The following is an 88333-nucleotide window of genomic DNA, read 5'->3' as shown; positions in this document are numbered from 1 at the left end:
CGCACGGGTAGAGCCGGTCTTTGCATGGATAAAGTCTGTGACCGGTTTTAGACGGTTCCGCCTCAGGGGGAGAAAAGGCGCTTTAAAGGAATTTCTCTTAATCCCCCTTTTCCAAAGGGGGGAACTTCGAGAGCGGCAGAATGCAGTCCGTACAAAAAGCAGCCGGGCTCGTCTTGAATGAATGGCTTTGGTCCGGAGGGATAAAGGCAGCAAACATGTTGAATGGTTTGATTCGCTCTCTCCGCAAACAAACCTGAACTTCTATCTCACGCCAGTCGTCGATGGCGTTTGTGTTGATTGTTCTTGCTGTAGTCTGTCTTGCTGTGGACTGTGGACTGTCGAGTGGTCTGTCTTGCTGTGGACTGTAAGCTAGTCTTATTCGTTGCGCCGGCGGTCGGCCACGGCATTTGACACGGTGCGCGCGCGTTACTATAATTGAAAAAATTGTTTGATACTGGGCAGCGGGAAAGGAACAATTCATGATTCGCAAGCTGATCATAATCGCTATCCTGGCCGCGGTGGCCTACGGCGCATACCGGCTGATGGACGAGTCGGACTTCTTCGGCACCAAGAAACAGAAGCGCCAGACGTTTGAGGATTTCGAGCAGAAGGCGCTCAAATGATCTCCTTTCCGATTCAGGGCTCACCTGGATATCACGCCTGACGAAGGGACGCCTTTTCTCGGCGCGGAATTCGCCGGAGCCTCATCCCGGTCAGGCAACACTGTAATGCAATCAAGCGGCCTCGGAAGAGGCGTGGACCGGATCAGAACATGGCATTATTGCTGGTGAAGCAGAAGGGGCACGAGACGAAGAGTTTTCCGATTACCGGCGGCACAATCACCATCGGGCGCGCGGGCGCCAATCATATCGTTCTCGCGAACAAGTACGCATCGGGCCGTCATTGCGAGATCAGGTGCGAGGACGGGCGCTGCACCGTGCACGATCTGAACAGCACGAACGGCGTTTTCGCGAACGGAACAAAGGTGAGCATGAAAGTGCTCGATGACGGCGACCGCATTCTTGCGGGCGCGGCGATGCTGGTGTTTGTGGCGGACGAGGAATCGATCTCGATCGAATCGCTCATCTCGCAACTCGGCCATGCCGATGCGAGCCGGCGCGAGCTTGCGGCGAACCTGCTCGGGCAGTTGGGAGCCGCGGCGGCGGGCGATGCATTGATGAAGCTGTTGCGCAAGGAGACCGATGTAAAGGTGCAGAGCGCGGCGGTGGAGGCGATCGGGTTTTTGGGCGAAACGAAGGCGGCCAAGGCGCTGCTGGCGCTTTTCGACACGAAGGATGTAGTCTTGCGCAGCGCTGTGGTGAAGGCGATAATAAGAATTGCAGACGAAAAGACCGTCACCGAACTCGCCCATAGTCTGAAACATGCTGAGAAGAGAGTGCGGGTGCTGGCGGCATACGTGCTCGGCCAGATTCGCGGAGCCCACGCATCGAAACAGTTGCGGCGCGCGCTTGATGACGAATCATTCGAGGTTCGCGAGGCCGTTGTAAAGGCTTTGGGCGATTCGGGAGACCTGCAATCGGTCGACGCGCTGATCGAGAGCGCGAAAGATACACAGCGGTACCCGCTCGTCTGGGTGCTCGATTCGCTGGGCAAGATCGAGAGTCCGAAGGCTTTTCCCATTCTGAGCGGCGCGCTCGCGGAGCGCAACGTCGAGGTGCGGATGGCCGCGATCGACGGGATCGGGCGTCTGCGATTGAAAGAGGGAGTGCCCGCTCTCATTCCATTGCTGGACGATTCCGACGCGAGAATCCGCAGGTGCGCGGCCGGTTCGCTCGAGAAACTGAAAGCCGCGATTGAGAGGGAGCGCAAACTGGCGTCGCGCTCGGGCGAGGTCCGCAAGACGATAGAGATATCAGCCATCGGCGAAGATGAGAGCGGATCGGCGAAAAGCGCTTTCAGGGAAGACAAGGCGGCATGGGAACAATGGTGGGCGAAGCAGGCTGCTGAATAGGAAAGTTGGGCGCTGATGAGGCAGTTATATGTGCCATCGAAAATGGCGTATGTGAAGGGGAAGCGGCCGGAGGTCGATTGCATTCTGTGTGCGGTCTCCGCAAGGGATCGGCGCGTCTCGAAGCTGGAGATTTATCGGGGGAAACACTGGATCGTATCGGCCAACCTTCACCCGTACAATGCCGGGCATCTGCTGCTGTTTCCGCTGAGGCACGTGATCGACGTGCGCGCGCTCAAGAAGGCGGAGGCGGCTGAGATGATCTCGCTGCAGAACCTGTGTCTGGACGTGCTCGATGCGGCGTACAGTCCCGCCGGCTATAACATCGGCTTCAACATTCGGCGGCCGGCCGGCGCGAGCATCGAGCATCTGCACTTGCACATTGTGCCGCGCTATCCGAATGAGGCCGGCTTCATGGATATCCTCTCCGACACCCGCACGATTGTCGAAAGCCCGCAAAAGACGGTCAGCTCCCTGACCGCCCAATTCAAAAAATCCGCTCGGAAGAAGAAGTAGGGGAAAATAGTCTACAGTCTACAGTCTACAGGGAGCAGAACCGGGGAAACAGTCCACAGTCCACAGTCTACGTCCACAGGGAGCGGGTGCGAAGGAAAATTTCATCATGCGAGACCATAAGAAACTGCGGGTGCCTGTCTTGCTGTGGACTGGCTGCGGGAGAAGCGGCGACTCATCGAGTCGCCCCTACAAAGGTGAATTAAGGTTGCCCTGAAAGAGAAGAGGTGGCCAATCGGACTGTCTTGCTGTGGACTGTGGACTGTGGACTGGCTGCGCCGCTCCTATGAATCAGTGAATGGCGGGACCGTTATCTCGTGATGGTACACCTTCATGTGGATGGGGTCCGATATCGAGACGCCGTATTTGCCGGGCATGTTGCGGTCGTCGACCACTTCCGGTACCTCCGCCATATCCGTCTGTTCGATGATCATCTCGACCAGGAGCGAGCCGCCCGGACGTATCTCGGCCGGGAACATTCCGAGCGATCGCTGGGAGAACAGCCTTTCGGCCGGATACGCGACCCACTGTTTTTGAGTTCCGTCATATTGCTGGCTCGCCAGAATGAGTGAATTTTCCTCCGGGCTGACGACGGCGTCGAGCCGCAGTCTCAGCGGTCCCTTGCCCGTGTTCTGTATATTGAAATGGACGAGATAAACCTCTCGGCCCGATATCTCTGCAGGGCGTACCTCATGCCACATGTGGGGCTGGCCGGTGAGATATCCGAACCAGCCACTCACGTTTCCGATCAGGAAGGCTCCGGACGAAACCGCAATGAGGATAATGAGGGCAAAGCTGGCCTTGGTCCTCAGCATGTGCGAAAGGCCCGACAGCATCATCGCCGGGAACAGGAATGGGATGGCGAGGAAGAGGGGCCAAGATACGGTTGACGCCCCTGCGGATCGGGCGAAAATGAATACGGCGACTGCGGCAGCGCCGAAAATTATAGTGGTCGGAATTATTTTGTGGTTCATGGAATCCTTTACCCGTTTGTTTAGCGCATTTTATATTTGAGTAATTATATCTAACCTCTACTTAAGTTTAACACCCGGAATGGGGCATGGACTAGGGACAGGGTTAAAATACAGCAATGGGCGAGGGGCGGAGATCTGGGGTTTTGCGCGTTGACACGCTGCGGCGGGTTCTGTTAGAATACAGCGCGTTTGGCCTGTTGATTTTCACCCCAAACCCGCACGAGCGGCGTCGAATCTTGAATTTTGGATCGCGCGGAACCAGCCAACAATCAGCAAGCGCTGCCGGCCGCTCCTTTCGGCCGCGATTTAAAGTTGAAGAATCAACCCGTCTCGAATACCGTATGAGGAGGACATTGTTCAGGCAACAAACTTCAGAGCGTACTTTCCGTTAATCAGGAGAATTGGAAATGAGAGAAGTCGTTATTGTTGGAGCCGCAAGGACGCCCGTCGGCAGCTTTCAGGGAGTGCTGTCCGATGTTCCGGCCACTCAATTGGGTAGCATTGCTATAAAGGAAGCAATCGCGCGCGCAGGCATTTCACCGCAGGAAGTGAATGAATGCATCATGGGATGCGTTCTTCCCGCCGGTCTGGGGCAGGCGCCCGCGCGGCAGGCCGCTATCGGAGCGGGTCTTCCGCGGGAGGTGGGCTGCATGACGATCAACAAAGTCTGCGGCTCCGGCCTGAAGTCGGTGATGCTTGCGTTTGACGCCATTCGTGTGGGCGAGGCCGAGGTTATTGTTGCGGGCGGCATGGAGAACATGACGCGCGCACCGTATGCGCTTGATCGTGCTCGCGGCGGCTACCGCATGGGCGACGGCAAGATTTACGATCTCATGATCAAGGATGGCCTGTGGGACGTGTACAACGATTTCCATATGGGCAATGCGGCTGAGCTGTGCGCCGAGAAATTCGGCATCACGCGGCAGATGCAGGATGCGTTTGCCATCGAGAGCTTTACGCGCGCTCAGAAGGCGCAGAAAGAAGGCCTTTTCAAAGAGGAGATAGTGCCGGTAACGATCCCTCAGAAAAAGGGAGACCCGGTCGTGGTGAGCGAGGATGAGGGGCCGGGCCGCGCGAAGATGGATAAGATCCCGAAACTTTCGGGCGCGTTCAAGAAGGATGGCACGGTCACCGCGGCGAATGCGTCCTCGATCAATGACGGCGCGGCGGCGGTCGTTGTCACATCGGCCGACTATGCAAAGAAGAACGGCCTCACGCCGCTTGCCCGGATTGTGGCTCACAGCACGGCGAGCCGCGAGCCGGAATGGTTTACGATTGCGCCGGTCGACGCGCTGAAGAAACTGTTTGCGAAAACGAAAATGACTCCGGCCGACGTCGACCTGTTCGAGATCAATGAAGCGTTCGCGGTTGTCACCATCGCGGCGAATACGGAATTCAAGCTCGATACCTCGAAAGTGAACGTGAAGGGCGGGGCGGTCGCGCTCGGGCATCCGATCGGCGCCAGCGGGGCGAGAATCTTCGTGACGTTGCTGTATGCGATGAAACAGCGCAATGCGAAGCGCGGGCTTGCGACCCTTTGCATTGGCGGCGGCGAAGCGGTCGCCCTGATGGTGGAAAGATAATTAATTTTGGATGCTTCGACAAGCTCAGCAGAAGTTTTAGATTTTGGATTTGAAGATGAGGAGGCGTTGGCATAAGAACATATTGCCCGATTGATTGCAAGTCTTCCTTTCACTTTGAGGGGCTTGATGCTAAAATCCCCCTTAGTCCCCCTTAGGAAAGGGGGAGATCAGGAATCATCTTTTGTGTGGTTGTTGACGGCGTGCATAGGCTTGGGAGGAAGACTACATGAAATTCAAAATTACAAAAGATAAAATTGCAACGATCTTTTTCATAGCAATTATCGTCGGGTTCGCAACAGCCAATGCTCGGTTGGGCATAAAAGAAGAGAATACTATTGCGGAAAGAATGAGCGGGCAGATTTTTCTCAATAGCTTGGCAATTTTAGCGGGTTCTTTATTGATATCAGTCCTCAATCTTCGGGTGATGGACTCGATACACGAGATACTCGAAAAACTCCGGCGACTTGAGACGCTTGCTGAAAAGGGAACTAACCACAGTTCCAAGGATTCGCCTTGACATAAGTAACAAGATTTAAGACGTGACTGGTTCGAATGAATTCAAACGAAATCCGGAGGCGTGAGATATGAATTTGGAACTCACCGATGAACAACGAATGATCCAGGACATGGCGCGCAATTTCGCGGAGAAGGAAGTCGCCCCGCTTGCCGCCGAACTCGATGAGACGCACCGTTTCCCGGTCGAGCTCGCGCAGAAGATGGGCGAACTCGGGCTGATGGGCGTGGCGATTCCCGAGGAATACGGCGGCGCCGGCATGGACTACGTATGTTACTCGATCGCGATGGAAGAGGTCTCGGTTGCATGCGCGAATACCGCCGTCATCATGTCGGTCAATAATTCGCTCGTGTGCGATCCGCTGGTGAAGAACTGCAACGAGGAACAGAAGCAGAAATTTCTCACGCCACTCGCGTCGGGGAAAAAGATCGGCTGCTTCGGGCTGACCGAGCCGAGCGCCGGCTCGGATGCCGCGAACCAGAAGACGACCGCCGTTCTCGATGGCGACCATTGGGTGATCAACGGGAGCAAGATCTTCATCACGAACGGCAGTCATGCCGATACGGCCATCGTGTTTGCGGTCACCGACAAGAGCAAAGGCGCCAAGGGAATCAGCACGTTCGTGGTCGAGAATGGCACGCCGGGCTATCGCGTCGGCAAAATCGAGAAGAAGCTGGGCCTCAACGCTTCCGGAACGGCCGAACTCATTTTCGAAGATTGTCGGGTGCCCAAGATCAACCAGTTCGGCGAGCTCGGCGCAGGATTCAAGATAGCCATGCAGACGCTCGATGCCGGCCGCATCGGGATTGCGGCGCAGGCCGTCGGGATCGCGCGCGCGGCGATGGAGCAATCGGTCAAGTACTCGCTCGAACGCGTTCAGTTCAATCAGCCGATCGCGAAGTTCCAGGCGATTCAATGGATGCTGGCGGATATGGCGACCGAGATCGACGCAGCGCGCATGCTGCTTTACCGTGCGGCGTGGTTAAAGGATACCGGCAAGCGCCACAGCGCCGAATCGGCGATGGCGAAACTGTTCGCGTCGGAGACGGCGATGAAGACGGCGACGAAAGCGGTGCAGATTCACGGCGGCTACGGCTACTCGAAGGAGTATCCGGTCGAGCGCAATTTCCGCGACGCCAAGATCACGGAGATTTATGAAGGCACGTCGGAGATTCAGCGGCTGGTGATAGCGGCGAATCTGTTGCGGTAGGCGGCAAGAAAAAATATAAGAAGTAATAGAGGGGCGGCCCGGTGGGGCCGCCCCTCAGGTTTTTGGGGCAAAAATGAGGAATAAAACCAACCACAAAGGCACAAAGACACCAAGAGGAAAGGCAGTCCCTGGTTCGCAGTTTGCTGTCTACAGCCGGGGGGAGAAAGACAGGTAACAGTCCACAGCCTCCCCCGCGGGCTTGGGAGGAAAACAAGAATTACAGCCGGGACGCCTGTGCCACCGGGTTGTGAGGATGAGTTAAGGGCAATCACACGGAGTCGCACCGCAAGGGCTGCGTTTATTGGATGTAGCCGAGGGCTCGGAGGCGTCCCCTCAGCTCTTCGTCAAGTTCGGGAGTGGTGAGAGAAGTCATTCGGTTTGACTCGTATATCAGCGGGTCAAGCTTTGCCTGAAGACGCTTTTCGAGGTCGGGCATCCGGCCGTAAAGATTGACGACTTCCAGCGGATCGTTTGAGATATTGTACAGTTCGTGTTTGCCGTCGGAACTCCAGATGAACTTGAAGGTGCCGTCGTAGACGGCTTTCTGGTTTCTCGAATACCTTTCCCCGTATTTCTGGACGAAGTTCAGGTCTTCGAATATCTCCGCGGCGAGTTCATGGCCGCCGGTGTCGAAGCTTGCGAATTTGACGCCGGGGGGAGCCGGCAAGTTGAGGTAGTCTAAAATAGTGGACATGACTCCTGCGGTGGACACTCTTTCCTTGACGACGCCGGATCTCCGGTGTTTCGCCGGATATTTTATGATCAGCGGAACACGGAGCAATTCTTCATTGAGCGAGTGGCCGTGTTCGAGGTGATCATGCTCACCGAAGCATTCTCCGTGATCCGAGGTTATCACGATAAAGGCGTCATCATAGAGATCGCAATCTTTCAAATAAGAGAAGAGCCTGCCGATCTGGTGATCCATGAACCTGATCTCGTTGACGTACTCTTTCAGGAGGAGCTCGCGCTCCTCCGCGGTCAGCACACGATTTCCTTTGTAAACGTCGTCGTAATGGCCGCTGGCGATGTTCACGAGGTCGGGATTCAAATCCGGCGTGCCCCAGGGCGCGGGTGCGGAAAAGGGGTTATGCGGGTCGAAATAATTAAGGAAGAGAAAGAAGGGTTGTTGCTGTAATCCTCTGACATAGGCGGTGAGGTATCCGATGGCGAGGTCGGTTGTATCATCGCCGACGCGATGTTCCATGCCCGCCGGGAAATCATCGTCATAATGGTCGAATCCCTGCCCGAATCCGAATTTCTCCTGAAGCACCGGTCCGGAGACGATCGCTTTGGTCAGATAGCCGGCTTCCTTGAGGCATTCGGTCAGCGTCGGGAAGGCCGGATGCAGGGTATAGAAGCTCGGCCCGCCCAAAACTCCCTTTTCGGCATTTTCGCCTTTTCCGTAATGCGCGCTATGGTAGGAAGGAAGCATGCCGGTGAAAATGGAGGCGTGAGCGGGAAGCGTCCACGAGCTTGGGCTAATCGCGAACTCGTATTTGAGGCCTTCCTCGGCGAGCTTGTCGATTACAGGCGTGATCCTGGCCGGATACCCGTAGCAGGAGAGGTAATCCATTCGAGTGGTATCGAGCGTCATGAGGATTGTATTAGGGCGGTAAGGCTTTTTTTTCGCCGAGAGCGTCCGCCATCCGCCAAAGCCGATTCCGACAAGGAGTGCAACAACTGCGATGAATATAAGGAGCCTTCTTCTAAACATCAACTACTCCGGGAATATTCCACCTCGTCCGGCAAGCACGCTGTTGCAGGAAAGCAGCTTAAAAAAAATCATCCAGAGCCGCCGCCGTTCGAGGACGGCCCACGAATTGCCGGACTAATATTGCATCGATTATACTATACAAATCGATTGCAGGTAAAGGATTCCCGCCGTGCACTCGAGTAGTGAAGTGAGTGCGGCTGGGCACATCAGCGTTCGAAGTTACGATAATTATCGGAACGAATCAACAGCGGGGGGAATATGTTCTGTTCGGACTCTCCAGATAAAAAGAAAGCATGCCGACAGGCGTATATAGCGGGGTGCGACACGCTTGTTGCGCTGGCTTCGGCAACGGCTGACGGCTCGGTGGTTTTCGGGAAAAACAGTGATCGGCCCGCCGATGAGAGCCAGCCGCTTTGCCAGGAGTTCGGCAAGAAGCACGAGCGGGGCTCGACGGTCAAATGCCAGTATCTCGAAATCCCGCAGGTGGAGGAGACGTATTCGGTGATCGGATCGCGCCCGCACTGGCTGTGGGGATTCGAGCACGGCGTAAACGAGTATGGCGTAGCCATTGGCAACGAGGCCGTCTTCACCAAGGAAGAACCTTCCGAAACAGGTCTGCTTGGAATGGATCTGGTGCGGCTCGGGCTCGAGCGCGGGCGAACGGCTCGGGCGGCTCTTGAGGTGATAACGCGGCTCATCGAAGAATACGGGCAGGGAGGGGCGGCTTACGAACATTTGAACTGGGGCTACAGCAACTCGTTTCTGATCGCGGACCAGGCCGAGGCGTATATCCTCGAGACCGCCGGCCGCGAGTACGCGCGGAAAGAAATCGATGCGGTCGGAAGTATCTCGAATCACATCGCCATTGGATCAGATTACGACAGGGTTTCCAAAAGCGCAATGCAGCGGGCGGCAGAGAAAGGCTGGTGGGACCAGAGCAGGCAGTTCGATTTTTCCGCCGTTTACCGCAGCACCGAGATGGTGCCCCCGCATATTTCCGAGGAACGCCTGCGCCAGTCGACGAATCTGCTGCAGGAATTCCGCGGGAAAATATCGCCGGACATCATGATGCGATTTCTGCGGGACCATTACGAGAGCAGGACGACTTTTACGCCCGGTCTCGATCCGTCGGAAGGAAGATGTTATTCGATCTGCATGCATGCCGATCCGGTGGGCACGACGGCGGCGAGCGTGGTGGCTCACATTCGGAGGAAGTATCCTTTTGTTACGTATTGGGCTTCATTCGGCAATCCGTGCTGCGGCGTCTTTCTGCCGCTCTATCTGCAGGGGCGCGTGCCAAGCGTACTGTTAAAGGCGGGTGGAGCATCCTCGAACGATTCCGTCTGGTGGCTCTTCAAGCGTCTGGATGAGGCGGTGGCGGCTGATTATGCGTCGAACACATTCGTTGTGCAGTCGGCATGGGCGGAACTGGAGTCGGAATTCGTGAAACAAGCCGCTGAGATGGAAGGCGCCGCCACGTTATTGGAGGGCCGCGGGAAACGGGATCAGGCGAAGCATCTCCTTGAAGGCTTCATGCACGACAACGTGAATCGTGTCGCCTGTTGCGCCGAGCGCCTGACGGCAGAACTGGGATGATGCGTGCTACCACAACCTGAGCGGAGCGTCATACAGGTTGCGGAGCCGCAGGTTGTGATCTTTTGAGCCGTCGAGATTTGCGCTCTTGAAAATGGGCGGCTGAATGCCATTCTCGCTCAACCATTGGGCGGCGCTGATCATGATTTCATTCATGATGAAGGCGCCGGTGATTGTCGAGGTGGGCCCCATCGGGACATCAATCTGCGGAAGAGCGACTGCTGCATCGCCGGGATCGCCGAGATTATCAAGAACGATGTCGGCGATCTCGAAAAGTCTTTTGCCGCTCGAGTGGCGGGAGGAGACGGATTTCGAGTGTGCGAGCGAGGTGATAACGATAAGGGGCAGCCCGTGTTCCTTAGCCACCATCGCCACCTCGATCGGGAGCGCGTTGCGGCCGGAGTTGGAGATGATGATCATCGAGTCGGTTGGGCGAAGCCGCACCGGCGTCAGCAATGCGCGTCCGTATCCTTCCACCTTCTCGGCCAGCCCGCGCAGGGGATCGATGATGGCGCTGACGGCGGCCAGCCCGCCGGCACGCCCATGCGCCTCGTATGCAATGGCTGCGGAATGCCCGCTTCCGAACGTATGCACCAATCCGCCGTCCTTGATTGTTTTCCCGACTGTGGCTCCGGCGCGTGTGATCTCGCCCGCCTGCGTGTCGCTTATCTTCTTCAGCAATTCGAGGATTTTGTCGTAGTACAAGCTCATGTATCGCTCCGCATTTTTCCTGAGGCCAATCTGCTGTTTCTCAAATTATCAATCATGCTTCGGTCAATCTTGATCCCTTGCGCATCCAATCCGACGATCACCGCTCCGGCGACAGGTTCGAGCGGCGACAGGATTATTCGGGCGCGCGGTCGAACGGTTCCAATGACTTCGCGCGCGGCGGATGCAACGAGCCGGTTGCGCCGGAGAACTCCTCCTGAGAGGACAAGGGGAAAACGCTCGTCTTCTCTAAACAGAGAGAGCGCCACCGGGATGGCGAGCGCAGCGAGTCGCTGACCGGCCGCCGTCAGAATGACGGCTGCGGTTTCGTCTCCTTTTGCCGCCACGACCGAAACCAGCCTCGCGATGGCCGCGATCTGGTGTCGCTTCAAGGGCGGCCGGTAGAGAACGCGCCTCAGTTCTGAAATCCGCTCGATGGAGAAGTGCGTGAGCAAAACGCCGGTCAGCAAGGTTTCCTGGCGCCGAGCGTCAGCGGCCTGAGCCACCGCCCGAAGCGCTTCGAGCCCGATTTCATATGCGCTTCCCTCATCTCCGATCAAAGGCCCCCATCCTCCTGAATATGCTTCAGCACCCGCTTTATTGCGGCCCTTGCAGAAGGAGCCGGTCCCCGACATCGCCACAATCCCCCAGCCGTTTGCTTTCCCGAGGCCGGCGGCGAGGGCCGCGGAGAATTCATCGATTATAAGCACCTTTTCGGCTCCAGTCCGATCAGAGACAGCGGCCGGCATTCCCTTTGGCAGGTGCGGACCGGCAATGACGGCCGTCGAGATCCGTCCGTGGAAAGAATGGAGCGCGGTCATCAGGGCGTGCTCAAACGCCTGGCGGACGGAGCGGGCAGAAACGAAGTTAATATTTCCGGGACCGCCAGATCCGGAGGCAACGATCTTTGCCGTTGAATCCGTAATGATACAGCGGGTGGATGTTCCTCCCGTGTCGATGGCGGCGATGAGGCCGCTGTTCAACTGCTTAGGTTTTTTCAAGTGGTTCATTGACAAGGGTTTAAGCCATAATTGCCTGGACGAACATTGACAAATTTGGAAGCCGATGATATAATTTTTGAAGCGGTTACCACATGTTTTTTCTGTAGTTTTCTTCCAAAAAAGCGTTGGGCAGATCGAGAGAAAGCCTATGGGCGTTCGGCTGAATGCTGTTGAAAGTTCCGCCGCTCGAATGGGGCCCGGCGTTGCCGCAACAACTTCTTCAAATCCCCTTCCTTCGAGTGCCCAGACATTACCAAAGGCAACCGATGCACCGGATATTTCATCTACGGGTTTGCCTGCCGAATATCCTGCACAAACATCTCGCATTGAAAATACCGAGATAGCAGGGGATCGCGATTCGAAGCTCTCCGCGAGCACCTCGTTTTCAGCGGATCGACCATCTTCTGAAACGACTGAAAATCAAGCGGCTCCGCAACCGCGGGTGAGAGATTTCCGCTTTCTGATGGTCGCCGATACCGTTCGCGGGCGCGAACTTGAGGCATTTCAGAAGCAGCTCGAGCGGAAGCTTGAGACCCTGAACAAGCGTCTGGAACTTGCCGATTCATTGCTGTCCCAAATAGATGTTCGACTCGACCGTGCCCGTTTGGAGCAGGAGATTGAATCGGTGGCCGGTCAAATCCACCGGCTGCGGCTGCAAAACATGTTTGAATCACGCGTGGCTGCTCCCGAGATGGAGGCCGTTGCCGACAAGGACACTCAGGAAACATCCGGTTTTCAGAAGACCTCTGCTCAAGCTGCTGGTGATGAAATTATTAACCTGCTCGCTTGATGTGGAACGGTTGGTATCCAGCGAACAGTCTATCCTATCGGTTAAGGGTTGTCAACCGAATCGATAATCACTCAGGATAGCAAAGGCGGAATTTCGCAGTTCTGGTTGTTGTGAAGAAATGGTGGGAAGCTCAAAAGGGAACCTGCCCCGTTAAAGTTCTTTGTTCGGTGCAACTTATATATATTGCCTATGACCGCATATTCAGGTGCTAAAGGAGTAACGGGGCAGATTCACCTTTTGTCCTAGGAGGGGATTAGGACAATTAGTGCTGGCAGGTGGTATCCCTTGTCCCATTATGTATTGCCCTCTCAAAACGCTTGTCTCCCAGCAAGTGTTTTAAAAAGGGATACCTCCTGCCTTCGAGCAAACTGCTTCTTTCTCCTCAAATGAGCCATTATGGGATGGTTCACTTGAAGGTAATGAGGAGCAAAACTAGTGCCAATCTTGTAATCCTGCCTTTTTCTCACCCCTAAGTATATGCGCATGAATCGTTTGTAAGTTTTGATCTCGCGGAACAAGTCTCTCGTCAGGCCGAATGATTCATTACATTGGCCCGGGAAGTGGAATGTTATGTTACAGTTCAGTTATTGGGGTGATCGTATAAGCTTTTTATTGAGAACAAGTTACAGGAGGGGCTGCAACTATAACGTTTTGATACGGATGAACTGGAAATGCAGCGTGGATCGAGGAAAAGCTTAGTCGTGGGAGGCGGTGTGCTGGGGTTGAATGGTGTCAGGGATGTCATACCGCAGCATCTTTCGGTATAACTTGGGTCTGCTGATGCCCAGGATTTTAGCCGCGCGTGTTTTATTTCCATTCTGTGCCTGGAGCACCAGTTTGATATGGCGTTTTTCCACCTCATTAAGAGAAAGGGAGCAAGTCGAGTTCGAGTCGGAGCTCGAGCTCGCACTTAGCTGCGGGATTTCGCGCAGAGTAATGAGGTTGTTGTTGGAGAGGATGATGGCGCGTTCGATGACGTTTGAGAGTTCGCGGACGTTTCCGGGCCAATCGTAATTGAGGAACGCTTCGATGACCTCGTCTGCGACTCGGATCTTTTCCGATTGCGGATGTCGCGATGACCGGATGAAATGTCTGACAAGGAGCGGGATATCTTCGAGGCGTTCGCGCAGGGGTGACAGCGCCACGCTCATGACGTTGATTCTATAGAAGAGGTCTTCCCGGAATCTGCCTTCGGCTGCTTCCTGGAGCAAAGTTTTATTGGTAGCGCATAGAACACGCACGTCGACTTCGATCTCCTTGGTATCGCCGACCCTTCTGAAGCGGCCGGTTTCGAGGACGCGCAGCAGTTTGACCTGCATGCCGGGGCTCATTTCACTGACTTCGTCGATGAAGAGAGTTCCGGAGTCGGCGATTTCAAAGAGGCCGCTTTTTCGGCGGATGGCGCCGGTAAAGGCTCCTTTTTCATGGCCGAAGAGTTCACTTTCGAGCAAGGTTTCCGGGACAGCGCCGCAATTGATGATGACAAACGGGTTTTTGCTGCGGAGGCTGTTCTGATGGATGGAATTGGCGACGATTTCTTTTCCCGTTCCGCTTTCGCCCTCGATGAGAACGGTTGATTCGGTGGGCGCGACGCGGGTGATGAGCGCTTTTACGTTCTTCATGGCGGGGGTTTCGCCGACAAGGTTGACGAGTCCGGCTCGCATCTGCAATTCGGTGTGGTGGTGCACTTTTTCGGCGAGCTGCTTTTTTTCATACGCCTTGTGGACGACCGCCTGCAGTTCGGAGAGTTGGCAGGGCTTGGTCAGAAAATCGTAGGCGCCCAACTTCATGGCCTCGATTGCGACGTCCACGGTGGCCTGCCCGGTAAGGAAGATGATTTCCGAGATCGGCTGTAACTCTTTCAGTTTTTTAAACAAGTCGATGCCGTCCATGCCGGGCATACGAAGGTCGAGGATTCCCACGTCAAACGGTTCGCGCCTGATTTTCTCGATGGCCTCTTCGCCGGTCGCGGCAAGTGCGACTGAATCGCCTATCATGGTGAACCGCTCGCTGAGCAGGTTCCGATAGGCCTCTTCGTCGTCAACAATCAGGAGTTTGATCGGCCTTTTCTTCATTTCGGATCGTTTCTTCCCATGGGCAGCGTGATGGTAAAGGTTGTTCCGGCCCCGGGTTTACTTTTCACGCTGATTGTTCCGTTCATACTCTGGATGATGCCAAAACAGATAGACAAGCCGAGGCCGGTGCCTTTGCCGGGCGGCTTCGTGGTGAAAAAGGGGTCGAAAATTTTTTTGATATTCTGCTCGGATATCCCGATGCCGTCGTCGATTACTTTGACAACGACGGCGTCCTTTTTTCTGCGCGCTTCGAGCGTGATCGTGCCGTTTTCCGCAACGGCGTCGACGGCGTTATTGACCATGTTGAGAAAGACCTGCTCGAGCTGGTATGGATCCGCCTCGATGGTGGAGACGTCATGGTCGAGGCGCATCTGAATGGCTTTCCCTTCTGCAAGCGCACGATTATCGACAAGCGCCACCGTTTCTTCGAGCAGCTTCGGCAAGTTCACAATGGTTGTGTGAGTTTCTGTCTTGCGGGCGAAATTCAGCAGTCCCTGCGTGATTTTTTTGCAGCGGGCCGCCTGTTCGTGAATGGTCTCGACGTGTTTTGCCAGTCGTTCGGTCATGTCCTGCGGTCGCTCGCGATAGTAGTTCATGAGAAAGAGCAATTGTTCGGCGGTACCGCTGATAATCGCGACAGGATTATTGATTTCATGTGCGACGCCGGCCGCCAACTCGCCGATGGCGGCCATTTTACCCGCCTGAAGCAATTGCGCCTCCATCTGTTTGCGCTCGGTGATATCTCTGGCGATCCCGAGAACGCCGACGACCTTTTCATCTTTTCGGACGGTGGAAATGTTGGTAAGCACATTCACTATTTTGCCGTCGGAACCGATGATGGTGGATTCATATCGCTGTGGTCGTCCCGCGAGCGCTTCCTGGAAATGCCGGTCGTTTTTTTGCAGGGTATTCTCGGGGACATAGGCGGAATAATGCGCTCTTTCTTTCGGATCAAATTGATAGCCGGTAACCTGTTGTCCCATCTTGTTCAGAAAGGTGATATATCCATCCAGATCGAGGGTGTAGATGATGTCATTTGCGTTGTCGATGAGATTGTGCAGGTATTCTTCGGTCTCGGCTACCTGAGATTCCAGCGCGCGTTTCTCGGTAATGTCGCTCATCACAGCCAGGATGCCGACGATGTCGTCGTCCTCGATGATCGGGATTCCCTTGATATTGAACACGATGTTGCGGCCGAAGCGGTCGCGCCGCTGAACGTTGGTGAGTTCCAAACTTTTGCGCTCGCCGATGATCTGGCGAAACCGTTTTTCGACTCCGAGATCCGCCAAATCGGGCATCAATTCGAAAATATTGCGCCCCAAAAGCTCTTCCGTGTTCAGGCGGTACTGATCCAGGAGGGATTTATTGACTCTATTGATCACGCCGTTGCAATCCAGCACGAAGATACCGATATCGATCGAATCGATGAACGACTCGAACATGCACTTGATCCATTTGGGTGATGGAATGGAGAGAATATCCGGCGCGGGGGAATACGCGCCCCCTCCTTTGGGCTCATTCATTTTTTTCTCCGGCCCCGTTGTTGAGTCGTTTTGGGGGCGCGTGATCAGCTTCTCGTTTCTATTCGGTCGCACGGAAGGGTGAAGAAGAATCTGGTTCCCTTCCCCTTGTTGCTTTCCGCCCAAATGTCGCCGTTCTGCAGGAGGACGAGCTTTTTGGCGATGGCTAATCCCAGCCCGCTGCCTCCGGCGGCGGCGGAGTCGGGTGTCTTATAAAATTCCTGGAACACCTTTAAACATTCTTCCGGGGAAAGCCCGATTCCCGTATCTTCAACGCAGATAAGGGCGGTTGGACCGTCCCGGCGGGCGGTGATCGCGACGCGTCCTCCCGGGGGAGTGACTTTCAGGGCGTTCGAGAGGAGATTATGCAAAATAGTCAAGAGTTTTTGCGGGTCAGCATAGATGCGGGCCACGGAGGGCGCCACTTCGACAGAAACCCTGACGTTTTTCTCGCGGACGGCTTGTTCAAATTGTTTGACGGCCGATTGGATGAGGTCGTCAAGCGAGAATTCGGTCATTTCGAGCGGCACTTTTCCGGTATCGATCTTGAAGACATCCACGATATTGGTGATCAATTTTTGGAGCTCGCGGCCGCTCTCGAGCACATTATTGACGTACTTGCTCTGTCGTTCGTTCAGCGCTCCGACCAGTTCGTCCTGCATCATTTCCGAGAAGCCGATGATGACGTTCAGAGGAGTTCTGAGGGCGTGGCTCATATTGACGATGAACTCGTACTTGAGGTGGCTGGCCTGCATGAGCTGAGTGGACATGGACTTCATGACGCGCTGCTGGAGTTGGAGTTGTTCGCTTGCCATATGCGCGTGCTCGGATTCCCTCAGCAGCTCATCGTGAAGCCTTTTAATGCGCAGCATCGATTTGACGCGTGAGACGAGTTCGGATTTGTCAACGGGCCGGGTAAGGAAATCGTCCGCACCGACAGTGATGCCTTTGATGCGGCTCTCCATATCTTTGAGGGCGGTCACCATGATAACCGGAATGGAGCGGGTATCGGCTCCTGTCTTAATGACCTTGCAGACCTCGAATCCGCTTTTTTTCGGAAGCATGATGTCGAGCAGGATCAAGTCGGGCTTTTTGAGAGTGACGCGCTGCAAAGCGTCCTCCCCGTCAACGGCCGCTTCAATGAGGTAGCCCTGTTCTGAGAGCTGCGCCTTGAGGAGGTCGATGTTTCGCGGGTCGTCCTCGACGATGAGAATACGAGCGGCAGTTGCTGAATTCGTCTGCGCCATGGAGAGCATTACCCTTTCTTCGGTTTCCTGATGAAGCGTTCGACGGCTTTAGGGAATTCGCGGGTATCGATGGGTTTGGAGATATAGCCTGTGCATCCCTGTTGCAGGATTCGTTCTTCATCGCCCTTCATGGCGTGTGCGGTAAGCGCCACGATCGGTATATTCCGTGTCTTAGGGTTTTCTCTGATTTTTTTGGTAAGGGTAAGTCCGTCCATGCCGGGCAACTGAACATCCATGAGGATGAGGTCCAGCTCTTCTTTGCCGGTGATTTCGAGGGCTTCCAGTCCGGTGTGTGCCTCCAGGACCTCGTACCCCTGAAGCGTGAGCAGGTCGACTGCCAGTTCCATGTTCATCAGGTTATCTTCGACGACGAGAATGCGTGCAGGCTGCATAGAATTTACCCGATTTCCTTTCTGGATCGGATGAGGCTTTCCACTTTGTCAACTTCACTGAAGAATCCGCACCTGGTACCCTGCTCCTTTTTTGCTATTGCCTCCACCTTTCCGCTGAGGAGATTTTTTTCCTCATTAGAGAGATCCTGGTCGCTCAGGACTATGATGGGGATATCCTTCGTCTTTTCATCCATTTTCAGAAATTCGATCAATTCCATTCCGCTGATGTCGGACAGTTTGATGTCGAGGAAAATGAGGTCGGGTGTATTCTTCATGATCAATTCGATTCCCTCGACGCCGGAATGCGCTCGGGAAACGGTGAAGGCGCGATCTTCCAAGACGGACCCGAGGGATTCGCAGAATTGTTCGTCGGTATCAACGACGAGGACATTGGACACATGCTCGTGTTCTTTTCCGTTGCGGACGGCGTCGATGCGGGCAATCAATTGAGCGCGCGAAATCGGTTTCACGACATATCCCGAAGCGCCAAGGTCAGCGCCGGCCTTCTCGTCCTGAAGCACGGAAGCGATGATGACGGGGATATCAGCCGTCTCTTTGAGAGTTTTCAACTCTCGCAATATATGCCAGCCGTCGCTGTCGGGGAGAATGAGGTCGAGCGTGATTACGGAAGGATGCGTTGACCGGGCGATCTCAATTCCCTCTTTGCCGCTGGCGCTGATCAGGACGCGATAGCCGGCTTCTTCGAGGTAGGTTCGCAACAATTCCGCCGAGATCGGGTCGTCATCGATTACCAGCGCCGCTTTTTGCTCAGTTGACGCCGGCTTGAGCAGATTTCCGTTGGTGCGGGAGGAGCTTTTTCCCGTGGTCTCCTTTACGGGTTCAACGATATCGACATCGGTGACGGGAAGAGTCCAGTAAAAGGCGCTTCCTTTGCCTTTTTCGCTTTCGACCCAGATCGATCCTCCATGCAGCTCGACCAGTTTTTTTGTGAGGGCGAGCCCAAGGCCGGTGCCCTCGTATTGGCGCGAATACGATCCGTCGACTTGTTGGAATTCGCCGAAAATGCGTTCTTGGTCGGCCGTATCGATTCCGATTCCGTTATCCTTCACACAGAACTCGGCGTAGCGTCTTCGCACGAATCCTTCTTCGCCGGAGGCTTCGAAGTCTCCGACCAAATCACTGGTAACCTCGACCGTCCCGCCTTCCGGCGTGAACTTGATGGCATTGCTCAGCAGGTTATAGAAAATCTGCTTGAACTTTTTGAGATCGGCTGTGATGGTGACCAGTTTCGGCGAAAACCGCCTGCGGATCGTGATATCTTTTCTCGAAGCGAGCCCGCGGGCGAAATTTATTATCTCCGTCATTGCGGTTTCCACCGAGAAACTCTCCGGGTGGAGATCCATTTTGCCGGATTCGACTTTGGCGAGATCGAGGATTTCATTTATGAGGATCAGAAGGTGTTTTCCGCTGACGACGACGTTATGCGCGTATTTCATTTGTTTGTCATTCAAGACACCGAAAGCCTGGTCGCACAGGATTTCGGAAAACCCGATGATAGCGTTCAACGGAGTCCGGAGCTCGTGGCTCATGTTCGCGAGGAATTCCGATTTCAGTTTGCTTACGGCTTCGAGTTGCCTGTTTGTGCGGTGAAGCTCCTCGTTTATGAGGCGGAGTTCCTTGGTTCTTACCTCGACTTTTTGTTCGAGGGTGCGGCTGTACTCTCTCAATTCGTTCCGATATCGTTTCAGGTCTTCGGTCATTTTATTGAAGGAGGCTCCGAGTTCGCCGATCTCGTCGTTTGTATTGATGACAACGGGCTTGTCAAGGTCTCCGCTAGCCACTCGCTGGGTAGCGGCGGCGAGTTGGCGGACGGGGTTGACGATCAGTCGAACGAGGAAGACGGTAACGGCGATCGCAAAAATAACGACGGTGAGCGTAACCTCTGCGATGGTGCGGCGCGCCATCCTGATTTCCTTGTTCATTTCTTCGAGGGAAATGCCGATGCGGGCGACGCCGATTTTTTCCTGGATCGCTTCCACGTCATCTTCGCCCAATCCCAGGAGCACTTCTTCCCCCGAAAGTGAGGGTGATTTTTCGGTGAAGATAGGAGCGGCAATATCGTATACCGGCGTTTGACGTTCGTCTTCGGTGAATGACTGGATGAGGAGCCTGTCGGTCTTCAGGGCGCGTTCGGTCACTTCAAAAGCGGCGGCGGGGGAGATGCCGTCGATATCTCTGGGAAGGCTGGTGGTGGAGGAGAGCGGTTTGCCATTGACGTCGTAGATGATGCAATAGACGACGTCTTTTTCGTTGGCGAGGCCGTCAATAATGTTTTCGATGATGGTGTTATTATTAGTTAATACACCATATTCGCTGGCGGAAGCGACGTTCCGCCCGAGGACGGCTCCTTTCTCCTTCAAATGTCCTGCTATTTCATTGACCTGCCGGCGAACCAGAAACCAGCCCAGAATGGCGGCAGTTAAGATAACGACCAGAGAAATATATGCAGTGATCTTGAAGCGGAGCCCGAACCGGAAAATGTGCCGGCGCATCGCGATCAATTCCCCCTTTTTGCCGCTGGTGAATACCAATTTATTATATCATGAAAACATTAATCGATACAAAAGCGGAAGCAGGCTTCAACCGTTCTTTTTTTGGGTGGTTTGGAAGCATTTCAGGCTCCAACCTGCAGTCGCTCCGCCAGAAACTGCGGCAACCCGCTCTTCAGGACTGCGCGCATTGCGGAATCGATGTCGTATTTGATGCGAATGATCTCAAAGGAGAACTCCTCGAGATCCAGAATGGCAAAAGACGCCCTCGGGTCGCCGTCGCGGGGCTGGCCGACGGAGCCCGGATTCATAAAGTGTCTGTTGCGCGGATTCAGGATGTGTTTGCCCTCGTATCCCAAGTCGTGAGACGGGCCTCGATCGCTGAAGATAGCGGGGATATGGGTGTGACCGTACAAGCAGATGTTGATGTTTTTATTCGGCAGATGCTGGAAATTGTTCAGTGCGTCCATCAAGTCCATGAGATAGTCGTCTCGGGACACCGGGCTGCCGTGAACGGCAAAGATATTTTCGTGAACCGTCCGCTCGTTCGGCATCTGGCGCAAGAACCGCTTTTCTTCTTCGGAGAGGCGCTTACGGGTCCATAGAGAGGCTTCGCGGGCGGCCGAGTTGAACCAGATCGGATTTTCGAGGCCGCAGCAGACGATATCATGGTTTCCCATGATCGAGGGGATGTTGTTCCGGATGACAAGCTCGATAACTTCCGAGGGAAATGCGTTGTATCCCACTATGTCACCGAGCAAAAAGACGCCTTCGACCTTCCGCTGTGCTATCTCCTCCAGGACCGCCGTGAACGCATGCAAGTTGGAATGTATATCGGAAATTATCGCAAATCTCATCTACTCCTCTTTCGGTGTAACAAGCAGTTCGATCAGTTTTTGATGCAATTCATCAGCTTCTTTCATCGAATCGGGCAAATTCGCGGGCGTGGCTCTCTCGATCGGTTCGCTATGACAACTGACACAGAATCCTGTGCGATAGATTTTTCTCAATTCTTCTCCCGAGAAGGGCCGCACTCCTTCGTGAGGTGAATCCTGGATTCTTGTCCCATCTTCATTGCCCATCTTATCGGGGGGGAAGGTGACGGGGAGCCCGAATCTCTTCAAATCCAGCAAGCCTTCTGTTCCGAGTCCGAGCGCTTTTTGGCTGGAATGGCAGGAATAGCATGGTCTTGCCTTAGAGCTTGTTGTATGTGGCTGCACCGGATTCATTGAGAAGCCGTAAAGGCCGGCTGCGGTCGAGAAGGTTTTTTTCAGGGTTTTGAGTGAGCCGTCGGGGCCGAGGTGGGAGACAGTTGACTGGCCTCCGGGAATAAATGGAGACACGCGGCCGCGGGAATTGACTCCGAGCGCCGGGTCGAACCATTCCTGCAGCAGTTTTCTTCCGCTCCATGCTCCCGGCAGTTGCTCAGCCGCCTGCTTTTCACCGATGCCTTGTGCCCAGTCAACGGGGCTCGTCCTGGAGTCATCACGGATGAGATGGCAGGTATAGCATTGGGGCGCCGCGGTGCTGTGGCAAGCGTAGCATTCCAGTCGCTGATGTCCTTTATGCCATATATCGGGAAGCCACGAGAATTCCGACGTTGAGCTCACTACAGGAATTGAAAGTCTCTCCATGTGAATCTTGGTGAGCATATACGGTTTTCCGTTTTCGATATCGACGTTTTTGAGGAGGTCTCCGCGCTCGGTCCTAAAACCTGGCGGTTTCTCAGCGGTCCCGTGGCATGTCTCGCAGCGGATCCCGACCTGGAACTCCTGGCGGGAATAGAGGTTGCCGTCTCCGTGCATATCAATCGTGTCATGGCAGTCTATGCAGTCCATGCCGCGGCTGAAATGCACGTCCGGCGGAACGTGCACGAGATAAGCGCCATAGGAGGTTTCCTCAGTCGGCCCGGGAGGTTTTCGCTCGAGGGCGGAATCGGTGACGGACAAGCCGGTATAACTAAGGCCGATCCGCGAGCCGCCGTCATTGTGACACATAAGGCACTGAGCTGTCGGGATAGCCGTTGTAATCTGGTGCCGGATCGGGTGTCCGGGTTCATCTTTTGGGATGGTGGGATCGCCGGTTTGGCTCAATCCACTCTTATCGTAGAGGACATGACACGCTGCGCATCCCGCGGAACGAAAAATATCGGGGTTCTGTTTATCTTCTGTCCAGAGATGACACCGCAGGCACGAACTTCTCAGGAGATGATCAGCGTCGGAATGAGAGGCCGGGGGTAATTCGCGGAGGCGTTGAACGGCGCCGGGAGGCTGAGCTTGGTCGAGATCGGAGACATCGCGAACCGCATAGACGGCGTCCCTCGTATTCTGCTCATTCCAAAGATAACGGGTGCCCGCAATTTCGCCTGCGGCGGTTGCCATAACGGAACAAAGCACCCGCCCAACGTGATTATCGACCCCGTTGAGCGTCACTTGCACGATTTCTCCATAATCACTGTGGCATTTTCCGCAGGTTCGCTCGATGACTCTGAAATCTGCGGGGTTAGCGATTAAATCTGCATGTGCCTCCAGCTTTGTGGCTCCCGCCGGATTCCCATAGTGGCAGACCTCGCACCTTCGATCAGCGCCCCATTCGGAGGCCATCCTGCTATTGATTGACTCGATGCCTTCGTGACAGCCGAGACAGCCCCGTCCTCTGAGTTGCGCCTCTTTCTGTTCTGCGCCTGCCACAGATGAAAAAAGAAAAAATACAGCAAAGAGCAGGGGAAATTGAACCACCCGAAAAGCCTTCTCCCTTAATGCCATGGAAATTGCCCGTACGAGTGCCGGTATTCGCTCCTGTATGCGAACGGAAGCGGAGGCGAACTCATGAATTCCGGGCCGAACTGGAAACATGCATCCGGCCCTTCTCCTGTTGATAGTTCATCCACTCGAGGAAGCGGACTTTTATTGCCTCGTACTCGCGCTCCTTGTCGACATCTAACGCGCTGCCCCCAAAAGACGTAACGGCATAGCCGACGCGCGTTTTCAGCAGGTCTGAAACACATCTGAGCACCGCATCGGTCCGCGTCGCGTGGCGGATAAGATTGCAGAAAACGCTCAAGCGGAGACGGGCGAACAGGAGCGATAGCTGGAGCAGCAGATAATATCCCAACGACCGCAGACTTCCTTCTTCCCTTTTTATTATTTCCCATGAGAAGCGGATAATATTCCCGAATTCCTTCTGGTAACGAAGATCGTACATGGTTTGGACAAGATGGCGGTTGTTAATCTTGAAGGGACGCACCATATGCATGTTGTTTTGCCGGAAGTTGCCCTCGCGAAAGTGCATGTATGCGAGCCGAATTCCCTTTTTGCCGTCACCTGGGTAGTAAAATTTAAGATTCTCTTCACTGGTGAGTCCGACAACATAATCATACTTTTCCATATCACACTTTGAGACGAATTCATCCACTTCGGCAGAAGTGAGAAGCGGCATATCGGCGGCAATCACGAGGGCGACCGTATCCGCCTCGCTGCTTTGCATTATTTCTTCAACCGGCTTCCCCTGTTGGTAGGAAGGGATGGTCTGCAAGAAGGTTTTCCAGATATTCTCGTAGAGTGTCGCTCCTTGTTCATAGACATGAAGGGGTTTTTTCAGGTTCGCCTGCAAATCGATAGACGAAAAATTTTCTTCCAGACGCTCTTTAGGCCCAACCACGTAAATATCGGAAACGGAATCCGCCAGGTTAAGCGCCAGTATCACGCGCGCCACAACGGGCAAACCAGCAACCTCGAGAAATGCCTTATTTTTTCCGAAAACCGGATGGCTCTTTCCTTTATCTCCGGCAACCACCACCGCTTTTACTTTCCTGGTCGTGTTCATGGCGTCATTGTAATAAAATGTATCGCCTGCTTGTCCGGATTGAGCTAAGTGTCAGATTATTATACCTTTCCTTCAGTCGGGGTGCAACTTAAGGGCATGAACAATGTTCTTGAAGGATACAAATTCGCCTGTTAATATTAGAATGTTCGATATACCGAGGAATGCATGAAGATATTTGCGGTTGGCCATTCTACATTTAAGCTTGAGCTTAACGGGCAGGTGATATTCACCGATCCCTGGTTTGGGACGTCGGGATTTGTCAATCGGCTGTTTGCCCGACGCATTTTTCCGGTCGGTGTGAGGGCGAAATCGATTGAACGGTGCGACCTGATGCTGGTCTCTCACGGGCACATCGATCATGTGTGTCAAGAAGCTTTTGCGGTTGCTCGCCGGCTGAATTCTCTTGTCATCGGGCCGCCCGGAATAATCCTGCGGGCCCGGAGGGCGCGCGTTCCCCATGTTCATGATCTGAGTCCGGGAGGTGTCATAAAGAGAGGGGATATTACAATAACGGGAGTTCCGGCCGTTCATCCATTGTCAAGGAATGCACTGGGCTACCTTCTTGAGGGGGAGAGGAGCATTTACTTCAGTGGTGACACCCGTTTTGACTGGGGAATCGTTGAATTTCTGAAGGATCGAGCGATCGACGTCGCGATCCTTCAGGTTTCCTGCGCATTCTATCCATGGTTGAATGGAGCCGACGGCATGGACGTCAATTATGCAGAAGAACTGGCTAAGGCTATTCGTCCGAAATACGTGATTCCCATGCATTTTGATTGTGCCGGCAAATATGTGGATCTTATTGCCGGGAAGAGGGTGACGGAATATGACCTTGAGCTTGAGAATTCTTTGGAGCGCTTTCGGCGGCGCCTGTTAAGCCATGGCATAGGATGTGGTATTCTATATTCGGGACAAACGGTTAATCTTTAGGAAGATAGGATGAAGAAAGCAAGAGGCGGAATCGAGGCTTTGGGAGCGGATGTTCTTCTCACGGCCGAAGAGGTGAAGCTGGAGAAGGTAGAAAAGGCGGTTTGCGTTGTGGTCGACGTTCTGCGGGCGACAACTACGATTGTTACCGCACTTGCCAACCAATGCGCGGGAATATTGCCTGTGGAGACGCCGGAGGAGGCGCGGCGGGTTGCGGCGGAAAAACAATATCTTCTTGGCGGCGAGCGCAATGGATTGAAAATAGAGGGGTTTCATTTCGGTAATTCGCCGCTCGAGTACAGTCGCGAAAATATTTTTGGGCGCTTTATCATTTTCACGACGACCAACGGCACGCGCGCCATCCGATCCTGCGCCGGAGCCGATACGGTATTAATGGCTGCATTTGTGAACGGAAAAGCTGTTGCGGATTTTTTGAAAACGGTGGAAAAACCGATTCTTATGGTATGTGCCGGTACCCGCGGTGAACCTTCCATCGAGGATACCGCATGTGCGGGAATGCTGCTTGAGGATCTGCAGCGCAAGCTTTCAGAGCGGGCCGAGGAAGCCGTGGCGCTTTGGAGGGCGCACCAGCATGATGTTGCGGGCATGATGAAAAGGGAGAGCGCCCACGGAAGGGGTCTGGTCGAATTGGGATTTGAGAAGGATATAGAATTCGCCGCCGAGGCCAATAAGTTCTCTGTTATTCCGGTCTTGCACGGCGGCCTGATAGTGAGGAAGTCGTAATGAGCGAGAAGATAGAATTTCGGAAAAAGCGCCGGATTGCGCCTCATCGAGCCATAAGCGGCATTGCTTTGGCGTTCTTGATGTTGGCGGTGGCTGGTCTCTTTATCCTTCAGGCGCCGCGCAACTCGCATTCGCTTGAACCGCCACAACCGTCCGGTCAGAGCCGGCCGCCCACGCAGGAGGAAGTGAGGACGGTGATTGTGGATGCTGCCGGTAAAGCGAGTCCGGCCGTAGTCAGCATCGGTGTGGTTACCACTCAGGTTGTGCGGGGGCACTTCCCGGAGTACGACGAATTTTTCCACTTCTTTTTTGGCGATATCATGCCGCCCAGCCGGCTGTACAGATATCGGCAGGCGATTCCGAATATCGGCTCCGGCGTGATCGTGTCGCCGGACGGATATGTTGTCACGAATGAGCATGTGGTCCACGGCGCGGAGGAGATAACCGTTGTGACTCCCGATGGGTTGACGCTGACGGGGGAACTGGCGGGCGTGCATGAGCCCTCGGATATTGCCATTATCAAAGTGGATGCGGAGAATCTGCCGTACGTCGCGATGGGCGACTCGGATGATCTGATGGTGGGTGAATGGGCTATCGCCATCGGAAATCCTTTCGGTAATCTTCTTGAGGACGCCCACCCGTCGGTGACGCTTGGGGTGGTAAGCGCCAAGATGCGATCGTTCAAGCCGGATCCCAGCGGGCGAGTCTATGTTGATATGATCCAGACGGACGCGGCCATCAATCCGGGCAACAGCGGCGGTCCACTGGTGAATTACAAAGGTGAGGCGATCGGCATCAACACGTTCATATTCACCCGAAGCGGCGGCTCACTCGGCATTGGATTTGCAATCCCGATCAACCGTGTGAAGAAGATACTGGATGAAGTGGAGCGGTACGGCAGAGTGCGTGATGTGTGGCTCGGTTTCACGGTTGCAACGGTGGATGAAGAAACTGCCCGCGCTCTCGGATTGCCTGCCGGCGGGGCGCTCGTGCGATCGGTGGAAATGAGGAGTCCCGCGGATCAAGCCGGATTGCGGGCGGGCGACATTATTACGCACGTGAATGCGAGGGCCATTCGTAATGCCGATGATGTAATTACCGCATTCGGGAGCGCGCTGGTGGGCGAAAGCTTCTCGATTACGGTGTTGCAAAAAAACCAGGAACTGGCTCTGACTCTGAACGCCCAAGAAGCCAAACGGTAGAAAGAAGCGGGCGTCAACTGTCGCGGGAAAGTTCATGCTAAACCCGTGAGGGGTGCGCAGCGAAAGGCTGGAGGCGGACCCTGGGCTCGTTCTCCGGCCGAGCCACTGTCGGATTTTTTTACAGACTGAAGGATTGCCTTTCAGTTTCCAACCCGATTTCGGCGAAAATCACCGGATTCCTCCACAAGATGCCTGTTTTTGTGTCAAAATTAAGTGGAAAAAGAGCGAAATCAGTTCGGCACGGCTATTGCACTTTGAAGGAACAATTGGGGGGTGCAAAACCATCCGGGCCGCAACGTGTATGGTACAGTGGATGTTTTTTCATAATGCAAGGGGATCAGTAACCGATGAGCAATGATCTGGAACAGATATTGAATCCGAAATCCATTGCGGTGGTTGGAGCAACGAACCGGGCGGGGAGCGTGGGTCTCGCCATATTCAGCAACTTGCTCGCGGGTTATCAGGGCGTTCTTTATCCGGTAAATCCCAAGGCTAAGGCAGTACACGGAGTGAGAGCATATCCGCGCCTGCTGGATACTCCCGACGAAGTCGACGTTGCGATTATCATTGTTCCTGCCGAATCTGTGCTTCCGGTAGTTGAGGAGGCCATCGAGAAAAGGGTAAAAGGGGTGGTGGTCATCAGCTCCGGCTTTAAGGAGGTCCTTGGTCGTGGGGCGGAGCTTGAGGTGCGGCTGAAGGAAGTGGTCCGGAAACGCGGGCTGCGCCTGATCGGCCCCAATTGTCTCGGGATCATAAATACAAACCCGAGCGTCTGTATGAACGCCAGTTTTGCGCGCAAGATGCCCCGGCCGGGCAACATTGCTTTTATCTCTCAATCGGGCGCGCTGGGGACCGCTGTCCTCGATTTTGCCGAGGGCGAAGGGATCGGATTCTCCAAGTTTGTCAGCTTCGGCAATAAGGCCGATGTGAATGAATTGGACCTGCTCAGGTATCTCAAGGACGACCCGGAAACGGATGTGATCCTCATGTACCTCGAGGACATCAGCGACGGCCGGCGGTTCATTGAGATCGCCAGTGAGATAACCTGGGACTCTCACAAACCGATCCTGGCGATGAAATCGGGTCGTTCTCCCGAGGGTGCGCGCGCGGCTGCTTCGCACACGGGTTCACTTGCCGGCTCGGATCTGGCGTACGACGCCCTCTTTCTGCAGAGCGGGATTCAGCGCGTCGAGAGCACGAGCGAATTGTTTAATACCGCGGCTGCATTCGCAAATCAGCCGATGCCGAAGGGCAACAGGATAGCGGTGATCACGAATGCAGGCGGGCCGGGCATTATCGCCACCGACGCTGCTATTCGGCACGGATTAAAGCTTGCGTCCCTGTCGCCCGAGACCTGCGAAAAATTGAGGCAGCATCTGCCGGTGACAGCGTGTATCAACAACCCGGTCGATATCATCGGAGATGCGACCCACGAGCGGTACGAGCTTGCAATCCGCGACATCCTGATGGACGAGGCCGTCGACGGCGGGATCATCATTCTGACTCCGCAGGCGATGACGGACATAATGGCCACGGCTGAAATTGTGCCGCGCGTGACGAAGGGAATCAACAAACCGGTGCTTTGCTCTTTTATGGGTGTGGTCGACGTATCCGAGGGAGTGAGGTATCTGGAGCAGCATGGGATTCCGAATTATGCGTTCCCCGAGGAAGCCGTCAGGGCGATGGCGTCAATGGAGCGGTTTGGCAATCGCCTGACACTCGGCAAGCGTGAGATCAGGCGCGTCGCCGCCGACTCCGAGACGGCGGCGCAGATTATCGCGGGGAAACTCCGCAACAAAGAGAGGGCGTTTCTTCCGGAAAAGGAAGCGAATGAGATACTCCAGTGCTACGGCTTTCCGGTGCTGAAGAGCGTGCTTATTAAAGACGAATCGGAGATCGAGGCGGCGGTCGATCAGGTGGGTTTGCCGGTCGCAGTGAAAATTTGTTCGCCCGATATCGTGCACAAATTTGAGGCGGGCGGCGTGCAATTAAAGATCAATTCGGTCCGTCAGGCTCAAAAGGCATACACTGAGATTCTCGCTAATGTAAGAAAGGTGAATCCGGCAGCCGAGATCAAGGGGATTCTCATCGAGCGCATGGCGCGCGGCGGAGTCGAGGTGATCCTGGGCGCTGCGAGGGACGAAAAATTCGGTCCCATCTGCATGTTTGGTCTGGGCGGCACGTTTGTCGAGGCGCTGAAGGACGTCACGTTTCGCCTGGCGCCCATGTGGGAGATCAGCGCAGAGTTGATGATTCGCTCGATCAAATCCTATCGGATATTGACCGGCATCCGCGGGATACCGGCATCCGACATTGACGCGATCAAGGACTGCATTTTGCGGCTTTCTCAGATGGTGACCGATCATCCCGAGATCGCCGAACTCGATATCAACCCGCTCATCGTGTATCCTGCGGGCAAGGGATGCGTCGTTGCGGACAGCCGAATTCTGCTGAAGCGGGTTGCCGCGACAGAAAACACAGATAAGGAAATTCCGACCGGAGAGCTTCAAAAGGTGAAGGTTTCCTAAGAAATTCCCCTTATCCGTTCACGCTCTCAGTATTATTACCTCCTGCTCTTGCCATTTCACGGCGATCTGCTGAGCCATTTCCCGCAAGACAGAAATCTATCTGGATGACAATGATGTAGACCTTCAATTTGCACCAAGGCAACAGGCGGCTTTCCTTTGCTACAAGGCAATGATCTCGGAGAGCCGATCGAAGCGACCGCCGGGCCCGACGCCGGGCCGCCGGTCGATGTTTTCGAGGCGTCGCCGCAAGCTCAGGTCATGCGAGTCGTGGATGGCTTGTCTGTCGGGATATATCTGATAATTGTTTCTGAACCGCTGTGGAGTGAGGTCGGGCATAAGCACGTTGGCGCCCCTCATGAGGCCGGCCTCGATTCCTGACTGCGGATTAAGAGTCGCGAGGGCAGTGGTTGCGGGGATGTTCGCTTCGGGACAGGCGATACGGGAGAGCGCGAACATTTTGAGCGTCGTTTCTTCATCATTTGGCGCCTGTTCAGCTTCGGAAATATTTCGTTTCCATTCTCCGCGCCCGAGCGGCGTTTGCGGATGCGGCAGATAGGGGCCGATCCCGATCATGTCGAGGTCGAGTTCGCGGAAGATCTCGATGTCGCGCGCCAGACTTTCATATGTCTGGCCTGGAATGCCAACCATGACTCCGCCGCCGATTTCATAGCCAAGCGATTTGAGCACGCGCAGTGTCACGATCCTGTCGGACTTTCTTCCTTTGTACGCGGGATGAATCAACTCGTACAGGTGGCGGTCGGAAGTCTCGAAGCGGAGCAGATACCGGTCGGCGCCCGCATTGCGCCATTCGGAGAGGTCTGCAAGCGGGCGCTCGCCCATGCTCAATGTGACCGCAAGCGGGGTCTCCGCTTTTATCCTTTGAATAAGGTTCGAAAGGGCTGGAGTTTTAATTCCGTAATCTTCGCCGGCCTGCAAGACAATCGTGCCGTATTCGCGCCGGACGCATTCGCCGGCGCACTCCATGATTTCGGTCTTGTTCATCCGGTAGCGCTCGATGTAGGAGTTGCCGGCACGCAGCCCGCAATAGCCGCACTGGCGGACGCAGTGGTTTGATATTTCGGTCAGCCCGCGCAGGTGCACCTCGTCGCCAACGTGCAGGCGCCTGCTTGCGTCAGCCTGCCGCCATAGTTCCCGGAGATTTCGCCGGTCTTTCTCCTTCAACCATTCGAGTATTTCCTGGTGGTTCATGAGGGCATTCCTTGTGTTCATTCAACAGGTCAAGCGCGGAAGGGAAAGGCTCGAGGGCGCGCTCGAGGATGCCGAGCGAGTAAGCGATGACGAGCCCGTAATTTGTAAGCGGCACGCCTGCCCGTCGCGCCTTGATGTGGCGACTGAGCATCTCGCGGCGGTTCAACATGCAGGCGCCGCAATGAACGATCAACTTGTAGATCGACAAGTTCTCGGGAAAGTCGTGTCCTTGGACCGTATCGAACTCAAGCTTTCCGCCGACAAACTGGGTAAGCCAGCGCGGGATTTTGACGCGGCCGATATCCTCCGCGATCGGGTGATGTGAGCAGGCTTCGGCAATGAGAATTCGGTCGCCGCGTTTGAGCCTTTTGATAGCCAGCGCTCCCAGAACCTGCTCGAGCAGATTTCCTTTGTAGCGCGCGAACAGGATTGAAAACGAAGTTAATTTGATGGAGCGCGGGGTGTCGGCGGCTACTTTCAGAAAAACTTGCGAGTCGGTCACTACCAGCCTTGGCGGTCGTTTCAGGCTTTCGAGCGCATCGCGAAGCTCGCGCTCCTTCACGATCACGCAGCACGAGTCGTTATCGAGCAGATCGCGGATGGCCTGCACCTGCGGCAGAATCAAGCGTCCCTTCGGCGCCTCTTTATCGATTGGGATCACCAGCACCGCCATCTCACCCGGCCCGATGAGATCGGCAAGGATAGCGGGGTTATTGATGAATTCAGGCGGGGCGGCATCGAGCAGGGCCTGCCGAAAATCCAGGATTCCGACGTTTTGAGAGGCCGCCGTTTTGACTACGGGGATTTTGGAGGAAATGAGGTGCTCCAAAATCGCAGGATTGGGCTGGTCGAGGTCGATCTTGTTGAAGACGACAAGGACCGGGATATGCAGCGACCGGAGTTGCTCGAGGAGTTGTTCTTCGAAGGCGCCCCATGTGTTGGGCTCGGTGATCAGGACACCGAGGTCCGTTCGCTCGAACACCTGGCGCGTTCTCTTGACGCGCAATTCCCCGAGGGCGCCCACGTCGTCGATGCCGGCTGTATCGATAAACAGGACGGGGCCGAGCGGCAGGAGTTCCATCGGTTTTTCGACGGGGTCGGTGGTTGTGCCGGCCTGTTCGGAGACTATAGAGACCTGTTGACGGGTGATGGCGTTCAGCAGGCTGGATTTACCCACATTGCGCCGCCCGAAAAGACCGATGTGAAGCCTAATACCCTTCGGTGCGCGTTGACCCATGGTTTTCCTTTTCAGCTCATGCTGTTCTCGAGCCGGCTCATCCCCCGCGCGCGGTATTGGGGGGGATGCGCGCGGGGGATGGCCCTGTGACCCGCCTAAGAGGAAGGCGTAGGCGTTATCGAATCAGAAATAGATATCTCGTTCACCCCGTTCGATTCTCAGGAGCCTTTTGCGGGCTTCGGCATATCGTTGCTTGGACGGGATATCCTCGAGGTGTTTCTCTATGGCTGAGAGGCCGGCTGCCCGTGTTGTCTCACTCGCATAATCTTCAAGGTATTCCTTGAATGTCAGAATGGCGTTCGGCAGGCAATACAGCTTGATGAGGCCGGGCTTGGCCAGGTCCATGAAGTCCTGCCCGGTCCGTCCGAGCCTGTAGCAGGCGGTGCAGAAGGAAGGGATGTATCCCATCTGCACCAGGTCATGGATAACCTCATCGACGCTGCGGTGATCACCCAATTGGAACTGCGCGGTCACCCGATCGCCTTCCGAATAGCCGCCGGGATCGGTGCGGCTGGCGGCGCTGATTTGGGAAATGCCCAACCCGAAGGTTATCGCTCGCATCTCGGGCGTCTCGCGGGTGCTCATGATCATTCCGGTGTAGGGAACCGCAAGGCGAAGTATCGCCACGATTTTTTTGAAGGCTTCGTCGGAAACCGGATACGGCGGATTGGACGCCACGGTGGAGCCTTCGGCCGGCTCGATGCGGGGAACGCTGATGGTATGCGGCCCGACTCCATAGACGAGTTCGAGGTGTCGAATGTGCTGGAGCAGCGCGAGCACCTCAAAGCGGTAATCATAGAGTCCGAAAAGGACGCCGACTCCGACGTCATTAATGCCCGCCTCAAACGCGCGGCCGACCGCATTGAGCCGCCAGTGGTAGTCCGTCTTCGAGCCGGAGACGTGCATTTTCCGATAGGCGCCGATGTGGTAGGTTTCCTGGAACAGTTGGTACGTTCCTATTTTGCTAGCGTGCAACCTCCGGAATTCCTCGACGCTCAGGGGTGCGATGTTTACGTTCACTCGCCGGATCTCGCCGCGATCGCACCGGGTTTCGTATATGGTCTGGATCGACTCGCAGATATAGTCCAGGTTGTTGCGGGAAGGCGCATCCCCGGAGACGAGCAGGATCCGTTTATGTCCCATCTTCTCGAGGGTGCGAATTTCGGCGGCAATCTCCTGCTGTGTCAGCGCCCTGCGTCTCACGTTCAGATTCGTTGAGCGAAACGCGCAGTAGAGGCAATTGTTCTGGCAGAAATTCGAGATATAGAGCGGCGCGAACAGGACGAGACGCTTGCCGTATATTGACTCCTTGGCTTTGCGGGCGGCGCCGAACATCTCTTCGCACAGTTCCGGCTCTTCGCATTGAAGCAGGGTTGCGACTTCTTCGAGGTTCAGCCCATGCAAATCAAGCGCCTTATCGATGGCGTCTCGAACGCGGCCGGCGTCTGAGCGCTCGCCGGCTTCGAGGCCTTCCAGTATTGCGACCTCGTCTATGAAAGACTCATTTGTGGTTTTAGTGCTGGTGATCATTGTTTTTCCTCCTTGCGAGCAACAGGAAGATGCACTACAAAGATAGTGCCAAATCCTTCTTCACTCTCCACAAGGATTCGTCCTTCATGTTGTTCCACGATCTCCTTGACAATCGCGAGTCCGAGACCGGTGCCGTGTTCTTCAATGGAGCGCGCGTTTTCGGCGCGAAAGAATTCGGAGAACAGGCGCGGCATATCGGCTTTGGGAATTCCGATTCCATTGTCGCTGACTTCGATCCTGACCGTGTCGTTATTCGTGAGCGAGAAGACGACGTTGACATTTCCTCCGGCCGGCGAGTACTTGATCGCGTTGGAGATGAGATTTTCGAGCATCTGCTCGATCATTTCGAAGTCGCCGCGGATAGCCGGCGCCTGATCGGGGACCGTAACGGCAAATGAGAGGCCTTTTTGCGCGGCCTCATCCTGAAACGTGCGCCGGATTCTCCGGGCGAGCTCAATCACGTCGATTGAAGCGAACGCCAACGCTCGCTCCTGTCTGGAGCTGGTGGCAAGGATCATAAGTTCTTCGATTATCTGGAGCATTGTGCGGGCCCTGCGGTCCACGCGCCGCAGATATTCATTTTGATCGGGGTTCAATTCGCCTAGGTAGCCGCTCCTGACGACGTCGAGGATGCTGGCGATGGCCGACACGGGCGCGCGCAGATTGTGGGCGACCCTCATCATGAACCAGGAGCGATCCCGCAGAAGCTTTTCCACAGCTTCGTAGGCGCGGGCGTTCTCGAGAGCGACGGCCACCAGTCCGGCCGACTGCCGGAAAAATTCCACGTCTTCCTCATGAAAGCGATCATGGAGCCTGCAGTATGCTCCGAGAATTCCGGTGACGCGTTTTTCGACCATGAGCGGCACGAAAAGGACGGATTGCAACTGCGCGGCGACGAGGTCTTCGCCGAACTGAAACATCTCGCGCTGGGTTGCATGTCCGGTAACGAACGGTTCTCCCTCAATGATGCGCCGGTTCAAAGGGCTTTTGTCGACTTCCACCACTTTGTTGTTGGTCCATTCGACGGGCAGTCCGTGGACGGCCGCGTATCGAAGCTGTTTTCCGTCCTCGCTGAGCAATTTCACCGAACTGCCCTGCACGTTCATGACCTGCGCCAATTCCGTAACGACCTTGCCGAGCACCTGATCGAGGCGAGGAGTTGAGAGGATGGTCTGGGTCATCATGTACAGGCTGTTGAGCTTCTTGTTGAGGTCGGTCAACCTTTCGGAAAGTTCGGCCAGGCTCACGATGCGCTTGCGCAGCATGATCATAATGGCGGTGGTCAGGAAAGCGGTGATAAAGACGGACATGCTGAAAAAGCCGAGGGTAACCAGCAGGTGGAACGGCGAATCGATCAGATTGATAAAGTTTTCGCGGTATATCACCGGATACTGCCGCAGCCAGCCCTGGTATTCGGCCGCGGATATTATCGTCATACCGACGGCGGCAAGCGAGGCGAAGCCGTAAGCGGTCAGCGGGCGCAGCAGGATAGAAGCGAATATGATGTGGAAAATAAAGAAGAAGATGAGAGGGCTCGAAGCGCCGCCCGTGAAGTGGATGAGCAGAAACATGGCGGTGTAATCGAGTGCAACCTGACAATGAGTAAAGCGCTGCACGAGCTCCGGCTGCCATTCCAGTTGTTGTTGCATCAATTTGCTGTGGGCATAGAAGAGGCCGTTATAGGCGAGAATGAATAAGGCCACAGCCAGAACGGGCAGAGCGGCAAATTGCACCTTCGCGAGCGAGCCTGCGGCGCAGGCCGCCGCTATGCTGGGAGGCACCCACCATCTCAGAGAGATGAACCACAATGTTCGTTCTCTCAGCTCACCGAGGATGATCCGCTTGCGCTTGTTGAGTTCTTCGGGGATGGGCAAGGTGGTCGTCTCGATCCGATGATGAAATCTCTCCAGTTCTCGCACCCCTTGGGTGAACGTTCGAAAGGAAAGGACGCTGATTGCTCTCAGCAGCATCGTATAGAGCACACGAACCACCTTGCCCACTGGGGGACTCAGGGTATTTTCAGCCCTGCAAGCTTGACCGCGCCTCGATGATATCCATGCGGAAAGAGCTTCTCGAGCTGTTCCAGTTCAAGACGGTTAGCTTCACAGACTTCATATACCGTCGGCACCACTCCATTTTTGCGGAAGCTGTCGCGAATGAAGTAGATGATTTCCCAATGCCGCTCTGTCAGTCCACGCACATAGCCCATTTCAAGAGATTTGATGAAGGCATATCGTTCGTCCCATTGATCGGGGTCGACGAGGAAGCCGTGTACGTCCACTTCATACGTTTTGGTGGATGGTATCTCTGAAACAGGCGCTTGGGAGGACCCCCCCCGCAGGGATAAGCACGTATTCCGGATAGGCATCCCTGTAGGTGATGCCCGCCAATTTGCAGGCTCCTCTTTGATAGCCGGTTGGGAAAAGTCTTTGGAGGTCCTTGAGGCGCAGGTCGTTGGCCCTGCAGGTTTCATAGACCAGCGGGCACCTGCCTTCCTGTCTGCACGTTTTTCGGATGAAGTGAATCACCTGCCAATGCTCCTTTGTGAGGAGCGGGATCTTGAGGTCAGGCGCGAGGCCTTCGGAAAAGAATTCGTCCCACCCGTCGCGGTTCAGGAGGAAGCCGCCTTCATCCACCTGATATTTTCTCTTGCCGTACGTCACGGTTTTCATAGGTTTCGCCTCCTCTACAGGAGGCTGTCCTCGAGAAGCGAAAGAGTTCGTGCCAAGCGTTCGCGGTCGGAAACGGTTTTTAGATCCGCCCACGGACTCTGAGCGCAGTCGTTCTCAGGAAGCCTCGGCCAAAATCGCCTGTATCTTGTCCAGAAGCTTTTTTGTATCGACGGGCTTCTCGAACAGCCACTTCGCCGGCCACTCCTCACCGAGGATGTGCTGGAACTTGTCGGGGCCCTCGCCCCTGACCTTTTCGAGGAAACTGGTCAGCATTATGATCGGCAGATTTTCGTATTCGGGTTTTCCCCTCAATTCGAATGCCAGGTCGAATCCCTCGGTGTCGGTGCTCATCATGATGTCCAGGATCATGAGATCGGGGAGCTTGGCTTTCAGAGCCGCGAGCGCTTCGCGTCCGTTTGCAGCGGTCTGAACCTTGTAGCCGTGCTTCTCCAGGATGATCTGGATAGCGTCCCGGATATCCCGGTCGTCGTCGACCAGGAGAATGTTGCCATTGGTAGCCATGCGTACCCTCCTTTGTGAAGCTTAAAAGTCGCGCTCGACGTAGTGTGTGTGGAGCAGTTTGTGAGACATTGCACCGAGCGGTTCTTTCAGAAATTTCTCATACAGCTCTTTAACGGCCGGATTCTCGTGCGATTGCCGGAGTTGCTGGACTTCGGCGTCGTCGACGTACAGCGCCTGCGCTCGCAGGCTGCGCTTTTCATTGCTCACGGGAAGCGGCTGTCCGCCGCCGCCGACGCACCCGCCGGGACAGGCCATGATCTCTATGAAATGATAATTTGCGGAGCCGTCCATCACCTTATCCAGCAATTTGCGCGCATTGCCGAGGCCGTGAGCGACAGCGACGCGGACCTCGCCGAGAGGGCCGACCTGCATGGCGGCTTCTTTCACGCCCTCAAGGCCACGGACCGGCATGATGTCGAGGCTCGGCATGTTGTGGCCGCAGACGACGGCGTAGACGGTTCGCAGCGCGGCCTCCATGACGCCGCCGGTGGCGCCGAAAATGGTGCCGGCGCCGGTGTATTGCCCCATGGGAGGATCGTACGGCTCGTCCGGCAGATTCACGAAATCGATTCCGGCCTGCCGGATCATGCGGCCGAGTTCGCGCGTGGTAAGGACGGCATCGACGTCGCGATATCCCGACGAGCACATTTCCGGCCGCGAAGCCTCATATTTCTTTGCGGTGCAGGGCATGATAGAGACGACAAAGATGTCCTTCGGGTCGATGCCGGTGAGTTTTGGGTAATACGTTTTGGCCAACGCTCCGAACATTTGCTGGGGCGACTTGCAGGTGCTGAGATGCGGAAGGAGCGATGGATAGAAATGCTCGATGAACTTGATCCAGCCGGGGCTGCACGACGTTATCATCGGGAGTTTTCCGCCGGTCTTGACCCGCTTGAGCAACTCGTTGCCCTCCTCGATAATAGTCAGATCGGCGGTGAAGTTGGTATCGAAGATTCTGTCGAAGCCGAGCCTTCGGAGAGCGGCTATCATTTTGCCGGTGACGAGCGTTCCCGGCGGCATTCCGAATTCCTCGCCGAGCGCGGCTCGTATCGCCGGCGCCTCCTGCACGATCACATGCTTTGACGGGTCTTCGAGCGCGGCGAACACTTTATCAGTATCATCGTGTTCGATGATGGCGCCGGTCGGGCACACGACCGAGCATTGCCCGCAGTAGGTGCACGCTGAATCCGCAAGGTTAGCGTTCATTGCGGGCACGACCTTCGATTCAAATCCGCGTCCCTCGGGAGTCAGCAGGCTGACTCCCTGCACTTCCGCGCAGACGGCGACGCACCTGACACAGTTGACGCATTTGGAGGAATCACGAACGAGCGAAGGAGAGGAGTCGTCGACTTGGCGCGAATTGAATATGGTACGGGGGACGCGTATGGTTCGCACGCCGACGAGCTCGGCCACCGCCTGCAGCTCACAGTGTTCGTGTTTCTGGCAGATGTTGCAATCGGCGGGATGGTCGGACAGGAGGAATTCGACCACGCTCCGGCGCGCCCGGCGCACGCGCTCCGAGTTAGTTTTCACCTTCATGCCCTCGGCCACCGGATAGACGCAGGAGGCGACGAGGGTTCGGCTTCGATCGACTTCGACCACGCACACGCGACATGCGCCGGGCGTATGATTAATCTCGGGGAGCGCGCACAGGGTGGGTATGCGAATACCGATCGAGCGCGCCGCCTCGAGGATGGGGGTCCCTTCGGGAACCTTCACCTCACGATTATCTATTGTCAGCGTAACCATTCCTGATCTCCTTTATCGATATCGCCATTCAATCGATTTTGGCGTCACACCGCATGCAGCGGCGCGCCTCTTCGACAGCGAGCCTCGAGGTGTAGCCGAGTTCGACTTCGCGGAAATCTCTCTTCCGCTCGATAGCCGGTTCCCCGGGCATTGCCGCCTGCGGCTTCTCGACAACTTCCTCATCGATCTGGAGCGGGATGTCGATGGCTCCATCGGACGGCGCGACCCACGGTCTTTGTCCGTTTGCCGTCCGGAGGGCGGTGTCGATGCGGATGGCCGCATCGCGCCCTGCCCGGATTGCGTCGATCACCATGGCGGGTCCGGTGACTGCGTCTCCGCCCGCCCATACCTTTGGGTTGCCGGTCTGCAGATTCGAATTTATTTTGATTGCTCCTCGCTCGATTTGAATTGCGCTGTCCCCATTAACGAAATCGAGGTCGACGGATTGACTGATTGCGGCGATGACGGTGTCGACTTCGGCGGTAAACTCGGAGCCTTTAATCGGCTCGGGACGTTTGCGCCCGGAGCGATCAAAGAGGCCCAGCTTCATGCGCGCAAGCTCGAGGCCGGACACTCTGCCGTTCTTGGACTTAACGGCCACGGGAGCCGCCAGATACTCGAGGTGGACGCCCTCTTCCTCGGCGGCTCTTATTTCGGCCTCCTGAGCGGGCATGTCTTTTCGCTCACGGCGATAGTAAATGGTTACGTTTTCGGCTCCCAGCCGGATCGCGGTTCGGGCGGAGTCGATGGCCGAGTTGCCGCCGCCGATGACCGCCGCGCGTTTACCGATCTTGACCGGTCGATCCAGGTTGTGAATTCTCAGCAGTTCGACCGCCCCGAATACGCCCTCGGTATCCTCTCCGGGAATATTGAGCGAGAGGCTCTTGTGGGCCCCGATCGCGAGGTAGATCATGTCATACTCGCGCTCCAGTTCCTCGAAGCTGATTTCGCGTCCGATTCGCGTGTTCAGCCGCAACTGGACGCCGGTGTCAATAATATCCTTGATTTCCCTGTCAAGAACTTCGCGGGGGAGGCGATACGCCGGGATGCCCCAGCGGAGCATTCCGCCCGCGTACGGGAGTTCTTCAAAGACGGTGACGGCATATCCTCGTTTCTTCAGTTCGAGCGCGGCCGTAAGGCCGGACGGTCCCGCCCCTACGATTGCGACGCGCTCCTTTTGGGTTACGGGAATCGGTTCGACGGCCGGCCTCCTGGCATTATCGGCTACGTAACGCTTGAGGAACTTGATTGCGACAGGTTCGTCGAGCTGACCGCGCCTGCATTTCGACTGGCACGGATGCCCGCAAACGCGGCCGCAGACGCTGGGGAACGGGTTGGTTCGCTTGAGGACCGTATAGGCGTCGTCGATCCGTTCGGCGCGGACGAGAGCGACGTACTCGGGGATGTCCATCTCGATGGGGCACGTATGCTGGCACGGGCTCTTGAACAAGGCGGAGCAGACGGCGGCGGCGCAGTGTTTGTCGCGGATATGAGCCTCATATTCATGGCGGAAATACCTGATCGTGCTCAGAACGGGATTGGGAGCCGTTTGTCCGAGGCCGCAAAGGGCGGTGTCCTTGATGGCGCCTGCGAGTTCCTCGAGCAGTTCGATGTCGCCCTGCCGGCCTTCTCCCTTGCAGATGCGCTGGAGGATTTCGAGCATCCGCTTGGTGCCTATCCTGCATGGGGTGCACTTGCCGCAGGATTCGTCCTGACAGAAATCCATGAAATAGCGGGCCATGTCCACCATGCAGTTGTCCTCGTCCATGACGATCAATCCGCCCGATCCCATGATAGCGCCGGCCCGGGTGATGGCCTCATAATCCGTCGGCAGGTTCAGATGCTCGGCGGGGATGCATCCTCCGGAGGGTCCACCGAGCTGGGCGGCTTTGAAGTTTTTGCCGCCGGGGATGCCTCCGCCGATGTCGAAGATGATTTGTCCGATGGAGGTGCCCATAGGCACCTCGACTAATCCGATATTGTTGACTTTGCCGGTCAACGCGAATATCTTCGTGCCCTTCGAGGATTCGGTTCCGATTTTCGCGTATTTGTCGCCGCCCTCGAGGATGATCTGCGGGATATTGGCAAAGGTTTCAACGTTATTCAGGATGGTCGGTTTTTTCCACAGTCCGGAAATGGCCGGGAAGGGGGGGCGCGGGCGCGGCATGCCGCGGCGTCCCTCGATGGAAGTCATGAGGGCGGTTTCTTCGCCGCACACAAATGCGCCGGCTCCCTGGTAGATCTCGACGTCGAAATCGAAAGCCGATCCGAGAATGTTTTTGCCCAACAGGCCGAGTTCGCGCGCCTGATCGATTGCGATAGTGAGCCGTCGCACCGCAAGCGGATATTCGGCGCGGCAATAGATATAGCCCTGGTGCGAGCCGATCGCTTTTGCGGCGATGATCATTCCTTCCAGAATGGAATGGGGATCGGCCTCCATTACGCTACGGTCCATGAAGGCGCCGGGATCGCCCTCGTCCGCATTGCAGAGCACGTACTTTATGTCTCCCTTGGAATTAGCGCAAAATTCCCATTTAACGCCTGTGGGGAATCCGGCTCCTCCCCGCCCGCGGATGGCCGAGAGTTTCACTTCGTTGATTATCTCGCGGGGACCCATTTCGAGCAGGGCTTTGGCGGCGGCAATGTAGCCGTCGCGCCAGATGTAATCCTCAATCTTTTCGGGGTCGATCATGCCCTTGTTGTGGAGCACCCGCAATTGCTGATTGGCAAAGAAAGGAATGTCGTCGAGCCGCGGGATGATGGCTCCGGTTACCGGGTCAACGTACATGAGGCGCTTGACGGGGCGCCCTTTCAGGAAATGTTGTTCGACCACTTCCGCCATGTCTTCGGGGGCAAGCTTCTGATAAAAAATTGATTCCGGAAGGACGGTCATGACCGGCCCCATGGCGCAGAAGCCGTTGCACCCGGTCTGTACCACCATCACTTCTTGAGCGAGTCCCTTTTTCCGGACTTCTTCCTGGAGGGCGCTGATGACTGCTTTGCTCCCGCCGGCGTGGCATCCGGTGCCTCCGCACACCATGGCGCTGAGGCGATATTTTTTTCTTTCTTTCGCGACCTCGTCTTTTATGCGTATCAGATCGGTAGTGGTGATGTTCTTCTTTGTCATGGTTTCTGCTCCTCGGCGGGCCGGCGGTACTTATCCAGAATCTGATCGAGCCTGGCCACCTTTACCTGTTTATGCGTGTCATCGTCAACAACCATGACGGGCGCCAAGCCGCACGCGCCCACGCAGCGGACTATATCGAGGCTGAATTCCCTGTCGTCGGTGCATTCGCCTGGCTCGATTCCCAGTTTTTGCTCCATATCGCGGAGCACCCTGTGGGATCCCCTGACATGGCAGGCGGTTCCCAGGCACACGCGCACCTGGTGTCTGCCGCGGGGCTTCATGGTGAAGAACGAGTAGAATGTGACGACGCCATATACTTGTGAGAGCGGGATGTTCAGGCCTCTTGCCACGCGCCGCTGCACGGACTCCGGGAGGTAACCCGTGATTCCCTGCACCGTTTCGAGCACAGGAATCAGGGCGCCGGGTTTGTTGCGGTAACGTGCGATAACCTCATCGACACGTTTCCATTGCTCCTCGGTAAATTCATCGGGTATCATTTCGCAAGCACATTCGCACTTCATGGTTTATCTCCTTAGAGGTCAGCAGAAGCAACATACCCTCTTTTGGGACAACCGGAAAGGGTTGTTTCGACAATCCCGTTATGACACAATGCGTTAAACAATCTAGGAGCAACAACTATGCCGAATCAAATCACGGGCGGCAGTGGTCGGAAGCGGCGGCGCCGCGTGCGGTGAAACGATAAGCAAACTCAGACAAGTGCGCGATTATCGATGTCGCCAGATCGGGAAAGCAGAGATTGCATCACCGTCGCCGCGGGGCGGCGCGAAATCGTCGGTTTTCTTTACAAATGTAAAGATTCCCGTCAACCGGGAGCGCGGGAGTTCTTCGATCCGCCGGGATTGAGGTGCGAAAAGAAAGGGGTTTTTCTTTTCGCAAAACTCGGCACAGAAATTGCCGTCAAAACGGGCATGGGTTGACGGTCTTCATATGCGCCGCTGGAGGCCGGAAAGGAGCATCATCATGCAGAAGACACAGGAGACCCACGAAATACATGTCCTGCTGGTGGACGATGAGGAGAACTTTCGAGCCAACGCAAAGTCTCTCTTCAGGAAGCGCGGGTTCAATATTCAGACGGCCGCATCCGGCTCAGAGGCCATTGCAGCGGTGAAGAAAGAGAGCTTCGACGTCATTCTTCTCGATCTGAAAATGCCGGGGATGGATGGGAATGAGGTGCTTTATTCGCTGAAGAAGATACGGCCCGATATCCAGGTGATCATTCTCACGGGATACGGTTCGTCGGAATCGGTTACCTTCGGCCTCCGCCATGGGGCGTTTGCCTACCTGGTGAAGCCCTGCGACATCGACTTGATCGCGGTGAAGATCAGAGAAGCCTACCACAAGAAGAAGGGAACGTATGAGAAGGAGCGCCGCGTGAGAGACATCATGGTTTCTCTCAGTTCCTTTGGGTCTGTGCGGGACGACTGGACGATTGCCGAGGCTATTGCAATACTGCTCGGACAGAAAACCATTGTCACCGATTCGGTCGAGGAAGAGCCGATTGAAGTGGTGATCGGCAGCAAGACAGTGATTACGACCACCGTAGATGAAGGTGTTCACCGGTGCGTGCTGGTCCGCGATCGGGCGGACAAGATCATTGGGATAATCAGCTTTACCGATTTTCTGCAGGGGCTCGAGTCGACCTATCTGCGCCTGCTGTCGGAGCGGCCTTCGCTGATTGTTTCGGAATCGGGTCGGACTCACGGGCAGATATTTTCGAACATGGTGCATGAGCTCGGCAAAAAGAAAGTCCGCGAGTTGATGCTGGATAAACCGCCCTCGATCGATGCGGACGCGGATCTGCTGGAGGCGACAAACCGGCTCCTTTCCCTGAACGTCAGGAGGCTGCTCGTGATGGACGAGGATAAGGTAATCGGGGTGATCCGCGAAAAGGACCTGATGTTTGAGATGGCCAATATCATCGGCTGAAACGGGGCTGCTATTGAACCTTGTGAGGCGGTTCTTTTGTGGTTATGATATTGTATGTAGTGTGGCAGCGGTTTCTTTGAAGGAAAGACATACACAAGGAGCCTGGATATGCATACAAAAGCTGGAAAAGGCATCACCTCGATGATGGACGAGCAGCGGAAATTCCCGCCGCCAAAGGAATTCCAGGAGAAGGCGCGGATCAAATCGCAGGAGGAATATGAGCGGCTGTACCGGGAATCGCTGGAAAATCCGGACCAGTTCTGGGGCCGCCTGGCCGAGAGTCTGGATTGGTACAGGAAATGGGACCGCGTCCACTATTGGAATGCAGAGACGACGGAATGCAGGTGGTTTGAGGGCGGAAAACTGAATGTCTCCTACAACTGTCTGGATCGACATCTGAAGACAAAGCGAAGGAACAAGATCGCTCTTCAATGGGAAGGCGAGCCGCTGGGCGAGGACAAGTCGTACACCTACGAGCAACTGTATCGGGAGGTGTGCAGGTTTGCGAACGTGCTGAAGAAGAAGGGGATAAAGAAGGGCGATCGCGTCTGCATCTATTTGCCGATGATTCCGGAACTCCCGATAGCGATGCTTGCGTGCACGCGGATTGGAGCGATTCACAGCGTGGTATTCGGCGGGTTCAGCGCCGACGCGTTGCGCGATCGCATCCAGGACAGCGGCGCCAGGATGCTTATCACCGTCGACGCCAGCTTCCGGAACGGCAAGATCATCGAACTGAAAAAGGCGGCAGATGAGGCGCTGACGAAATGCCCGTCGGTTGAAAAGGTGATCGTGGTGAATCGGACCTTCAAACAGGTATCGATGAAGCCGGGAATGGAAAGCTGGTGGCACGAGGAGATGAACGCGCCCGATATCAAAGACGAATGCGAGCCGGAGATAATGGACGCGGAGGACCCGCTCTTCATTCTCTATACCAGCGGCAGCACAGGAAAACCGAAGGGAGTGCTTCATACCACCGCCGGCTATTTGCTGTATGCGGCCCAGACGTTTCGGTACATCTTCGACTATCGCGACGAAGATGTTTTCTGGTGCACGGCCGACATCGGCTGGGTGACCGGTCACAGCTACATCGTGTACGGGCCTCTCTGCGAGGGCGTGACGTCGGTGATGTACGAAGGAGTGCCGTTCTATCCCGAGAGAGACAGGTTCTGGCAGATCATAGACAAGTACAAGGTCAACATCTTCTATACGGCCCCCACGGCGATTCGCTCGATCATGAGGGAGGGCGACGAGTGGCCGAAGCGAAACAACCTGTCCAGCTTGCGGCTGCTGGGAACCGTCGGCGAACCGATCAATCCGGAAGCCTGGATGTGGTATTACAACCTGATCGGCAAGGGGAAATGTCCGATCGTGGATACCTGGTGGCAAACCGAGACCGGCGGCATTTTGATTACGCCGCTGCCCGGCGCCTTCACGCTGAAACCGGCCTCCGCAAACAAGCCGTTTTTCGGAGTCGAAGCCGAGGTGATACGAGAGGATGGCTCGCCGGCGAAGCCGAATGAGGGCGGCTATCTCATAATCAAGCGGCCGTGGCCCGGGATGATGCGTGGCGTCTATGGCGATCCGAAGCGGTTCAAGGAAACCTATTTCACGTTGTATCCCGGTTTGTATTTTACGGGTGACGGCGCGAGAAAGGATGAAGACGGCGACTTCTGGCTGATGGGCCGGATCGACGACGTCATCAACGTGTCGGGACATCGACTGGGCACCGCTGAGATTGAAAGCGCGCTGGTCTCGCACCCCAACGTCTCGGAGGCCGCCGTTGTCCCGATGCCGCATGAGATCAAGGGGCAGGGTATTTACGCTTTTGTGACGTTGAAGGCGGGAGTGGAAGCTTCGGAATCAATGAGGAAGCAGCTCATCGCGCACGTCAGGAAGGAGATCGGTCCGATTGCGACGCCCGACGAACTGCAGTTCGCGGAGGGTCTGCCGAAGACGCGAAGCGGCAAGATCATGAGGCGAATCCTTCGCAAGATCGCCGAAGGCAGTGAGCAGATCGGTGATACCACGACCCTGGCCGACACCTCGGTTGTGGAGAACTTGCTGAAGGGAAAAAAAGGCGGCGAGGCAGCCGCGCAAAAAAAATAGCCGGAGCGGCTTTTTCCTGTCGTGGCGGACCGGCGCAATCAGCGGTTGCCGTTGCGAAAGCGGATTCGACCAATTGCCGCCAGTCCGGCCGACGACGGGCCGGTCTTGAGGTGATGGCATGAATCAGAACGTCAGGAATTATGGATGGACCGTCGCTCTCTCCGGGACAGGCATCAACCTTGCTCTCGGGGTTCTTTATACGTGGAGTGTCATCTCGAAAGCGATTCCGCAGGAATGGGGGTGGAACGAGGCTCAGCGAGCGCTCCCTTATTCGATTGCATGCATCGTTTTCGCTCTTGTCATGGTGGTTGCCGGGCGGATGCAGGATAAGATCGGCCCGCGCAAGGTGGCGACCATGGGCGGTGTTTTGACCGGATTGGGCTTTTTGCTCGCGAGCGCGAGCACTTCGCTCACGGTATTTGTGCTGGGGTTTGGTTTGTTGGCAGGAGCAGGGATCGGGTTCGGGTATGCCTCGGCGACACCACCCGCCGTCAAGTGGTTTCCGCGCGAGCGGACGGGCCTGATAGCGGGGATTGTGGTGGCGGGATTCGGTCTGGCGTCAGTGTATGCGGCGCCTCTCGCCAGGTATCTGATCGCGGCATTCGGCGTCCAGGTCGCCATGAGGATTTTCGGCATCGCTTTTCTTCTGGTCGTGGTGGTTCTCGCGCAGTTCTTGCGCAATCCGCCCAAGGAATACGTTCCGGCTTCGTCGGCTTCGATGGTGCATAGGGGAATACCCGCGGCTCCCGTCCACGAATACGATTGGCTGTCAATGATGCGGACTCCGCAGTTCTACTTGCTTTGGTTCATGTTCGCATGCGGGGCGGGCGCAGGTCTGATGATCATCGGGAAGCTGGCGAAGATCGTGGAGCTGCAGAGCGGTTCCACGGCGGGATTCGTCCTGGTGGCGCTGCTTGCGGTGGGCAATGCGGGCGGCCGCGTGATTGCCGGGGTGCTCTCGGACAGGATCGGTCGAACCGCGACAATGCTCATCGTGTTTGCGGTGCAGGCGGTCCTGATGTTTACGCTTCGCCTGCAGGACCAGTTGGCGATGCTGGTCGCCTATTCGATGGTCGTCGGCTTCAACTACGGAGCCTGCCTGTCGCTGTTTCCGTCGGCGACAAAAGACTATTACGGTCTGAAGAATTTCGGCGTCAACTACGGCCTGGTCTTCACGGCGTGGGGAGTCGGCGGGCTCGTTTTGCCGATCGTATCCGGCAGGATTTTCGACGCGACCGGCTCGTTTAACCAGGCCTATGTGATTGCCGGTTTCGTGATGCTTGTTGCGGCCGCGCTGACCTTCGTAACGAAAGCGCCGCATGAGGAACAACTGGTGGCGCCGGGTCTGAAGGCGGCGTGATGCCCTTGGCTTGACATGCGTGGGAAGGCGGAATATATTCTTTTTAGCTTAAAGAACCCGCTGACAATTCGAGCGGTTGTTCGGCGAGCGCCTGTATCTGCTGGATAATAACATTTTTGCGGTTCACCGGAGGGGGAAGAGGTGGTTTTTTTCTGGGCCAAACCCGGGAACCGCGGTACAAAGATTCTACGAATATGCTGGAACCGTTGCTGTATCCCAAGAGCGTTGCCGTAATCGGCGCCTCGCGCAGTCCCGGCAAAGTCGGTCACGACATTTTGGCGAACCTGATCGACTGCGGTTACGCGGGAAACATCGTGCCGGTAAATCCGCTTGCCGATCGGGTGCGGGGCATAAAGTGCTGTGAGAATCTCAGGACGTGCGGCATACCCATAGACCTTGCAGTCATAGCAATTCCGGTTCCCGCGGTGCTGGCCGCGGTTGAAGATGCGATTTTTGCGGGCGCCAAAGCGATAGCGCTGATAACCGCCGGTTTTCGAGAAGCCTCGCCTGAAGGCGCCGAGATTGAAAGCCGGATTGCGCAGATATGCGCCGCCAAAAAAGTGCGTCTTCTGGGGCCGAACTGTCCCGGCCTGATCAATACGGGCAACTCTCTGAACGCTTCGATCATTCCCCATTTTCCTCACGAAGGCGGGATATCGGTTATCTCTCAATCCGGCGCAGTGTGCACGGCCATAATGGATTGGGCATCGAGAAGCCATCTCGGGCTGGCGAAGATGGTCGGGATCGGGAACAGGGCGGACCTGACGGAAATCGATTTTCTTCAAGCATTCTCCGAGGACGAGCAGACCCGGGTGATTGTGGGATATCTTGAGAGCATCAGTTCCGGCGATGAATTTGTGAAAGTGGCGGAGACGGCTGCGTCAATGAAGCCCGTCGTCATCCTGAAAGCAGGGACTACACGCGCGGGAATGAAGGCCGCTTCCTCGCACACGGGCAGTCTGGCCGGATCGGATATCGCATATGGCGCAGCGTTTAACCGTTCGGGCGTGATCCGGGCGGACAGCTTTGAAAAACTGCTTGATTATGCGGCCGCGTTTGCCACTCAGCCGCTCCCGAAAGGTGATCGAATAGCAATTATCAGTAATGCATACGGCCCGGGCATTCTGGCGGCCGACGCCGTCGAGCATTGCGGCCTGTCGCTGGCCTCTCCGCAACGGGGTTCTTCCACCGCATTGCGCGGGAAGGCTCCTTATTCGGTGACCGCGGATAATCCCATAGATGTTTTGGGAGACGCTGATTGCGATCGGTATGAGGATGCGGTGAACGCCGCATTGGATAATGAAGCGGTTGACGCGGTCATTATCATCCTGACGCCGAAGGTTATGACGAATTGTTCCGAAACGGCGCGCGTCGTTGCCGGGTGCATCCGCGGGAATAAACCCGTTCTGGCTGCTTTTATCGGCAGTGATGCGCAGCTGCCGGGTCGGAGCGAGATGCTCAATTCGAATTTGCCGGACTATCCTTCTCCTGAGCGCGCGGTCGCCGCGCTTCGCGCGCTCTGCGAGTATGCGTCCTGGAGGCGGCGTCCTCCTCGCGTGGTGACGCGTTTCCCGGTTCACCGGCGCCGGGTGGAGCGGATTATTGCGCGTCAGCTGCGAGCCGGCCGCACGTACGTGGGAGAGGTGAAGACAAAAGAGATTCTGCGGGCATATGGATTTACCGTTCCCGAAGGGCACATGGTGATGAGCGCGAGTGAAGCTGTTGAGATAGCGAATCGGATGGGCTATCCCGTTGCATTGAAGATCGTGTCGCCCCACATCGTGCACAAATCCGATATCGGCGGGATCAAGCTGCGGCTATCGAACCCCGAAGACGTTCGCGATGCGTGCGACCTGATGTTGCTGCGCGTGCGCGAGCGAATGCCCGATGTGGAGCTCGAGGGCGTTTACGTCGAGAAGATGTGTCCTCCCGGCCGCGAAGTAATCCTTGGAATGAATCGCGACCCTCAGTTCGGCCCCATGCTGATGTTCGGGCTCGGCGGCATCTTTGTGGAGGTGATGAAAGACGTCTCGTTTCATCTCGCTCCGATAACGGCTCAGGAGGCGATGCAGATGCTGTCGGAAAGCCGGTCGTATGCGTTATTGACAGGAACGCGCGGTCAGCCCGGCGTAGACCTGGGCGCCATCGCCAACGGGCTTCAGCGGATAAGTCAACTGGTGACGGATTTCCCGCAGATACAGGAGCTCGATATCAGCCCGCTGATCGTCGGGGAGATCGGGACTGAGCCCATTGTTGCTGATGCGCGCATCATCTTATCGAAAAGAGAGGCTCGGCAATGACGGAACAACGGAAATATGTATTTGATCCTGATTGGCGGGAGAAGTACCGGTCGATGATCGCCACCGCCGAGGAAGCGGTGGCTGAAATAATGCCCGGTCACCGAGTGTTTATCGGGACGGGCTGTGCGACGCCGCAGGAGCTTGTTCGCGCGCTGACGGCCCGGTCGAATGAGCTTGCCGACACGGAAATAGTGCACCTGCTCACCTTTGGCGAAGCGCCCTACGCGCACAAAGAACTGGCGGAGCATTTCCGGGTGAACAGTTTCTTCATTGCCGAGAACGTGCGCAATATCATTCAGGAGGGTCTGGGCGATTACACGCCGATATTCCTTTCCGACATTCCGAAGCTTTTCAAATCGGGGCAATTGCCGCTTGATTCCGCGCTTATTCAGGTGACGCCGCCGGATCGTCTGGGACTCTGCAGTCTGGGGATATCGGTTGACATCGTGAAGAGCGCGGCCGAGAACGCCGCTCTGGTGATTGCGCAGGTGAACCCGCAAATGCCGCGGACGCTGGGAGACAGCTTTATTCATATTAATGATCTTGATATTCTGGTGCCGGTCGACGAGCCGCTGTACGAGATCACGCAGGCGCAGCCGACCGAGGTCACGCGCAGGATCGGCGAATACGTCGCCGCTCTGATCGAGGACGGCTCGACGGTCGAATTCGGGATCGGACGGATTCCGCAGGCGGTGCTCGAGTTTCTCAGAGAGAAGAGGGATTTGGGAATTCATACGGAGATGTTCTCCGACGCCTTGATCGATCTTATCGAGGCGGGCGCGGTCACGGGCAAACGCAAGTCGATAGACCGCGGGAAAATTGTTGCCAGCTTCTGCATGGGGAGCCGGAAGCTTTATGACTACATCGACAACAATCCCTTCTTCTCATTTCACCCGACCGAATATGTGAATGATGTTTTTGTCATCGGGCAGCAGCATAAGATGGTGGCCATCAATGTTGCGCTCGAGGTTGACCTGACCGGCCAGGTCTGTTCGGATTCGCTGGGCACCAAGTTTTTCTCCGGGATCGGCGGGCAGGTCGACTTCAATCGAGGCGCCGCCAGGGCGCCCGGCGGGAAAGCGATTATCGCGCTTCCTTCAACGGCGCAGGAAGGCAAAGTTTCAAGGATTGTCACTCACTTGAGCGCGGGCGCGGGAGTTGTTACAACGCGGGGCGATGTCCATTACGTCGTGACGGAATACGGGATCGCATATCTTCACGGGAAAAGCGTTCAGGATCGCGCTCTTGCGCTGATCAGCATTTCGCATCCCGATTTTCGCGCAAAGCTGCTCCAGGAGGCGGTAAAGGCGAAGTATATCCGTCCGGAGCTGGCGGGCGAGTTGGGTGATACCGACGGCAAGCTCCTGCTGGGTCCCCAGGATTTGCGCACCTCGCTGCTGTTGGATGACGGAACTCAGATCAACTTCCGTCCGATACACCCGACTGACGAGCCGCGAATCAGGGACTTGTTTTACGCGGTTTCTCAGCAGGCGATGTACTACCGTTACATGTCCCATATGAAGCGCATCCCGCAGCGGCAGATGCAGGATTTCGCGTACATCAACCGTCGAAACGATGTTTCGCTCGTGGGGACGGTCCCCGAGGCGCACGGCGATGAAATCATCGCTATCGGCCGATACTATCTGGACCCACGCACCAACAAGGCGGAAATCGCGCTGCTTGTCCGCGATAGCTGGCAGAAGCGTGGAATCGGGAGTTTCCTGCTGAAGTATCTGGTAACGATCGCGCGGCGCAACGGGATAAGCGGATTTACGGCCGAGGTTCTGCGAGAAAACAAACCGGCGCAGTCATTGCTGCAAAAGAGCGGCCTGAAGATGAGAAGCACGCTCAGCGAAGGTATCTATACCTTTGATCTGGATTTCGATTAGATGAAAACGCGCTTCTTTTCGAATAACCCCGCCACGAATTTTGTCCTTGATCCACCGGCTCTCGACGGACATTCAAGATGAAAAGGTCGCTCTCGTGTTTCCATAAGCCGGCTTGTCAGATTTCTTTACAGATGTAAAAGATTCCTGCGGATCATTGAAGATTTTCCTGCCTTTTCAGGCCGCTGAAGCAGCGAATTCACGCCTGTTTTCGCCCCCCCAGAGAAGCCATGGCATCGGCATAACATTTGCTCATCAGTTTTCTTAGAGGATGTTGAACCATGCTTTTGATCACAGGAATTTCGGGCGAACCGACGGGCAAGACGCGGGAGTTCGGTTAATGGCTGGTGAATTCAAGAATATCCGGCGGATCATTTTGAGACGGGTATTGCTTGTGCCGTTCGTCACGCTTGCCTTGGTTTTCTGCACGCTGGTCTACTATTTTGCCACGAACCTGCGCTCGCAGGTGGAGACGCAATTGCTTCGGGTGGCCGACGCGCACCGCAACATGATTGAAGGTTTCCTGCGCGAGCGTTGTTTTGATCTTCAGTATGTGGCCGCCTCCAATAGTTTCGACGAATTGAGCAATAAAGAGCATCTGGCGACGATCTTTGAGCAGCTCCAGATGAGATCGCGCGCCTTTTTCGATATTGGTTTGTTCAATGAGAATGGGGACCATGTGGCATATGTCGGGCCGTTCGAACTTGAAGGCAGGAAGTATGCGCAGGCGCCATGGTTCCTTCAGGTGCAGCAGAAAGACGTTTATATATCCGACCAGTTTCTCGGGTATAGAAATGTGCCGCATTTCATTATTGCCGTCCGCCGCGATGAGGGCAGCCGGACGTGGTATCTGCGGACGACGATCGACTGGTTTTACTTCAATGACCTTGTGGAAAACGTGCGCGTTGGCAAGACCGGCGAGGCGTACATTGTCAATGAGGAAGGCGTCTTCCAAACCCGTCGCCGGTCGGGGGGCGAACTGCTGGAGGTGGACCCGGATCATTCGATCTACCGTTTCGACCAAAGAACAATCTTCGCTTTTACCGCGGTCGATTATAAAGATGAAAGCCACATATACGCGGCCGGAAAAATAGAGCCGATGGACTGGTTCCTGATCGTCAGGCAGGGGCTGAATGACGCCTACGCCCCACTCATTCGGGCGGTGGTTATCGCTATTATCATGATCATTGCCGGCGGCGGATTGGCGGTATTCATGGCGTTCATGCTCGCCTCGGGCGTCGCGAACCAGTTGGCCATGGCTGACATGGAAAAGCGCAGGATGGGCACCCAGTTGATCATGGCAGGCAAACTGGCGGAAGTCGGCGAGATGAGCGCAGGCGTCGCTCACGAGATGAACAACCCGCTCCAGGTGATCAAAGGAGAAGAAGCTTACATCAAAGACATCCTGTTGGAGGCGGAGCGGAACGGCGGAATTGTGGACGCTGAGAATCTGAGGCTGCTCCGCGAATCGATCGACCAGATCGCACTGCAGGTGGAGCGGGGAAAACTCATCACCGAAGGTCTGCTGGGATTCGCGCGCAAGACCGAGACCAAGATCGACACGTTTGACATCCGGTCTCTGATATCGGATGTGGTGGGCATGATCGAGCGGCGGGCTCAGGTTGAGAATATTCGTATCGTTCAGGAGTATGAGGCATCTCTGCCGGTCATCCTGAGCGATCAGCTTCAACTGCAACAGGTGTTTCTGAACTTGCTCAATAATGCGATCGATGCGTTGAAGCCCAAGCGCGGAGGAGAAATCCGCATAACGGCTTCGTCTGCCGATGACGAGATGTCAATCGCGGTCACCGACAACGGCACCGGCATTCCCGCGGAACACATGGAAAAAATTTTTCTCCCATTCTTTACGACAAAACCGGTTGGGCAAGGCACCGGCCTCGGGCTGAGCACCTGTTATGGAATTATTGAACGGTTGGGCGGGCAGATCATGGTAAGCAGTGAACTGAATGTGGGCACGGTGTTCACCGTCCGGCTTCCGCTTGCCGGTCCGCCCGAAAGAGACGAAAAAGGAACGAAAACATTGCAAGGAGAGTCGCCGAAATGGGCGCCATTAACCTCTTGATCGTTGACGACGAGGAACGCTTTCTGGCTACGTACCGCAAGCTGCTGGAAAAGCGGGGAATCAGCACGTCCACCTGCACGAATGGACTGGATGCCTTGAGGATCCTGAAAGAATCCCCCATCGACGTCGTGCTGCTCGACGTCAAAATGCCGGGAATCGACGGAATCGAAGCGCTCCGAAAAATCAAGGAGGAGCATCCCGATATCGAGGTCATTCTGCTTACCGGACATGTTTCGGTTGAATCGGAAGTCGAGGGGTTGAAGCTTGGCGCTTCCGGCTATTTGATGAAGCCCATTTCGATCGAGGAGATGCATCTCAAGGTAAAGGATGCCTTCTACAAGAAACAGGCCAAGGTGAAGAGAGAGGGCGAGCCTTTGTTGTCATGATCGAGAGCAAGAGCGGGTGCGATGGCCGGCGCAGAAGATACCTTCTTTAGATGCCGCTGGGGCAACTTACAAAGAGATTAAACCGGTTCCTGAAAGGATGCAGCCATCTTGGAGACCGATAGAATCCGGGTCCTGATCGTAGATGACGAACTGCGGTTCGGAACGAATACCGCAGCCGTTCTGAACCAGCGCGGATTCGAGACGACCGCCGTCGCCAATGGCGGCGAGGCCCTCCGGGAGATCGTGAACGTTCCCTTCGATGTCGTTGTCCTCGATCTAAGCATGCCCGGCATGGACGGCGCCACGACCTTGCGCGAAATCAAGAAACTCAGGCCCCGCATGCAGATCATCATGCTTACTGGCTTTGGCACATTCGCCTCTGCGCTTGACTGCTTGCGCACGGGCGCCTTTGACTATCTGACCAAGCCGTGTGATCTCGATATGCTGGCCGCGAGAATCCGGGAGGCCCACGAGAAGGGAAAAACTCTTCCTGTATCCGGCGGTTGAACGCGGGCGCCCGCTTACGCGCAATCCAAAGGGCGGCATAGGCATATAGCACCCGCCTTTCACCTGGTATCAGAGACAGTAGAGAATAAACCGATTCCTCGCCGCAGAAAAGGGACATGAAAATGCCAATGCATGGTTCCTTTCCTCGAACCGTGAGAGACTGCGCGCACAGGCCCTCCTTGTCCCATATCCGCTCCTTGTTCGCGAAAGCCGTTCCGCTTGAGGGGGCGCTTGAGGAGATCGATCTCCTCCCGGCACTTGAGAAATACCCTCTGGCGGAGGTGCGCGACGGCAAAGGAGTCATCTTTTTCGATGTGGTGGACGCTTACGCTTTTCTGGAGTGGTTGAGCGGCCGATCCGAGGGCGTGTATCAGAGTTTCAGGCACAGGCGGGTTGAAGTATTCAACCGGACGCTTTTTCACGAAGGCATCGAATGGATGTGCCGCCGGCTGCATTTGTTTCCCCTGTTCGATGCGGCATTTCAGGAGTTTCTTTCGCGGCAAAAGATCGAGGCCGGAGAATTCGGTAAAAAATTCAAAGCCGAGTACGGTCAGGATTTCGATTCGGGCGAAGATGGCATATATCACCTCTTTGCGGAATTCTGCGAGGACTACCAGAGGCGGTTATATCGACATCTCCCGGATGGCATCCTCTCGGAGGCCGCTTCATTCGTTTTTGACGCAATGAGCCGCGAGCATTTGCTCAGCTCATTTCATAAGCGAATTGAGAGGCGCATTCCGGAAATTCCCGCCGAAGCATATGTTCTCGAAGAGACCAACGAACGGCCATTTGCATCCATGCGCATGCTCCTTGAAAAGCGAGGGATGCGGGTGGCCGGCTTGGCGGAAATCCGGGAAGTGGACAGGCTCATCGAGCAGTTGAGCCGAAGTCAAGAGAGCGGCGCCGCAAGGGAGAAGTTGACGAAGCTGGTTCCCGGCATCGAGAAACTTTTCGATGTGTTCGGGATGGCAGACGGTCAATCGCCCATACATGATCGCGGCATCCTTGCCGCGGTGCGCTCGCGCGTTCTGGCGCACGTTTCTCCCGGCGCCGCGCCCCGCAGAATCGGCGTCGTCGGGTATGACCAGAATGTCATTGCGGCACTTCGCAAGATCACGACTGAGTATGCTGAGAATCTGGAGGTGGTCGTTTTTCTGGGCCAGAAGCCGCGGGATATCATGCAATGGATCAAATACAATTCGCAGTTGGGCGTTTTTGAAAGCGTTCGGGCGGATGAATGTGGCTTCCTGTATCTCGGATGTCAGAAATCCGCCGCCGCCGTCTATCACGGCTGGTTGGCGGAGCCGTCTGCAGCCCTGACGAACGTTTCCTGGCAAGCATTTGGCGTTACCTGTGTGATGCTCGGCGAGAGCCAGGCCGGCCGGCTTACCGCCGACGTGCGTGACCGGCTGCGGCAATCCGGTGTTGAAGTTGTCGCGGCCAGGGCTGAAGCGGATCATGATGTTGCCGCTCATCGGATCATCAAGGACGACTCTTCCATTGGAAGCATGTTGGGCGCGGCCCCATCCGAAGGCATAGCATATGCGCTGGGCGTCTCCACTCTGTCGGAGTTAGGCAGAATTCTGGTTGTCGGAGCCGATATCGTCGAGAAGCATGATGATCCTGCGGTGGTCCAACCGACGTATCGCGTTGCGGGCGTTTATCAGGTGATCCACAAGAAGAACCCGGCGCGATTCGGCAATCTGGCCTTGCTCGTTGGTGCAATTGACGAGTCTGCCATTGTTCTGGCGACAAATGAATTCAAGACAAATATTCCGCGCGGCAAGCTCCTCCGCATAAATGCGGTTCTCGATTCGAAGGTATCGCGGGAGAAAATCATCTCACGTTTTCGGAGCAAGGCACAGGAACTGGATATTCTTGAATTGCCGGAATGGTGGGTGCAACTGACATCGAATCTCAATTTCGGGAACCCAAAGCTGATCTTTGATCCCAACCAGGTGTACGTAAGCCACAATGACGCGGGCGCGCAGGTGAGCATTGCGTTCTTTGTGGATGAAGCGGCGGCCGACGTCGATATGGCTCTCCGCTCGATTGCGGGATTTCCAGTCCAGCGGGAATACATGAAGGCGGCGGACCAATTTGCGGCCGGAATGCCGCTGCCGTGTCGCTGCTGGGATTCGCTGGACGTGGTCCAGCAGGCGGAATTTTCGCGGCGCCACGTTTCACGCCTGGCGCAGAAATACTCGCAGAAGTCGGAGGCGGTCGCGACCAAGCGGCGCGCCCGAAAATACTCGACAGCTCAACCGGGCAGCGGTCATATCACAATTCTGGATTCAACTCTGGCGAATGACGCGATGCGCCTGTTGTTCCTCGAGTCGCAGCCGGTCGTTCGTCAGGAAGTACTTCGGGATGAAACGGGGGAAGCGGTGGCGATTGTAGCCCTCCACGAGAATCGGCACAAAGTATACTCCACGCCGCTACTAACGACCGCTTCCCTCGAAAATATTCACCAGGTGATGGGACGATATTATTCGCAGCTTCGCAGATATGCGCTCGATCTTAGCCGCGAATACGATTGGGAGATTCTCATTCACGATGTCTACGAGCACGGCGACAAGCTTCGCGCCACATTGCGGGTTCACCATCTCGACTACAACGACAAGAAAGAGCTGTTTGAGCGAGTGACGTTTGTTTCCGTCGACCAGTACGATAAAAGTCGGCAACGCTGGCAGACGATAAGCCGGCCAAATTCAATTATTCACCCGTCGTCTCCTGAAACCTATAACATCGTCATTAATGGGCCGGGCGGCCGCATGGGGAGCTGCACGCTTCGACTGGCCGCAAAAAGTGAAAAACTGCGCGTGGTCGCACTCGGCGGACCGGATGCTCGGCGCCTGGCCGAGCTGCTGAATGAGAAGGACTACGTCCAGGGACGTTTTCCCGGCACTGTCGATTTCGGCGTCGACTGGATTGAACTTGACGGACGCAGAATGCTGGTGTTCAGCCATCCTGTGTTCAGAGACCCCGGCAATTATCCCTGGAAATGTTTCCTTTTCGCAGGTGTTCCGATTCATGTGGCCATAGACGCCACCGGCCGCTTCAATAATGTAGACGGAGTCAACCGCCACAGGCGCGCCGGGGCGCTCCGTACGATGATAACCGCGCCCGGCTCGAGCAAGGAGGACGAGTGGCGCGAGGCGACTTTCATCAGGCATATCAATGATCATAAATACGATTCCGCCACGCACTTTTTTCTGTCTCCTGCTTCGTGCACGACAGGATGCCTTGCAAACCTGAATCGGCTGGTGGAACTGGCAATGTATCGGAGCAAACACGCGGAGATGGACTGGGAGAAGTTCTTTGATGAGGCCGCCAAGATGGTGCTGGAGGGAATAGGCCCGACCTATCATTCCCTCACTGGCGAGCATATCGGTCCGGATATCATCGATCCGATCGAGTACAGGAAAGACATCCGCCGCGGAACCGACGCAACGGGAAACATTTTCGAAACAAGTTCAGGCGCAAGCGCCAGCACCGCGCTCGTCGATGCGGCCGGCGTCTCGCATACACCCGTATATTCCATTCGATTTCCGATCGAGACAGTGTCGATAATGGCGCCGACGTATGTGTTGCGCGGCCATTACACGATGGAACACATTGACGCCGCCGCCGCCTCGCTCGAACAGGCATGCCGCGCCGGGGCGGAAACGCGGTTCCAGTTTCTCAGGACCAGGAACATCGACCGATCGACCCAGATCAGGCTGCTGCGCGAACTGGCGCAAGCTGGAGCGACTCTCTGCAAGGATAGCATCGAGATTGCTCACTTCACCTCGCCAACCGGCGAACCAATGACGATCATCCAACTCATCGGGTGGTACGAGAACGAATGGCGTCCCTCGAAAATGTACGTCGAATTCCTCGAGGAAATCATGCTGCCGGCGGAGAAGAAATTTCTTTCGGCCGGGGAGGGAGCGGGATTTGCAGGCGTTTCAGAGCGATTGACGGCGTACAGACGGCCGTACGAGGGCAAGCTCTCGGTACTCGATCTTCCGCCTCGGGCCTTTGACGGAGTCTACTGGCTCATCAGAGTCGACCATAATGTTGTCGATCCACTTTACGATCCCGACACAAACAAGGTGCGACCTTTCATAAGCGACGACCACCGCATAATGGCGAGCGCCGCGGACGTTGAGTACCTCATCCGGAACAACGCGCGGGTCATCGTGCTTTCGCATAACGGGAGGAAGAAGGATTTTCAATTTCTCCAATCCGAAGACGGGCAGGTGCTCGAACCCTTCAGCCTGAAGATAGCCGGCGAAAGATTTGCGGAGATACTCGAGCGGCGGAAGGCGCTGAATGCCGGGAAAGATTTTCGTATGGCCTCGGGTCTCATTGATGCGGAGACCGCGAAGCTCTCGCGCGAGCTTAAGCCCGGGCAGGTGCTGTATCTCGAGAACCTGCGTTTCTATGATGGCGAGGAATCCGGGAGCCGGCATTTCGCGAAGGCGCTCTTCGACACGCTTTTCGGCCACCTCGACTCGTCGGCGCAACGGAGCGTCAGCTACGTCAACAGCGCCTTCGGGGCTTCACATCGGGGGCTGCATGCGTCTTTCCTGCCGCTCATGAACCTTATCGGAGGATACAAGGTGATGGGCCTGCTTCCGGCAAAGGAGCTTTCCCTTCTCGATGAAATTCTGAAAAGCCCGAAAAAGCCGGTTGCCGCCTTCGTGAGCGGAATGAAAATGGCGGAGAAGATTCCCGCGGTTGAAATGATGATACGTCACGGATCGATCCAGCGCCTTTTCACCGCAGCTCCGGCATTCCTTGTTGCCTCCGGGTTCCCGTCGGGCAATTCCGTTTCCGGATACGACCCCCTTGATGTTGAATCTCAAGTTTCAGCGGCCCATCGATTGCTTGAACTTGCAGCCGAATTCGACGTCGAGGTGAAGATCGCGGCGGACCTGCACATCGGCCTGGCGGTTCCCGACAAGTTCAGGCCAAAAAAGAGGGTGCCGTCAAAAACGGCCTGCGCAGATGAGATCCCGTTTGGCGCATACGTGTACGATATCTTGCCCGAATACAATCATGCGCAAACGCGAACAGGTGACGACATCAAGGGGATACTGGAAGGCGCGGCGACCGTCATCCTGAACGGGACCGTAGGCCTATATGAAGTCGAACAATTTTCCGCCGGTAACGACTGGCTTGTCCGCACGATTGCCGACTGCGGCGCCGAGCTGAAGCTTGTGGTGGGCGGTGACGGAGTTGCCGCAGTCAATCGCCGCATGGGCGGAATCCAGGAAGCCGAGAAAACGTTTGATTTGTGCACCGGCGGCGGCGCCGCCCTGAAGTATCTTGCGACACAGTCGCTTTCCGCTTTTGACGGACTCGATAATAAACGAGAATAGGAAAATGCAGGGGCTGGAAAGAACGGAGCCTGCGAGGACGGACGCATCCAGGCTCGTGCCGATCAAGACATGGGACCAGGTTTTCGAGTGCATCGACAACATCGTCTCAAATCCTCAGGTCAATACGGAACTGATCAAGTTATTGACTGTAAATCTGCGCGTGGAAACCGGGAGCCTGCCCGGATATCGCGGCGGCGGTTTTGCCGAGCGAGCCGATAGCGTTGCTCTCTCCAAGCAGATGCGCGGAAAGGTCGAGGCATTGATGACGATCGACCTGTCTTCCGACGAGATGTACCTGTTGGTCCGGCAGTTGGTCAAAAGCCTTCCGTTTTTCGGAGCGTCCCAGGACGAAATTCGAACGATACGAGGACTCGCCGAAGAAATCGAATACTCCTTCCCGTGCCCGATCACGGAGGACATCAGGGCGGAAATCCATAACAAGCTCTCTCCCCGCAATCTCGACCTCGTTCGCGCCTTGATCGATTACGCGCAGACCGGCGAGTCGGAGGGGCTCCGGAAGATAAACAAATATCAGAAAGTATTCCAGTACCAGCCGGAAAAATTCGCGGGCATCCTGAAGCTCCTGCAAGAGCTCGAGCGCGAGTTGGCGAATGTTTTCGAGCCGCATCCGGGCAGCATCGACGACAGGATAACCGACATTTACCAGTTCATGAGCAATATCTCGGAGATAGTGTCGCCGCAGGTGAACAGCTATCTTCGATATCTCATGGGAAGCATCGAGAAGGGTAATGAATCGCTGATCCAGACGAACCTCGAGATCCTGCTGCAAATGGTGCAGGAGAACATCGAGAGGGCGGAGAACCGCAACTATCGCAGGCTGTTCATCAATTTGAAGGCAACGCTTGAGAGAGCCGAGAAGAGAAACCCCGACGACATTGTTCAGGTGATCGATGCGTGGCGGCGTGACGCAGTTACCCTATTTTTCCCTTCACTGGTCGACCCGCTGGAGGAATTCATCAAGCGTTTGCGCGCCGGTGATTCGCTCCGGGCGGCCATCATGCTCGGCAACATCCGAATGCTGTTGAGGAGCAAGATCAAGGACCCGTTCCTCCAGTCGCAGACGCTGCCGGTGACGCTCGAGGCGATCTGGCTGGACCTCACGCTCGAGCGCATCGGCTACATTCTGTTTGGAGAAATCTGCAACATGAAGCTGGCTGAGATCACGATAGAAGCGCTTCCGCTGACGATCGATATTATCCACTCGATGGTGCTTAACATTCGCGCCAAAGGGCAGGGAACGGACGATCTCGAGAAGGACTCGCAGCAACTGCTCGATCTGAAACATTCAAGCGAGTTGAACTTCTATACGATCTATTCGATCGTCGAGCGTATTGACGCGGAAATAAGCGTAGTAACCGACAAAATGGTGGGTATCTATTACGACATGACGCGAGAGATTTTCCGGCTTCGGCAGATACCGAATGCCGATGAGGCCGCAAGCGCGTTTGTGGACGGATTGTTTCGGGAGACGACGCTGCAGCACCTGTCCGAATTGACGCTCAAGCTGCTAACCTTCTCCCGCAGCCGAATCGCGCATTTGATGAAGCGGGTGCGTCATCCGTCGGTGAGGGAGATATCGCCCAAGAAAATAACGAAGATAAAACAGGACCTGAAATCTCTTTCCGCCAAGACCAGCACGTCGAAATTTGCATATTTTTTCCGGCCCGGTTTTGCCGAGGGCGGCGCCGCGTATTATCCGATACTTGGGGAGAAAGGGGCTTACCTGACCGAGATGGCGAAGCTGGGCGTGCGGGTGCCGCCCGGATTTGTGATCCCGGCGCGCGTATGCAACACGTTCTTTCAAGATGGAAGGATCCTGCGGGCCGAGACGAGGGAATCGCTCTTCCAGTGTCTATCAAAGCTCGAAGAGATTACCGGGTGCATCTTTGGCGACCCCGAAAGGCCGTTGCTGCTTTCCGTGCGCGCCGGCTCGTGCGTCTCGATGCCGGGGATGATGGACACGATCTTAAACATCGGGCTGAACGACGAAACGGTTGAGGGATTGAGCCGGGTCTCCGGGAACCCCGTTTTCGCCTATGAATGCTACTGCAGGCTCATCTTTAAATTCGCCGCGTCCGTGATGGGATACGGAGACACTGCGGCGTTTGATCAGCCGCGACGGGAAGGCGTCGCGTCAGCCGCCGAGATGAAGGAAAAAGCGAGATTCCTGCTCGAACGTATCAAGGAGGCAATCGGGGCTGCATTTCCGCAGGACCCGCGCGTACAGCTTGTCAGCTCACTCAAGGCGATCTTCTCTTCCTGGCGCAGTGAGAGCGCCGTCACCTACAGGCAGATATTCAATATACCGCATCATCTAGGAACGGCGGCAACAGTCCAGCAGATGGTGTTCGGCAACCGCGGATCGAGGTCGTGCTCGGGTGTCGTTTTCTCGCGCAACCCTATTACGGGCGAACGCCGCATCTTCGGAGAATACCTGCCATGTTGTCAAGGCGAGATATTAGTCAGCGGTACCGGCACCCCATTGCCGCTGAGCCTGTACCAGGATGCTTCGAATCCGGCGCGGGCACTGGAACAATGGGATCCGGTTATTTATCAGCAAATTGAGGACGCAGCCCAAAAGCTCGAGCTCCATCTGCGCGACATGCAAGATATCGAATTTACCGTCGAAGACGGGAACCTCTTCCTCCTGCAGACCCGTCGCGCAAAACGCACGGACCATGCCGCACTGAAAATAGCGGTTGACCTCGTGTCCGAAGGCGTGATAGATGTCCCGACGGCAGTCGCCAGACTTGAGGAGGCCGGCCTCTGGCAGTTGTTCCTCCCGGTTTTTGACCCCAGCGCCCCGAAGCGGATTGTTGCAAAAGGGAATCCGGCCTCGCCGGGGGTGGCCACAGGATGTCTCGCCTTTACTTCGAGAGACGCCGTCAAGCGGGCTCATTCAGGAGAGCATCTCATCCTGGTGGCGGATCGCACTACTCCCAACGACATCGGCGGCATTTCCGCGGCCTGCGGTGTCCTGACGAGGGAAGGCGGCATGACTTCACATGCAGCGATCAATTCTCGCCGAATGGCAAAGGCCTGTATTACAGGCTGCGAGATGCTGCGGATAGACAAGGAGGCGCAACTTCTGCGGATTGACTCGCTCGAACTGGGACCCGGCGACATCATCAGTATTGACGGCTACTCCGGGGAAGTCTTTCTCGGCGCCGTCGATATCATCGATCCCGTCATTCCCGAATCAGGACCCGACGCGCAACATTCCGAACTCGAACGATATGTTAACACCTTCCTCGAATGGCAGAAGCAAATCTCCAGCCAATCATCTCCTGATGCCTGAGGTCCGGCATAACCTGTAAGATGCACATGTAGCGGATTCTAAAAGGCGAGGTTAAAATTTGATTTTTAAACAGTTGTATGATACGTTGAATTCGCTTTCTGAACAAATTGATCTTCGAGGCAAGCTCCTTCGGTGAATCCATCTTCGACATTCCAGTGACTCCAACCGGAGCGATCTGAGGCGGGGGGAAACATGCGCAAAATTGTTTTGGCGGCGGCGATACTCTTAATTGTCGCCGGTGGCTGGGTCGCCTACAGCGTGCGACAAAATGCACGGGTTCAGAAAGCTGCGGCTGCGGACCGACTCCGAATTATCCTGATAACGCTCGACACCACCCGGAGCGACCATCTGAGCTGCTATGGATATAAACGGGAAACGAGTCCTTATATAGACCGTCTGGCAGAGCGAGGGGTGAAATTCACAAATTGTTACACCTCGATGCCCACAACCGATCCCGCCCACGTATCGATCTTGACGAGCGCATATCCGGTCACTCACGGCGTTCTGAAGAACGGCATGGAATTAACGAATCCGAACGTCGTCAGCATCGCCGAATTTCTCAAGAAAAAAGGATTTTTCACCGCCGCCATTGTTGCGCGGAGAGCTTTATCGCCGGAGATTCTCAAGGTTAAGGGGTTCGATTATGCGAGTGGGCCCAAACGGAGGGAGAAACGAGCCGATAAGATCTACGGCGAAGCTGTCAAACTGATAGACGAACATGTTGCAGACGATCTGTTTTTATGGGTTCATTTTTTCGACCCTCACTATCCGTACGATCCTCCAAATCCCTACGCAACCCGCTTTGGAACGGGGATCAGATCAAAGATAAAGAAGCCTGTGGGCTTCCATCCCGAATCGGTGCAGTGGAAGGAAGAGGAGATAGAACATTTTGTCTCTCTTTATGACGGTGAAATCTCGTACATGGACAGTTACATCGGAAAACTGTTGGATTATCTCGATCAGCGTTTCTCCAAAAGTCCAACACAGCCGTTTATCATTCTGGTCGGCGACCACGGCGAAACACTGGGCGAATTGCGAAGCCGGTATAATTTTGTCTTCGGCCACGGCGCCTTTTTGCATGATCACATCACGAAGGTCCCTCTCATAATGTCATGGAAAGGGAGGTTGCCGGAAGGCAAAACTGTGGATTCTCTCATCGAGTCTGTTGATATCGCTCCTACAATCGTCGACGTGGCGCTCGATGGGAAGCCCGAGCAGTTCGCGGGAGTCAGTTTTGAAGGCCCTCTATTGGGCGAGGCGGAGCAGCCCAAATCATTCCTGTTCGTGCAACGGAGACTATTCGATCAATTGCCGGCAAATTTTGAGGGCGCCCCTCCGGAGTTCCTGAAATACAGGGAACTGGCCATCATCTCCAGCGATTACAAGTTGATAGATAACAAATACAAAGGTATCGAGTTGTATCGGGTGGGTGAGGACCTCGAGGGGAATGACCTGGCTGAGACAGAGGCCGAAGTAGTTCAGAAGTTGCAGGCGGCGCTCAGCCAATGGTGGGAGACCTATTACGTACCCACCGCTTCACAGCAGGAGATTTCAGAGGAGAAGAAGGAGATACTGAGGTCGCTCGGTTATATCCCGTAACGGCCTCAGGGATTAACGCGACGGGGGCCGACACCATTTGCGGATTTCCGTGTTTGGAAATTCATCAGAATGGTGTCTGCCCCCGAAATGTTTTTTTGGAAGAAGGCTGTGCGAGTAAATTCGCACCTACTGTCCATCGGCCTCCGGTCAACCCTCCTCGGACGAAGCCCAAGGTGACAGTTGTCGCCCCTCCCCGATCTTATTAATTAGAGGATTGTTTAACCTGCTGGTTTTTTGGGAGTCGATACATCGGCGGGCCGGAATTGCGCTATAATGCAAATAGGGAATATGTCAGGCAAAGATCGACAATATGGGATTTTTTAGATGGAAAAAGATTTATCTGAGGGCGGCTCCAGTCCAAAGATCGTTTTTCAGGCGGAGAAACTGACAAAGGTCTATCATATGGGCGAAGTCGATGTGCAGGCGCTTCGCGGCGTGGACATGAAGCTGTATGCTGGAGAGATGGTCGTTCTGCTCGGCCCGTCGGGGAGCGGAAAATCGACATTGCTCAATATCCTGGGAGGTCTCGACACGGCCTCAGGCGGACGTGTTCTTTATGACGGGCTCGAATTGACCAGCGCCAGCGATAAGGAATTGACCGAATACAGGCGCTCGTACGTCGGCTTCGTTTTTCAGTTCTACAACCTCATTCCGAGTCTGACCGCGCTGGAAAACGTCGCGGTTGTCACCGAGATAGCCGAAAAATCGATGAATCCGATGGATGCGCTTCGGATCGTCGGGCTTGGCGAGAGGAGCGGCCATTTCCCGGCGCAGCTTTCTGGCGGAGAGCAGCAGCGGGTGGCAATTGCACGGGCGATCGCAAAGAACCCTTCTGTGCTGCTGTGCGACGAGCCGACGGGCGCGCTCGATTCCTCAACCGGGGTCCTGGTCCTCGAGGCGCTCGATAGGGTAAACCGGGAACTGGGGACCACCACGGCAGTTATAACCCACAATTCCGAGATCGCGGCCATGGCCGACCGCGTGATGAGGATGCACGACGGGCTCATTGCCGAGGTCACGATAAACGAGCGAAGGAAACCTCCGAGGGAGATTCATTGGTGAGCCGATGAGGTCGCTTGAGAAGAAGCTGCTGAGGAACCTTTGGGAGATGAAGGCGCAGGCTCTCGCGATCGCGATAGTCATCGTCAGCGGGGTCGCCACGTTCATTCTCTCCGTAAGCACGATGGAATCGTTGAAGCGCACTCAGGCGAGGTTCTATGCAGACTACCGCTTTGCGGACGTTTTCGCCTCGTTGAAGCGCGCGCCCGACGGACTTGCCGCCAGGATCGCTGAGATTCCGGGGGTGGACCGCGTCGAGACGAGGGTGGTCGCGGAGGTCAAGCTTGAGATTCCCGATTACGACGAGCCGGTAACGGGACGCCTTGTCTCGGTGCCGGATATCGGCGAGCCGGAATTGAATCAATTGTACCTTACCGAGGGACGAATGGTCGAGCCGGGCCGGGACGACGAGGTCGTGCTGGGCGAGGCGTTTGCCGAAGCTCATGGAATCAGACCCGGCTTCACGTTTACCGCGGTAATCAATGGAAGGCTCAAGGAATTGGCTGTGGTTGGGGTGGCTCTCTCACCCGAATACGTGTACCAATTGAAGCCCGGGACCATCTTTCCCGATTTCGAGCGGTATGCCGTGATGTGGATGGCCCGGACCCCGCTGGGCACTGCATACGACATGGACGGCGCTTTCAACGACGTGGCGCTGTCGGTTAATCATGCCGCCGCCGTGGAGAGCGTGATAGACCGGCTTGACGTCTTGCTCGAGCCTTACGGCGGCACGGGAGCATACGGCCGTATTGACCAGGTGTCGCATAGATACCTGTCGGAAGAATTCAAACAACTCGCGAACATGGCGACGGTGTTTCCGGTCATTTTTCTTGGGGTTGCCGCGTTTCTCCTGAACATTGTTGTGACGCGCCTGGTCGATACCCAGCGCGAGCAGATAGCGGTTCTCAAGGCTTTCGGATATACAAACCGCGACATCGGGCTGCACTACGCGGCGCTGGTTCTCGCAATCACGCTCATTGGGGTGACCGGCGGAATAGGCGTCGGAATGCGGTTGGGCAAAGGCCTGAGCAACATGTACATGGATTACTATCGCTTCCCGTTTATCGACTACGGGCTTGATGCGTCCACCGCCTTTGAAGGCGCCCTTATCAGTATTGCCGCGGCCATGGCGGGTGCGCTGTTCGCCGTAAGGAAAGCCGCCATTTTGCCGCCGGCCGTAGCGATGAGACCCGCCCCGCCCGCGGTGTACCGTGTATCTCTTGTCGAGCGCGCGGGGCTGGGGCGGCTTTTGTCGCCGCAGGCGCGCATGATAACGAGGAATATCGAGCGTACGCCGGTAAAATCAATGCTTACGGTGATCGGGATTGCATTTGCATGCGCCGTACTGGTGGCAGGTATGTTCTTTCGAGATGCGGTGGATTACATCGTGGAGGTGCAGTTCGGACTTGCGCAACGCGACGATCTTGCGGTATCATTCGTGGAACCGACGTCCTGGGAGGCTCTCTACTCGCTCCAAGGTCTTCAGGGAGTGGAGCGCGTCGAGCCATTCAGGTCTGTGCCCGCCACGCTCCGATTCGGCCACCGAAGCTACCGGACGTCCATCATGGGCATTCAGAACGGGGGAGACCTGTACCAGCTTCTGGACACGCAGTTCCGGCAGGTTGACCTGCCGTCCCGCGGCGTGGTGCTGACCGACTATCTGGCCGAAATACTTGGTATTTCGCCGGGTGATACGTTAACCGTGGAGGTGCTCGAGGGCGAAAGACCGGTACGGCAGGTAGCTGTCGCGGGACTGGTCAATGAATTCATCGGCGTTTCCGCATACATGGAGATATCGGCCCTGAACAGGCTGATGCGCGAGGGCCATGCGATTTCGGGCGCCTATCTATCCACCGATTCGGCCTATGACAGCCGCATCTATCGGGAGCTGCATGAGATGCCCCGAGTAGCCGGCACCACAGTGAGGAAGCTGGCTATCGAGAGCTTCTACGAGACCATGAGCGGGCAGGTCCTGATATTCACCACGATTATGACCGCGTTGGCAATGTCAATCGCGTTCGGCGTGGTGTACAACAGCGCGCGGATATCTCTTTCGGAGCGGAGCCGCGACCTCGGCAGCCTCCGCGTGCTGGGCTTCACGCGCGGCGAAGTCTCTTTCATACTGTTGGGAGAACTTGCAGCACTGACGCTGGCGTCGATACCTATCGGCTTTGGGCTCGGGCGCCTGATGGCGACGTACATGCTCGTGGGAATGGAGTCGGACCTCTTCAGGTTACCCGTGATAATAGGCGCAAACACGTACGCATTCGCCGCCGCCGTGGTGCTTGTGGCAGCCGTGGCTTCAGGCATAGTCGTAAAGATGCGGCTCGATCGGCTCGCGCTTGTAGAGATACTCAAGACGAAGGAGTAGCGACCAGGTGAGAAGGCACAGGAAGATGCTCGTGGCGGCGGCGCTGGCGCTTGTTGTCATCGCGGTCATATATGGATTGATGGAGAAGCCGGTCCGGGTGCAGACGCAGGCCGTGAGCCGCGGACCCATGACCGTCTCGGTTGAAGAAGACGGCAAAACGCGCGTGATCGACAGATACACGATCACGGCGCCGGTGGCCGGTTTTCTCAGGCGCATACGCTTGGATGAGGGCGATCCGGTTTCAGCGGGCCAGGACGTGGCCACGCTCGAGCCGTTGCGTCCGGAGAATCCCGATCCGAGGACGCGCGCCAGGGCGCAAGCCGACGTGGACGCCGCCGAGGCCGCGCTCAGAAGAGCGGAAGAGGAAGTTGAGCGAGTCGCCGCAGAGGCCGACTACGCCCAGGCTGAATATCGCAGAAAGCAGGGCTTGTTCAAGGAGGGCATTGTCTCGCAAGACGAGTTCGACAGGGCGGAGGCGCAGGCTCGTGCGGCCGAAGCGGCGCTCAAATCCGCACGGTTTGCGGTCGAGGTCGCGCGCCACCAGTTGGAGGCTGCCCGCACCGCTCTGAGATATACGGCTGAAGCGGCGCCTTCGGAGGCGATCGAACTGAAATCCCCTGTAACAGGCAGTGTTTTTGAGGTGTTCCGCGAGAGTGAGGGCGTCGTATCGACGGGCGAGGCAGTCATGGAGATAGGCGATCCGTCGGCCCTCGAGGTCGAGGTGGACCTCTTGTCCGACGATGCGGTAAAGGTGGAGCCGGGGACGCGCGTCTTTTTTGAGCGATGGGGCGGCGGCGACCCGCTCGAGGGGAGGGTGCGTGTGGTTGAGCCATCGGGTTTCTTGAAGATATCCGCACTCGGTGTCGAAGAGCAGAGGGTCCTTATTATATCCGATATTACCTCGCCTCGCGAGGTCTGGAAGAATCTGGGGGATGAGTACCGCGTGGACGCCTCGTTCGTGATCTGGGAAGGCGAAGACGTGCTCCGGGTGCCGGAGAGCGCGCTTTTCCGGCACGAAGGCGGCTGGGCCGTCTTTGTCGTCGAAGGCGGCAGGGCTTCGCTCAGGCCGGTTGAAATCGGCCAGAGGAACGGTGTAACGGCGCAGGTGCTTTCCGGTCTGAGCGAAGGCGAAGAGGTGATTATCCATCCCAATCGCGACGTCGAGGACGGCGCCCGCATCAAGCCGTGGCAGGAATAGCACTATCGATCTTTGGTTGTCTTTCACGCAGGCGCAGGCTTCCACCCTGCCGGAAAGGTGAAGGAAAGCGATGTCGAACGAATTGATGGATGCCGACTGGAATCTGGATACTCTTCTGGAAGTGCATTATCTGTTTTCGCGCCTGGGGAAGCGGCGGCAACAGGCTCTCTCGGCGCTTCTGCACCTTGCTGACAGGAACCTGAAACCCATAACCGTCTCACCCCTCGATCTCCTGAAAAACCTCGTTCCCTCGCTGGCGTACGAGCCGGACGCGGTGGTCCTCTTCTACTCGCTGGCCGAATTCAACACGCCGGCGGCTGATGAGGCGCTGAAGGCGATCCTGCGGGAATCGGAAAGGGTCAGGAACGAGGATTTCAAGAAATTTGTGGAGATAGCTGTTGCCGAAGGGAAATCCGATCTGCTAAAAGCGCTCGATGGACTGAAGCTTTCGCAGCAAAAGTCCAAAACCCTTCGTCATGCAATGAGCAGAAGCGAGGAATAAGATCATGAAGCGTTAACCCGCAGATTCAGGAAAAGAAGCGGACAAGGTGTTTGCGCTGCATGAATCGTGTTATTGACTGCCGCACACGAACCCGTATAAGATTATCGGCGGCATGTGTTGCTTCTTTTGCGATCTCGCCGGCGGACGCCCGGGGTCGCAAGTTACAGGATGCTGACCGGAGAAAAGCGAGGAGCGGGCAGAATGGATATTGAAGAGTTGGATGAAATACCTCCGTGGGAGTGGCCGGAAGAGGCAGACGAGATACTTCTGGAAATTTTGCGTGACGCTCACGCCGATGTTTCGAAACGCGTGCTCGCGGCCGATTTGGCCGGCGACTGCGCCGTGCTGAACGATGAGATCGCCCGGCAGTTACTCCTCATCGTGCTCAGCCCCGATGAGCCGAACGATCTGCGCGCGGCCGCGGTGGCATCCTTAGGGCCTGCGCTCGAGGATTCGGATTGCAGCGATTATGATGATCCCGAGGAAATGTCGATCTCTGAGCCGATGTTCCACGAAATAAATAAGTCGCTCGAAGAACTTTACAGGGGAGCGTTTGTCCCGGAAGAAGTCCAGCGGCGAGTACTGGAAGCTTCGGCGCATGCGCCGCAAGAGTGGCACCGTGAGGCCGTTTCAGCCGCCTATTCGAGCACCGACGAAAAGTGGAAGCTGAGCGCCGTTTTTTGCATGCGCTTTGTTGGAGGCTTCGATGACCAGATAGTCGAAGCGCTCGAGAGCGATAATCCGGATATTTTGTATGAGGCCGTTGTCGCTGCTGGTCGATGGGGGACGCCGGCCTCGTGGCCGCGCATCACAACTCTGCTCAGTTCGAAGGAAACGGAGAAAGCCCTTTTGCTCGCGGCCATCGAGGCTGCGCCGTATGTGCGACCGGAAGAGGCGGTCGAGGCCGTCGCCGGCTTCACTGATTCGCCGGATGATGAGATTGCGGAAGCCGCCAGCCAGATCGTGAGCGCGCTCGAGCCGTTTCCCGACGAGTTTGATAATACGGACGGCCTCTTCAACTGAGGAGCGGAGAAGACCGGCCAATCTTTTATCTTAGTAGCCCCATTATTTTCGATTTTTTTCGACATACCTCTTTTCCTCATTCTCATGCCATTATTCCAAGCATTTCTTCATGAAAAAATTGACACACGCTATTGGCATAGATCATATATGAGTCTCGTGCTTGAGCCAGATTGACTGCCGCTGATGAAAGCTTGACCTCGAATAGTCAGGACGGTAGAATGTTGTGTCGGCGCAGCCGAACACATCAGGGTATTCTCATTAGAACAGGAGCTTCTTCTGGAGATCAAATGACGATTGAAAACGAAGGCAGGCAATTCGCAGGAACAGAGAACGCGCGCGCACAATGTGCGGGGGGAAAGAAAAGTATCCATGAGCGAAAGCAGAAAACGCGTGAGTGGGGCGTTGTGTCCTGGCGTGGATGTAAAGCATGGCAGATCTGCATCCAGAATTTCGAGGACAAGGAAGCCAGCCGGCATGTCAGTGGAAGATTGGCAGATCGTGCTTCGGCGCGACTTCGGCGCATCCCAGAATTTTGTGATGAAGAATGTGGGAAGCGAGCCGATATTCTCTGACTTTGTGATCGAGAATCCCGAGACGGGTGGGAGGTACAGAGTCGCCATCAGGAGTGACAGACCCGGCCCAAATTATTGCTCCTGCGCCGATTTTTCCACCAACACCCTCGGCACGTGCAAGCACATTGAATTCGCTCTTGCCCGTCTCGGGAAGAAGAGGGGCGCCAAGAAAGCGTTTCAAGAGGGGCATAAGTCGCTCCATTCGTCAGTAACCCTTCGATATGGTATGAAGCGGGCGATCGCGTTCAGTGCAGGAACCGAATGTCCGCCCGAGTTGAAGAGGATAGCAGAAGAGTATTTCGACAAAACCGGCTTTCTCAAACCGGACAAATTTTTGCTTTTCGACGAGTTCTTGCGGCGCGCCTCAAAAATCACACACGAGCTTCGGTGTTATGATGACGCTCTCCAGCATATCGCTCGTGTGAGAGATCAGTTGAAACTGCGCGAAGCCGTGGATATGGCTTTCGGCAATGACATCAATGGGACTCTCCTCGACGGCATGCTCAAGGTTTCACTGTACCCATATCAGAGGAAGGGGGCGCTTTTTGCGGCGCGCGCAGGGCGCTCGATCATTGCCGACGAAATGGGACTCGGCAAAACGGTCCAGGCCGTAGTCGCCTGTGAGGTGCTTGCGCGGCTCGTGGGTATCGAGCGAGTGCTCGTCGTGTGTCCGGCCTCCCTTAAATACCAGTGGAAGAGTGAAATCGAGCGTTTCGTCGACCGGACCTCGCTGGTTATCGAGGGTTTGCTTGCTTCACGCCAGGCGCTCTATCGGGCGGACTCCTTTTTCAAAATCGTCAATTACGATGTCATCTTTCGGGATCGCGATGAGGTCATGAAATGGTCTCCCGACCTCATCATCCTCGACGAGGCCCAGCGCATCAAGAACTGGAAAACCCGACTCGCGCGGAGCGTAAAGCGGCTCGAGTCGCCATATGCAATCGTTCTCACTGGAACGCCTCTCGAGAACCGGCTCGAAGAACTTCATTCGATTGTCGAATTTGTCGATCGATTCCATCTCGGGCCGCGCTTCCTCTTTCTGCATGAGCATCAGGTGACCGATGATGTCGGCATGGTGGTCGGGTACAAGGAACTGGGGAAGATCGGCCGGACACTTTCGCCCATTCTGATACGCAGGAAAAAACGCGAAGTGCTTGCCGAGCTGCCCGAGCGGCTCGAAAAGACCTTCTTTGTCGAAATGACGAGAGAACAGATGCAGCACCACGACGAGAATGCCGAAACGGTCGCCCGGATCGTGGCCAAATGGCGCCGCTTCAAATTCCTTTCGGAGAGCGACCAGCGGATTCTCACTACGGCGCTTCAGAATATGCGCATGGCGTGCAACAGCACGTACCTGCTGGACAAGAACACCGACCACGGCCGCAAGTGCGACGAGCTTATGACGCTTTTGCAGGATGTCTTCGAGGAACCCGAAGCCAAGGCCGTCGTCTTCAGTCAGTGGATCGGAACGCATGAGCTGATCGCGCGCAGGCTCGAAGCCGCCGGCTGGGACTACGCGTTCCTCCATGGAGGCGTCCCCAGTTCGAAGCGAAAAGACCTCGTGGCGCGTTTCAACGACGATTCACGCTGTCGCCTCTTCCTTTCGACCGAAGCCGGCGGCGTCGGCATGAACCTCCAGCACGCATCCGCTGTTATCAACATGGACCTGCCCTGGAACCCGGCCGTACTTGAACAGCGCATTGGGCGCGTTCATCGGCTTGGTCAGCGTCGCCCGGTACGCGTGATCAATTTTGTCGCCGGCGGTACAATCGAACACAGCATGCTCTCGCTCCTCAGCTTCAAAAAGTCGCTGTTTGCGGGCGTGCTCGACGGCGGGCAGAATGAAATCTTCCTCGGCGGCTCCAGACTCAAACGCTTTATGGAGTCGGTCGAAAGTGTGACCGCCTCAATCCCGCAAGCCGCGCTTAGCGAACCTCAACTTCCCTCCGGCGCAATCACCGACGAGACCGCGGGCGCGCTGGAATCCGAGGAGATTGAAGTTGCCGAAGCGCCTCCCGCGGCTTCGCCGGCGCACCAACCGTTTGCCGATCTCGTCTCGGCCGGCCTCGCTTTCCTCGATAAGCTCGGCGAAATCCTTGCGGTGGGAACTGAAGGCGCCTCCGAAGCGGCGGCCCAAACAAGTCGGACTGGCGAGGTCGGCGCCAAGCGACCGGCGGAAGCGCCAGTACTTCAAACGGACTCGAAAGGAATGAGCCGGCAAAATGCTTCGCTTCTTGAAGCAGTCCAATCTTTCGTCGAAAAAGACGATGCCGGCAGGACGTATCTGAAATTGCCTGCCCCGTCCGCCGCTACACTCAAGAAACTCGCGGACGTCCTCTACAAGCTGAGCGGGAAGTGATGCTGGATTTAAAAAAGGGGATTCTTTCGAGTCCAATGCGGAGGTGAAACCATACCTGAAAAGCCTGAAGACGCCGAGTGGAATCTGGATACCTTCCTGGAACTGCACTATCTGCTTCTCCATCGGTCGGCGAAGCAGTGGGGGGGAGCGATTCGGGCGCTCCTCGAAATGGCGGATGGAAGTTCCGCTGACTGTCTCGCCCATTGATCTGCTGAGAAAGGTTATCGCTCCCTTCAGATTCGTTGCCGGCGACGAGGCCCTCATCTTTTGTTTCATATCCTGTCGCCGTTCGACTTCCTCTGGTTCTCACTCGGATAAGGTTGTGAGACGGCCTTTCATTTCGATTTCACGACTCTCTGCCGGCCTTCCGTCTTCCCGCCGCCAATAATCCCTTTGTGTGCGGAAGGGAAGGAGCAGGAGATTCCGCAGCGTGTTGTCATGTGGCTTGCGGTAACCGGCAATTCCTATGTCAATACTGGCCTGAGGAATATTGAGTCGCATGCTTCTATGAAGGACGTCCCACCATCGGAAAATGACGCCATAATTCGAGTTGGTTTCGTTTTTGAAGATCGAATGATGGATTCCGTGCATGCGAGGCGTCACGATTATCTTGTTCAGCCGTCTCTCGATACGAATAGGCAGCATAATGTTGCTGTGGTGAAACATCGTCCCGGCTTGAAAAAAGAACTCGTAGACCAGGTACGTGACAACCGAGACGCCCAGCAGCCCCACCTGCACCACTCTGAAACCAGTCGAATAGAGAATCTCGCCGAAGTGGAACCGGAACGAGGTCGTCACATCAAGGTCCGGGTCGACATGATGCACGTTATGGAAACGCCATAGCAGCGGAACAGTGTGGTTCAGCCGGTGCCAGTAGTAAAATGTGAGGTCCATCAGCAGGAAGCCGGCCGCACCGTGCACACCGGCCGGCAGCCCGAGCACGGAAAGCAGTCCGAAAGACTTCTGAGATGTTTGATCGGCGAGCCACAACGAAACCGGCCGCACCGCGAACGATCCCGCAATGAATGCCAGCGCCATGAAAGAAAAATTCACGAAGAAGCGCGGCAACGCCCGGCGGGTTGACCGGCGGAGCGGCGCAACGCGTTCCACTCCTAAAAGGAGCAGGAACACCGCCGCCAACAAACCTGCTTGAAGGTGCCCAACTATAAGAGACCAGCCTTCCATATAGTGCTCAGCGTCTGTGTCCGCTAGATCATCAGCTTAGCCAATCAACATTTTTTGAAACTGCCATCGATCTCCCTTATATTAACGCAATAATCTCTGCCTTCCCACTTGTCCGTATCAGTCCAAAAGAAGGTGAAGCGTATGGGCGCAGTTTGTCCCTTGGGGACCGCAATGTCCACGAAGCAGATTTCCAGCCCGGTGGGTGCGCTTGATGTCTGAAATTTCGTCTTCCATTCGTCCATGGTCCACAGAAGTTGAAATGGCTCAGGCGCCTGAACACGCAAGACATGCCCTCCTGCCACCGATTTGACTCTCCGAATCGGCTTCCACACCTCCAGGTCCTTCCGTCCCTTGCCAGCGAGGTACCGTTCAGCCACAATGGGAATTAGGTCGAATACCTGCGAGTCTGCGGCAGACCGGAGCAGCTTGATATACTCTGCATGCGCCCACATCAGAGGCATCGCCGAGCCCGCAAACCGTCCAAAGAACATGCCTGCTTCCGGGCGATCGTCTTCGTCCCATATCTGTTCGGGAAGCATTCCTCCTTTTGATGCGAATTTCTCCATGGCGCTGATGCAGGGCGTCGGATCGCGTCCCGCTGCAAATTCATAATGCCCTCTCTCTCCGGTCAGAAGGGGCCATGCGCGCCCCTTTCCCCATCCTTCGTAGGGGCCGCCGTCTGGACGTTCCCCATACCCATCATTGTTGTACCGGCGCCAGCATGGGCCGTAAGGGGTATCCACCTTGAGAACGGCGTCCACCACCTGCAGTGAATCCTCGATGAGGTTGTCCCCCGGTTTGCGTATCCCGTAACGGACCAACTCGAGGAAGCCCGCATCCACAATATCCTTCGCAGGAAACCTCCATTCTTCCCCGGGTGGTCTATTTCGAATCGCCAGCAGTCCCTTATTCGGGTCTTCGTCGGGAGACGGGTTGCCAATGTCCGTCGGATGAATCCGGATATAATGCCTCGGAATGCCTTTCAGCAATGTTCCTTCAGTCGTCACTGTCCACAGTTCAAGATGAGACTCCAGGAAATCGGCATAGTCTTCAAGGAACGATGCCGATTCCTGATCGCCCCGTGACCTGCAGAATTCTGCCGCGCAAATGAGCGCCGTGATTGAGGCCGCCAGTGTCGAAGGCGAGTATCCGCTGTTTTCCTCCCAGCGCTCCTGTTGGGTCATCGGGCCTTGACGGATTAAATAGGAAGCGGCCCTCCTGACCATGTGATACGGGTCAAAGCCTCCACACGCCCCGGCTTTCCAGAGTCGCCAGGCAAGCATCACCGGGAAGGCGACTTCATCGAGTTGAATGCCGCTCCAATAGGGGGTTCCGTCTATCCAGAAATTCTGCGGAAATCCGCCGTCATCCCGCTGCGAGCATGCCAGGTACACCAGCGCTCGAGCGGGCGTCATGTTATCCCCGCAGGCAAAAAGGCCGGTTGCGCTGTTGACCATATCTCGCGTCCAGACCAGATGGTAGCCGCCGATATCCTCGTCTCCCTTGCTTTGCCCCCAGGGGATGCTCGCCGAAGCGATGAGCGCGCCGTTGAAGGTCTTGTCTTCATGAGCAAGCAACAAGTTATGGCTGATCCGATACAAGCGACCATTATCTTGAGAAAATCGGTCCAGGTCGCGTATATCGCAGCAGACGCGGCGCCACTGTTTTTTGAATTCCTCCCAGTGATATTGAAAGGGGACGCTCAGCGACTGTATGAGAGTGCATACCGCGTCGTGGCGCCCCTGTCCGAATGCCAAGCCTAGCGTGAATTCGGAGGACTTCGACGTATCTATTCGGCCAATGACTGCGATATTCCCCTCCTCTGCTCGCTCAAATTCCCAATCCATTCGCAAATTGTCCCTGAGGTCCTGCCACCCGTCGCTCGCGCCGACATATCCGCAGGACGTTCCGGTGAATCCGACGGTTGTCCCCATGGCCAGATATGTCTGTTCCTTCCAAGCGATGAGCAGGGTTTGGCCCGAAACATGGAACCGCCGGGCGGAGTTACCCCACCCGCTCACCTCGAGATGAGGCGCGAGGAGCGCGAAAATTTGCAGGCGATCGAGCCAGTCCTTCTCAGCCTCGATTCGCACATGAACAAGGATACACGGCTTACAGGGGTCCGAGATGATCTCCTTGACGAGCCGATATCGGCGCTGCAGATCATCGCTCACGATTCGATATCCGAGCGTGTCGCGCTCTATGCACTCTATCTCACTCTTCAGGTCCCTCTTTTCCTCATGAAAGAAAGTCTTCCCGTCCGTAATGAGAAACTGCAAATCTCGGATTTGGGGGTGGTCGATGGTGGGATAGTACACTTCATTCAGAATGCCGTGAGACAGCGTAAACCAGATGCGGCTGGCCGCCGAGTTGGCCGTCCCCACTCCTTCTTTCTGACTCGATGTCCATTTCGGAGGGATTCCAGGCGAACCAAACGCAATAGCTGAATCGTTTTGCGGTTTGTCAGTCATATCACAGTCCTCACTTTGTCATCTTCTCTGCCACGCCAGGAATCGCTCGAAAAGCTTTTTCACGAAAGGCGTCAGCCGGGTTCGATTATGTCGTCGGCCACCTGGTTGATGGCTCAAATCGTTCCATCCCAATCTTGGTGTTTGGCTTCAAAACCAGCAGGATTGAAAAAGGAGAGGAAGCTTTCCCCAACGTCCGGCCAGGTGAATAAAAATAACCCCGGATCGGGAAAACCGCTAGCCGGAGAAAGTGCATGCTCGAGGGAATTGATCGCATTATGACTCGCCTATCTATGCTATTCAATTTCAAATTCTTGAGGTTTGATCAGTCTTCTCCAAGGTAGCTTGTCCATTTCGGAGAAAACTGTCGGCGGATACTGAAAAATTCATTGAACCGCAAAGGCGCAGAGGCCACAGCGCGACAAAGCCGCAACCAACCTCTTGGAACACGAATTTCGAATTTGACGAGTTACACGAAGGAAGTCCCTTCTTTTCGTCATTCCTGCGAAAGCAGGAATCCAGAATACGCGGCACAGCCATGCCTGCCACGCGTCTCGCGTGGTCATCTCAAGCTTCCTCTTCTTACTGAGCGTTAGCGCACAAGCTGGCCACGCTCAGCGGAACTTCATTCGTGTGATTCGGGCGTAAATTGAAACAGTCGGGATAGCAGGATTTGCTTTGGTTGCGGCTTTGCTGCATCTTTCAGCAGAAACGGCGGAAATTTCTTTGCTTGCCGTTGAGTCATTCGGCGTGACAGAGTATCTGAAAAAAGGAGGGAATGCTGATTGGCCGTCAAGAGAGTATTGATTTCTGTCCTTACAGCCTGCGCGTTACTCGCGACAACAGGTTTCAGCCTGGATAACGCCATTGTTCCGAAGGAAGAAATTGTCTCCGGCGGCGTGCCCAAAGACGGTATTCCGTCGCTTCTGGCCCCGAAGTTTGTCTCCGCCGATGACGTCGATTTTCTGGAACCCGACGATCGCGTGATCGGGGTCGAAATAGAGGGCAAAGCAAAGGCGTATCCAATCAAGATCATGAACTGGCATGAGGTGGTGAATGATACGCTGAGTGGGCAGCCCATCGTTGTCACTTTTTGACCGCTGACCCAGACGGGAGTGGTCTACTCCCGCATTATCGATGACAAGACCTACACATTTGGGGTATCTGGACTGTTGCATAAAAGCAATCTGCTCCTCTATGATCGTCAGACTGATACGCTCTGGTCCCAGCTTATGGAGAAGGCGATAGCGGGACCACTTGTCGGAAAGAGCCTGATGAAAATCCCTTCAACCGAAACAAAATGGAAGGATTGGAAGAAAAAGCATCCGGAAACGGAGGTCATGTCAACAGAAACCGGGTATGAAAGAAACTATTTCGTGGACCCGTATGAAGGTTACCTGCGGATCGGAAGCCTGATGTTTCCCGTCGGCAAGGTGCGCAGAGACCTGCCGACGAAACAAAGGGTCCTCGGCATTGAGGTGGACGGCATAGCAAAGGCCTACTCGCTGGAGGACGTGCAGAAACATTCCGGAATTCTCAGCGACACCATCGGAGATAAGTCAATCGAAATCGTCATTTCTCAAGATGGGCAGGTGACGGATATTCGTGACGTGCAAGGGAATCAAATCACCGGCATCTACAGTTATTGGTTTGCCTGGCAAGCCTTTCACCCTGAAACCCTGGTCTATGAGCCGCAAAAAGAATAAAACTCAAAACAAATTGATTTTCGTTTTCAGCGTTATAGCGGCTATCCACCCTCCGCAAACCCGGGATAAAGGGTCATGCCCCCATCCACAACAATGCTTGCTCCAGTGACATAGTCGGCGTAGTCGGAAGCCAGCCATACGGCAGCTCGCGCGATGTCCTCCGGCTCTCCAATCCGCTTGTAGGGAATCAGCTTCATCAACTGTTCATATGCTTCCGGGGTGCTCCAGGCTTCGCGGTTGATTGGCGTGCGAACCGCTCCGGGCGCGATGCCGGTGACGCGAATACGGTAGGGGGCAACCTCCTGTGCGATGCTCTTCATCATGAGCATCACTCCTCCTTTGGAGGCCGAATAATTGACGTGTCGCGCCCACGGAATCACCTCGTGCACGGAGCCCATGCAGATGATCTTGCCCGCCGAGCAGGAAACCTCCCTCACCACCCCCCGCCGCTTGAACTCCTTGACTGCCTCCCGCGCACAAAGGAATTGACCGGTAAGATTGACATCGATAACCTGCTTCCACTGCTGCTCGGTCATCTCATCAATAGGCGCATCATTCTGGATGCCGGCGTTGTTGACGAGGATATGGATGGTTCCGAATTCCTGAAACATTCTCTGGAACATTGCCCGAACCTCGTCCTCGCGAGATACGTCGGCCCGCGCGGCATACGCCCGTGCGCCCGTTTTTAAAATCTCTTCAACTACTCCGACTGCTTCTTCTTCGCCTGTTACATAGTTCACCACCACGTCGGCGCCAGCCTCCCCCAGTGCAAACGCTATCGCCTTTCCGATGCCGGAGTTGGCGCCGGTTACCAGCGCCTTCTGCCCCTCGACGATCTTCCTCGCCGGACAGACCGGCATGACTACCGCTGGGATTTCCTCTTTCTTGTTCGCCATCTTTTTTCCCTTGCTTGCTTTCGGTTTTTCTGCGGACGGTTCCCGAAGGAGAAAATCCGCAGATTATGATTTGCAGCATCTGTCGGTTAAGGCGTGAGCGCCTGTTTTTGCATATGGTGTCATGTTAAGTTCCCGGATGCTAAGGATTTTGCCATATGTCATGGATTGCCCCTGTCTTGTGGTGGACTTTTTAAGGAAAAATGAGGAGGGAAAGATGAGCCTGAGATACAATTTGAAAAGCCCTCAGGCCCATTCCCATTAGCCGACTCCGGAGAATGACTAACTTTCTTTCGGCAAATCCGCGGAAAGCGCTCCCACCATGTTTTTCATGTTTGTCGGGTCGTCGTCCGGATGGAGAACAATCATCACCATGTCCCATTCCCCGAACGGTGACTCGTCGAGAGAGGACGAATATGTTCCCTCTCCTTCCGAATTTGTCTTGAACATGTAGGGAGCTTCTCCCGCGCCGGCTTCACGTTTAACCAGCCCCATGCTCACAAACCATACGGTGTAGACGGAATCTGGACGGAGCCCTTCGGCCTTAACGGGGATGCTATCCTGATCCAGGGAAAGTATACCCGCAGCATCACGATGCGCCTTATCAGCTTTCAAGGGCAGTTGAGCTTCTTCCGCCCATGCCGAAGTGAAAAGGCTTTGAATGATGAAACTGACACCAATCAGTAACATCAGGAATCTTTTGGCAATCATGTGAGCCTCCTTTTTGTTTCATGCCAGCCGGAAACAGTGGCATTTGTTTCTCTTTAGCTTAGTGCTCTGGGTCGAAAATTCGGTGACGTATTTATTTTCATGCGGCTAATTCTTGTATTTCATTAAATCTCTGTAGTAGGTGTAATAGATCCTTTCGGGTGAATTTCCATTCGAACGGCCTGGCAATTTTTTCGTAGAGTTCCTGAAAACTGAGGATTTTGTTTTCGAGGTCTTCAAGGCTCTCAAAATCGTTTGGGACTAATACCTTTCTCTGCAGCACGGAGAAGTAAATCTCAATCTGATTAAGCCAACTGGCGTGGATGGGGGTATGGACTTGAATAGCATTGGGGTACCAATGTTTCAGTCGATCAACAGATTTTTCTCCCCTGTGCGCCGATCCGTTGTCGGTTATCCAAAAGACCCGACGTGCCGATCGATAAGGCTCCTGTCGCATGACAAGGTCGAGCAAATCACGAAAGCTGTCGATACCGGCACTATTGCGGCATACGCCAAAAAGCTTGGCACGGTGAACGTCCCAAGCCGCCAAGTAAGCCAAAGAGCCCTTACGTTCATATTCGTGCTCGACCCGGCCAGAGCGCCCAGGCCGAGGGGCGCTGATAGGGGCCAATCGGCGCCGGGCTTGGATACTGGTCTTTTCATCAGAGGATATGACAAAATCATTGAATCCCAAAGGTTTTCTCTTCCAGATCCCTTGGTACAAATCAAGAACACTGGCCGCCTTACTTTTGAAATCTGGGTCACGCGGCCATATCCAACTGCGATAGCACCAGGGCCGGATAGCATCCTTGCTCAGCCATCGCCAGATTGTTTTCCCGCTGATAGAGGCGACAATTCCCTGCTTTTGAGCTTGCCGGGCGATTTCGCCATGAGTCAGTTTGGAAAAAGGCAGCCCCAGAACCTTTGGCAACTGGCAGGCAAGCGCTTTGACCGCCACCACGACGTCAGGGGGAAAAAGCGCTGGGCCTTCCACGCCGCGGCTTCTCTTGCAGGCCAGCCATACGTTGGTCAAAGAAGCGTTTGCGCCATTTTGAAACGATCTGCCTGGGTAAATCAAGCTGCTGGGCGATTTGCTTGTTTGACAGCCCCTCGGCGGCAAGGAGGACAATCTTGGCACGCATGACTTCGCAAAACGGTGACGTATATTTACGCGCGGTCGCCTGTAACTGTTTTTTCTCATCAGCGGTCAGAAGAATTCTAAATGGGCTCTTTCTTGGCATAATCACCTCCCTTTTTCTAAAAGTGATTATGCCATACCACGATCAAATTTGCAACTTTAATACGTCATCGTATTTGTGACAATGAGTACTTAGTCTTAAATATCAAAACAAACTTAGATCTTGTTCTTTCCTGTGCCGCATTTTCTGGTTCCATGCATTGACACACTGCTTTCATCCCCGTCCTCAGGAAAAGCAGCTCACGATCGTGACATCGAGCTGCCGGCCCAAAACAAACAGAATCAAAATCGCGAGAGCCGTCGCGACCATCACTGCACTTGACCTTGAGACCATTCGTCCCGTTCTCATGCTGGGAAATCCTTTATTGCGACCAAGGAATCCTTCCTTATCCTTGTTATTTGTCGGGCAGAGAGAGAAAACCTTACAGATCTTTTTTCGGTGGGGATGAGTCTTCGGGTTTATCGGGGGACAGGGCGGATTCCGCCAAAGCACGTCGAATTTTCTTTTTGGCCTCGGTGGAGAGAGAATCCCTTTTTAAGAGAATCCCCTCATCCGTCTCTTCACCGTAATAGCCAGCCGCTGCTCTCAGGAAGAGCAGTTGCCGCCTGAACCTCGGGCAATACCGACACATCAGCAGGTGCATTTGCAAGCTAATGCGCTGGCGCAGCGGAAGCTTCCGGTCCAGTTGCTCCGATGCCAGGAAAGCGACTTCTCTACAGGTGATCATTTCCCCTTTTTCCTTTGTTCTCTTTCAAACCAGTTCGCATCGAGACAGCGGGCAAGCCGCATTCGAGCTCGATACAGCATCACATGTAAATTTGTCGTTGAAATGTCGAGAATCTTACAAATTTCCGCCGTCTCCAGTCCATCTAATTCGCGGAGGCCGAATATATTTGCCAGCCGTTCCGGCATTTGCGTCATACACGATTCAAATTTCTCCCAGAATTCCTTCTTTTCCAATAGCTTGGCCGGACTTTCACTCCAATGGGATGGGAACGTTTTCCACTTGCCGCTCGAATCAAACAGGTCGTTTCCGGCCGAAGCCTCGGAGGAAGTTGCATCAAACGAGTGTTCCCGCTGTCTCTTGCGAAAATAATCCAATATCTTGTGCTTTACTATCCCGACCAGCCAGGTCCTCACCGACGCCTGCCCCCGGTACTGCTCTTTCCCTCGTACGGCGGCCAGCAGAGTCTCCTGCACCATGTCTTCCGCTACATCCCGGTTCCTCACCCGCACCAGCGCATAGCGGAACAGGTAGTCGCCGTATTCCTCCAACAAGCTGTCAGGGTCAAACCGTACATTCCGGTTCTGAAATTCGGCCTGCATTTATTCAGTCACGTCTCCCAGGGCGAGGGGGACTGAAACCGCTAACGGAAATTACGCCTTTTTGGAATTTGTGAAACGATATCTGTCCCCGAGCCGAAGTCGTTGGTTTGTCTTATTTTGTCCATAATCTTATTAAATCCGCAATCCAATAATCTCATCAAATGCCAAATCTGAAACTCTTAATCGGAAGAAACACTCTCTCCCAATTGCTGAATCGAAAAATCAGTTACAAATTTAAGAAGATCGGGAAGAGCAACTGGGGGGTGGTTTTGAATACTGCCGCTGTCACAAGTGTTGTGAGAGAACTTCCGTGTTTCTTGCTTGAATCGCGACGAAAACCGGCCGAGAAGGACCGGCTGCTTCAGATGGGCCGAACAATCGAGGGAAACCTTCTCTCCGCTTTACTCGATCATGTACAAAAAAATTAGTGATTATGGGGTGATTGGCAATCTGCAGACCATAGCTCTCGTGGGATTTGAGGGTTCCATCGACTGGCTTTGCCTTCCCTGTATCGATTCCCCCAGTGTGTTTGGCGCTCTTCTGGACGACCAGAAGGGTGGGAAATTCAGCGTTTACCCTGCCGAAGAAAGCGATTCTGTCTCCGAATATGTTCCCGATACCAACATCCTGATAACCCGCTTCAGAACGAGCTCCGGCATATTCCAACTTACAGATTTCATGCCGGTCGCGCCGGCCGCCAAACAGGAGGAGCGGCCTGAACTCTTAAGGGTTCTCCATGGATTGGAAGGCAGCGTCGAGGTGGCGATTACTTTCGAACCCAGATTCGACTATGCGCGCGCACATACCTGCCTGGAAGAAATTGGTGGTGGAATCGTCGCCGCCGGCGCCGGCTCGTTTCTGACTCTGTCAAGCTCTTTCAATATGACCATAGAACGTGACCGCGCCGCCGGCCGAGTGGACATCCGGGCGGGCGACCGCCATTGGTTGCATCTGAAATATCTGTCCCGGCAATCGGCACGCCTTGATATTGATCGCATTACACGGTTGCAGGCTGAAACCGAAGCGTATTGGCGGGAATGGCTGAGCAAAGAGGAAACCGGACTCACGCTGGATTTCGGCCCCTACCGCCAAATGATCAATCGCTCGGCCCTCGTCCTCAAGCTCCTGTATTTCAATCCGACGGGAGCGATTGCGGCAGCCGGAACAACCTCTCTGCCCGAAAAGATCGGAGGCGTCCGGAACTGGGACTACCGGTATTCCTGGATTCGCGACACCGCCTTCACGCTCCAGGCGCTTTTCCGTCTCGGCCATCTCTCGGAGACCGAAGGATACCTGAAATGGATCGCGGACATGCTGTCCCGGTATGGAACCGAAGACATGCGGATCATGTACGGCGTCCGCGGCGAGATGTGCCTGCCGGAAAGCGAACTGGACCACCTCAATGGCTACAAAGGCTCCCAACCGGTGCGAATTGGCAATGCCGCCGCCCAGCAGAAACAGCTCGATATCTACGGCGAATTGATGGACGCCGCCCTTTTGCTCTCCAATTACGTCGGCAAGATCAATGTGAAGCTCTGGGCTCCGCTGCGCCGAATCTGCGACTACATAGTGGAGCACTGGCAGGATAAGGACCAAGGTATCTGGGAAGTGCGTTGCGGCCCGTACGACTTCGTCTATTCCAAAGTGATGTGCTGGGTGGCGCTCGACCGCGGAATCACCATCGCGAAAAGGTACGGCTTTCCGGCTGATGTGGACTTGTGGAACAAGACTCGTGAACAAATCCAGAAGGCCGTTCATACGAAAGGCTGGAGCGAGACGAAAAAAGCTTTCGTCCAGCATTTTGATACTGAAGACCTCGATGCAAGCGCCCTGCTCTTTCCCCTTCTCAATTTCCTCCCGGCCGATGACCCGAAAATGATCTCGACTATAGAAGCGATCAGACGCGAACTGGGCAAAGACGTGTTCCTTTACCGCTACAAAACCGAGGACGGTCTCCCCGGAGACGAAGGGTTCTTTCTCCTGTGCACCTTCTGGCTGGTAGATTGCCTTATAGAACTGAATCGCCTGGAGGAGGCCGAGCTGATTCTGAATCGGATGGAAGCCGCCGCCAATCCGCTCGGACTTTTCTCGGAAGAGTACGACCCAATATGGAGAGAGATGCTGGGGAATTTCCCTCAGGCCTTCACGCACATCGGGTACATAAACAGCGTTCTGTCGCTCCTGTCCAGAAAGAAGAAACAAGAGGAATATCCGAAAAGAAAAACGAAGCTTTCCCTGGCCCGACGACTCTTCGGAAAACAATTGATTCTCAATAACGGGCCACTGCCAAAAGAGACGCCCGCACACGAATTAGCGGTGCAACTGAAAAAATCGATGAACATTTTGCGCGGCGCCTTCTTTCGTACGCCCGAAGGAAGAGTGGCATACGAAGAGATGCGCCACTCGAAGGCCTACGATGATTATGCGCGTCTGAGTTACCTTCTCAAGAAGATGGACCTCGATGTGCTGAAGTCGAGAGAAGAGAAGACTGCGTTCTGGATCAACCTTTATAACGTTCTGGTGATTCATGGGGTCGTGGAACTCGAAATACGGGACTCGGTTAAAGAAGTGCGAAACTTCTTCAGACGCATTCAATACCAAATAGGTGACATGCGTTTTACGCCCGACGATATCGAGCACGGGGTCCTCCGCGGAAATCGAAAGCCGCCGCACTCCCTGTTCCCGCTCTTCAAAGCAGATGACCCGCGATTGAAATATTCCCTTCGAACAATGGACCCGCGCATCCATTTTGCTCTCGTATGCGCCTCATCTTCCTGTCCGCCGATTGATGTCTATGACCCGAACATTCTTGACGAAGATTTGACTGTTTCCGGTCAAACGTTCCTGAATTCTGGCGGACTCTCGATTGATCGCAACGCCGCACGTGTTTCGCTTTCTCTCGTCTTCAAATGGTATCGAAAAGACTTCGGCGAATCGGATGAGCAATTGATCACATTCCTCGCCGGATTCATCTACAACGAAGAAGACCGGAAATATCTCGAGCGGCATGCAGGCCGACTGAGAATCGATTTTCAGGGATATGATTGGAGATTGAATAGAACCTGATGATTTTTTTGAGAGGCATGAAGTGGAGCGTAAACAACTTCATCCGATGCATCTTTGCCCGGGAAAACTTCCCGATATCGCTGTCTTCAGATAGGGAAACGCAAAGATTACGCAACTCTTTTCCCGGCGCTTTCCATCGCCCGGGCATTGACATTGGCGCCCTGAAAATGATCAGGAAAGGAGGTTGGAATGGCTGAGGACAGGCTTACGTTGGGAATCGTCGGCTTGGGGAAGATGGGGGGCAACTTCGCCCTTCAGGCTCTGGAAAAGGGGATATCCGTTGTCGGAAAAGAAAAGTCTGAGAAACCCGAACTCCGAAGACGGGGGGTAAAGATCGCCGGGACATATGAAGAATTCGTCTCGTTCCTGGAGCCGCCCAGAGTGATTTATCTGTCTCTGCCTGCCGGCCCGATAATTGATACTGTCGTGGGAGAGCTTGTTCCCCATTTGAGTGCGGGCGATGTCCTCATGGACGGCGGCAATTCCTTTTATCTCGATTCCATCAGAAGGGAAAAACAACTGAGCGAAAACAACCTGCTGTTCCTGGATTGTGGAACGAGTGGAGGACTTACCGGCGCTCGTCATGGGGCATGTTTTATGGTCGGCGGCAAAGCAGAGGGTATCGCATTGGCAGAGCCTATTCTGAAAAAATTGGCCGTGAAAGATGGCTTCCTTCATACCGGCCCTCCAGGAAGCGGACATTACGTAAAGTTGGTCCATAACGGCATAGAATTTGGCATGCTTCAGGCGATTGGCGAGGGAGCCACGCTTCTTGCGAAGTGCGATTTTCGGCTGAATCTGGAAAAGGTCTTCAAGAACTGGTCAAACGGCTCCGTCATAAGATGCTGGCTTGTAGAGTTGATGCAGAAGGGTCTTGAGGAACAAAGCCTCGAACAGATCGAAAGCCACGTTGAGGATACCGGGGAAGTGAACTGGTTGGTGCAAATTGCGATGAAGAAGGAAATCCCCATTCCCGTCATCACACAATCAGTGATAGAATTGTTCAAGTCAAGAGATGTCTCTTCCCTCACATACCAGGCCATTGCTCTTATGAGACACGGCTTCGGGGGACATCCTTTCGGGAAAGACGGCCGGATCACAAAGGAACGTGAAACAAGCAGAATCCAAAAAATATAGAGAATGTTCGGCCAATTCTGAATTCACCCGTCATCTTGCCAAAAAAGATTCGCGCGCACTACAAATCCAATGATTCAAATATAGCGCCGGGTTCGCCTGTCAACTCCTTTTCCACAAAAGAAAAAGACCTCCATCACTGCAGGTCTTATGTATTCTATTTAGTTGCGGGGGCTGGATTTGAACCAGCGGCCTTTGGGTTATGAGCGGTTTCTTTTGCGGTTCGTCAACACACTGCAAAGGCTGCAACTTACAGCGGCTTCAAGATCTTACGCGCACAAACTTCCGGTGATGATGGTTCCCATATTCACCATGTTTTTCAAAATCCAAGGTACAGTTTAGGGTACAGGTTGCAAGATTGTCAAGTAAGGGCAAAACCCTTTGCACACGAAATCTTACACTGCCAAAACTGCCTCTAAAGACCGAATGCCAGTTAATTTAGGCCTGCCTTGTCCTTAAAACAATGGCGGCTTCTTTGCCAATTCAAAGTTGGTTGAAGAATTTATTGTATCCATTTTCCCTTTTGTTATGAAAAAAAGACAGTTTTTGATATACTTTTACTACCTACATTTTATTTTAGCTCTTCGCGATTAACTCAAAGGCGGCTCGCCTATGGAGATCCAGCGACTGGCCGAAGCCGAAGTCGCCGCTTGCAAGACAGCCGGCCTCCAGAGCTCGGGCAAACCGGGAATGACAGCTTGTCATCTCACTGCACTTCAAAGCCTCCACGCAAGTCCGGGCGGTAATTTCGTGTATCTCGGCATGATCAAGTGTCTCCCCCTCAATCGGGGATTTTTGAATATGCATCTCTGACGGTTTGAACAGAGAGCGACACATTCCGGAAAACGCATTTTGAATGAGGGATTGCGGGATTACGTCTTGCTTCGAATGATCGAAAGGCTGTCGTACATGGCCTGAGGGAGATCCTTTTACATGCCGCCAATCAACGACCTGTTCAGAAAAGGAAAACCTTCCAAGCAGGATCAAGCGCTGCTTGACGCGGCGAAGAACGGAGACGCCGAGGCGGTCAAAAGGCTCGTCCAGCAGGGCGCCAACGTAAACATCAAAGACGGAAACGGCAGGACTCCGCTGCATCTGGCCATTAAGAAAGGAG

General features: G+C 55.3%; 65 protein-coding genes and 2 pseudogenes. 37 read left to right on the top strand and 30 right to left on the bottom strand.

Going from position 1 to position 88333, the window contains the following annotated elements; genetic code table 11:
* Nucleotides 1–772 precede the first annotated feature (772 nt).
* On the top strand, nt 773–1972 hold the full coding sequence (locus C4520_18570) for an FHA domain-containing protein (GenBank protein ID RJP16638.1): 1200 nt from the start codon (nt 773–775) through the stop codon (nt 1970–1972).
* A 15-nt stretch (nt 1973–1987) separates the two neighbouring features.
* The gene (locus C4520_18565) at nt 1988–2485 is read left to right on the top strand and encodes an HIT domain-containing protein (protein RJP16637.1); all 498 of its coding nucleotides are present in this window, start codon (nt 1988–1990) and stop codon (nt 2483–2485) included.
* A gap of 281 nt (nt 2486–2766) precedes the next feature.
* Here the strand turns inward: C4520_18565 and C4520_18560 are convergent, their stop codons facing one another.
* A complete protein-coding gene (locus tag C4520_18560) occupies nt 2767–3456 on the bottom strand; it encodes a hypothetical protein (GenBank protein RJP16636.1) in 690 nt (229 codons plus the stop codon).
* A 407-nt stretch (nt 3457–3863) separates the two neighbouring features.
* Between C4520_18560 and C4520_18555 the strand changes: the two genes are divergently transcribed.
* The 3 genes from C4520_18555 to C4520_18545 all read left to right on the top strand — a co-directional run bounded on the left by C4520_18555 (nt 3864) and on the right by C4520_18545 (nt 6763).
* On the top strand, nt 3864–5039 hold the full coding sequence (locus C4520_18555; GenBank protein RJP16635.1) for an acetyl-CoA C-acetyltransferase: 1176 nt from the start codon (nt 3864–3866) through the stop codon (nt 5037–5039).
* 226 nt (nt 5040–5265) lie between these two features.
* A complete protein-coding gene (locus C4520_18550; GenBank protein ID RJP16634.1) occupies nt 5266–5556 on the top strand; it encodes a hypothetical protein in 291 nt (96 codons plus the stop codon).
* Nucleotides 5557–5623: 67 nt separating this feature from the next.
* Entirely contained in the window at nt 5624–6763 is a 1140-nt protein-coding gene (locus C4520_18545) for an acyl-CoA dehydrogenase (protein RJP16633.1), read from the top strand.
* 298 nt (nt 6764–7061) lie between these two features.
* Here the strand turns inward: C4520_18545 and C4520_18540 are convergent, their stop codons facing one another.
* Nucleotides 7062–8477: a hypothetical protein gene (locus C4520_18540; GenBank protein ID RJP16632.1), complete on the bottom strand. Its 1416-nt coding sequence runs from the start codon at nt 8475–8477 to the stop codon at nt 7062–7064.
* A 258-nt stretch (nt 8478–8735) separates the two neighbouring features.
* Between C4520_18540 and C4520_18535 the strand changes: the two genes are divergently transcribed.
* A complete protein-coding gene (locus C4520_18535) occupies nt 8736–10073 on the top strand; it encodes a secernin-3 (protein ID RJP16631.1) in 1338 nt (445 codons plus the stop codon).
* Between the two features lie 6 nt (nt 10074–10079).
* Here C4520_18535 and C4520_18530 read toward each other — a convergent pair whose 3' ends face one another.
* A complete protein-coding gene (locus C4520_18530; protein ID RJP16630.1) occupies nt 10080–10781 on the bottom strand; it encodes a sugar isomerase domain-containing protein in 702 nt (233 codons plus the stop codon).
* Nucleotides 10778–12157 carry a hypothetical protein gene (locus tag C4520_18525; GenBank protein ID RJP16629.1) on the bottom strand — a complete coding sequence of 460 codons (1380 nt, stop codon included), beginning with the start codon at nt 12155–12157 and terminating at the stop codon, nt 10778–10780. The genes C4520_18530 and C4520_18525 overlap by 4 nt, the downstream gene beginning before the upstream one ends.
* A gap of 64 nt (nt 12158–12221) precedes the next feature.
* Between C4520_18525 and C4520_18520 the strand changes: the two genes are divergently transcribed.
* On the top strand, nt 12222–12569 hold the full coding sequence (locus C4520_18520) for a hypothetical protein (protein ID RJP16628.1): 348 nt from the start codon (nt 12222–12224) through the stop codon (nt 12567–12569).
* A 695-nt stretch (nt 12570–13264) separates the two neighbouring features.
* Here the strand turns inward: C4520_18520 and C4520_18515 are convergent.
* The 8 genes from C4520_18515 to C4520_18480 all read right to left on the bottom strand — a co-directional run bounded on the left by C4520_18515 (nt 13265) and on the right by C4520_18480 (nt 24138).
* Nucleotides 13265–14644: a sigma-54-dependent Fis family transcriptional regulator gene (locus C4520_18515; GenBank protein ID RJP16627.1), complete on the bottom strand. Its 1380-nt coding sequence runs from the start codon at nt 14642–14644 to the stop codon at nt 13265–13267.
* Nucleotides 14641–16167, bottom strand: coding sequence for a PAS domain S-box protein (locus C4520_18510; GenBank protein ID RJP16626.1), 1527 nt, complete (start codon nt 16165–16167; stop codon nt 14641–14643). Before C4520_18510 ends, C4520_18515 begins: the two co-directional genes overlap by 4 nt.
* A 44-nt stretch (nt 16168–16211) precedes the next feature.
* Nucleotides 16212–17420, bottom strand: a complete 1209-nt coding sequence (locus C4520_18505; protein ID RJP16625.1) for a hybrid sensor histidine kinase/response regulator — start codon at nt 17418–17420, stop codon at nt 16212–16214.
* On the bottom strand, nt 17420–17803 hold the full coding sequence (locus C4520_18500; protein RJP16624.1) for a response regulator: 384 nt from the start codon (nt 17801–17803) through the stop codon (nt 17420–17422). Before C4520_18500 ends, C4520_18505 begins: the two co-directional genes overlap by 1 nt.
* Nucleotides 17804–17808: 5 nt before the next feature.
* Nucleotides 17809–20355, bottom strand: coding sequence for a response regulator (locus C4520_18495; protein ID RJP16623.1), 2547 nt, complete (start codon nt 20353–20355; stop codon nt 17809–17811).
* An 83-nt stretch (nt 20356–20438) separates the two neighbouring features.
* Entirely contained in the window at nt 20439–21170 is a 732-nt protein-coding gene (locus C4520_18490; GenBank protein ID RJP16622.1) for a metallophosphoesterase, read from the bottom strand.
* Nucleotides 21171–23168 carry a hypothetical protein gene (locus tag C4520_18485; GenBank protein ID RJP16621.1) on the bottom strand — a complete coding sequence of 666 codons (1998 nt, stop codon included), beginning with the start codon at nt 23166–23168 and terminating at the stop codon, nt 21171–21173.
* The gene (locus tag C4520_18480) at nt 23140–24138 is read right to left on the bottom strand and encodes a hypothetical protein (GenBank protein ID RJP16620.1); all 999 of its coding nucleotides are present in this window, start codon (nt 24136–24138) and stop codon (nt 23140–23142) included. Before C4520_18480 ends, C4520_18485 begins: the two co-directional genes overlap by 29 nt.
* Nucleotides 24139–24303: 165 nt before the next feature.
* Here C4520_18480 and C4520_18475 point away from each other — a divergent pair, with 165 nt between their 5' ends.
* From C4520_18475 to C4520_18460, 4 genes are all read left to right on the top strand, one after another.
* Entirely contained in the window at nt 24304–25068 is a 765-nt protein-coding gene (locus C4520_18475; GenBank protein RJP16619.1) for an MBL fold metallo-hydrolase, read from the top strand.
* A 9-nt stretch (nt 25069–25077) separates the two neighbouring features.
* The gene (locus C4520_18470) at nt 25078–25809 is read left to right on the top strand and encodes a 2-phosphosulfolactate phosphatase (GenBank protein ID RJP16618.1); all 732 of its coding nucleotides are present in this window, start codon (nt 25078–25080) and stop codon (nt 25807–25809) included.
* Nucleotides 25809–27011 (top strand): PDZ domain-containing protein, encoded by a 1203-nt coding sequence (locus C4520_18465; protein ID RJP16617.1) that lies wholly within the window; start codon nt 25809–25811, stop codon nt 27009–27011. Before C4520_18470 ends, C4520_18465 begins: the two co-directional genes overlap by 1 nt.
* Nucleotides 27012–27358: 347 nt before the next feature.
* On the top strand, nt 27359–29539 hold the full coding sequence (locus tag C4520_18460) for a CoA-binding protein (protein ID RJP16616.1): 2181 nt from the start codon (nt 27359–27361) through the stop codon (nt 29537–29539).
* Nucleotides 29540–29698: 159 nt separating this feature from the next.
* Here C4520_18460 and hydE read toward each other — a convergent pair whose 3' ends face one another.
* From hydE to nuoE, 10 genes are all read right to left on the bottom strand, one after another.
* Nucleotides 29699–30748 carry a [FeFe] hydrogenase H-cluster radical SAM maturase HydE gene (gene hydE, locus C4520_18455; GenBank protein ID RJP16615.1) on the bottom strand — a complete coding sequence of 350 codons (1050 nt, stop codon included), beginning with the start codon at nt 30746–30748 and terminating at the stop codon, nt 29699–29701.
* Nucleotides 30672–31985 (bottom strand): [FeFe] hydrogenase H-cluster maturation GTPase HydF, encoded by a 1314-nt coding sequence (gene hydF / locus C4520_18450; GenBank protein ID RJP16614.1) that lies wholly within the window; start codon nt 31983–31985, stop codon nt 30672–30674. Before hydF ends, hydE begins: the two co-directional genes overlap by 77 nt.
* A gap of 123 nt (nt 31986–32108) precedes the next feature.
* Nucleotides 32109–33515 (bottom strand): [FeFe] hydrogenase H-cluster radical SAM maturase HydG, encoded by a 1407-nt coding sequence (hydG, locus tag C4520_18445; protein ID RJP16613.1) that lies wholly within the window; start codon nt 33513–33515, stop codon nt 32109–32111.
* The gene (locus tag C4520_18440; protein RJP16612.1) at nt 33512–35497 is read right to left on the bottom strand and encodes a GAF domain-containing protein; all 1986 of its coding nucleotides are present in this window, start codon (nt 35495–35497) and stop codon (nt 33512–33514) included. The genes hydG and C4520_18440 overlap by 4 nt, the downstream gene beginning before the upstream one ends.
* A 26-nt stretch (nt 35498–35523) precedes the next feature.
* The gene (locus C4520_18435) at nt 35524–35988 is read right to left on the bottom strand and encodes a hypothetical protein (GenBank protein RJP16611.1); all 465 of its coding nucleotides are present in this window, start codon (nt 35986–35988) and stop codon (nt 35524–35526) included.
* Nucleotides 35798–36187, bottom strand: a complete 390-nt coding sequence (locus tag C4520_18430; GenBank protein RJP16610.1) for a sulfurtransferase TusE — start codon at nt 36185–36187, stop codon at nt 35798–35800. Before C4520_18430 ends, C4520_18435 begins: the two co-directional genes overlap by 191 nt.
* 114 nt (nt 36188–36301) lie before the next feature.
* Nucleotides 36302–36709 (bottom strand): response regulator, encoded by a 408-nt coding sequence (locus C4520_18425; protein ID RJP16609.1) that lies wholly within the window; start codon nt 36707–36709, stop codon nt 36302–36304.
* A 21-nt stretch (nt 36710–36730) separates the two neighbouring features.
* On the bottom strand, nt 36731–38458 hold the full coding sequence (locus C4520_18420; GenBank protein RJP16608.1) for a ferredoxin: 1728 nt from the start codon (nt 38456–38458) through the stop codon (nt 36731–36733).
* 28 nt (nt 38459–38486) lie between these two features.
* Nucleotides 38487–41585 carry an NADH-quinone oxidoreductase subunit NuoF gene (nuoF, locus tag C4520_18415; GenBank protein RJP16607.1) on the bottom strand — a complete coding sequence of 1033 codons (3099 nt, stop codon included), beginning with the start codon at nt 41583–41585 and terminating at the stop codon, nt 38487–38489.
* A complete protein-coding gene (gene nuoE / locus C4520_18410; protein RJP16606.1) occupies nt 41582–42106 on the bottom strand; it encodes an NADH-quinone oxidoreductase subunit NuoE in 525 nt (174 codons plus the stop codon). Before nuoE ends, nuoF begins: the two co-directional genes overlap by 4 nt.
* 210 nt (nt 42107–42316) lie before the next feature.
* Between nuoE and C4520_18405 the strand changes: the two genes are divergently transcribed.
* The 18 genes from C4520_18405 to C4520_18320 all read left to right on the top strand — a co-directional run bounded on the left by C4520_18405 (nt 42317) and on the right by C4520_18320 (nt 73534).
* Nucleotides 42317–42523: a hypothetical protein gene (locus tag C4520_18405; protein ID RJP16605.1), complete on the top strand. Its 207-nt coding sequence runs from the start codon at nt 42317–42319 to the stop codon at nt 42521–42523.
* Between the two features lie 10 nt (nt 42524–42533).
* Nucleotides 42534–43532 (top strand): response regulator, encoded by a 999-nt coding sequence (locus C4520_18400; protein RJP16604.1) that lies wholly within the window; start codon nt 42534–42536, stop codon nt 43530–43532.
* Between the two features lie 108 nt (nt 43533–43640).
* Nucleotides 43641–45641, top strand: a complete 2001-nt coding sequence (gene acs / locus C4520_18395) for an acetate--CoA ligase (protein ID RJP16603.1) — start codon at nt 43641–43643, stop codon at nt 45639–45641.
* Nucleotides 45642–45759: 118 nt separating this feature from the next.
* On the top strand, nt 45760–47001 hold the full coding sequence (locus C4520_18390) for an MFS transporter (protein ID RJP16602.1): 1242 nt from the start codon (nt 45760–45762) through the stop codon (nt 46999–47001).
* A gap of 194 nt (nt 47002–47195) precedes the next feature.
* Nucleotides 47196–49301 (top strand): CoA-binding protein, encoded by a 2106-nt coding sequence (locus C4520_18385; GenBank protein RJP16601.1) that lies wholly within the window; start codon nt 47196–47198, stop codon nt 49299–49301.
* Nucleotides 49298–51190, top strand: a complete 1893-nt coding sequence (locus tag C4520_18380) for a GNAT family N-acetyltransferase (GenBank protein RJP16600.1) — start codon at nt 49298–49300, stop codon at nt 51188–51190. Before C4520_18385 ends, C4520_18380 begins: the two co-directional genes overlap by 4 nt.
* A 337-nt stretch (nt 51191–51527) precedes the next feature.
* Complete coding sequence (locus tag C4520_18375) at nt 51528–53270, top strand: sensor histidine kinase (GenBank protein ID RJP16599.1); 1743 nt, start codon at nt 51528–51530, stop codon at nt 53268–53270.
* Nucleotides 53249–53656, top strand: a complete 408-nt coding sequence (locus C4520_18370) for a response regulator (GenBank protein ID RJP16598.1) — start codon at nt 53249–53251, stop codon at nt 53654–53656. The genes C4520_18375 and C4520_18370 overlap by 22 nt, the downstream gene beginning before the upstream one ends.
* Nucleotides 53657–53761: 105 nt before the next feature.
* A complete protein-coding gene (locus C4520_18365) occupies nt 53762–54163 on the top strand; it encodes a response regulator (GenBank protein RJP16597.1) in 402 nt (133 codons plus the stop codon).
* A 116-nt stretch (nt 54164–54279) separates the two neighbouring features.
* A complete protein-coding gene (pgk, locus tag C4520_18360) occupies nt 54280–59532 on the top strand; it encodes a phosphoglycerate kinase (protein RJP16596.1) in 5253 nt (1750 codons plus the stop codon).
* Nucleotides 59533–59536: 4 nt separating this feature from the next.
* On the top strand, nt 59537–62851 hold the full coding sequence (locus tag C4520_18355; protein ID RJP16595.1) for a hypothetical protein: 3315 nt from the start codon (nt 59537–59539) through the stop codon (nt 62849–62851).
* Nucleotides 62852–63043: 192 nt separating this feature from the next.
* Nucleotides 63044–64450: a hypothetical protein gene (locus C4520_18350; protein ID RJP16594.1), complete on the top strand. Its 1407-nt coding sequence runs from the start codon at nt 63044–63046 to the stop codon at nt 64448–64450.
* A gap of 324 nt (nt 64451–64774) precedes the next feature.
* Nucleotides 64775–65512 (top strand): ABC transporter ATP-binding protein, encoded by a 738-nt coding sequence (locus tag C4520_18345; GenBank protein RJP16593.1) that lies wholly within the window; start codon nt 64775–64777, stop codon nt 65510–65512.
* A 4-nt stretch (nt 65513–65516) separates the two neighbouring features.
* Nucleotides 65517–67880, top strand: coding sequence for an FtsX-like permease family protein (locus tag C4520_18340; GenBank protein RJP16592.1), 2364 nt, complete (start codon nt 65517–65519; stop codon nt 67878–67880).
* 25 nt (nt 67881–67905) lie between these two features.
* A complete protein-coding gene (locus C4520_18335) occupies nt 67906–69078 on the top strand; it encodes an efflux RND transporter periplasmic adaptor subunit (GenBank protein RJP16591.1) in 1173 nt (390 codons plus the stop codon).
* Nucleotides 69079–69148: 70 nt separating this feature from the next.
* On the top strand, nt 69149–69580 hold the full coding sequence (locus C4520_18330; GenBank protein RJP16590.1) for a hypothetical protein: 432 nt from the start codon (nt 69149–69151) through the stop codon (nt 69578–69580).
* A gap of 201 nt (nt 69581–69781) precedes the next feature.
* Nucleotides 69782–70603, top strand: coding sequence for a hypothetical protein (locus tag C4520_18325; protein RJP16589.1), 822 nt, complete (start codon nt 69782–69784; stop codon nt 70601–70603).
* 294 nt (nt 70604–70897) lie between these two features.
* Nucleotides 70898–73534 (top strand): DEAD/DEAH box helicase, encoded by a 2637-nt coding sequence (locus C4520_18320; protein ID RJP16588.1) that lies wholly within the window; start codon nt 70898–70900, stop codon nt 73532–73534.
* A gap of 306 nt (nt 73535–73840) precedes the next feature.
* Here C4520_18320 and C4520_18315 read toward each other — a convergent pair whose 3' ends face one another.
* The 3 genes from C4520_18315 to C4520_18305 all read right to left on the bottom strand — a co-directional run bounded on the left by C4520_18315 (nt 73841) and on the right by C4520_18305 (nt 77727).
* Nucleotides 73841–74719, bottom strand: coding sequence for a sterol desaturase family protein (locus tag C4520_18315; GenBank protein ID RJP16587.1), 879 nt, complete (start codon nt 74717–74719; stop codon nt 73841–73843).
* A 44-nt stretch (nt 74720–74763) separates the two neighbouring features.
* The gene (locus C4520_18310; protein RJP16586.1) at nt 74764–77190 is read right to left on the bottom strand and encodes a glucan 1,4-alpha-glucosidase; all 2427 of its coding nucleotides are present in this window, start codon (nt 77188–77190) and stop codon (nt 74764–74766) included.
* Nucleotides 77191–77493: 303 nt separating this feature from the next.
* Entirely contained in the window at nt 77494–77727 is a 234-nt protein-coding gene (locus tag C4520_18305; GenBank protein RJP16585.1) for a hypothetical protein, read from the bottom strand.
* 245 nt (nt 77728–77972) lie between these two features.
* Here C4520_18305 and C4520_18300 point away from each other — a divergent pair, with 245 nt between their 5' ends.
* Nucleotides 77973–78284, top strand: coding sequence for a DUF3179 domain-containing protein (locus tag C4520_18300; protein RJP16584.1), 312 nt, complete (start codon nt 77973–77975; stop codon nt 78282–78284).
* 3 nt (nt 78285–78287) lie between these two features.
* Nucleotides 78288–78893 carry a DUF3179 domain-containing protein gene (locus tag C4520_18295; protein ID RJP16583.1) on the top strand — a complete coding sequence of 202 codons (606 nt, stop codon included), beginning with the start codon at nt 78288–78290 and terminating at the stop codon, nt 78891–78893.
* 41 nt (nt 78894–78934) lie between these two features.
* Here the strand turns inward: C4520_18295 and C4520_18290 are convergent, their stop codons facing one another.
* The 5 genes and pseudogenes from C4520_18290 to C4520_18270 form a co-directional block, all read right to left on the bottom strand.
* The gene (locus C4520_18290) at nt 78935–79789 is read right to left on the bottom strand and encodes a glucose 1-dehydrogenase (protein RJP16582.1); all 855 of its coding nucleotides are present in this window, start codon (nt 79787–79789) and stop codon (nt 78935–78937) included.
* Between the two features lie 279 nt (nt 79790–80068).
* Nucleotides 80069–80497 (bottom strand): hypothetical protein, encoded by a 429-nt coding sequence (locus C4520_18285; GenBank protein ID RJP16581.1) that lies wholly within the window; start codon nt 80495–80497, stop codon nt 80069–80071.
* 97 nt (nt 80498–80594) lie between these two features.
* Nucleotides 80595–81765 (bottom strand): annotated as a pseudogene (locus tag C4520_18280) (IS630 family transposase).
* Nucleotides 81766–82273: 508 nt separating this feature from the next.
* A pseudogene (locus tag C4520_18275) lies at nt 82274–82420 on the bottom strand (zf-HC2 domain-containing protein).
* A complete protein-coding gene (locus C4520_18270) occupies nt 82417–83019 on the bottom strand; it encodes a sigma-70 family RNA polymerase sigma factor (protein RJP16580.1) in 603 nt (200 codons plus the stop codon). The pseudogene C4520_18275 and the gene C4520_18270 overlap by 4 nt, the downstream one beginning before the upstream one ends.
* Before the next feature lie 161 nt (nt 83020–83180).
* On the opposite strand from C4520_18270, the gene C4520_18265 reads away from it, so the two are divergent.
* From C4520_18265 to C4520_18240, 6 genes are all read left to right on the top strand, one after another.
* On the top strand, nt 83181–83447 hold the full coding sequence (locus C4520_18265; protein RJP16579.1) for a hypothetical protein: 267 nt from the start codon (nt 83181–83183) through the stop codon (nt 83445–83447).
* Complete coding sequence (locus C4520_18260; GenBank protein ID RJP16578.1) at nt 83431–86085, top strand: DUF547 domain-containing protein; 2655 nt, start codon at nt 83431–83433, stop codon at nt 86083–86085. The genes C4520_18265 and C4520_18260 overlap by 17 nt, the downstream gene beginning before the upstream one ends.
* Entirely contained in the window at nt 86085–86282 is a 198-nt protein-coding gene (locus C4520_18255; GenBank protein RJP16577.1) for a hypothetical protein, read from the top strand. The genes C4520_18260 and C4520_18255 overlap by 1 nt, the downstream gene beginning before the upstream one ends.
* Nucleotides 86275–87222 (top strand): decarboxylating 6-phosphogluconate dehydrogenase, encoded by a 948-nt coding sequence (gene gnd / locus C4520_18250; protein RJP16576.1) that lies wholly within the window; start codon nt 86275–86277, stop codon nt 87220–87222. The genes C4520_18255 and gnd overlap by 8 nt, the downstream gene beginning before the upstream one ends.
* A gap of 609 nt (nt 87223–87831) precedes the next feature.
* Nucleotides 87832–88032 (top strand): hypothetical protein, encoded by a 201-nt coding sequence (locus tag C4520_18245; GenBank protein ID RJP16575.1) that lies wholly within the window; start codon nt 87832–87834, stop codon nt 88030–88032.
* Nucleotides 88033–88152: 120 nt separating this feature from the next.
* On the top strand, nt 88153–88333 hold a 181-nt coding region (locus C4520_18240; GenBank protein RJP16574.1), incomplete at its 3' end, for an ankyrin repeat domain-containing protein.

It is taken from the genome of Candidatus Abyssobacteria bacterium SURF_5 (assembly GCA_003598085.1).
Classification (GTDB): domain Bacteria; phylum Abyssobacteria; class SURF-5; order SURF-5; family SURF-5; genus SURF-5.
Note: the sequence above shows the minus strand (reverse complement) of the source record. Positions and strands in the feature narration are given on the sequence as shown.

What these genes read in the sequence shown, in the direction of transcription:
- C4520_18570 (RJP16638.1), top strand. Translation starts at nt 773, where the DNA reads ATGGCATTATTGCTGGTGAAGCAGAAGGGGCACGAGACGAAGAGTTTT.
- C4520_18565 (RJP16637.1), top strand. Translation starts at nt 1,988, where the DNA reads ATGAGGCAGTTATATGTGCCATCGAAAATGGCGTATGTGAAGGGGAAG.
- C4520_18560 (RJP16636.1), bottom strand. Translation starts at nt 3,456, where the DNA reads ATGAACCACAAAATAATTCCGACCACTATAATTTTCGGCGCTGCCGCA.
- C4520_18555 (RJP16635.1), top strand. Translation starts at nt 3,864, where the DNA reads ATGAGAGAAGTCGTTATTGTTGGAGCCGCAAGGACGCCCGTCGGCAGC.
- C4520_18550 (RJP16634.1), top strand. Translation starts at nt 5,266, where the DNA reads ATGAAATTCAAAATTACAAAAGATAAAATTGCAACGATCTTTTTCATA.
- C4520_18545 (RJP16633.1), top strand. Translation starts at nt 5,624, where the DNA reads ATGAATTTGGAACTCACCGATGAACAACGAATGATCCAGGACATGGCG.
- C4520_18540 (RJP16632.1), bottom strand. Translation starts at nt 8,477, where the DNA reads ATGTTTAGAAGAAGGCTCCTTATATTCATCGCAGTTGTTGCACTCCTT.
- C4520_18535 (RJP16631.1), top strand. Translation starts at nt 8,736, where the DNA reads ATGTTCTGTTCGGACTCTCCAGATAAAAAGAAAGCATGCCGACAGGCG.
- C4520_18530 (RJP16630.1), bottom strand. Translation starts at nt 10,781, where the DNA reads ATGAGCTTGTACTACGACAAAATCCTCGAATTGCTGAAGAAGATAAGC.
- C4520_18515 (RJP16627.1), bottom strand. Translation starts at nt 14,644, where the DNA reads ATGAAGAAAAGGCCGATCAAACTCCTGATTGTTGACGACGAAGAGGCC.
- C4520_18510 (RJP16626.1), bottom strand. Translation starts at nt 16,167, where the DNA reads ATGAATGAGCCCAAAGGAGGGGGCGCGTATTCCCCCGCGCCGGATATT.
- C4520_18505 (RJP16625.1), bottom strand. Translation starts at nt 17,420, where the DNA reads ATGCTCTCCATGGCGCAGACGAATTCAGCAACTGCCGCTCGTATTCTC.
- C4520_18500 (RJP16624.1), bottom strand. Translation starts at nt 17,803, where the DNA reads ATGCAGCCTGCACGCATTCTCGTCGTCGAAGATAACCTGATGAACATG.
- C4520_18490 (RJP16622.1), bottom strand. Translation starts at nt 21,170, where the DNA reads ATGAGATTTGCGATAATTTCCGATATACATTCCAACTTGCATGCGTTC.
- C4520_18485 (RJP16621.1), bottom strand. Translation starts at nt 23,168, where the DNA reads ATGTTTCCAGTTCGGCCCGGAATTCATGAGTTCGCCTCCGCTTCCGTT.
- C4520_18480 (RJP16620.1), bottom strand. Translation starts at nt 24,138, where the DNA reads ATGAACACGACCAGGAAAGTAAAAGCGGTGGTGGTTGCCGGAGATAAA.
- C4520_18475 (RJP16619.1), top strand. Translation starts at nt 24,304, where the DNA reads ATGAAGATATTTGCGGTTGGCCATTCTACATTTAAGCTTGAGCTTAAC.
- C4520_18470 (RJP16618.1), top strand. Translation starts at nt 25,078, where the DNA reads ATGAAGAAAGCAAGAGGCGGAATCGAGGCTTTGGGAGCGGATGTTCTT.
- C4520_18465 (RJP16617.1), top strand. Translation starts at nt 25,809, where the DNA reads ATGAGCGAGAAGATAGAATTTCGGAAAAAGCGCCGGATTGCGCCTCAT.
- C4520_18460 (RJP16616.1), top strand. Translation starts at nt 27,359, where the DNA reads ATGAGCAATGATCTGGAACAGATATTGAATCCGAAATCCATTGCGGTG.
- hydE (RJP16615.1), bottom strand. Translation starts at nt 30,748, where the DNA reads ATGAACCACCAGGAAATACTCGAATGGTTGAAGGAGAAAGACCGGCGA.
- hydF (RJP16614.1), bottom strand. Translation starts at nt 31,985, where the DNA reads ATGGGTCAACGCGCACCGAAGGGTATTAGGCTTCACATCGGTCTTTTC.
- hydG (RJP16613.1), bottom strand. Translation starts at nt 33,515, where the DNA reads ATGATCACCAGCACTAAAACCACAAATGAGTCTTTCATAGACGAGGTC.
- C4520_18435 (RJP16611.1), bottom strand. Translation starts at nt 35,988, where the DNA reads ATGAAACCTGCAGGGCCAACGACCTGCGCCTCAAGGACCTCCAAAGAC.
- C4520_18430 (RJP16610.1), bottom strand. Translation starts at nt 36,187, where the DNA reads ATGAAAACCGTGACGTACGGCAAGAGAAAATATCAGGTGGATGAAGGC.
- C4520_18425 (RJP16609.1), bottom strand. Translation starts at nt 36,709, where the DNA reads ATGGCTACCAATGGCAACATTCTCCTGGTCGACGACGACCGGGATATC.
- C4520_18420 (RJP16608.1), bottom strand. Translation starts at nt 38,458, where the DNA reads ATGGTTACGCTGACAATAGATAATCGTGAGGTGAAGGTTCCCGAAGGG.
- nuoF (RJP16607.1), bottom strand. Translation starts at nt 41,585, where the DNA reads ATGACAAAGAAGAACATCACCACTACCGATCTGATACGCATAAAAGAC.
- nuoE (RJP16606.1), bottom strand. Translation starts at nt 42,106, where the DNA reads ATGAAGTGCGAATGTGCTTGCGAAATGATACCCGATGAATTTACCGAG.
- C4520_18405 (RJP16605.1), top strand. Translation starts at nt 42,317, where the DNA reads ATGTCGCCAGATCGGGAAAGCAGAGATTGCATCACCGTCGCCGCGGGG.
- C4520_18400 (RJP16604.1), top strand. Translation starts at nt 42,534, where the DNA reads ATGCGCCGCTGGAGGCCGGAAAGGAGCATCATCATGCAGAAGACACAG.
- acs (RJP16603.1), top strand. Translation starts at nt 43,641, where the DNA reads ATGCATACAAAAGCTGGAAAAGGCATCACCTCGATGATGGACGAGCAG.
- C4520_18390 (RJP16602.1), top strand. Translation starts at nt 45,760, where the DNA reads ATGAATCAGAACGTCAGGAATTATGGATGGACCGTCGCTCTCTCCGGG.
- C4520_18385 (RJP16601.1), top strand. Translation starts at nt 47,196, where the DNA reads ATGCTGGAACCGTTGCTGTATCCCAAGAGCGTTGCCGTAATCGGCGCC.
- C4520_18380 (RJP16600.1), top strand. Translation starts at nt 49,298, where the DNA reads ATGACGGAACAACGGAAATATGTATTTGATCCTGATTGGCGGGAGAAG.
- C4520_18375 (RJP16599.1), top strand. Translation starts at nt 51,528, where the DNA reads ATGGCTGGTGAATTCAAGAATATCCGGCGGATCATTTTGAGACGGGTA.
- C4520_18370 (RJP16598.1), top strand. Translation starts at nt 53,249, where the DNA reads ATGGGCGCCATTAACCTCTTGATCGTTGACGACGAGGAACGCTTTCTG.
- pgk (RJP16596.1), top strand. Translation starts at nt 54,280, where the DNA reads ATGAAAATGCCAATGCATGGTTCCTTTCCTCGAACCGTGAGAGACTGC.
- C4520_18355 (RJP16595.1), top strand. Translation starts at nt 59,537, where the DNA reads ATGCAGGGGCTGGAAAGAACGGAGCCTGCGAGGACGGACGCATCCAGG.
- C4520_18350 (RJP16594.1), top strand. Translation starts at nt 63,044, where the DNA reads ATGCGCAAAATTGTTTTGGCGGCGGCGATACTCTTAATTGTCGCCGGT.
- C4520_18345 (RJP16593.1), top strand. Translation starts at nt 64,775, where the DNA reads ATGGAAAAAGATTTATCTGAGGGCGGCTCCAGTCCAAAGATCGTTTTT.
- C4520_18340 (RJP16592.1), top strand. Translation starts at nt 65,517, where the DNA reads ATGAGGTCGCTTGAGAAGAAGCTGCTGAGGAACCTTTGGGAGATGAAG.
- C4520_18335 (RJP16591.1), top strand. Translation starts at nt 67,906, where the DNA reads ATGCTCGTGGCGGCGGCGCTGGCGCTTGTTGTCATCGCGGTCATATAT.
- C4520_18330 (RJP16590.1), top strand. Translation starts at nt 69,149, where the DNA reads ATGTCGAACGAATTGATGGATGCCGACTGGAATCTGGATACTCTTCTG.
- C4520_18325 (RJP16589.1), top strand. Translation starts at nt 69,782, where the DNA reads ATGGATATTGAAGAGTTGGATGAAATACCTCCGTGGGAGTGGCCGGAA.
- C4520_18315 (RJP16587.1), bottom strand. Translation starts at nt 74,719, where the DNA reads ATGGAAGGCTGGTCTCTTATAGTTGGGCACCTTCAAGCAGGTTTGTTG.
- C4520_18310 (RJP16586.1), bottom strand. Translation starts at nt 77,190, where the DNA reads ATGACTGACAAACCGCAAAACGATTCAGCTATTGCGTTTGGTTCGCCT.
- C4520_18305 (RJP16585.1), bottom strand. Translation starts at nt 77,727, where the DNA reads ATGGCTGTGCCGCGTATTCTGGATTCCTGCTTTCGCAGGAATGACGAA.
- C4520_18290 (RJP16582.1), bottom strand. Translation starts at nt 79,789, where the DNA reads ATGGCGAACAAGAAAGAGGAAATCCCAGCGGTAGTCATGCCGGTCTGT.
- C4520_18285 (RJP16581.1), bottom strand. Translation starts at nt 80,497, where the DNA reads ATGATTGCCAAAAGATTCCTGATGTTACTGATTGGTGTCAGTTTCATC.
- C4520_18270 (RJP16580.1), bottom strand. Translation starts at nt 83,019, where the DNA reads ATGCAGGCCGAATTTCAGAACCGGAATGTACGGTTTGACCCTGACAGC.
- C4520_18265 (RJP16579.1), top strand. Translation starts at nt 83,181, where the DNA reads ATGCCAAATCTGAAACTCTTAATCGGAAGAAACACTCTCTCCCAATTG.
- C4520_18260 (RJP16578.1), top strand. Translation starts at nt 83,431, where the DNA reads ATGTACAAAAAAATTAGTGATTATGGGGTGATTGGCAATCTGCAGACC.
- C4520_18255 (RJP16577.1), top strand. Translation starts at nt 86,085, where the DNA reads ATGATTTTTTTGAGAGGCATGAAGTGGAGCGTAAACAACTTCATCCGA.
- gnd (RJP16576.1), top strand. Translation starts at nt 86,275, where the DNA reads ATGGCTGAGGACAGGCTTACGTTGGGAATCGTCGGCTTGGGGAAGATG.
- C4520_18245 (RJP16575.1), top strand. Translation starts at nt 87,832, where the DNA reads ATGGAGATCCAGCGACTGGCCGAAGCCGAAGTCGCCGCTTGCAAGACA.